Source organism: Bacillus sp. N3378-2at (assembly GCF_033412715.1).
Taxonomy (GTDB): Bacteria; Bacillota; Bacilli; order Bacillales; family Bacillaceae; genus Bacillus; species Bacillus subtilis.
In genome coordinates, this window is record NZ_CP117986.1 from 1,487,246 (window position 1) to 1,599,604 (window position 112,359).

Annotated in this window: 126 protein-coding genes, 1 tRNA gene, 11 pseudogenes, 3 riboswitches and 1 other annotated feature (2 of these 142 only partly in view); of the genes and pseudogenes, 51 read left to right on the forward strand and 87 right to left on the reverse strand. The window is 43.1% G+C overall.

From position 1 onward, the window contains the following. A protein-coding gene (locus PUN35_RS08155; RefSeq protein WP_014476481.1) for a hypothetical protein crosses the window boundary here: on the forward strand, positions 1-59 show its 3' end. It extends 457 nt beyond the left edge of the window; 59 of the gene's 516 nt are visible here — the last part of the coding sequence; its start codon lies off the left edge, out of view; its stop codon occupies positions 57-59. Positions 60-104: 45 nt separating this feature from the next. On the opposite strand, the pseudogene PUN35_RS08160 reads toward PUN35_RS08155, so the two are convergent. Next, positions 105-214 (reverse strand): annotated as a pseudogene (locus tag PUN35_RS08160) (peptidoglycan-binding domain-containing protein); the annotation flags it as partial. Between the two features lie 85 nt (positions 215-299). Between PUN35_RS08160 and PUN35_RS08165 the strand changes: the two are divergent. Further along, positions 300-524, forward strand: coding sequence for a hypothetical protein (locus PUN35_RS08165; RefSeq protein ID WP_131121726.1), 225 nt, complete (start codon positions 300-302; stop codon positions 522-524). Between the two features lie 209 nt (positions 525-733). Here PUN35_RS08165 and PUN35_RS08170 read toward each other — a convergent pair whose 3' ends face one another. From PUN35_RS08170 to PUN35_RS08180, 3 genes are all read right to left on the reverse strand, one after another. Beyond that, complete coding sequence (locus PUN35_RS08170) at positions 734-1,327, reverse strand: hypothetical protein (RefSeq protein WP_014479501.1); 594 nt, start codon at positions 1,325-1,327, stop codon at positions 734-736. Between the two features lie 855 nt (positions 1,328-2,182). Next, complete coding sequence (locus PUN35_RS08175) at positions 2,183-2,575, reverse strand: hypothetical protein (RefSeq protein ID WP_041516382.1); 393 nt, start codon at positions 2,573-2,575, stop codon at positions 2,183-2,185. A 14-nt stretch (positions 2,576-2,589) separates the two neighbouring features. Further along, complete coding sequence (locus PUN35_RS08180; protein ID WP_041516380.1) at positions 2,590-2,901, reverse strand: hypothetical protein; 312 nt, start codon at positions 2,899-2,901, stop codon at positions 2,590-2,592. Between the two features lie 137 nt (positions 2,902-3,038). Here PUN35_RS08180 and PUN35_RS08185 point away from each other — a divergent pair, with 137 nt between their 5' ends. The 4 genes and pseudogenes from PUN35_RS08185 to PUN35_RS08200 all read left to right on the forward strand — a co-directional run bounded on the left by PUN35_RS08185 (position 3,039) and on the right by PUN35_RS08200 (position 4,403). Beyond that, positions 3,039-3,278 carry a helix-turn-helix domain-containing protein gene (locus PUN35_RS08185; protein ID WP_033881587.1) on the forward strand — a complete coding sequence of 80 codons (240 nt, stop codon included), beginning with the start codon at positions 3,039-3,041 and terminating at the stop codon, positions 3,276-3,278. 121 nt (positions 3,279-3,399) lie between these two features. After that, positions 3,400-3,610, forward strand: a pseudogene (locus PUN35_RS08190) (hypothetical protein); the annotation flags it as partial. A gap of 42 nt (positions 3,611-3,652) precedes the next feature. Then, entirely contained in the window at positions 3,653-3,940 is a 288-nt protein-coding gene (locus PUN35_RS08195; RefSeq protein WP_033881589.1) for a DUF5316 family protein, read from the forward strand. 157 nt (positions 3,941-4,097) lie between these two features. Continuing rightward, the gene (locus tag PUN35_RS08200) at positions 4,098-4,403 is read left to right on the forward strand and encodes a hypothetical protein (RefSeq protein WP_033881586.1); all 306 of its coding nucleotides are present in this window, start codon (positions 4,098-4,100) and stop codon (positions 4,401-4,403) included. Positions 4,404-4,446: 43 nt separating this feature from the next. On the opposite strand, the gene PUN35_RS08205 is transcribed toward PUN35_RS08200, so the two are convergent. The 3 genes from PUN35_RS08205 to PUN35_RS08215 all read right to left on the reverse strand — a co-directional run bounded on the left by PUN35_RS08205 (position 4,447) and on the right by PUN35_RS08215 (position 8,063). Then, positions 4,447-5,694, reverse strand: a complete 1,248-nt coding sequence (locus tag PUN35_RS08205; protein ID WP_031600262.1) for an IS256-like element ISBsu2 family transposase — start codon at positions 5,692-5,694, stop codon at positions 4,447-4,449. Positions 5,695-5,826: 132 nt separating this feature from the next. Then, complete coding sequence (locus PUN35_RS08210; protein WP_014479498.1) at positions 5,827-6,285, reverse strand: SMI1/KNR4 family protein; 459 nt, start codon at positions 6,283-6,285, stop codon at positions 5,827-5,829. Between the two features lie 2 nt (positions 6,286-6,287). After that, a complete protein-coding gene (locus tag PUN35_RS08215) occupies positions 6,288-8,063 on the reverse strand; it encodes a T7SS effector LXG polymorphic toxin (protein ID WP_031600385.1) in 1,776 nt (591 codons plus the stop codon). Between the two features lie 347 nt (positions 8,064-8,410). Between PUN35_RS08215 and PUN35_RS08220 the strand changes: the two genes are divergently transcribed. The 3 genes from PUN35_RS08220 (at position 8,411) to PUN35_RS08230 (ending at position 10,111) form a co-directional block, all read left to right on the forward strand. Further along, the gene (locus PUN35_RS08220) at positions 8,411-9,526 is read left to right on the forward strand and encodes a Rap family tetratricopeptide repeat protein (RefSeq protein WP_014479496.1); all 1,116 of its coding nucleotides are present in this window, start codon (positions 8,411-8,413) and stop codon (positions 9,524-9,526) included. After that, positions 9,523-9,675, forward strand: coding sequence for a PhrK family phosphatase-inhibitory pheromone (locus PUN35_RS08225; protein ID WP_014479495.1), 153 nt, complete (start codon positions 9,523-9,525; stop codon positions 9,673-9,675). The genes PUN35_RS08220 and PUN35_RS08225 overlap by 4 nt, the downstream gene beginning before the upstream one ends. A 208-nt stretch (positions 9,676-9,883) precedes the next feature. Then, positions 9,884-10,111, forward strand: a complete 228-nt coding sequence (locus PUN35_RS08230; RefSeq protein WP_014479494.1) for a hypothetical protein — start codon at positions 9,884-9,886, stop codon at positions 10,109-10,111. An 88-nt stretch (positions 10,112-10,199) separates the two neighbouring features. Here the strand turns inward: PUN35_RS08230 and PUN35_RS08235 are convergent, their stop codons facing one another. From PUN35_RS08235 to PUN35_RS08255, 5 genes and pseudogenes are all read right to left on the reverse strand, one after another. Beyond that, complete coding sequence (locus PUN35_RS08235) at positions 10,200-10,466, reverse strand: YgiT-type zinc finger protein (RefSeq protein WP_049832638.1); 267 nt, start codon at positions 10,464-10,466, stop codon at positions 10,200-10,202. A 40-nt stretch (positions 10,467-10,506) separates the two neighbouring features. Beyond that, positions 10,507-11,094: a hypothetical protein gene (locus PUN35_RS08240; RefSeq protein ID WP_014479492.1), complete on the reverse strand. Its 588-nt coding sequence runs from the start codon at positions 11,092-11,094 to the stop codon at positions 10,507-10,509. 184 nt (positions 11,095-11,278) lie between these two features. Next, positions 11,279-12,235, reverse strand: a pseudogene (locus tag PUN35_RS08245) (phage tail tape measure protein); the annotation flags it as partial. 400 nt (positions 12,236-12,635) lie between these two features. Next, positions 12,636-12,908: a hypothetical protein gene (locus tag PUN35_RS08250; RefSeq protein ID WP_014479489.1), complete on the reverse strand. Its 273-nt coding sequence runs from the start codon at positions 12,906-12,908 to the stop codon at positions 12,636-12,638. Between the two features lie 155 nt (positions 12,909-13,063). Beyond that, entirely contained in the window at positions 13,064-13,327 is a 264-nt protein-coding gene (locus tag PUN35_RS08255) for a hypothetical protein (protein WP_014479488.1), read from the reverse strand. Positions 13,328-13,460: 133 nt separating this feature from the next. On the opposite strand from PUN35_RS08255, the gene PUN35_RS08260 reads away from it, so the two are divergent. After that, positions 13,461-13,676, forward strand: a complete 216-nt coding sequence (locus PUN35_RS08260) for a helix-turn-helix domain-containing protein (protein WP_014479487.1) — start codon at positions 13,461-13,463, stop codon at positions 13,674-13,676. Between the two features lie 65 nt (positions 13,677-13,741). Beyond that, complete coding sequence (locus PUN35_RS08265; RefSeq protein ID WP_031600382.1) at positions 13,742-15,259, forward strand: glycosyltransferase; 1,518 nt, start codon at positions 13,742-13,744, stop codon at positions 15,257-15,259. Positions 15,260-15,405: 146 nt separating this feature from the next. Here PUN35_RS08265 and PUN35_RS08270 read toward each other — a convergent pair. The 6 genes and pseudogenes from PUN35_RS08270 to PUN35_RS08300 all read right to left on the reverse strand — a co-directional run. Then, positions 15,406-16,553: pseudogene (locus PUN35_RS08270) on the reverse strand (IS3 family transposase); the annotation flags it as partial. Positions 16,554-16,955: 402 nt separating this feature from the next. Further along, positions 16,956-18,125, reverse strand: coding sequence for a hypothetical protein (locus tag PUN35_RS08275; protein WP_014479483.1), 1,170 nt, complete (start codon positions 18,123-18,125; stop codon positions 16,956-16,958). Between the two features lie 124 nt (positions 18,126-18,249). Then, positions 18,250-18,435 (reverse strand): hypothetical protein, encoded by a 186-nt coding sequence (locus tag PUN35_RS08285; protein ID WP_224588919.1) that lies wholly within the window; start codon positions 18,433-18,435, stop codon positions 18,250-18,252. Continuing rightward, a pseudogene (locus PUN35_RS08290) lies at positions 18,432-18,743 on the reverse strand (Bro-N domain-containing protein); the annotation flags it as partial. The gene PUN35_RS08285 and the pseudogene PUN35_RS08290, both read right to left, overlap by 4 nt. Before the next feature lie 167 nt (positions 18,744-18,910). Continuing rightward, positions 18,911-19,102 (reverse strand): annotated as a pseudogene (locus tag PUN35_RS08295) (helix-turn-helix domain-containing protein). Beyond that, positions 19,065-19,418, reverse strand: a complete 354-nt coding sequence (locus PUN35_RS08300; protein ID WP_206697861.1) for a helix-turn-helix transcriptional regulator — start codon at positions 19,416-19,418, stop codon at positions 19,065-19,067. Before PUN35_RS08300 ends, PUN35_RS08295 begins: the two are co-directional and overlap by 38 nt. 87 nt (positions 19,419-19,505) lie before the next feature. Between PUN35_RS08300 and PUN35_RS08305 the strand changes: the two genes are divergently transcribed. From PUN35_RS08305 to PUN35_RS08325, 5 genes and pseudogenes are all read left to right on the forward strand, one after another. Further along, entirely contained in the window at positions 19,506-19,877 is a 372-nt protein-coding gene (locus tag PUN35_RS08305) for a helix-turn-helix domain-containing protein (protein ID WP_014479481.1), read from the forward strand. A 362-nt stretch (positions 19,878-20,239) separates the two neighbouring features. After that, positions 20,240-20,761 (forward strand): hypothetical protein, encoded by a 522-nt coding sequence (locus tag PUN35_RS08310; RefSeq protein WP_014479480.1) that lies wholly within the window; start codon positions 20,240-20,242, stop codon positions 20,759-20,761. Positions 20,762-20,773: 12 nt separating this feature from the next. Then, complete coding sequence (locus PUN35_RS08315; protein WP_010329852.1) at positions 20,774-21,121, forward strand: DUF4064 domain-containing protein; 348 nt, start codon at positions 20,774-20,776, stop codon at positions 21,119-21,121. Positions 21,122-21,192: 71 nt separating this feature from the next. Beyond that, a pseudogene (locus PUN35_RS08320) lies at positions 21,193-21,691 on the forward strand (ImmA/IrrE family metallo-endopeptidase). Between the two features lie 21 nt (positions 21,692-21,712). Then, positions 21,713-22,782: pseudogene (locus tag PUN35_RS08325) on the forward strand (tyrosine-type recombinase/integrase). A 131-nt stretch (positions 22,783-22,913) separates the two neighbouring features. Here PUN35_RS08325 and PUN35_RS08330 read toward each other — a convergent pair. Continuing rightward, positions 22,914-22,986, reverse strand: a tRNA-Val gene (locus PUN35_RS08330). 172 nt (positions 22,987-23,158) lie between these two features. Here PUN35_RS08330 and PUN35_RS08335 point away from each other — a divergent pair. Both PUN35_RS08335 and PUN35_RS08340 read left to right on the forward strand, forming a co-directional pair. Further along, positions 23,159-24,349, forward strand: coding sequence for a DUF819 family protein (locus PUN35_RS08335; RefSeq protein WP_014479476.1), 1,191 nt, complete (start codon positions 23,159-23,161; stop codon positions 24,347-24,349). Between the two features lie 69 nt (positions 24,350-24,418). Beyond that, entirely contained in the window at positions 24,419-24,964 is a 546-nt protein-coding gene (locus tag PUN35_RS08340; RefSeq protein ID WP_014479475.1) for a GNAT family N-acetyltransferase, read from the forward strand. A 32-nt stretch (positions 24,965-24,996) separates the two neighbouring features. Here the strand turns inward: PUN35_RS08340 and metC are convergent, their stop codons facing one another. Continuing rightward, positions 24,997-26,169 (reverse strand): cystathionine beta-lyase, encoded by a 1,173-nt coding sequence (gene metC / locus PUN35_RS08345; protein WP_014479474.1) that lies wholly within the window; start codon positions 26,167-26,169, stop codon positions 24,997-24,999. Next, positions 26,162-27,283, reverse strand: coding sequence for a cystathionine gamma-synthase/O-acetylhomoserine thiolyase (gene metI / locus PUN35_RS08350; protein WP_003232857.1), 1,122 nt, complete (start codon positions 27,281-27,283; stop codon positions 26,162-26,164). The genes metC and metI overlap by 8 nt, the downstream gene beginning before the upstream one ends. Before the next feature lie 67 nt (positions 27,284-27,350). Then, positions 27,351-27,471, reverse strand: a riboswitch (SAM riboswitch). Between the two features lie 167 nt (positions 27,472-27,638). Between metI and PUN35_RS08355 the strand changes: the two genes are divergently transcribed. From PUN35_RS08355 to PUN35_RS08365, 3 genes are read left to right on the forward strand one after another with little or no spacing between them, the layout of a single operon-like run. After that, positions 27,639-28,361, forward strand: a complete 723-nt coding sequence (locus PUN35_RS08355) for an esterase family protein (protein WP_003245358.1) — start codon at positions 27,639-27,641, stop codon at positions 28,359-28,361. Positions 28,362-28,397: 36 nt separating this feature from the next. After that, entirely contained in the window at positions 28,398-28,913 is a 516-nt protein-coding gene (locus tag PUN35_RS08360; protein ID WP_003232861.1) for a YjcG family protein, read from the forward strand. A gap of 3 nt (positions 28,914-28,916) precedes the next feature. Beyond that, complete coding sequence (locus tag PUN35_RS08365) at positions 28,917-29,339, forward strand: GNAT family N-acetyltransferase (protein WP_014479473.1); 423 nt, start codon at positions 28,917-28,919, stop codon at positions 29,337-29,339. Positions 29,340-29,411: 72 nt separating this feature from the next. Here the strand turns inward: PUN35_RS08365 and PUN35_RS08370 are convergent, their stop codons facing one another. Further along, positions 29,412-29,666, reverse strand: a complete 255-nt coding sequence (locus PUN35_RS08370) for a hypothetical protein (RefSeq protein ID WP_003232866.1) — start codon at positions 29,664-29,666, stop codon at positions 29,412-29,414. A gap of 116 nt (positions 29,667-29,782) precedes the next feature. On the opposite strand from PUN35_RS08370, the gene PUN35_RS08375 reads away from it, so the two are divergent. After that, positions 29,783-32,062: an ATP-dependent helicase gene (locus PUN35_RS08375; RefSeq protein WP_014479472.1), complete on the forward strand. Its 2,280-nt coding sequence runs from the start codon at positions 29,783-29,785 to the stop codon at positions 32,060-32,062. A gap of 73 nt (positions 32,063-32,135) precedes the next feature. On the opposite strand, the gene spoVIF is transcribed toward PUN35_RS08375, so the two are convergent. The 4 genes from spoVIF to yjcA form a co-directional block, all read right to left on the reverse strand. Next, a complete protein-coding gene (gene spoVIF, locus PUN35_RS08380; protein WP_014479471.1) occupies positions 32,136-32,390 on the reverse strand; it encodes a sporulation-specific transcription regulator SpoVIF in 255 nt (84 codons plus the stop codon). Between the two features lie 132 nt (positions 32,391-32,522). Then, positions 32,523-32,672: a sporulation protein YjcZ gene (gene yjcZ, locus PUN35_RS08385; RefSeq protein WP_003232872.1), complete on the reverse strand. Its 150-nt coding sequence runs from the start codon at positions 32,670-32,672 to the stop codon at positions 32,523-32,525. An 81-nt stretch (positions 32,673-32,753) separates the two neighbouring features. After that, the gene (locus PUN35_RS08390; protein ID WP_014479470.1) at positions 32,754-32,960 is read right to left on the reverse strand and encodes a hypothetical protein; all 207 of its coding nucleotides are present in this window, start codon (positions 32,958-32,960) and stop codon (positions 32,754-32,756) included. Positions 32,961-33,241: 281 nt separating this feature from the next. Continuing rightward, positions 33,242-33,598: a sporulation protein YjcA gene (gene yjcA, locus PUN35_RS08395; RefSeq protein WP_014476457.1), complete on the reverse strand. Its 357-nt coding sequence runs from the start codon at positions 33,596-33,598 to the stop codon at positions 33,242-33,244. A gap of 159 nt (positions 33,599-33,757) precedes the next feature. Between yjcA and PUN35_RS08400 the strand changes: the two genes are divergently transcribed. From PUN35_RS08400 to cotZ, 5 genes are all read left to right on the forward strand, one after another. Then, the gene (locus PUN35_RS08400; protein WP_014479468.1) at positions 33,758-34,144 is read left to right on the forward strand and encodes a spore coat protein; all 387 of its coding nucleotides are present in this window, start codon (positions 33,758-33,760) and stop codon (positions 34,142-34,144) included. 39 nt (positions 34,145-34,183) lie between these two features. Next, complete coding sequence (locus tag PUN35_RS08405; RefSeq protein ID WP_014479467.1) at positions 34,184-34,504, forward strand: SPFH domain-containing protein; 321 nt, start codon at positions 34,184-34,186, stop codon at positions 34,502-34,504. Positions 34,505-34,588: 84 nt separating this feature from the next. Next, the gene (locus tag PUN35_RS08410) at positions 34,589-35,071 is read left to right on the forward strand and encodes a spore coat protein (protein ID WP_014479466.1); all 483 of its coding nucleotides are present in this window, start codon (positions 34,589-34,591) and stop codon (positions 35,069-35,071) included. 151 nt (positions 35,072-35,222) lie between these two features. Next, positions 35,223-35,711, forward strand: coding sequence for a spore coat protein CotY (gene cotY, locus PUN35_RS08415; protein ID WP_014479465.1), 489 nt, complete (start codon positions 35,223-35,225; stop codon positions 35,709-35,711). A gap of 127 nt (positions 35,712-35,838) precedes the next feature. Next, positions 35,839-36,288: a spore coat protein CotZ gene (gene cotZ, locus PUN35_RS08420; RefSeq protein WP_014479464.1), complete on the forward strand. Its 450-nt coding sequence runs from the start codon at positions 35,839-35,841 to the stop codon at positions 36,286-36,288. Between the two features lie 92 nt (positions 36,289-36,380). On the opposite strand, the gene cotO is transcribed toward cotZ, so the two are convergent. From cotO to PUN35_RS08470, 10 genes are all read right to left on the reverse strand, one after another. Then, complete coding sequence (gene cotO / locus PUN35_RS08425) at positions 36,381-37,064, reverse strand: spore coat protein CotO (protein ID WP_031600370.1); 684 nt, start codon at positions 37,062-37,064, stop codon at positions 36,381-36,383. A gap of 100 nt (positions 37,065-37,164) precedes the next feature. Beyond that, positions 37,165-37,941: an enoyl-ACP reductase FabI gene (gene fabI / locus PUN35_RS08430; RefSeq protein ID WP_003232896.1), complete on the reverse strand. Its 777-nt coding sequence runs from the start codon at positions 37,939-37,941 to the stop codon at positions 37,165-37,167. 135 nt (positions 37,942-38,076) lie between these two features. Next, entirely contained in the window at positions 38,077-38,892 is an 816-nt protein-coding gene (thiD, locus tag PUN35_RS08435; protein WP_014479462.1) for a bifunctional hydroxymethylpyrimidine kinase/phosphomethylpyrimidine kinase, read from the reverse strand. Between the two features lie 18 nt (positions 38,893-38,910). Then, the gene (gene thiF / locus PUN35_RS08440) at positions 38,911-39,921 is read right to left on the reverse strand and encodes a thiazole biosynthesis adenylyltransferase ThiF (RefSeq protein ID WP_014479461.1); all 1,011 of its coding nucleotides are present in this window, start codon (positions 39,919-39,921) and stop codon (positions 38,911-38,913) included. Beyond that, positions 39,918-40,688: a thiazole synthase gene (gene thiG, locus PUN35_RS08445; RefSeq protein WP_072592522.1), complete on the reverse strand. Its 771-nt coding sequence runs from the start codon at positions 40,686-40,688 to the stop codon at positions 39,918-39,920. Before thiG ends, thiF begins: the two co-directional genes overlap by 4 nt. Continuing rightward, positions 40,685-40,885 (reverse strand): sulfur carrier protein ThiS, encoded by a 201-nt coding sequence (gene thiS, locus PUN35_RS08450; protein ID WP_072592596.1) that lies wholly within the window; start codon positions 40,883-40,885, stop codon positions 40,685-40,687. Before thiS ends, thiG begins: the two co-directional genes overlap by 4 nt. After that, positions 40,885-41,994, reverse strand: coding sequence for a glycine oxidase ThiO (thiO, locus tag PUN35_RS08455; protein ID WP_014479458.1), 1,110 nt, complete (start codon positions 41,992-41,994; stop codon positions 40,885-40,887). The genes thiS and thiO overlap by 1 nt, the downstream gene beginning before the upstream one ends. Continuing rightward, positions 41,978-42,595 (reverse strand): thiazole tautomerase TenI, encoded by a 618-nt coding sequence (gene tenI, locus PUN35_RS08460; protein WP_014479457.1) that lies wholly within the window; start codon positions 42,593-42,595, stop codon positions 41,978-41,980. The genes thiO and tenI overlap by 17 nt, the downstream gene beginning before the upstream one ends. Beyond that, complete coding sequence (gene tenA / locus PUN35_RS08465) at positions 42,570-43,280, reverse strand: thiaminase II (RefSeq protein WP_014479456.1); 711 nt, start codon at positions 43,278-43,280, stop codon at positions 42,570-42,572. The genes tenI and tenA overlap by 26 nt, the downstream gene beginning before the upstream one ends. Before the next feature lie 78 nt (positions 43,281-43,358). After that, a riboswitch (TPP riboswitch) is annotated at positions 43,359-43,467 on the reverse strand. 61 nt (positions 43,468-43,528) lie between these two features. Next, on the reverse strand, positions 43,529-45,373 hold the full coding sequence (locus tag PUN35_RS08470; protein WP_014479455.1) for a monovalent cation:proton antiporter family protein: 1,845 nt from the start codon (positions 45,371-45,373) through the stop codon (positions 43,529-43,531). Between the two features lie 234 nt (positions 45,374-45,607). On the opposite strand from PUN35_RS08470, the gene prpE reads away from it, so the two are divergent. Continuing rightward, the gene (gene prpE / locus PUN35_RS08475) at positions 45,608-46,342 is read left to right on the forward strand and encodes a bis(5'-nucleosyl)-tetraphosphatase PrpE (RefSeq protein ID WP_003232912.1); all 735 of its coding nucleotides are present in this window, start codon (positions 45,608-45,610) and stop codon (positions 46,340-46,342) included. Between the two features lie 12 nt (positions 46,343-46,354). Here the strand turns inward: prpE and PUN35_RS08480 are convergent, their stop codons facing one another. From PUN35_RS08480 to PUN35_RS08495, 4 genes are read right to left on the reverse strand one after another with little or no spacing between them, the layout of a single operon-like run. Then, the gene (locus PUN35_RS08480; RefSeq protein ID WP_014479454.1) at positions 46,355-47,254 is read right to left on the reverse strand and encodes an RluA family pseudouridine synthase; all 900 of its coding nucleotides are present in this window, start codon (positions 47,252-47,254) and stop codon (positions 46,355-46,357) included. A 14-nt stretch (positions 47,255-47,268) separates the two neighbouring features. Then, positions 47,269-48,069, reverse strand: coding sequence for an NAD kinase (locus tag PUN35_RS08485; RefSeq protein WP_003232918.1), 801 nt, complete (start codon positions 48,067-48,069; stop codon positions 47,269-47,271). Positions 48,070-48,087: 18 nt separating this feature from the next. Beyond that, positions 48,088-48,723 (reverse strand): GTP diphosphokinase, encoded by a 636-nt coding sequence (gene yjbM / locus PUN35_RS08490; RefSeq protein WP_003245294.1) that lies wholly within the window; start codon positions 48,721-48,723, stop codon positions 48,088-48,090. 28 nt (positions 48,724-48,751) lie between these two features. Next, positions 48,752-49,120: a UPF0738 family protein gene (locus PUN35_RS08495; protein WP_014479453.1), complete on the reverse strand. Its 369-nt coding sequence runs from the start codon at positions 49,118-49,120 to the stop codon at positions 48,752-48,754. Between the two features lie 124 nt (positions 49,121-49,244). Here PUN35_RS08495 and PUN35_RS08500 point away from each other — a divergent pair, with 124 nt between their 5' ends. The 5 genes from PUN35_RS08500 to PUN35_RS08520 all read left to right on the forward strand — a co-directional run bounded on the left by PUN35_RS08500 (position 49,245) and on the right by PUN35_RS08520 (position 52,597). Continuing rightward, entirely contained in the window at positions 49,245-49,817 is a 573-nt protein-coding gene (locus tag PUN35_RS08500) for a CYTH domain-containing protein (protein WP_014479452.1), read from the forward strand. A gap of 14 nt (positions 49,818-49,831) precedes the next feature. After that, positions 49,832-50,566 (forward strand): bifunctional muramidase/murein lytic transglycosylase, encoded by a 735-nt coding sequence (gene cwlQ / locus PUN35_RS08505; RefSeq protein WP_014479451.1) that lies wholly within the window; start codon positions 49,832-49,834, stop codon positions 50,564-50,566. Between the two features lie 254 nt (positions 50,567-50,820). Beyond that, complete coding sequence (locus PUN35_RS08510) at positions 50,821-51,219, forward strand: globin domain-containing protein (protein WP_003232928.1); 399 nt, start codon at positions 50,821-50,823, stop codon at positions 51,217-51,219. After that, on the forward strand, positions 51,216-52,115 hold the full coding sequence (spxH, locus tag PUN35_RS08515; RefSeq protein WP_003245184.1) for a protease adaptor protein SpxH: 900 nt from the start codon (positions 51,216-51,218) through the stop codon (positions 52,113-52,115). The genes PUN35_RS08510 and spxH overlap by 4 nt, the downstream gene beginning before the upstream one ends. A gap of 314 nt (positions 52,116-52,429) precedes the next feature. After that, positions 52,430-52,597, forward strand: a complete 168-nt coding sequence (locus PUN35_RS08520) for a hypothetical protein (protein WP_003244944.1) — start codon at positions 52,430-52,432, stop codon at positions 52,595-52,597. 37 nt (positions 52,598-52,634) lie between these two features. Here PUN35_RS08520 and pepF read toward each other — a convergent pair whose 3' ends face one another. Together pepF and coiA are read right to left on the reverse strand one after the other, a co-directional pair. Further along, on the reverse strand, positions 52,635-54,464 hold the full coding sequence (gene pepF / locus PUN35_RS08525; protein WP_173401378.1) for an oligoendopeptidase F: 1,830 nt from the start codon (positions 54,462-54,464) through the stop codon (positions 52,635-52,637). 229 nt (positions 54,465-54,693) lie between these two features. Then, positions 54,694-55,815 (reverse strand): competence protein CoiA, encoded by a 1,122-nt coding sequence (gene coiA, locus PUN35_RS08530; protein ID WP_235091746.1) that lies wholly within the window; start codon positions 55,813-55,815, stop codon positions 54,694-54,696. Between the two features lie 73 nt (positions 55,816-55,888). Between coiA and PUN35_RS08535 the strand changes: the two genes are divergently transcribed. Then, complete coding sequence (locus tag PUN35_RS08535) at positions 55,889-56,011, forward strand: hypothetical protein (RefSeq protein WP_003245684.1); 123 nt, start codon at positions 55,889-55,891, stop codon at positions 56,009-56,011. On the opposite strand, the gene mecA is transcribed toward PUN35_RS08535, so the two are convergent. Both mecA and PUN35_RS08545 read right to left on the reverse strand, forming a co-directional pair. After that, positions 56,006-56,662 carry an adaptor protein MecA gene (mecA, locus tag PUN35_RS08540; protein WP_014479448.1) on the reverse strand — a complete coding sequence of 219 codons (657 nt, stop codon included), beginning with the start codon at positions 56,660-56,662 and terminating at the stop codon, positions 56,006-56,008. The two genes, PUN35_RS08535 and mecA, sit on opposite strands and share 6 nt — an antisense overlap. Further along, the gene (locus PUN35_RS08545; protein ID WP_119122854.1) at positions 56,629-56,769 is read right to left on the reverse strand and encodes a hypothetical protein; all 141 of its coding nucleotides are present in this window, start codon (positions 56,767-56,769) and stop codon (positions 56,629-56,631) included. The genes mecA and PUN35_RS08545 overlap by 34 nt, the downstream gene beginning before the upstream one ends. 169 nt (positions 56,770-56,938) lie before the next feature. Here PUN35_RS08545 and PUN35_RS08550 point away from each other — a divergent pair, with 169 nt between their 5' ends. Beyond that, entirely contained in the window at positions 56,939-57,595 is a 657-nt protein-coding gene (locus tag PUN35_RS08550) for a TerC family protein (protein ID WP_014479447.1), read from the forward strand. Between the two features lie 42 nt (positions 57,596-57,637). Here the strand turns inward: PUN35_RS08550 and spx are convergent, their stop codons facing one another. The 8 genes from spx to oppA all read right to left on the reverse strand — a co-directional run bounded on the left by spx (position 57,638) and on the right by oppA (position 65,882). Then, positions 57,638-58,033, reverse strand: a complete 396-nt coding sequence (gene spx / locus PUN35_RS08555; RefSeq protein ID WP_014476435.1) for a transcriptional regulator Spx — start codon at positions 58,031-58,033, stop codon at positions 57,638-57,640. Between the two features lie 180 nt (positions 58,034-58,213). Then, complete coding sequence (locus tag PUN35_RS08560; protein WP_003224597.1) at positions 58,214-58,792, reverse strand: GNAT family N-acetyltransferase; 579 nt, start codon at positions 58,790-58,792, stop codon at positions 58,214-58,216. Between the two features lie 163 nt (positions 58,793-58,955). Then, complete coding sequence (locus tag PUN35_RS08565; protein WP_072592593.1) at positions 58,956-60,173, reverse strand: MFS transporter; 1,218 nt, start codon at positions 60,171-60,173, stop codon at positions 58,956-58,958. A gap of 107 nt (positions 60,174-60,280) precedes the next feature. After that, positions 60,281-61,198, reverse strand: a complete 918-nt coding sequence (gene oppF, locus PUN35_RS08570; protein ID WP_003245567.1) for an oligopeptide ABC transporter ATP-binding protein OppF — start codon at positions 61,196-61,198, stop codon at positions 60,281-60,283. 1 nt (position 61,199) lies between these two features. Beyond that, positions 61,200-62,276, reverse strand: a complete 1,077-nt coding sequence (gene oppD / locus PUN35_RS08575; protein ID WP_072173823.1) for an oligopeptide ABC transporter ATP-binding protein OppD — start codon at positions 62,274-62,276, stop codon at positions 61,200-61,202. Positions 62,277-62,280: 4 nt separating this feature from the next. Then, positions 62,281-63,198, reverse strand: coding sequence for an oligopeptide ABC transporter permease OppC (oppC, locus tag PUN35_RS08580; protein ID WP_003232954.1), 918 nt, complete (start codon positions 63,196-63,198; stop codon positions 62,281-62,283). 3 nt (positions 63,199-63,201) lie between these two features. Next, positions 63,202-64,137, reverse strand: coding sequence for an oligopeptide ABC transporter permease OppB (gene oppB / locus PUN35_RS08585; protein WP_014479444.1), 936 nt, complete (start codon positions 64,135-64,137; stop codon positions 63,202-63,204). A 107-nt stretch (positions 64,138-64,244) separates the two neighbouring features. Further along, entirely contained in the window at positions 64,245-65,882 is a 1,638-nt protein-coding gene (oppA, locus tag PUN35_RS08590) for an oligopeptide ABC transporter substrate-binding protein OppA (protein WP_014479443.1), read from the reverse strand. 470 nt (positions 65,883-66,352) lie between these two features. Beyond that, positions 66,353-66,567, forward strand: a binding site (T-box leader). Positions 66,568-66,625: 58 nt separating this feature from the next. Between oppA and trpS the strand changes: the two genes are divergently transcribed. Further along, positions 66,626-67,618, forward strand: a complete 993-nt coding sequence (trpS, locus tag PUN35_RS08595; protein WP_003245134.1) for a tryptophan--tRNA ligase — start codon at positions 66,626-66,628, stop codon at positions 67,616-67,618. A 34-nt stretch (positions 67,619-67,652) separates the two neighbouring features. Here the strand turns inward: trpS and PUN35_RS08600 are convergent, their stop codons facing one another. The 9 genes from PUN35_RS08600 to fabH all read right to left on the reverse strand — a co-directional run bounded on the left by PUN35_RS08600 (position 67,653) and on the right by fabH (position 77,511). Then, a complete protein-coding gene (locus tag PUN35_RS08600; RefSeq protein ID WP_003239298.1) occupies positions 67,653-68,405 on the reverse strand; it encodes a YjbA family protein in 753 nt (250 codons plus the stop codon). Between the two features lie 205 nt (positions 68,406-68,610). Next, complete coding sequence (gene appC, locus PUN35_RS08605; protein ID WP_014479441.1) at positions 68,611-69,522, reverse strand: oligopeptide ABC transporter permease AppC; 912 nt, start codon at positions 69,520-69,522, stop codon at positions 68,611-68,613. Positions 69,523-69,538: 16 nt separating this feature from the next. Continuing rightward, positions 69,539-70,489 (reverse strand): oligopeptide ABC transporter permease AppB, encoded by a 951-nt coding sequence (appB, locus tag PUN35_RS08610; protein WP_003245828.1) that lies wholly within the window; start codon positions 70,487-70,489, stop codon positions 69,539-69,541. A 75-nt stretch (positions 70,490-70,564) separates the two neighbouring features. Beyond that, the gene (locus PUN35_RS08615) at positions 70,565-72,196 is read right to left on the reverse strand and encodes a peptide-binding protein (RefSeq protein WP_014479440.1); all 1,632 of its coding nucleotides are present in this window, start codon (positions 72,194-72,196) and stop codon (positions 70,565-70,567) included. Between the two features lie 87 nt (positions 72,197-72,283). Continuing rightward, positions 72,284-73,273, reverse strand: a complete 990-nt coding sequence (gene appF, locus PUN35_RS08620; RefSeq protein ID WP_003232964.1) for an oligopeptide ABC transporter ATP-binding protein AppF — start codon at positions 73,271-73,273, stop codon at positions 72,284-72,286. After that, entirely contained in the window at positions 73,270-74,256 is a 987-nt protein-coding gene (gene appD / locus PUN35_RS08625) for an oligopeptide ABC transporter ATP-binding protein AppD (RefSeq protein WP_003232965.1), read from the reverse strand. Before appD ends, appF begins: the two co-directional genes overlap by 4 nt. Positions 74,257-74,447: 191 nt before the next feature. Further along, positions 74,448-75,233, reverse strand: coding sequence for a DUF2268 domain-containing putative Zn-dependent protease (locus PUN35_RS08630; protein ID WP_014479439.1), 786 nt, complete (start codon positions 75,231-75,233; stop codon positions 74,448-74,450). 75 nt (positions 75,234-75,308) lie between these two features. Beyond that, complete coding sequence (gene fabF, locus PUN35_RS08635) at positions 75,309-76,550, reverse strand: beta-ketoacyl-ACP synthase II (RefSeq protein WP_014479438.1); 1,242 nt, start codon at positions 76,548-76,550, stop codon at positions 75,309-75,311. Between the two features lie 22 nt (positions 76,551-76,572). After that, positions 76,573-77,511 (reverse strand): beta-ketoacyl-ACP synthase III, encoded by a 939-nt coding sequence (gene fabH, locus PUN35_RS08640; RefSeq protein ID WP_003232971.1) that lies wholly within the window; start codon positions 77,509-77,511, stop codon positions 76,573-76,575. A gap of 164 nt (positions 77,512-77,675) precedes the next feature. Between fabH and yjzB the strand changes: the two genes are divergently transcribed. Continuing rightward, positions 77,676-77,903: a spore coat protein YjzB gene (gene yjzB / locus PUN35_RS08645; protein ID WP_031600361.1), complete on the forward strand. Its 228-nt coding sequence runs from the start codon at positions 77,676-77,678 to the stop codon at positions 77,901-77,903. A gap of 29 nt (positions 77,904-77,932) precedes the next feature. On the opposite strand, the gene comZ is transcribed toward yjzB, so the two are convergent. The 4 genes from comZ to PUN35_RS08665 form a co-directional block, all read right to left on the reverse strand. Next, on the reverse strand, positions 77,933-78,124 hold the full coding sequence (gene comZ, locus PUN35_RS08650) for a ComG operon transcriptional repressor ComZ (protein WP_003224559.1): 192 nt from the start codon (positions 78,122-78,124) through the stop codon (positions 77,933-77,935). Positions 78,125-78,138: 14 nt separating this feature from the next. Beyond that, positions 78,139-79,092, reverse strand: a complete 954-nt coding sequence (gene med, locus PUN35_RS08655; RefSeq protein WP_014479436.1) for a transcriptional regulator Med — start codon at positions 79,090-79,092, stop codon at positions 78,139-78,141. A gap of 90 nt (positions 79,093-79,182) precedes the next feature. Beyond that, a complete protein-coding gene (locus tag PUN35_RS08660; RefSeq protein ID WP_014479435.1) occupies positions 79,183-79,740 on the reverse strand; it encodes a hypothetical protein in 558 nt (185 codons plus the stop codon). A gap of 81 nt (positions 79,741-79,821) precedes the next feature. Continuing rightward, positions 79,822-80,556 (reverse strand): hypothetical protein, encoded by a 735-nt coding sequence (locus tag PUN35_RS08665; RefSeq protein WP_014479433.1) that lies wholly within the window; start codon positions 80,554-80,556, stop codon positions 79,822-79,824. Between the two features lie 248 nt (positions 80,557-80,804). Between PUN35_RS08665 and PUN35_RS08670 the strand changes: the two genes are divergently transcribed. Continuing rightward, positions 80,805-80,990, forward strand: coding sequence for a YjzD family protein (locus PUN35_RS08670; RefSeq protein ID WP_003245236.1), 186 nt, complete (start codon positions 80,805-80,807; stop codon positions 80,988-80,990). 45 nt (positions 80,991-81,035) lie between these two features. On the opposite strand, the gene PUN35_RS08675 is transcribed toward PUN35_RS08670, so the two are convergent. Next, positions 81,036-81,215: a YjzC family protein gene (locus PUN35_RS08675; RefSeq protein ID WP_003245356.1), complete on the reverse strand. Its 180-nt coding sequence runs from the start codon at positions 81,213-81,215 to the stop codon at positions 81,036-81,038. Between the two features lie 177 nt (positions 81,216-81,392). Here PUN35_RS08675 and PUN35_RS08680 point away from each other — a divergent pair. Next, a protein-coding gene (locus PUN35_RS08680; RefSeq protein ID WP_087614160.1) for an IS3 family transposase occupies positions 81,393-82,543 on the forward strand; the annotation gives its coding sequence in 2 pieces (ribosomal slippage) (positions 81,393-81,666 and positions 81,666-82,543; 1,152 coding nt in all). Positions 82,544-82,590: 47 nt separating this feature from the next. Here PUN35_RS08680 and argF read toward each other — a convergent pair. The 12 genes and pseudogenes from argF to PUN35_RS08740 form a co-directional block, all read right to left on the reverse strand. Beyond that, positions 82,591-83,550, reverse strand: a complete 960-nt coding sequence (gene argF / locus PUN35_RS08685; RefSeq protein ID WP_014479432.1) for an ornithine carbamoyltransferase — start codon at positions 83,548-83,550, stop codon at positions 82,591-82,593. Beyond that, positions 83,538-86,630 (reverse strand): carbamoyl-phosphate synthase (glutamine-hydrolyzing) large subunit, encoded by a 3,093-nt coding sequence (locus PUN35_RS08690; protein WP_014479431.1) that lies wholly within the window; start codon positions 86,628-86,630, stop codon positions 83,538-83,540. Before PUN35_RS08690 ends, argF begins: the two co-directional genes overlap by 13 nt. Continuing rightward, the gene (locus tag PUN35_RS08695) at positions 86,623-87,684 is read right to left on the reverse strand and encodes a carbamoyl phosphate synthase small subunit (RefSeq protein ID WP_014479430.1); all 1,062 of its coding nucleotides are present in this window, start codon (positions 87,682-87,684) and stop codon (positions 86,623-86,625) included. The genes PUN35_RS08690 and PUN35_RS08695 overlap by 8 nt, the downstream gene beginning before the upstream one ends. A 70-nt stretch (positions 87,685-87,754) precedes the next feature. Next, a complete protein-coding gene (locus tag PUN35_RS08700; protein ID WP_014479429.1) occupies positions 87,755-88,912 on the reverse strand; it encodes an acetylornithine transaminase in 1,158 nt (385 codons plus the stop codon). After that, positions 88,909-89,685: an acetylglutamate kinase gene (gene argB / locus PUN35_RS08705; RefSeq protein WP_014479428.1), complete on the reverse strand. Its 777-nt coding sequence runs from the start codon at positions 89,683-89,685 to the stop codon at positions 88,909-88,911. Before argB ends, PUN35_RS08700 begins: the two co-directional genes overlap by 4 nt. A gap of 14 nt (positions 89,686-89,699) precedes the next feature. Further along, positions 89,700-90,920 carry a bifunctional ornithine acetyltransferase/N-acetylglutamate synthase gene (gene argJ, locus PUN35_RS08710; protein ID WP_014479427.1) on the reverse strand — a complete coding sequence of 407 codons (1,221 nt, stop codon included), beginning with the start codon at positions 90,918-90,920 and terminating at the stop codon, positions 89,700-89,702. Positions 90,921-90,939: 19 nt separating this feature from the next. Continuing rightward, entirely contained in the window at positions 90,940-91,977 is a 1,038-nt protein-coding gene (gene argC, locus PUN35_RS08715; protein ID WP_014479426.1) for an N-acetyl-gamma-glutamyl-phosphate reductase, read from the reverse strand. A gap of 205 nt (positions 91,978-92,182) precedes the next feature. Next, positions 92,183-92,678, reverse strand: a pseudogene (locus tag PUN35_RS08720) (MFS transporter). Positions 92,679-92,722: 44 nt separating this feature from the next. Beyond that, on the reverse strand, positions 92,723-94,141 hold the full coding sequence (locus PUN35_RS08725) for an FAD-binding oxidoreductase (RefSeq protein WP_014479423.1): 1,419 nt from the start codon (positions 94,139-94,141) through the stop codon (positions 92,723-92,725). A 73-nt stretch (positions 94,142-94,214) separates the two neighbouring features. Next, positions 94,215-94,385 carry a YqaE/Pmp3 family membrane protein gene (locus tag PUN35_RS08730; protein WP_003232996.1) on the reverse strand — a complete coding sequence of 57 codons (171 nt, stop codon included), beginning with the start codon at positions 94,383-94,385 and terminating at the stop codon, positions 94,215-94,217. A 64-nt stretch (positions 94,386-94,449) separates the two neighbouring features. After that, complete coding sequence (locus PUN35_RS08735) at positions 94,450-94,758, reverse strand: metal-sulfur cluster assembly factor (RefSeq protein WP_014479422.1); 309 nt, start codon at positions 94,756-94,758, stop codon at positions 94,450-94,452. Between the two features lie 63 nt (positions 94,759-94,821). Beyond that, positions 94,822-95,589, reverse strand: a complete 768-nt coding sequence (locus PUN35_RS08740) for a prolyl oligopeptidase family serine peptidase (protein WP_014479421.1) — start codon at positions 95,587-95,589, stop codon at positions 94,822-94,824. A gap of 120 nt (positions 95,590-95,709) precedes the next feature. On the opposite strand from PUN35_RS08740, the gene yitU reads away from it, so the two are divergent. The 3 genes from yitU to PUN35_RS08755 all read left to right on the forward strand — a co-directional run bounded on the left by yitU (position 95,710) and on the right by PUN35_RS08755 (position 96,976). Next, entirely contained in the window at positions 95,710-96,522 is an 813-nt protein-coding gene (yitU, locus tag PUN35_RS08745; RefSeq protein ID WP_014479420.1) for a 5-amino-6-(5-phospho-D-ribitylamino)uracil phosphatase YitU, read from the forward strand. A gap of 103 nt (positions 96,523-96,625) precedes the next feature. Beyond that, on the forward strand, positions 96,626-96,778 hold the full coding sequence (locus PUN35_RS08750) for a hypothetical protein (RefSeq protein WP_017695668.1): 153 nt from the start codon (positions 96,626-96,628) through the stop codon (positions 96,776-96,778). Then, complete coding sequence (locus tag PUN35_RS08755; protein WP_003245613.1) at positions 96,779-96,976, forward strand: DUF3813 domain-containing protein; 198 nt, start codon at positions 96,779-96,781, stop codon at positions 96,974-96,976. Positions 96,977-97,006: 30 nt separating this feature from the next. Here the strand turns inward: PUN35_RS08755 and PUN35_RS08760 are convergent, their stop codons facing one another. Then, positions 97,007-97,462 (reverse strand): BsuPI-related putative proteinase inhibitor, encoded by a 456-nt coding sequence (locus PUN35_RS08760; protein ID WP_014479419.1) that lies wholly within the window; start codon positions 97,460-97,462, stop codon positions 97,007-97,009. A gap of 18 nt (positions 97,463-97,480) precedes the next feature. After that, entirely contained in the window at positions 97,481-98,323 is an 843-nt protein-coding gene (locus tag PUN35_RS08765; protein ID WP_003245017.1) for a YitT family protein, read from the reverse strand. A gap of 136 nt (positions 98,324-98,459) precedes the next feature. Here PUN35_RS08765 and PUN35_RS08770 point away from each other — a divergent pair, with 136 nt between their 5' ends. Beyond that, complete coding sequence (locus PUN35_RS08770) at positions 98,460-99,311, forward strand: DegV family protein (protein ID WP_014479418.1); 852 nt, start codon at positions 98,460-98,462, stop codon at positions 99,309-99,311. A gap of 43 nt (positions 99,312-99,354) precedes the next feature. Here the strand turns inward: PUN35_RS08770 and PUN35_RS08775 are convergent, their stop codons facing one another. Together PUN35_RS08775 and PUN35_RS08780 are read right to left on the reverse strand one after the other, a co-directional pair. Continuing rightward, positions 99,355-99,645, reverse strand: a complete 291-nt coding sequence (locus tag PUN35_RS08775) for a DUF3784 domain-containing protein (protein WP_014479417.1) — start codon at positions 99,643-99,645, stop codon at positions 99,355-99,357. 97 nt (positions 99,646-99,742) lie between these two features. Next, a pseudogene (locus tag PUN35_RS08780) lies at positions 99,743-100,640 on the reverse strand (S1 RNA-binding domain-containing protein). A gap of 98 nt (positions 100,641-100,738) precedes the next feature. Between PUN35_RS08780 and PUN35_RS08785 the strand changes: the two are divergent. From PUN35_RS08785 to PUN35_RS08800, 4 genes and pseudogenes are all read left to right on the forward strand, one after another. Continuing rightward, a complete protein-coding gene (locus PUN35_RS08785) occupies positions 100,739-101,230 on the forward strand; it encodes a YajQ family cyclic di-GMP-binding protein (protein WP_014479415.1) in 492 nt (163 codons plus the stop codon). A 106-nt stretch (positions 101,231-101,336) separates the two neighbouring features. Then, positions 101,337-101,454: riboswitch (SAM riboswitch) on the forward strand. Between the two features lie 89 nt (positions 101,455-101,543). Continuing rightward, positions 101,544-103,382, forward strand: a complete 1,839-nt coding sequence (locus tag PUN35_RS08790) for a bifunctional homocysteine S-methyltransferase/methylenetetrahydrofolate reductase (RefSeq protein ID WP_014479414.1) — start codon at positions 101,544-101,546, stop codon at positions 103,380-103,382. Between the two features lie 90 nt (positions 103,383-103,472). Beyond that, on the forward strand, positions 103,473-103,922 hold the full coding sequence (locus tag PUN35_RS08795) for a GNAT family N-acetyltransferase (protein ID WP_014479413.1): 450 nt from the start codon (positions 103,473-103,475) through the stop codon (positions 103,920-103,922). Between the two features lie 4 nt (positions 103,923-103,926). Further along, positions 103,927-104,364, forward strand: a pseudogene (locus PUN35_RS08800) (GNAT family N-acetyltransferase); the annotation flags it as partial. Positions 104,365-104,367: 3 nt separating this feature from the next. Here the strand turns inward: PUN35_RS08800 and PUN35_RS08805 are convergent. Next, the gene (locus PUN35_RS08805) at positions 104,368-105,174 is read right to left on the reverse strand and encodes an alpha/beta fold hydrolase (RefSeq protein WP_014479411.1); all 807 of its coding nucleotides are present in this window, start codon (positions 105,172-105,174) and stop codon (positions 104,368-104,370) included. 205 nt (positions 105,175-105,379) lie between these two features. Here PUN35_RS08805 and PUN35_RS08810 point away from each other — a divergent pair, with 205 nt between their 5' ends. Continuing rightward, positions 105,380-106,018 (forward strand): pentapeptide repeat-containing protein, encoded by a 639-nt coding sequence (locus PUN35_RS08810; protein WP_014479410.1) that lies wholly within the window; start codon positions 105,380-105,382, stop codon positions 106,016-106,018. Between the two features lie 7 nt (positions 106,019-106,025). On the opposite strand, the gene PUN35_RS08815 is transcribed toward PUN35_RS08810, so the two are convergent. Next, positions 106,026-107,480 (reverse strand): aminotransferase-like domain-containing protein, encoded by a 1,455-nt coding sequence (locus tag PUN35_RS08815; RefSeq protein WP_031600355.1) that lies wholly within the window; start codon positions 107,478-107,480, stop codon positions 106,026-106,028. A 66-nt stretch (positions 107,481-107,546) separates the two neighbouring features. Here PUN35_RS08815 and PUN35_RS08820 point away from each other — a divergent pair, with 66 nt between their 5' ends. After that, a complete protein-coding gene (locus tag PUN35_RS08820; protein WP_015252394.1) occupies positions 107,547-108,209 on the forward strand; it encodes a LysE family transporter in 663 nt (220 codons plus the stop codon). 49 nt (positions 108,210-108,258) lie between these two features. Further along, positions 108,259-108,768, forward strand: coding sequence for a DinB family protein (locus PUN35_RS08825; RefSeq protein WP_026113686.1), 510 nt, complete (start codon positions 108,259-108,261; stop codon positions 108,766-108,768). A gap of 49 nt (positions 108,769-108,817) precedes the next feature. Here PUN35_RS08825 and iolX read toward each other — a convergent pair whose 3' ends face one another. The 3 genes from iolX to PUN35_RS08840 form a co-directional block, all read right to left on the reverse strand. Then, positions 108,818-109,846, reverse strand: coding sequence for a scyllo-inositol 2-dehydrogenase (gene iolX, locus PUN35_RS08830; protein ID WP_014479406.1), 1,029 nt, complete (start codon positions 109,844-109,846; stop codon positions 108,818-108,820). 208 nt (positions 109,847-110,054) lie between these two features. Continuing rightward, positions 110,055-111,068, reverse strand: coding sequence for a transcriptional regulator DegA (gene degA, locus PUN35_RS08835; protein WP_014479404.1), 1,014 nt, complete (start codon positions 111,066-111,068; stop codon positions 110,055-110,057). A 17-nt stretch (positions 111,069-111,085) separates the two neighbouring features. Next, positions 111,086-111,949, reverse strand: a complete 864-nt coding sequence (locus tag PUN35_RS08840) for an AraC family transcriptional regulator (RefSeq protein WP_014479403.1) — start codon at positions 111,947-111,949, stop codon at positions 111,086-111,088. A 123-nt stretch (positions 111,950-112,072) separates the two neighbouring features. Here PUN35_RS08840 and PUN35_RS08845 point away from each other — a divergent pair, with 123 nt between their 5' ends. Then, positions 112,073-112,359, forward strand: partial view of an MATE family efflux transporter gene (locus PUN35_RS08845; RefSeq protein ID WP_014479402.1) — the 5' end (the start) only. 1,081 nt of this gene lie beyond the right edge of the window; only the first 287 of its 1,368 coding nucleotides appear in the window; its start codon is at positions 112,073-112,075; its stop codon lies off the right edge, out of view.

The window sequence follows — 112,359 nt, forward strand, 5'->3', positions numbered from 1 at the left end:
TTGCATTCTTCCTACTCTGTGGTGCTCCAGTGGCAAAGATTGCTCCACAAGAAAATTGATAAATGAATTTTAAACCCCTTCTACAACAGAAGGGGTTTAATTTTTTATAATTTCGCTTCAAGTTTCGCTTTAGTCTTAGGTCCATAAATACCGTTAGCTTTTAACCATTCATCAGTTGGAACCGTTTAACCGCGTTTGCGATTTTTGATCCGTAGAATATGAGATTCAATTAAACACCACCATTGCATATATAAAAAAAGATAAAACGGTCGTAGAACATCTTTATACAGAAAGTGTAAATGACAAAAGTTCCATGGAAACAGAAAATTTTAAAAACCTTATGTTTGTTTGGAGAGAAAAGTTCGCCAACAACTCGCGAATTTGATAAACCTGCTTTATTAAAGCAAAGTAAAAAACCCTTGCTGCACAAGGGTTTAAGCTATAATTCCGACTGGGCTCGAACCAGCGATCGCTACCCTGTCAAGGACGAGACACGTATTCTGATTAATATTTATCAATCCTAAATAATTGCCTAAACCCTTGTCACATAAGGGTTCATAGTATTTAGTTTCCTGATTAATATTTGTTGTTACTAAGTGGTTTTTAAAGTTTTTGTGACTCCAATGTGACTCTAAGGTGTTCAAAATACACAGTGAGGCTATAGGTTGTAGATAGATTCACTGGATAATAACACCTTTTCTTTTTTTGTACGGTTTAATAATAAAAAGGGCACTTAAGCTAAATGCCAATCAGTTTTCGGTTCCATTTTTTGATAGATTTCGGTTTTTATTGAACCTTTTATTACAGACAAAACACTTATCCCAGAAATACAAGAGGTAAAAGAGGCCTGAAATGCTGTATATGCTTTTGCTACTACTGCTGCAACAGCTGCTCCTCCAGTTGAAATTGCTCCTGGCATCTCCGTTGCTAGTACTTTAAGAGCAACACCTGTAGCGATGTTCACACAATTTTGCAGTAATTTTCTTGCTTCTTGATCAATTGTGTCTGGATAGCGAACTCGTAAATACACTTTATAAGTACTTGTTCTTTTATAGATACATGGATAGCTAACATTTTTATTGCACATTCTAAATGGATTTGTTGTAGTTGGGCAAGGTACTCTCACACTTTTTGTGCATGTGCTCGCCTTTAACTCAGGAATATTCCCAGCGGAGAAAATTTCCTTTAAAATTTCTCCCCTATAGTCCCTATCATCTAGAAGCAAAAAATTTGTAAAAATAAAACCGTCTTCTTGTGGAGCTAAAATTAAGCTTTGATCACTATTGTAATAAACTGCATCTTGATAATGAATTCCTTGGAATGGCATAATAATTTTTACCCCCCTTGTTTAAGTAGAACATTCCTAAAAAGATTATTCAATTATTTTTCCAATAATTACCTAAAAACTCAAGAAAGAATCTTTAGTAATGCTTTCATTGGTTAATTTGACCTAGATACTGTTATACTTTTATTATTTGTCTTGACTTTTCTTTTGATTTTTTGCTTGATTGGTTGAGACTGTGGACAACGGCTGGGCAAGTTGTCTGCCTGAATTTGCTTGTAAAAAAATAAACAAACTCAGGCAGGCGACTGAAACTTGATTGTATATCCACTTGTGGTATCCGTGTGTTCACCCTATTTGCCGTTGGTTATTCCCCAAACAAGCCTACTGTGTCAAGTGTCCCTAACAGGTTCAACCAACCCAAAATTGGGTTCGTATACTTATGGCTTGTCCTGCATCGTCAGAAACGATACACCCATCCTTCGTCAGCACTTAATGGCAGCTTTCGCCTTTCAGATGCATGTGTAAATAGGGAAACACAGAAGGCATCCTATCCTCATTTATTGCGTCGGCTGAGTCACTACCCTGTCAAGTTTTACGTGTGTTAGCGCATTCCACGGCAGTCTGATCCTTAAAAAAGGCATCACTAAAGACAACACCTTAATTCAGGAGCATAGACTGACTTTATTTAATTGTAAGGAGTCGCATTGCACGCCCCCCTTGATTAAATTGTTGAGTTTAAATACAATGGAAAGGTATCAACCCTTTTACGATTAGGAGAGTGTGCCCGCACTCCCTAATCACCCAAACCAAGCTACAAACTGGATACATATAGCCGGTACAGCTACAAATAATACTCCAAAAGCCACTTTACAGAACCAATCGTTATGTATCTCAGTTTTATTCATCAGCGTCAGCTTCCTCTACGTCATACTCACCAATCCTACATAAATTATCGCTAACTCTAGGGATAACTATTTGTCCTCCGCCCATTTCAAACAACACATGTATATGATTAATTGCCATTTGCAACATTGACTCTAAATTGTCTCTTGCATCCTCTTTACTTTCACCATCTATATTGAAGGAAACAGGAATAGTGATTTCAGTATGTATGTTGAAGCGCTTTGTAGGCGCTCCATTATTACTTGTTTCAATGAAATTAACTTCTTCTGATTTGTTATTCAGGATGAAATGGTGAAAGTGATTAGCTATATCCTCAAAGCGTTCCTCGTTAGTGATTGTCCCTAAGCTCGTTACGTTAGTTCCTACAGTGTGTCGGTTAATTTGCATTGTCAGTATCCCCTTTAGTATGTTTTGTTTTTGTCTAACAACTGAAAGCCTTCTAATGTAATTAGCTCTCGATTATCAATAAGTGCATCCCATAAGGTTGTGTGAAGCAGTTTATCAACTACTGCATTAGTCAGAGTGACAAGACTTTTGTATTGAATATCTTCGGCCAAGAAATCTGAATGAAGCCTATCGTACAGCCCATCCCCTCTTTTTAAGACTTGATATAGATGAACTTGACCATCTTCACCAGCTATTGCGAACTGCTTATAAAAGAGTATTGCGGGTAAATTACCTAAGTCTTTTCTGTGGATGATTATGTGTTTCAATATTATCACCTCTTGTTAATCTCTATTTGTTTAACTCCTTGTGTTGATAATATATCATCATTTGTTTAACGACAAGCGTTAAATCGTCATTATTTTTTGCGTTGGTTTGTGGTATTATTATTTGGAGGTGAATACTTTTGATCAAATTTAAATTAGATAAACTATTAGAAAAACACGATAAATCAATGTATTGGCTTTCTAGAAAAACAGAAATAAGACCAAATACTATTAGTAAATGGGTTAATAATGAGCAACTGAGCGAAGAAGAAAAAGTAAAATCTATAAATGTTGAAGCGTTAGACAGAATTTGCAAAGTGTTAAATTGCAAACTGGAAGATGTTATTGAATTTGTCGAGGATGATCCTAAAGACTCTTAAGCAAAAGTATTGCTTTTATTTTTTAATTCGTTAAACAAAACCATTGAAATATTCGATTGTCGGAATTTCCGACAATCAAAAGTATTGCAATAGCTTTACACTGTACGGAGAGGTGAACGGGATGGAGAACAATATGCTTCAAGCAATATTGGATGAAATAAAGAAAATTGATAACAAAATTGATGGTGTGTCATCTGAATTAAAGTCATTTAAAAAAGAGATGAATTGAATTTAGAGAAGAAACAAAGAAGGAATTCAATCAGATTAACGTTAAATTAGACAGACTTGAGGAAAACCAACCTCAAGATATTACAGCTCATCTTAAACAGCTGTAGAATGTAGATAAGAAGACTGGTGTGAAAAGGACGATTACAATGAAATTTCTAGGTTTAGGACTAATTCTAGCAATAATTGAAGGAGTTATTGGATACTTTTTCAGAGGAAGTGTATCTTATGAAACAGTATTTGGTACAGTATCAATCATTTTAATAGGTATATCCGTTCTAATTTCAGGTTTAGCAGTAAGTGGAGACCGTCAGCGAGCAAATCATCATTCTGAAACAAAAGAACACAGACAGTTTAGAATCAAAAATACTTTAAACCTCATGATCACAGCAATACCCTCTATTGTTGTTCTTATTTTCTTACTCAGCACAAAATAAAAAATCTTAATAAACGAGTGTTTGAACTTGATGAAAGATTGAACAACTGAGTAAAATTGTGAGAAGTATGTTCGAATAATCTACTCTGACCGAGCTCCCACATTTTTCATTTGGTATGTGCTATGCTTTTTACATACCAAATAAAGGGGGCTTTCAATTGACAACTTCTCATGAAATTTCTGTTTCTGTAGGGAATGAATTTAGGCGTTCCAAACACTTTAAATCACGTAGGGAAGCGTGTAAATTCCTTGAAAGTATTAGATTAAAGTTTGAAGATAAAGAGGTATTTCCATGGGATGAGGAATTCCCACGATTCAATGTGTATCTAAAGTATTGTCATAGTCACCTGGGGAAAGTAAGAAAAGGGATAATGGCACCACTTGGTACGCCTCATAGCCATTTCCCTGCAGAATTAGAAAGTGAAATATTGACGTTTATGGAAGAAGAATACCTAAAACGATAAATGAAAAACCCCTTCACAGGGCTTGTCAAGAAAAGTGTGTAAGTTATTCTAGATATTTCTTCACACGTTCCTTTAGGTGGTCATGAACTAATAGTTGATTCATGACCATAGCCCATTGCTGGATGCGTCCACCATCCCATTTCTTTTCTAATTCTTTTGTTCGTAAAAACAATATTTTTAATAGGGCATTCTCATGGGGGAATGCTCCTTTTTTCGTGACTTTTCGAAAGCTAGAGTGGATACTTTCAACGGCATTTGTAGTGTACATGATTTTACGAATATTACCACCATAATCGAAAAGTTGTTCCACATGAGAAAAGTTTCGTTTCCATACGTCTACAGCTCCAGGGTACGTAGACCACTGCTTTTCAAAAGATTCAAATGCACTGTGACAAGCCTTAAGGCTTGGAGCTCCATACACTTTCTTTAAGGCAGCAGTAAAAGGCTTGTAGTCTTTACTTGGTATATACTTAATCGAATTTCGAATTAAATGAACAATACATCTCTGTACGGTCACATCAGGAAAAATCGCACGTGCTCCTTCTTCCAGACCACTAACGCCATCCATTGAGAGAAAGAAGATATCTTCTACACCACGAGATTTGATTTCATCAAAAATTTGCATCCATTTATGTTTACTTTCCGTTTCATTCAACCACAAACCTAGAATGTCCTTTTTACCTTCTATGGTATATCCTAGTATTGTGTAAACGGCATACTTCTTCGTTTCATAGTCATTACGAATGGTTGTGTAAAGACAATCGACAAACACAAAAGGGTAACAGTTACTTAAGGGACGATTTTGCCACTCTTCTAAATTAGGAAGTACAGTATCCGTAATGTCGGATACCATTTCATGAGATACAGAAAAGCCATAGATGTCTTCTATCGTGGAAGAAATGTCTCGTTGTGACATTCCTCTGGCATACATCGAAATGACCTTATCCTCTATAGAGGATACATCTCTTTTACGCTTTGGAATCAACTGCGGTTCAAATGAACCATCACGATCACGGGGGACTGCAATTTCAACTTCTCCTGCCGTTGTTTTCACGATCTTTTTGCCATATCCATTTCTTCTATTTCTTGTTTCTTTTTCTCCCTTGTCATTGGATTCATAGCCCAAATGGTGATTCATTTCACCTTTTAGCATTGACTCAAACATGGGACCAAATATGTCTTTTAATGCTTCTTGCATATCTTCTACTGATTTAGGCTGATACTGTTCGATAATCTTGTTAGCTAATTCTACGGAGTTCGGATCTCTTTTCAATTTCCCCACTGAAACCACTCCTTTAGCTTTATACTTATTATTCTATCAAATAAAAAACTGTGTGAGTAAGGAACCGTACGCATTCCTTACTTACACAGTTAATATTACACTCCCCCTTCACATTTTTGTGAGGGGGTTATTTCGTTCTTATTAATCTTCCCAGTCTTCATCTTCTTCCCAGTTCTCTTTTGCTTCTTCAAGCTCTTCCATAAAAAACTGCAAAAAATTATCTGCAACTGTGTCTCCATAACCAGCTTCGTTTGCCCAAACAATTACTGGACATTCGCCGTTTTCCATCTTATTTGTATCAAGACAATAAGAAAATTCATCTACATACTCTATTACGATAATACCGTCACTTAAATCATAATGAGTTCTATATTCCTCAGTAACTGTAACAACTCTTGCAGAAACTTTGCCATGACCAAGTATATTTACCCCGTAAATTCCACCTGAACCATACTTATTTAAAAACCACTTATAACTCTCGGGAAGTTTTACATTTAAACTGTTTTGTATCTCTTTTATTTTATCTTCACTTATTCCGCCTGTGAAATCATCATCTTCAGCGTTTTCTTTAATAAATTCTTCAATTTCATGATAAGTCATTGTTACATCTCTCCTTTCTCAAATTGGCTCGCTCTCCATTTCCAATATCTTCGTTGGAAGCTTTTATACTGATTTCGCAGCTCTTTGTCATTTCTAAAACTCTCTCCACCTTTTTTCAATCCATGAAGAACTTTTTTATTATTTTGATGCACTGAAGCCGGAATTTCCACCATCGTTCCTGGCTCTTCTTGAATTAAGTGATGCAAGTTGATCTTTGTGCCGTCATTAGCAAAAGGAGCGTCACCTTTTTTCATGAGTTGTAAATTTGTTTTTCCACTTTCAGTATCAACTTTGTTTATATCAATATCTTTCAATGTGTATACTCTACGACTCACATCTTTGGTTTTACCTGAAGCTTTTACCTTCCCTTTAACCTCAAAGGCACCATACTTTTCTTTATTTAACCAAGGGAGATTTATTTCCTTACCTGTAAATGGCTTTCTTGTTTCATCTAATTTCTTAGCAAGCTGAAGCAACCTGTCTTTTGCGCTCACATCATTGATGACATTATAAGGCATGCCGCCTGCTACAACAACATCATCTCGCATGACAAACGGTTTAATTGCTGTTAGTGGATCAGGAGTTTCATCCAGTTTTTTTGACACTTTTTTGACTGTCGCTTTTCCGGCAGTTTTTACTCCTATTTTAGCAACTGAACCAGCACCTTTTAAAGCAAAGATGTTTACTGCTGCACATGTAATCCAATGAGCTGTTGATTCTGCGTCCCCGTTCTTTACGTCTCTAATATAGGAGGTTATTATTGCATCTTTAATTGAATTAAATGTGGAATCATAGTGATAAACTGCGACTGCAGAATTAATAAGCATGTCGACAGGATGATTGTGTGCCATATAGTCTAATGTTTCAGCTGTCATATCATAAAGAGCTGTAACAGTACCTTTGGCTCCAGCCATTAGCTCACGTGTGTTTTCAATCTGTGTGAAATATCTTTGTTGATCTGCTGTTAGATTGTCATAACCAATGGTTTTGGCCATTGAATAGAATTCATCTGCATCAGCAAAGTCGTAATTTTTCAGTCTTTCCTTCAGCTTCTCGATTTCCCGTTCTTTTTCTTCCTTCTTCTTAATCGTCAAATAAGCTTCAGTACGTTTTTCAATATCGTCTTTTTTCTTATGTATGTCACTTTCTCTATACGCTTTGGCATTGTAGTGAATTGGTGTAGCGTTCTTTCCTTTGCCTGTTGACTCCTGCAGCTTTTTAAAATCTTGCTGAATGAATTGTTCGTTAGGCTCTGTTAGTGCATATTCAGTTGTTAAATCATCATCGACTTCTCCAATTTTATTAATTGTTTTTTCGCGTTTCTTATCTGCACTTGCAAGTTCATCTTTAAAGTTTTCTGTTGAAAACAAATCAAGTGGTAGGATATCGTCAATATCGTTCAGAATGTCCTTCATTGCCTTCTTCTGTTCGGACATAATAGCCTTTGATTTTTTATAAGCATTAGCTAGTTCATGCTCTAAGAAAGACTCCTCGACGTATGCATCTGACAAGCTGGCTTCCTCTATAACTCCAGAGATACTTGTAAGGAAAGCAATTTTCATGTCAATCAGATCGATCCATTGGTCTGTAACGCCGACATGATCATGATAAAATGCTTTAATGTTGTCTGCGCCCTTACCTGAAAACTCGCTGTCCTCCAGGTTTGCTACGTCTTTAAATGCTTTTCTGAGCCTAACCATTTGTGATCTGAATTCCTTGTACTCTTTTGCACGTTTATCCGCTTCAGAAAGTAATGACTTTGCTTCAAATACCTTCATACCATTCTCCTTTTTCTGACACTCAATACTCAAAATTTTACCATAGTTTAGGAGAGTTAACGGGTTTAAGATCGGACAAATACCAGAAATCCTCCAATCGAAATAGTTATTTATACTCAATACATTGTTTAGAAAAGGACATTTCCTTATAATCGATATACAAGACCTAGGCAATCTGTTCTTTCGTATCTTGAAAATTAGGCATATTATCCCTTGAGTTTAATTGCGTCATCACGAAAGCAGAATTGCGCTATGTCGAAAATTTTTTCTATATATTACATTTAATGTTAAAGTTGTGTTAACATTTGTTTGATAATTTAGAATTTTGACAGAAAGAGGGGTTTATTATGAGTAAACTTGCTTCTGAATATGTTGCTAATTTCTTAAATGAATGGTATATGGCCATAAAACAGCAGAATGTTGAGGCTGCTGAAAAATATTTTAAAGAAGTCAAATCTTTATTTGATGACATGGAAGAAGACCAGGAAGTATTGATGTATTACTCTCTACTTGAAGAGAGGCATAAAATGATGATGTATCAAGTAAAAGGGACAGACTTTCCAAAGCATTCATACTTCAACAAAAGACATGCAAGAGAAATTCAAAAAACAGATAACATGATTGAGTACTACTTCTTTTTGTTTGAAGCGTTATACGAATCCTACAATCGAAATTTTGAGAATGCCATAAGCTTATTTAAAATCGCAGAGAAAAAGCTATCGATCATTCCCGATGAAATTGAAGCTGCTGAATTTTATTCTAAAGTTGCGTCAATGTACATGATGCTCCGGCAAAGTATTGTTTCATTAAATTATATAAACAACGCACTCAACATTTATAAAGGGAATGAAAATTATAAAAGGAAGTATGCAACTGCCCTTATGGTTGTCGGAACTAACTATACAGATCTAGGCCAATTTGATAAAGCTGAAGAAGCTTATTTCCAAGCCATTAGAATTTCAAAAGAGCTTGATGATAAATTTTTCGAAGCGCAAATTCACCACAATTTAAGTATTACATACTCAGCAGCAAACAGATCCCAAGACTGTCTCAACGCACTGAGAAAAGCCATAAGAAATAAAGAGTGGCGACAATCAGTTTATTACATTAACTCTCTTTACATGGCTACCAAAGAGTTATTCCTCATGGATCAAAAAGATAAAGCTGTATATTATTACAAAAAAGGACAGGAAAATTTAACCCAGAAAGAGAATAAAGTGTATGAGGCTAAAATAAACATCATTTATGCACTTCTTCAAGATAATCAAAACGAAACCATTGAGCAATGTTGGAGTTACATTCATTTCCTTCAAGAAAAGAATGACTTAGACAGTGTTCTTGATCTTTCCTTGATTATCTCTCAGTACTGCGAGGAGAAAGAATGTTATAAGGATGCTCTTGAATTTTCTAAGCGAGCTATTTTAGCCGAAAAGAAAATGAGGCAGTTGGAGGGAATAGGATGAAAAGATTAATACTTCGTGTGTCTGTTACAGCTATTATCTTAAGTGGGTTAGCTGCTGGTGCTAGTTTGTTTACTCAGTCAGACATTCAATTTAGTGAAAAACCAGTCGGAACTGATATCCAGATTGCAGAAAGACCAGTTGGAACTTAATAAAAAGTGAGGGGCATAAGATGACAAAAGGCGTTAAAATAACCTTGTGGAGCATCCTAGCCGTATTTATCGTGTTAGCAATAATAGGAGTTGTAGCTTATTATCAGACCCCATCAGCGTAAAAAAGCAGACCTCTAAAGAACAGCCCTATAATGGGCTTTTTTGTATTAGATAAGAACTTAGACTACTAAGTGGGGAGGTGAAAAAGATGAGCAAAGAAATAAATACAAAAGAGCTTGATGAGGAACTAAAAAGAGTTCTTAAAATGTTTGATGATGTATTAGAGATTTATGAACAGTATGAAGGCGAACCTAATATTAAACCTGGCGTACCTTGCCCTTCATGTCAAAGAAAATCGACTAATTATGTCTGTAATTGGCTTGGCAATAAACATGTACATTTTATTTGCGAGTGTGGCTATCGAATTCATCAATAAAAGCTCTTAATCCAAAAAAATGCTACTCCTTCATAGGGAGTAGCAATTATATATAATCCATAGTTAGATAACTTTTATGTAGGAAAACTTATTCAAATTCAATCTCGGTTAAACCTTTTTTTACGGCTTCTTTAGTTTTTTCAAAAAATTTTAATGAATCTGCGCCTCTAACGATTTCTTCATCGCATTCTGAGCACTTGTAGACCGGCACATTCTTCACCGTCACAAAAGAATTACCAAAACGGCCAATTTTGTTAAAGTAGCTAAGAGATGCTTTTTCACCACATTCACATAACATTTTAGCAGGTCTAATACTACCACCAACTTTACTTGCAGATACAGTTAGTGTCGCCATATTTTCCCCTCCCTAATCGGGTCTTTACATAATAGTACCATCATAAAATGGTTACTACAAGAACAGAGTCCTCTGAATCCTTTATAACCACAACAGATAATTTACCTTTATCCTTATTTCGTTTATACCCTAGAATTGTAAAAGTAAACGTTGGCTTGGTTTTCTTAGTTTTGGGATTAAATTTTAATTTAGCTTTCTCTACATCAAATGCTTCTTTAACAGCACTTACTATTTCTTTCCTAATTTCATCATTGTCCTCATGATACCAACCTCTATCTTTTAATAAACTTGGGTTGTTCATGTGATCAAATTGTACATGACCAGAAAGATTTATTAATCCGTCAGCAAAAGGGTTTTCAGAATTTCCTACTATATTCAAAATCTCGTCTAAAATAGCCTCTACCTGTTCATGAGTTAATGTTTTAATATCTACACCATTTTTTTCAACAGAGGAAGATGTTCTTTTTAACACTTCACTCTTCACTTGGTTGAATTGTTCTTCGGTAAGACTAATTATGTCTTCTGTTTCAATAACATAGCTAACCCCATCTTTAGTTTGAACAATTTGGGGTACAAAGACTTCATCAATCGTTACAAAATCAAACTCATCAGTTCTTTCAGTTGGCAAGTAACTCCCCCCCAGAGGACATTAATTGCCTATAATTCTACATTATTCCTTATTAATTTACAATAAAAACAAGTTTTGTAGTCAAATTGAATTTGCATCATTAGGTGGCAAACGTATTACATGTACAGATTTTGAACAAAAAATGATCGGAGAAAACGATTCGCAACGTTCTCTCCAAAATGTATTAATTCATATTAAAATTAAGTCCAGAATTTCTAAGCCCATTTGCTAATTGTTTATAAACTAAGCTTGCTGTTTCTTTTGCATTGTTGGCTTCAGTGATTGTAAATTGGAGTTTTACATCATTATTAACCGTTGAGTTTTCAGTGTTATTGTTCACTATGGAATTTGGAACATTCGTCTTTACATTTGCATTTAGGTTTGGCAATCCAAGTTTCCCAGCTGCAAACGATACAGAACTTAGAATATCTTTGTACTTGCTTAGGTCAGGTTTAACTTGCTTTTCAGCGTCTAAATCAATTTTAGACAACTTACGTACTTCTTTTACAGCTTGAAGCATGTTCTCAGTATCTGTCTTATTTAAGATCAGTTCTTTGTCATGCAGGAATGCAAGCTTGCCAGCACCTAAGCCTGTTCCTGTGTATCCGCCTGTATCAAATGACGATACTTTTTTAACGGTTGTGTTCCCTTACTACTGCGGAGAGTGCATTTGAAGCCTCTTTTAGCTTATCAACAAGGTTGTTTGAAATACTCTTACCGATAGACTCCATATTACTGTTAATAAACTTTGAAAACTCGTTCAAATTGCTTGGTGATATCAGTTATCTTTCCATTCATAAGTTTGTCTTCAATCTTCTTAAATGCTCTTTCGTCATTTCGTTAAAATGTCGTACTTATCATTTATGGCGTCCTGATCTTTTTCAAGCTGATCTTGTAGAGCTTCTTTCCATTTTGTATTGCTGCGGTCTTTAATGAATTCATCTAATGCTTCCTGCTGTTCTTGAAGCTGTTTCTCCAGGTCTTTGACTTGAGCTTTCGCTTCATCAGAATCATCCATTGAAAGCTTATTAATTTTATCTTTGGTTTCCTGGATGGCTTGATTCTTCTCTTTTAATTCCTTCTGATACTTAGCTTCGGCATCTTCTTTGTCGATTTCATCAATCTTATCTTGTGTCGCTTTCCAGTAATCAAACTACATTCGATAGATATGGCCATGCAACAATAAAATTAGCTGATAAGACAGCTGAATTTCCCAACAATTTTGATGCTATACAGGTTAATGAATTCGAAGCCAAAAATCAAGTTTGCCAACAACTCCGAATTTGATAAACCGCCTTTATTAAAGCAAAGTAAAAAACCCTTGCTACGCAAGGGTTTAAGCTATGATTCCGACTGGGCTCGAACCAGCGACCTCTACCCTGTCAAGGTAGCCGCAAGTGATCCGATAAGTCAATCGGTAAGTCAAACGTTGGTATATCAGCGTTAAGTCATCGTTAAGTCAAACAGTTTTTATTTCGATATTACGAACTATAGCGTATAGCACCGCCACCGCGCAAGTCCACGTACCGTAACCCGCAATATTATTCAAACGCCTTTCTGAAACGTTCCATAAGCGATCCGCCACGGTTTAAGCGCACCTTAACTGTCCAAGCCGCCTTCCTAAACCCAGCGTATAGGTAGTCGTCGAAACGTCTAATTTCGTGCGATTTCGCTTTCATAATCGTTGCGTGCCACGCTTCTACGAATGGCGCCGCATGATCTTCGAGTCTGATCGTTCTGTCTACACTTGCTTTAGCGCGCAAAAGAATTCCGTAATATTTATAAATTTTATCTGCGTCAAAGTAGCGAGCCATTGCGTTATAGATTTCGTTAGGCAGCGCGCCTTTTAACGCTTCAGCCAGTACAGTCGCCGTATCTAATACGTTATTTTTGTTTTTAGAACGCTTAATTAAATCCGATGGTTCGTTTTCGGCGCTTCAACTGTTGGCTCCGTAGGCTTCTCGGCTTGTCAGCGATTGGACATTGTCGATTGGTCATCCTCGGCTTCACTAGCGTTATTAACCGGCAGGATCACGATGATGTTCGCGCCTTTTCCTCCGTTAATCTTCCGCGTAGTAGCAACCTTCTTTACGATGCCGAGCCCCGCTAATTTATTCAGCGCCCGGCGATCCGTATCGTTAAGCTCGTATGTATTGCGTTTGATATGTTCGTAAACAGATTCGTTAAGTTGATCCGTCGAGTCGAACGTTTGGTGTTCCGCTAAGTAATGCATAACAATTCCGCCTTTACGTATATTTGTTAATACGTCTTTTACTCATACGCGAATTAATCGTCAATAACAAATTACGCTTTTGCGAAAATGAAGTTTTGTACTATAATTAAATAAAACGAATGGAGGCGTAGTAGTGAGACGAGTAGTTCTTCGAATTGACATGCTAATGGATCGATATGGACTAAACCAAGGGGAATTCGCCGAAAAAGTCGGTATCAGACCTGCAGCGATTTCACAACTTTCTCGAAATCACGTGGTCCGTATTTCAATCGATCATTTAGAGCGAATTGTAAATACATTTGAGATCGATGATATTCGGGAAATTATCGAAATAGAGAATATTAGGTAATGCGACTAACACCTACCTATGAATTTAATATATAATGGAATTAATAAATTATTAAGGAGAGTTTTATGAACCACAATTTTATACTTATTGATTTCTTAGACGAAGTTAGATCCGGAATGGCTCTTGCAACTGAAAGACGCGCCAATATGGTCGCTACTGAAAGAGGGGCTGTATCATTTCTTACTCTTAATTTTCAAAATAATCATGCGCATATAATCTCGAAGATGAAAAAAAGACAGAGGCTTGCGGAGAATATTGAGGTATACAATTTTCACGAGCACTTCTACAACCTCCCTGGGCACCTTTCCGATAACGTTAGTTCTCCAGAGGTTGAGTTGTTCGAGGATGGCTTCTCCCACTATATAGACGACGATCGTCCTAATACAAACGGCTACAGATACTATGATAAAGAAGGCAACTACGTAAAGTACAAGCTGTTCGACGAAAAAATGAGACTTAAGTTCATTGATTACCGTGACCTTAATCTTCAACGTACTCATAGAGTTGAATATGATCTTAATGGCAGAAAAAGACGTGAGATTATATATAATCTTCAGAACAACAAGCCCGCGTTTGAAAAATACTATGACATTAATGGAAATTGTTATTTATCTGTTTGGGTAAACTCTTCAGGGAAACGAACAAAGTGTGTTCTTCATGCTGGAATTAACAAGGCATTCAATCATATAACTGATGCACACGTCTATTGGGTTGAGTCTATCCTAAAGGATTACACGAATCCGTTTTTAATGCTGGATGAATTAGGTTTATTAGATGTTTTCCGCAAGGTAGGAAACGATTGTCACAAAATTGTAACACTACATAATACACATCTTGATAAACCGCACGTTAAAGGGTCTCCATACAGACGCGTGTACAAAGAGATATTTGACCACAAAGACGAATTCGATGCGATTGTTTTCTTAACTGAAGAGCAAAAAAGAGATGTTGAGGAAGATTACGGAACGGATGAGCGATTTGTTGTAATTCCTCATGCTGTTACTCTAGATAAAGGCGCGATATTAGATAAGTCTATTGAACGAAACCCTAAATCGGCCATAACACTAGCTCGCTTGGAGGACAGTAAAAATATTGCGGACGGAATTCGTGCTTTCCGTATTGTGGTCGACGAAATTAAAGACGCCGAGTATCATATCTTTGGTTATGGAAAAGAGAAGGAAAATTTACAAGCGTTGATAAAGGATCTGCATTTAGAAAATAACGTTCATATACATGGGTTTACTCATAACGTTAATAGAGAAATTCAAAAACACGGGCTGTCTATTATGACATCTCGATTCGAAGGATTCTGCTTAGTAATTATGGAAAGTCTAGCCAATCAAACGCCCGTAGTGAGTTACAGAACGAAGTACGGTCCGGAAACACTCATTAGAGATGGGAAAGATGGGTACTTAGTAGAATATAATAACTATGAAGAAGCTGCAGAAAAAGTGATCGAATTAATGAAAGACAGTAAGCTGCAGAAAAAGTTTGCCAAAAATTCGTTAGATGTATACAAACGATTTAGTTATGCTCGCTATAAGAAGAACTGGCTCGACTTATTTAAACAGCTTTCGAAATAAGAACGCATAAGGGAGTTTTCATCATAAAGATGAAATGGTGTATGTAGCCGCTGAGAAGATCGGCGAGAATGAAGTATATTAAAAGAAAAAAGCTCTACCCAATAGGGACTGACCCCCGTTTTTGAGACAGGGATCAAAACACCTTTTAAAGCCAATTGCCGATAGCTTATCGGTGATTGGTTGTTTAGTTTGGTTTGAATACGAATATTGTTATAATAATGAATGTACTCTATGACAGTGCGTTCTACGATGGCGGTCGTAGTTCGATCAATGCTGTTAAGATAGAACGTTTCAGACTTTACTGAGGAATGAAACGATTCGATGGAGGCATTATCAGCGAGCTTCTCTTTGCGGGACATGCTTATGGTAATGCCTTTTGTTTTAACAGCTTTTTGATACTCGTAAGATGTATACACAGAACCTTGGTCACTATGTAACACGCAGTTCTCAGGCAGTGTTGGCAGTTGATCAAGTGTGTGTAAGACAAAGTCTGTGTCCTGCTTATCTCCAATCGTAAAAGCAATCACTTCTCCATTATATACATCCAATATACTGGAAAGGTACAATTGTTTCTGTCCATAAGGCAAATACGTGATGTCTGTTACTAGTTTTTCAAGAGGATGATCAGATTGAAAGTTCCTATCTAATATATTGTCGACCACGGCATATGGCTGCCCATTCTTCTTGCGCTTTTTCACCTTAACCCGGCACTGCCACTGATTTTTCTGCATAATACGCTGAACCGTTTTATGGTTAATACACATTCTCTTTTTTAATATAGCTGTGATTTTTCGATATCCATATCGATACTGGTGCTCTCGGCACAACGTGCCGATTTGTTTTTCTAAATGGCGCTTGGGATGATCTTTCTTCAGATTCTTCTTCCAACGATAATAAGACGAGCGAGAGATACCTAAATGAATACAGATATCCTGCACGGTCATTGTGCTGTGCAATTCTTCTACAAGTTCGACTGACGTTTGGCTATCAACTTCCTTTCCAATTCGTTGTACTTTTTTAACACTTCATTCTGTTGTCTCAGATATCGATTCTCTGCCTGCAGTTTCTCTAATTCGGAAGAATACTCCGGACCTTTTCCATAAGTGTATTGCTTACCAACAGGCTGTTCAAATCGATGTGTATCACCAGCCTTATACCATCTGACCCATGTCTTAATCTGCGTATTATTTTTGATATTCAACTCCTGCATGATCTCTTTCATAGGTACGCCTGCCAATCTCATTTCTACAGCCTTCTGTTTCACTTCAACCGGATAACTCACTCTTGTCCCCATAGAAAAAACACCTCCAAGTCTAATTTCGGATAACAATCATCCGTATTCAATTCTTGAAGGTGTTTTTATTTGTCTCATCTTATGGGGTCAGTCCCAATAAGGCTAGGGCTTTTATTTTTTCCGCATCCAATCTATCGCTATATTCTGCTTACACTTACGGCAAGTTACGTTATGTTCTCCATACATGACAAAGTTGTTCTTAAATTCACATTGCGGACATTCTAAGCGCTTACCACCAACGAAGTCTCCTAAAAGAAGAAATACGCTAATGGCGCCGAGGCCAGGCAAGATGCCGATAATTGTGACGATCAAAATAACACTCAACAATAAAAGTGCAACCGAGCATCCCCATAATTGAACGTGGAACCCACCGTCCCGAACCACTTAATAAAATGCTATATTTTATATGGACCAATGGAACATGAATGGGTACCATGTACCTGACCCTGTATTAGGATTCCTGGTATTAATAATTTTGACTCTGCCATTTGGCTGAACTTGCCAGTTACACTGGTATCCTGAACTGGTAACCTGCACCATCTGTATGTTACGATCAGGAGCTAATTCCTTAGGAAACTCAAGGTATTCTGTATTAAGGTTGGATACATTTTTTAGTGCTCCATTTAGCTCTACCAGATTGCCGATTCTTCTTATTCTTGGCACAGTGTCAGCGCCATATGTCTTACACCCGTTTAACAGAGTTACGTTTAAGTAGCCAGTATCTACTTTATAGATTGGGATTTCTGTTTCTAACGCAACGCCTCTAGGGGAATTATGAACAAAAATAAAGCATTCTCCGTCAATGATCTGAGCTAAGGATAGTCTCCCTTTGTACTTGCATCCGCCCTCGTTTTCGTAGTCATAGTTAACTGCATCTGGTAGCCGTCCGGGGAATTTACTATTGACAGCTTTTGCAAGACTACTTTTAGTATAGATGAAGGAATTTACTAATTGTCCTGCTGTGTTGTATACAGTGATGGCAGGTTTTCCTTTTTGAGCACCTTGCGTTATGAAGATATAACCATTGTTCACAACAATACCCTGAGATTTTTCAGTTAATCTGCCATAGTTCTCTGTCCTAATACTATTAACCAGTACAGGGTTTCCTGCTTTTACACTCTCCCAAGTGTAAATGTATATATTTTTAATAGTGTCAGTCCATACATCAGATGTGACAAAGTAATCCCCATCAACGTCAGATTTTGCTTTTCCTTTAATAGGAAAGGTGCTCCCTAAGACACCAGTTTCATAGTTGAATATAGCCGCAGATTCTTCATTTTTGGGTCGTACGATAAAACTTAGTTGATCGTTCTTATTATAGAAGTAAGGTAGAGATTCTGTAAAAGACCCACTATCAATCGGGATATTTTTACTACTCTTAAGTTTACCATTAAGGTCCCGTACATCAATACGAAGTACTGTTCCTGTGTTTTCTTGATTGGCTACATAAATCTCTTGTCTTTCTTCATTAATTGAAACACCTTGAATCCACGTCTTCATGTCTTTCTTATATCTGACTGGGAAAGAGCAAAGGATTTTTGCACTGTTTATATAAGCTAAGGGGTCCCTCATTATTTCCCTCCTTTTGTTTGTGTCTAGTATTTCAGTAGAAAGTGCGTCTGTCTGTGCTTGCGATTAGCTTTATCAGACCATTAATATCGTTCATGCGTATTATTTGCTCAGTTGTCGCCATACCTTAACCCCCTATCCCCGGAAAAACTGCGATTACAAAGAATAAAACCATCGCCCCATTGAGCCAACCGTTTGTCTTGTCTCTTTTTGCAATAATTGCGTCATTGCCTATCATTTTCAGATCATCAGCCTGAGCAACGATCATAGGCACTTGCTCGACATTAACCTTTTGTTTGCTTTGCTCTTTCATAGTGTGAAGAGTTGTTTTGAAAAGCAGCTTTGTATTTTCATCAGCTTGCGGCAAGTATGTTTGGATGAATAACTCGTCATTTGCAACATAGCCGCCCGTTTTTCTGATTGCGGGATGACTTCATGAGTGATCCACCTTTTGAATTGTTTAGCCTCTGGTTTGTTACTAGTCAAAATAAGTGAATACAAACCAGCTTCATTGACAACTGTTGTTTTTTGATTACGGCCTAATGAATCGGTGAGGTAAACTTTACTTACCTCGTCTTCGTCGAGCCGGGACACTGCTACTTTGTGATTTGAATGACTTAGTACATTGCAGACATCCTTTGCGACAAACCAAGGTTGTCCATCCTTTCCAACTGTCCGAACCTACTGATCTTGATAATTGAATACTTTTTGTAATTCGTTCATTAGTGAACCTCCTTAGAAAAAGTTGTCATTCACTAAACGAAAATTTTCGTTCAGTAGGTTCCTTGCTATTGCGCTTGTTTCATATTTGCTTGTTCCTGCGCTTCAATCCACGCATCTATGTTGTGCTTAGTGGGGAAAATACGTGTGCGCACTCAGAAGTGAGGAATTTCTTTTTCACGAACCATTGTGTAAATCGTGTCATGATGAACACCGAGGTATTCAGCAGCTTCCTGCACGGTCATTGTGTTGCGAGACATTTCTACATCTCCTACGCTGCGGTTTTACTCTTTTCGTGTAACTTTTCATCAAAAAAAGTTCATTTACATCACCATCTAGGAGCTCAGAAATTTGTTGGGCTTTCTCAAGGCTGGGTTTTGTGCGACCCATTTCTATGTTGGCATAGCCGCTAGCATATCTATAACCAGGTTGTTTCGCCATGTAAGACTGAGTTTTTCCTTGAGCGAGTCTTGTATCTCGAAGTTTTCTAAGCATAATATCTTTCCACCACCTTACTCTATATGTGTAACATTTGTTGATCTCATCATAATATACACACAGTGGGTAAGTCAACATATTTTTACTCTTTTTGTGTAACTATTTATTTATCTTGTGTAAAACGTGTTAAAATTTACACACCAAATGAAAAAAAGGTGTATAAATATGGATAATATAACAGGGAAAGTCTTAACCGAATTACGAGAAAAAAAGGGTTGGAGCAAATCTCTAGTTGCAAAGAAATTAGGTCTTAAAACCATGTCAACTTATGCAAACTGGGAATATGGTTTGCGAAAGCCTGATGGTGAAATGCTTGTGAAAATTGCCAATTTATATGGCGTAACTACTGATTATATTCTTACAGGCAAAAGACCTAACAGCTTTAATAGTGACTTATTCGAAGATCCTGATTTACAAATCGCCTTTAAAGATGCATCTGATTTTTCAGAAGAAGCACGAAGACAAGCTATCGATTTTATTAAGTATTTGAAAGAAAAAGAAAAAAGTCGCAAATCTCCGAATGGGCAGAATGATTGACATTCCTTTAAGCAAAAGTATTGCTATTTTTTTTATTATCAACTGAAGCAAAAAATAATTACATAACAAACACATTATTCTTTATTTATTATTATTGCTTTATTTTGTTTAGTTTAATTAGTTCTGAACACTTCGCCTCAAAATTTGAGGTAAACTATTCAGTTGAAATCATTTCAACCTCAAAGATGAGGTTATATTCTCTTTCAACCGCAAATTTTGAGGTAATCCATTAAGTAAATTCACCATCTTATCCCCGTTGATTTTAAGAATCTATTAACATTTTTGGCGAAATCCTCTTGAATTTTTGGCAGTTTTAGCCGATTATTAATAGGTATTCTAATTTATGAACTGGGGGAATTAGGTTGAAAAAGTGGTTCGTTTTATTCATGTCTTTAGGACTAGCACTTGCGTTAGCAGCATGTAGCTCTACAGATGATGTCTCTACAGGGAGTAGTGATTCAAAAGACAAAAAAACTGAAGAGACTAAAGATGACGGCTCTAAAAAAGTCGATGCAAGCAAACAATCTGCTGAAGCTCTGGGAATGAAAGTTAACCTGGGCGATGTAAAGATCATGAAAGACAAGATAAACGTTGGTATAAACATTGAAAATACTACTGACAAGGTCCTGACTTTCTATCCAGACCAAGGAAATGCAGTAATTGGCAGCATGCAATTATCAGCAAACATGTTCTTGACTGATGGAGAAGTTGGCGGTGAAGTTCAAGGCGGCGTTAAACAAGAAGGAGTTCTTGAGTTTTCAGCTCCTGATGGAAAAGAAATTGATGTTAATAGCGTTAAAGAAATCAAATTGAACTTCGGTGATGTTACAACTGATGACTTCATGAATACTAAAGCAGTAAGAATCAAAGTACCAGTTAAGTAAGGGGATTTTGAAATGAAAAGAACAACTGAATTTGTTTTAGGTCTAATTGGTGGAATTTTTGGATTTATAGGAGCCTTTTTGGCATTAATTGTTGGTGGTCTTGATGCCTCTTTTAACTCATCTGGCACAAGCGATATTATCGGTTTAGGTTGGGGTGCTATCTTCCTCTCCATTCTTGGTATTGTTGCTTCTGTAATTATTAGAAAGAAAGCAAAATTGGGTGGAATTTTACTTCTTATATCTGGTATCGGTGGCCTGATTTGTATTTCTTTATTCTACTTACTGCCTGCTGTTCTTCTCATTATCTCAGGCATAATGGGACTCGCAAGAAGAGACAAAACAACGACGACAGCAGCGTAACGAAGAGCCCTTCAAAGGGCTTTTCTTTCACACTAAAAACAGAACATACATTCCCATCAGGTGGTGCTATTATGACAATTCAGTTATCTCATCTAGAAGAAGTAAAGAAGATTTATACAAAATTGAATATGTTTACTCCTGAAGAAGTTGACATGGAACGATTGCGGCTGCTTTTCAGATTTGGATACACTACGAAAAAAAGGCAGCAGCATGTTTTGTATAAATGGTCTTTATAGCATGGTTTTGAATTCAAGGACTTCTCATCAACAACAATGGGAGGACTTTGTCCGTGAGCTCGGGCATGTGATTAAACACTGCGGGAACCAATTCAATATGAATCGTATGTTCCGCCAGCTTCAAAAGTATCAAGCCAATAGTTTCATGTATCACTTTTGTGTACCGACATTCATGCTCGAAAAGATTTCGTTTCCGCGCATGCAATCGGAGGCTATAAAGTTAATTGGAGATACCTTTAACGTCACATACCCTTTTACAGCTAAACGGCTTGAAATGTACAAAAGAAAACTGTTTTCTATTCTCTGGCATCAAAAGCTTTATCAAGCAAATTAATTTGAACAAGGAGGTAGCCACATGGTTAGTATTGAAAGGCGCAGTGAAAAATCTTTTAGATTAATAGTCGAAAATGGATATGATGAAAACGGTAAAAGAGATAGAAAAAAGAAATCGACTCGTATCGAAGATCCAAAAATATTAAAGTCTAAACGGAAATTACAGGAGTATCTCGAAGATCAACTGGACCGTTTCAGAATTGAAGTAGAGGCCGGCGAGTATATTGCTCCTGAAAAATCTACTGTCGAATCATTTGCAGTGCAGAGAAATGGGTCGAAAAGAAACTCTTTAATAAAGATGGAAAGCCTGGCGGATTAGGAGATCAAAGATATATTTAAAATTCTGCAAGCATTGTTTAAATCCGCAACAAAGGAATGGAAATTGATAAAAGATGATCCTATGGAGGGATTGAGTTCACCTGAAGCTGAGAATAAGGAAATGAACTTTCTTGAATCAGAAAAAGCAGCTGAATGTATTAAAGTGTTGTATGAAATAGATATTAAATGTCGTTTATATTATCTTGCAGCTCTGATCGGCGGGCTTCGTAGAAGAGAAGCTCTTGCTTGCGAATGGCATTTGGATATAGATTGGGACAAAGGTAGAATATACGTAAATAGATCAATTTCTAAAACAATTAATGGAGAACCCCATGTCAAAGTTCCAAAGTCAAAAAGTTCTCAACGATTCGTTAAAATGCCTGATTTTTATATGGATGAGTTGGCTAAATATTATCGCATATGAAAAAGAAAAATTGTTGCTTAGCGATGCCTGGGAAGGCGGAGAACATCAATATGTATTTCACAGTGGTAAAGGAAAACCTTACTATTATACAACCCCTACCGCAAAATGGACTAAAATAAAAAAGAAGTACGGCCTAAAAGATGTTCGTCTTCATGACTTGCGGCATACTATGGTGGCTCTCCTCATGGAAGCTGGCGAAAGTCTCAGTTGCTATCCAAAGAAGAGCTGGACATGCCAGTGCTCGAACAACTAGTGATATTTATGGCCACGTTACCGAGAAACTCGAAAATAGCACAGTAAAACAATTTAACCAGTTCGATCCTAGAAACCTAGCACAAAAACAGAGTTGATTTTGAAATTCTTCTTCAAAATCAGCTCAAAAAAATAATTTCGCCTCCAATTCGGTCCCAACTCGATGAATGATGACAAAATCAATAAATAAGTAAAGTAAAAAACCCTTGCTACGCAAGGGTTTAAGCTATGATTCCGACTGGGCTCGAACCAGCGACCTCTACCCTGTCAAGGTAGCGCTCTCCCAGCTGAGCTACGGAATCATGATATGTATGTGTTGCTGGGTATGTTGTTGTCTTTCTGACAATTTCTATTATATAACCTTCCCTTATATTCGTCAACTGCTTTTTTAGAAAAACTTTTTTTGGACTTGCTGTTCCGTTCCCCGGCTATTATAATATGTCTTAATTTTCTAACAATAGAGGTGATGGGGTTTTGCATTCTTTGATTTCTTCTGATGACGCATGGGTATTGTGGGGGTTTATTGCGGTGTGGGCGGCAGTGAGCATCGGGCTGGAGCAGCGCTTTAAGTGGGCGTCCGCTGTGTCGGGTGCTATTATCGCGCTGGCAGGTGCTATGGTGTTTACAAATGTAGGAGTGCTTCCTGTTGAGTCGCCTGTGTATGATACTGTGTGGTCTTATGTGGTGCCGCTGGCGATACCACTTTTATTGTTTCAGATCAATGTTCGGCAAATTTTTAAGGAAAGCAGGCGTTTGCTGTTTATTTTTCTGATTAGCTCCGCTGGCACTGTCCTTGGGAGCATTCTAGCTTTTTTTCTTCTCAAACAGCATATTCCTTATCTCGATAAAATCGGCGGGATGATCAGCGCCTCTTATATCGGCGGCGGGGTCAACTTTGCGGCGATGGCGGCAAAATTTGAGACGCCTGGTGAATATGTGTCGGCTACCGTTGTGGCTGATAATTTTATGATGGCGCTTTTGTTTTTTATTTTAATCAGCATTCCTGCACTCAAATGGTTTCAGCGGCATTATGCCATGCCGTTTGAAGAGAAGGTAAAAGCCGATGAAAACAGCGGAAACAGTGCTGAAAGCTATTGGAAACGGAAGGATATTTCCTTAAAGGATATCGCTTTTAATGCCGGTGCCGCTTTCGCACTTGTTGCGGTTAGTATGAAGGTTTCCGGTTATTTTAAAAGCATTTTTTCTCATCCCCTGCTGACCGGTACGCTTGGCGATCAGTACCTGGTGCTTACGTCTTTAACTGTTCTTATCATTTTTCTTTTCCCGCGTTTTTTTGAAAGGCTCAATGGATCTCAGGAGCTTGGAACCTTTTTGATTTATTTGTTTTTTGTGGTGATCGGCATTCCTGCAGATCTCCGCTTAATCGTCACGAATGCGCCTCTTATTCTATTATTCGTGTTTATCATTGCGATTAGCAATTTAGCGGTTTCCTTAGCTGCCGGAAAATTGTTCCGTGTGCGGCTTGAAGAAATTCTGCTCGCCGTCAATGCTACTGTCGGGGGACCGACGACTGCGGCTGCGATGGCAATTGCCAAGGGATGGCGGGATCTTGTCGCCCCGATCATGCTTGTCGGTACGCTCGGCTACTTAATCGGCAACTATGTTGGCACTTTTATGGGAAATTGGTTTTCTTCCTTCTTATAAAAAGGATATTTGCATTTCCCTGAGAATAATGTAAGAGGAATGCTGACATGAGAACGGAGAGACCACTGTATGTTAAAAGGAAAAACCATTTATGTTAGACCTTTAGAAGTAACGGATGCCGAAGAAAATTTGCGGCTGCAAAGCGAAAATCGGGATTTTTTCGAACAATTTTCTATGATACGCACAGACGATTACTATACGGTTGAGGGGCAAAGAAAACGAATAACCGAGTATCAGGAAAGACTTGAGAAAGATGAAGAATATCATTTTGGCATCTTTACAGCGTCAGACGATAGATTAATCGGGACGGTTTCGCTCTTTCAAATCATCCGTGGAGCGCTGCAAACTGCGTTCATTGGGTATTTTTTAGACAAAGCCCATAATGGAAAGGATATTATGACAGAGGCAGTCAGATTGGTTGTTGATTATGCGTTCCACGAATTGAAACTGCATCGGATTGAAGCCGGTGTGATGCCCCGTAATCTCGGGTCCATGCGTGTTTTAGAAAAAGCGGGATTTCATAAAGAAGGCATCGCCCGAAAAAATGTAAAAATTAATGGCGTTTGGGAGGATCATCAAGTCCTTGCGATTCTGAATCCTGATGACGAACAATAATAAAAGAAGCCGGGCCATCCCCGGCTTCTTTTTTAACGAACCGCAACTGGAGCAATTTCTTTCAGCGCTTGTTCGAAATCGTGTTCTAAATCGTCTGCATGTTCGACGCCGACACTCAGACGGAGCAGGCCATCAGTGATACCGCGTTTTTCACGCTCTTCCTTAGGCATTGCCGCATGAGACATCGTTGCCGGATAGGACAAAATCGATTCCACGGCGCCAAGGCTGACAGCGAAGACTGGGAGTGACACATTCTCGACTAACTTCTTAACGGCCTCTTTGCTTTCAAGCTCAAAAGATAGCACGGCGCCCGCTCCCGTTGACTGGCTTTTATGGGTTTCAGCGCCGGGATGATCAGCCAGTCCCGGATAATACACGCGCTTCACCGCCGGATGCTTCTGGAAAAATTCCGCAAGCCGCTGGGCTGTTTGACTCGCCTTCTCTAAACGGACCTGCAATGTTTTTAATCCGCGCAGGACAAGCCAGCAATCCTGTACGCCAAGGACGGCGCCGAACGCGTTTTGCAGCTTATACAGCTGCTTCCCAAGCTCTTCATCTTTGACAGCAGCCAAACCTGAGAGCACATCGCTGTGTCCGCTTAAGAATTTTGTCGCGCTGTGAAGTACAATATCCACGCCGAGGTCAAGCGGACGCTGCAGTGCCGGTGTCATGAATGTATTGTCCAGAAAGGTCAGACAGCCGTTTTCTTTTGCAAGCTGAACAATCGCTTTAATATCCGTAATCCCAAGTGTCGGATTTGATGGCGTCTCCATATAAATGACCTTTGTATTCGGCTTGATGCTCCGCGCCACTTCATTACGATCCGTCATGTCGACAAACGTATGCTCAATGCCAAACCGGGTCAGCACCTCTGTCACCATACGGAAGGTTCCGCCGTATACATCTTCTGTCACAAGAACGTGATCACCCTGTGACAGCAGTAAAAATGCTGTTGAGATGGCAGCCATGCCTGAACTGAAAGCAAATCCTCTTGTTCCGCCTTCCAGTGCGGCAATTGTTTCTTCGAGAGCTGTTCTTGTCGGCGTGCCAGAGCGGCTGTAATCATATGCCCCGAACTCTTCAAATGAAGATTGGTGAAAAGTCGAGGCGTGCTGAATCGGTACACTGACCGCCCCGGTTCCGCCGTCTGTTTTAAATGGATTGTGCACGAGCTGGGTTTCCAGCGTCCAATTGTGTTTACTCAAAAGAAACAGCTCCCTCTTTGACCTGACATAATGCCTGTTTTAGATCCTCTTTTAAATCTTCCGCATGTTCAATACCGACAGAAAAGCGCAGCAACCGATTGCACACCCCGTTTGCGATGCGGATCTCTTCAGGAATATCCATGTGCGTCTGGGTCGCAGGGTATGTAATAAAGCTTTCCACCCCGCCGAGGCTTTCTGCAAAACAAATGGTCTTCAGTGCTTTTAAAAACGGATTGACCCATTCTTCTTTTTGCAGACGGAAGGACAGCATGCCGCCTTTTCCGGGATACAGCACATCCGAAATTTCTTCCTGCTCTTCTAAAAACGCCGCAAGCTCCTGCGCGTTTGCCTGATGCTGACGCATTCTGAGGCTCAGCGTCTTCATTCCTCTCATCAGAAGCCACGAATCAAATGGCGGCAGGACGGCGCCGATTGCATTTTGATGCTGAAACATTTCCTCTCCGAGCCGCTCATCCTTCACCACGACAAGTCCAGCAAGCAGATCGTTATGCCCGCCTAAATACTTGGTTGCGCTGTGAATGACAATGTCAGCTCCCAGCTCAAGCGGCCGCTGCAAGACCGGTGTATAAAATGTATTATCTACAATCAGCAGAAGACCGTGCTCCTTTGTAATCCGGGCAATATGTTCAATGTCCGCCTCCTGCATAAGGGGGTTTGTCGGCGTTTCCACAAACACCGCTTTTGTATTCGGCGTAATCTTAGAGCGTAAACAGTCCTCATCGCTGAAATCATCATAATGAAAAGTCAATCCGTATTTTTTCCATTCATTTTCAAATAAACGGTACGTGCCGCCATATAGGTCCGATGAAACGATCAGTTCATCTCCGCTTTTAAACAGCGCCATAATCGTTTGGATAGCAGCCATTCCCGAACTAAAGGCAAGCCCTCTCGCGCCGTTTTCTAAGTTAGCGATCGCGTCCTCAACAAGCTGGCGTGTCGGATTTTTTGTGCGGACATAATCAAATCCGGTAGATTCTCCGATCCCTCTGTGGCGGTATGCTGTTGATAAATAGATAGGAGCACTCACTGTTCCCGTGACTTCATCGCTACGGTTCCCAATTTGAGCTAATTTCGTTTCAACGTGCTGTGACATATAGCTGACACCTTCCCTTTTCAAAATAAAAACCCCTTCTTCATAAGAAGAAGGGGTTTAACGCTTCTTCTTATCTTCCAAGCATAAAAAACGCTTGCTGGATTTAGCACCTTGGCGCTTTGCACATGCAAAACAAGCCGGTTGCTGAGGTTTCTAAGGGCCAGTCCCTCCACCTCTCACGATAAGAAATATTGATTTCAATTTTCTGATTATTTTATATTAGCGCAATTCACAGTTTATTTCAACACTTTTTTCTTCGTGTGCCGAACCGTTTAAAGAGAGAAATTTCTAATAATTCATGGTACAATAATTGAAAATGCAAGAAAGTATAGTGATGTCCTGGAGGAATGTTTTTATGGCACCGAAAAACGGCACAGTGCAAGAAAAGAAATTCTTTTCAAAAGAGCTTAACGAGGAAATGACCTTGCTTGTTTATCTGCCGTCCAACTACTCCCCGCTTTATAAATACCATGTCATTATCGCGCAGGACGGCCACGATTATTTCAGGCTGGGGAGAATCGGCAGACAGGTTGAGGAATTGCTGTCGAAACGCGAAATAGACCGGAGCATTATTATCGGTGTTCCTTATAAGGATGTAAAAGAGCGCAGAAACACCTATCATCCGGAGGGTTCAAAATTTTCGGCTTATAAACGGTTCATCGCCCATGAGCTCGTTCCTTTTGCAGATGATGAGTATCCAACCTATCAGATCGGTTACGGCCGAACGCTGATCGGTGATTCGCTCGGAGCAACCGTGTCACTTATGACAGCGCTTGATTATCCGAATATGTTTGGCAACATCATCATGCAGTCTCCCTATGTTGACAAACACGTACTAGAAGCCGTAAAACAGTCAGACGATATCAAACACCTCTCTATTTATCACCAAATCGGAACAAAAGAAACTGACGTCCACACGACAGACGGGAACATTCTGGACTTTACAGAACCGAACCGGGAGCTGAAACAGCTGCTGGAGAAAAAGCTTTCCGATTATGATTTCGAGCCATTTGACGGAGACCACAAATGGACATACTGGCAGCCGCTCATCACCCCGGCGCTGAAAAAAATGCTTTAACACTCTATCATACTTTATTTCCAGGAGGGACATAATATGAAATACGGAATCGTTTTATTTCCATCAAAAAAGCTTCAAGACCTTGCAAACTCTTACAGAAAGCGCTATGACCCAAGCTACTCTCTAATCCCGCCTCATTTGACGCTGAGAGCATCCTTTGAATGCGCGGAGGAGAAAGCGGATCAGCTCGTATCACATTTAAGAAACATCGCAAAAGAGTCCCACCCACTCGTTCTCAAAATGACAAAATACAGCTCATTTGCGCCTGTCAATAATGTCATTTACATCAAAGCAGAACCGACGGAAGAGTTAAAAACACTCAATGAAAAGCTATACACCGGTGTGTTGGCAGGAGAACAGGAATATAATTTTGTTCCGCATGTGACGGTCGGCCAAAATCTTTCCGACGATGAGCATTCAGATGTGCTGGGACAATTAAAAATGCAGGAAGTGTCGCATGAAGAAATCGTTGACCGTTTCCACTTGCTTTACCAGCTGGAAAACGGATCGTGGACAGTATATGAAACCTTCTTGCTAGGCAGAGGAGAATAATGTTTGAAAGCAGTTATCGCAAAAAATGAAGAACAACTGAAAGATGCATTCTATGTAAGAGAAGAAGTCTTTGTCAAAGAACAAAACGTGCCTGCTGAAGAAGAAATTGACGAACTTGAAAATGAGTCAGAGCATATCGTCGTGTATGACGGTGAAAAGCCTGTCGGTGCCGGAAGATGGCGCATGAAGGACGGCTACGGCAAGTTAGAGCGGATTTGCGTACTGAAAAGCCACCGCTCAGCCGGTGTCGGCGGCATCATTATGAAAGCGCTCGAAAAAGCCGCGGCAGACGGAGGCGCTTCCGGTTTCATTTTAAACGCGCAAACACAGGCTGTGCCGTTTTACAAGAAACACGGGTATCGCGTGCTTTCTGAAAAAGAATACCTCGATGCCGGCATTCCGCACTTACAAATGATGAAGGACTGAACGCATCCGGATCTTTTGAGATCCGGATTTTTACTGCATATAAAAAAACCGTTCTCTCGTATGAACGGTTTTTTATACATATCGATTAATATATGTGCCCATTCCTTTTTCTCGCAATCTCTTATAAAGAGAGCGCTTACGTTTCATCTCGTTTACTTTTCTTTCAGCTGCCGTTTGATTCTCCTGCTGCTTTTCCAGTTCTTTGTATACCCGCTGAAACGGGACATAGCTGATTTTTTCGGTTCCGGCATAATCCTGCTTATGTCCAATCGTTCTATTAGCATATTGAGCGTATTGCTGGTTCTGAATTTGACCTGCATATATCATACAATACCCACCCCTCTGCTGTCTCTTTTCCCTTAAACTTACTTTTTGAAACACATTTCTTTTGATATGATAGTCATTGTCTGTAATGAACACCTTTTGATTGGGAGGACCCCTTTTTGAAATGCGCCCGACTGAATGATAGAATCATACATTTACATACATATTCGAGAGAACATTATCAATTCCTCTTTGAAGAGGGAATAAAAGGACATTTATTTTGTTCTCATTGCGGAAAGCCCGTTTTGTTACGGCTTAACATCGCCGATCCGCCAGAGTTTATCCATCGCCAGCCAGGCGATTTTCCGGCATGTGAGGAGGCGTGCGAACCGAAGCCCTCTAAAGAGGAAAAAAAAGAAGACGATCAGGAATCTGGTGTCATTCGTTTACCCAAGGGAAAAGCGATCGCCGCTGACCCGTCCCCAGCTGTTACGGAATGGCACCGTCCTAGAAGCATTAAACCAGGAACACCATTTGTGCCAAAAACAATAGAACCCGATACGAGCCTTTTTCCGTCTGTCGGTTTAAACACGGATCAGCTGAAAGCTGTCACGGAAACAGAGGGCCCGCTGCTCGTGCTTGCAGGTGCGGGGAGCGGAAAAACACGGGTGCTGACAGCCCGTGCCGCCCACATGATCGAACACTTAGGCATACCGCCTGAAAATATGCTGCTTGTCACCTTTACAACAAAAGCTGTCGCTGAAATGAAAGAGCGTATGGCCAACCAGTACGGATTACAGCCGGCAAAAGTCAGAAGACTTGTGACAGGAACATTCCACAGTCTGTTTTATAAGATCTTGTATCACTCTAATTCTGCTAAATGGAACGGTGAGCATCTGCTGAAAATGGAGTGGCAGCGGGAACAATATATCAAAAAAGCACTCTATGAAGAAGGCATCGATGAGAAAGAATTCCCAGTTGACCAAGCTCTGCAGCAGATCGGTTTTTGGAAAAACACTTATGTCCCAAATGAACGCATCCCTCTAAAAGATGAGTGGGAAAAACAAGTTTATCGTTTATATGAACATTATGAACGCCAGAAAAAAGAACACAGCCAATTTGATTTTGATGACATGGCTTCAGCCTGCTATGAATTGTTTATCGAGCGGCCTGACCTTCTGGAACAATATCAATCTCGGTTTACGTATATCTTAATTGATGAGTTTCAGGACATTAATCCGGTTCAATACAAAATCATGCAAATGCTCGCCAGCCCGGAGCAAAACCTGTGCTGTGTCGGAGACGATGACCAGTCCATCTACGCGTTTCGCGGAAGCAATCCGTCTTTCATTCTTGATTTTCAAAAGGATTATCCGGGAGCGAAGACGATCTATTTAACTGCGAACTACAGGTCTACGCACCCGATCGTCTCTAGTGCTGATATCGTTGTGAAAAAGAACAAAAACAGATATGCCAAAACGCTTGAAGCGGCCCGCGATGACATTCAGGTCCCTGTGCTGTTTTATCCTTATGATGAAGAGGAAGAAGCCACAATGGTCGTTTCCGATATCAAAGAAAAAATTCAAAATGGAGCCAGTCCAGAAGACTTTGCGGTTCTTTACCGCACAAACAGCGGAGGCCGTGCTATATATGAAAGGCTTCATCAATCGTCAATTCCGTATACAGCTGACCGCGGCGTCCAATCGTTTTACAGCAGACGGATCGTCCGCCAGATTCTCGCCTACTTGTACGCCAGCCAAAATGAGGATGATACCGAAGCGATTAAACACTTGCTTCCCGCCTTGTTTTTAAAACAGTCCGCTTTGAATACGCTGAAGGCGCTCTCGATCACAGAGGACTGTACCATGATCAAAGCGCTGGCCAAATTGCCTGATCTGAAGCCATTCCAGCTGGACAAAATCAAGAAAATCGTACCGTTTTTTGCAAGCCTCCGCACGATGAAGCCCGTAGAAGCCATCACCTTTGCAGAAGGAAAAATGGGCTTCTCCGAGTATTTAAAAAAGCGGGGCAATGAGGGCAACAAGCTGGAAAAAGGTTCCGATGACCTGCGCGATATCAAGGTTGTCGCCAAGAAGTTCAAAACGATTCCTGACTTTCTTGCCCACGTAGACCATATGAGGGCCGCTGAGAAAAACAGAACGGATGAACATGGCGTTCAGCTGATGACCATTCACCGGTCAAAAGGCCTTGAATTCAAAACAGTCTACGTGTTAGGCACTGTAGACGGTTCGATTCCGCACGATTTCTCATTAGAAACGGCAAGAAAAGGAGACGAGGCCGCTCTTGAGGAGGAAAGACGCCTTTTATATGTAGCCATGACCCGGGCGAAACAGCATTTATATTTGTCTTGCCCCGCTAACAGGCGCGGCAAAACAGCCAACCGCTCAAGATTTTTGTATCCCCTGCTACAGAAAGCAAGACAGCCCTTGCATCATTAACAGCCCGGCAGATTACTGCCGGGTTTTTACTGTAAAAAAAGGCCCGCTGCAGTGAGTCAGCCAGGCCATCCACTTATTTATTATCCATCATTTTAGAAATCGTGCCAAAATCAAGCTTTTCTTTTCCGCTTGTAATAGATTCCACAATTTTATCTTCTAATTCTTTTGGCACGCGTCTGTTTGCCAGCTGCGCTACGCGGTTAATCACACTGCGGACTGTATTTTCATCTTTAAAATTAGCGTTTTGGAGTGATCCGGCAAGATTCATTACATCCTGCATCTTCACACCTGTTTTCTTTTCGATGTTCTTAAAAAATTGATTATCCATAATGCGCCTCCTTTTGGCGGAGTAATACGGTATTGTATGAATGCACATAATACAATGTGCTTTTCCAACATTTTTAAAAATAAACACAAGGCAAGGAAGCACGGGTTATAACCCGTACTTCCTCAATACATCTTAAAAGAAAGATGCACCTACGATGATGAGGAGAATGAATAATACGACCAACAAAACAAATGTTGAACCATAGCCGCCGCCGTAACCGCCAGCATAACCGCCATAACAGCCGCCGCCGTAGCCGCCGCCGAATCCGTATCCAAAGCCCATAGATAAGCACCTCCTTTACTCTCTATACACTATGTGAGCTGCTGGGATCGGCTTGGATATTCGCATAGGGCGTTTGCGGATTTACGATTGATCATATTGAGCTTGATGTTTTTTAAGTAAGGCCTCTGTTTTTTCAGCCAGCTCTTCAATCTCATCTTCAAATTCCAGACCGGCTTTATCAAATGCATCCAAGTCTTTTCTGATACTGCCCATCGTGTCTTCATGCTTTTTTTGCTTTTGTTCGTGTGGTTCATATCTTCCTTCTATCCATTTTTCAAACTCATTCACTTTTATCCCCCCGCTTATGATATATGCTGAGCAAGGCCGCCCCGTTAAAAAAACAAAAAACCGGAGTTCTCCGGTTTCTTTGCCAGGCTATTGAGGCTTTTTCTTTTTATTTCCGCACCCGCAGCCTTTCTTTTTTATCTTTTTTGATTGATACGATGAATCTGTATATGGAGATTTTTGGGAAGGTTTATGATGCTGATTCATTTTTGTCCCCTTCCTTTCCTTATGTCATATATGCTACTTTATGCGTATTCTGACAGAAAGTTGCTGGTAGTAACGCCTTATTCTTGCAGCCATTTTGATACGAGCGTTTCTATGATGCCGGCAAGGCCGGCGATCGCCAAAAGTAAAATCAGCCACTGCGCCGCTTGCGGGATCAACGCCTGGCATAAAATCAAAAAGCCGGCGCACCACACGCCTGTGCACCAATAGCAGCTCAGCAATTCACCAATAAACGCCCTGACACCGGTTCCCTTAATCACGATATAGGTTTCAATGTTCCCGTCCGCATCCTTTTCTTCCTTCTCTTCATGAAACAGACTGCGAAGCGGCGCCATAATCGTGTCAAACACCAGCAGGCGGGCGAGCCGAAAGACCGCAAGCGATAGAAGAACAATTGTCAGCCCATTTATAACCACTCGTTCACTCCTTTGCCAATCATGATCCCTTCACATATATGCCAAAACCCTATTCTTCATGAATTGTATCTTGTCCGGCAGAAAATTGGTTATTTTTATTATTCCGCTCTGCACCCCATTTGCATTATATAGAGTATGGATAAGAAAGGAGTGAAGGTTATGTCTGTCCAAGAAAATGTTGACACACTCTACTCAAAAATGTTTAAAGAACTGGCTGAAGAACATGATAATTATATAGAAATTATTGATTCTGAAAAGATTACGATTCATAAATCAGACACCACATTTGCACTTTCATTGCAATCAGCAGTTTCAGCTTTAATCACTGTTACAACCCAGCTTCTTATCAGCGATAGCGATATAGCAGACATTGTTGCGAGTGATCTGATAGCACGCTCTACAGCACATAGCCGAAAGAAAGTAAAAATCAAAATTATAAACTGCTATAATATCACAATCACTTTATCAGCTACAGACATCATGGCATCCGTTCAGCTCTTAACCCAAACATTAATCGCTCTTATAACAGAAGCTGACATTCTGTAGCCCTTTCTTTCTAATTTTATAGAAGTCGAGGTGAATAACATGTCCGAAGAAAAAGATGCACTGCAAAAAAACAAAGAAGAACTAGAAGCAAATATCGACCCCCTAACGAAACTTCTTGTTTCAGATGTACTGAACAAAAACAATGTAACAGAAGATAAAAAACGCAACTTATCAGAAGCTCAAAAACAAGCGATTATTACAATGGTAAATGACCTTCAAAAACAGGCTAACGAATTTGTTGAAAGAGTCAATAAGAAAAAGGCAGATGCTGAAAAAGCAGAACAAGAAGCAGCGCCGCAAAAAAGACGTCGAACAACACTGAGAGATCGCGTACGTCAAAGAAAAAACGATAATATTTAAAATAGGTATCTAAAACCATGATATTTGCTTATACAAAATATGAACTGTCATCATCTACTAAAGTAAACGAAAGGAGGAAAACAAATGGAATCAAGACCTTACTCATGGGTTGCCCTAGATAATTCATGTACACACCCGGGTAGCGGCTATAAAAGAGAAGCGGTTTGTCATGACGTTTGTTCTGGAGGAGAAGATGCTAACGCATTTCAAGATTTTGATCAGCTAAGCCTTAACAAACAAACATCTGAAGAAATGATTATCGTTAGAGATTCTTGCGACATTGATGTTACGTCTACTGACACTCAAGTTGCTGCATCCATTCAAGCCGCCCTCCAAACTGCTGTCATTACAATTGTAAACTTATCAATAGCAGACGGTGATTTAGCAGATCAAGTCATCCAAGACTTAGTGCAACAATCTGTTAACAAGCAGTCAAACCGTCAAAAACTAGTGATTGAAAACTCTAGAAATGTTAATGTCACAACAACCGATACAGATATTGCACTATCGATCCAAACACTGACACAGACACTTGCCGCTACAATTATCGCAGTTGGAATCCTCTAATCTCTAAAAGCAGAGCTAAAAACGCTCTGCTTTTTCTTATTTTCCAAGCATATGATGAATATATAGACGTTCACCCACACCAAGTGGGGCACGGGTACATATGTTGTTAAGGACTAAAGTCAAATACCCTATAAAGAAGGAGCTGAAATCAATGAGCTGCGGAAAAACCCATGGCCGGCATGAGAACTGTGTATGCGATGCAGTGGAAAAGATTTTAGCAGAGCAGGAGGCAGTTGAGGAACAGTGTCCGACTGGCTGCTATACAAACCTTTTGAATCCGACAATTGCAGGTAAAGACACAATTCCGTTTCTCTTGTTTGATAAAAAAGGCGGATTGTTCTCCACATTCGGAAACGTGGGGGGATTTGTGGATGATATGCAATGCTTTGAATCCATTTTCTTCCGCGTTGAAAAATTATGCGACTGCTGCGCAACACTGTCTATTTTACGCCCTGTCGATGTCAAAGGCGATACCTTAAGTGTTTGCCACCCTTGCGACCCGGATTTCTTCGGGCTAGAAAAAACAGATTTCTGCATTGAAGTGGATCTCGGATGCTTCTGCGCGATTCAGTGCCTGTCACCAGAGCTAGTTGACAGAACATCGCCTCACAAAGATAAAAAGCATCATCACAATGGATAAACACTTGTAAAGAGGAATCCCCTTCCAAACTCTATTACAGGTGCAAATCATTCAGCTGCTTCCAGCGTGAGGCAGCTGACTCTCCATCATTTCGCCAGTCTCAAATTTATAAGGCAGGAGGGATAATATGAGCCAGAAAACATCAAGCTGCGTGCGTGAAGCTGTAGAAAATATTGAAGATCTGCAAAACGCTGTTGAAGAAGACTGCCCGACCGGCTGCCACTCTAAGCTTTTATCTGTAAGCCATTCGTTAGGCGACACAGTGCCTTTTGCAATATTTACATCAAAATCAACGCCATTAGTCGCCTTCGGAAATGTCGGCGAACTCGATAACGGCCCTTGCTTTAATACAGTATTTTTCAGGGTCGAAAGAGTGCATGGAAGCTGCGCAACACTGTCATTATTAATCGCATTTGACGAACACAAACACATTTTGGACTTCACCGATAAAGATACGGTGTGTGAAGTGTTCCGACTCGAAAAAACGAACTACTGTATTGAAGTTGACTTAGACTGCTTCTGCGCAATCAACTGCTTAAATCCTCGATTAATCAATCGTACACATCATCAGCATTAATCATAAGCTGGAAAAGCTTGCAAGCCTGCAGGCTTTTCTCTATGTAAAAAAGCTGTCCGGCAACATCAGCCGGGCAGCTTTTTTCTTTTTCGTTAAAAACCGAGCGGGTGCAAAGAGGTAATATCATCGATTGCCAGTTCGGTTGGGGCTCCGTTTCCGGTTGTTCGAAGCAGGACGGAATCATTTCTTCTTCCGACAATCACGCCCCTGTACGTTCTTCCATTGGCTTCAATCAAACAAAGCGCTCTCGGCATGTTATGAGGCAGCTTTGTTAAAAAATCAATTTTTTCGTGGATCGTCATCTTGCTCATCGGTTTTTTCACTTTTCGTGCCGGCGGTGCTTTTTCCTCCGCTTTATCAGCACTATGGACAGCTTCCGGTTCTTTCTCAGGCTTCCGGGCCTCAAGTGCAGGCTCTTCCTTTTTTTCTGCTTTTGGGGGCTCGTGTTCAACGGTTTCTTCTACGGCCTGCGGCTCTTGTTTCTGTTCCTCCTGGCTTTTTATGTTCTCTGGCTCTCTCACCTCTTGTATTTGCTGACTCACTGGTTCGGCTGCAGGCTTTTGGTCTTCTTGCAGGACATCCTGTGCCACAGCTTCCTCCTGCTCCTTCTCATGGTAAGCCGGCTTTTCCTCAGCTTTTGGCGGAGCGGGTTTGTCGGCCTTTCTTTTGATGACAATCTCCTGCATGGATGACCTTGTAGTTTCTGCATAATCCGGCTGAACAATATACATGAGCGGTTTTTTATCCGCGTTTCTTTTCTTATTAGACATCTTCATCCCTCCGATTGTGTCATATTCTATCTATATGACAGAAAGCTGAAAATCAGAAGAAATAAAAAAGCAATCCCTATTCGGGATTGCTTGATTTAGATCCTGCTTAGCGGGCAGTGATATGAAAACCTGAATCAACGTGAAGATTTTCACCTGTAATCCCGCGGGACATATCGCTGAATAAGAACGCAGCTGTATCGCCCACTTCTTCAGGTGTTGTCGTGCGGCGAAGCGGTGCACGCTCTTCGATGTCTTTTAAGATAGAGTTGAAATCGCTGATGCCTTTAGCAGACAATGTTCTGATCGGGCCGGCAGAAATGCTGTTAACGCGGATATTTTCTTTTCCTAAGTCAGCAGCTAAATATTTCACACTTGCATCAAGAGAAGCTTTTGCTACACCCATGACGTTGTAGTTTGGCATCACAAGCTCTCCGCCAAGGTACGTCAAAGTGACAATGCTTCCGCCTTCAGTCATCATCGGACGTGCCGCTTTGACAACAGCAGTCAGAGAATATGAGCTGATGTTATGAGCCAAAAGGAAGCCGTCACGATTTGTGTTTAAGTATTCGCCCACAAGCTCTTCTTTGTTGGCAAACGCGATACAATGCGCGATACCGTGGATAACACCGACCTGCTCCTTAATGCTTGCGAAGCAAGTTTCGATTTCTGCGTCGTTTGTAACATCGCAAGGGAGGATGATGGAATCGTTGCGGTCTAATGTTCCGGCAAGCTCGTGAACGGATTTCTCCAGGCGTTCACCAGCGTATGTGAAAATCAAACGTGCACCCGCTTCATGTAAAGAACGCGCAATGCCCCAGGCGATGCTGCGTTTGTTGGCTACCCCCATCACAACAATGTTGCGGCCTTCAAGTGAAAAATTCATATGTATAAAGCCTCCTATATTTAATAAAGACATAGTATTAGTACCTGATCTTAATTCCTATCATATCATAACCTTGTCCAGATGAAAAGCGCATACCGTAGCAAACGCGAAAGAGATCACCATCAGCTGGTGATCTCATCGGCTTGTATTTAAGCTGTTTCGTTTAAAAGCGAAATGGTTTGTCGGCCCGTGTCCCGATCCGATGCCGAGCGTATTTTCCACCGCTTCACGGACAAAGTTGGCCGCAACCTCAAATGCCTGATGGATGCTGTCTCCTTTAGCCGTTTGGGCCGTTAAAGCCGCAGCAAAGGTGCAGCCTGTGCCATGCGTATGCTTCGTATTGATATAAGGATGGGTGATTTGCATAAACATGCTGCCATCAAAAAGAAGGTCAGTAATGTGATTGTCCTCAGGCTGGTGCCCGCCTTTGATAATGACATGCTGCGCACCCATCTTGACGAGCTGCTCTGCTGCTTTTTTCCGGTCATCCAGCGAGCTGATTGTCATTCCTGTCAGCGTTTCTGCTTCCGGGACATTCGGCGTAATCGCGTAGCTTCTTGGAATGAGCAACTCCTTTAAGGTGGCAACTGACTCATCACGCAGCAAGGATGCCCCGCCCTTTGCGATCATAACCGGATCAACAATTACACGATTGAATCCGTACTCGTCAATTTTTCTTGCCACTTCTTCAATCATGTCGGCATTCCAGAGCATTCCCGTTTTGACTGCATCCGGTCTCAAATCCTCAGCAACAGCGTCAATTTGCTGTCTCAGCGCCTCTACAGTCAGCGGATGCACCCCATGAACGCCAAGCGTATTTTGAGCGGTTACCGCTGTAATCGCAGACATTCCGAATACATCAAGCTCTTGAAAGGTTTTAATATCAGCCTGTATCCCTGCGCCGCCGCCTGAATCTGATCCGGCGATTGTCAATGCTTTATATATACTCATTACACTACACTCCTTTTATTACCCAATCCATTTATGATAAATGGATTTTGCCCGGGCAATATCATTTGTTCCATGGATCAAAGCTCTGCCGTCCCGGAACAGCACCATTTTCATATCATCCGAGCGGCAGGAAATTAAATACGGGTTCGCAGCTACTTCAAGCCCGGCCTGCCTCAGCTGAGCGGCAAGCGCTTCAAGATCCGCTTCTTTCGTAATAGATGATCTGATCTGCACCGTGTTCCTGCCGCACAATACAGCCGCTTTTGTTTGATTTTCATATGACAAAAACGGAAAATCCTTTGTGCCACAGCTTGGGCATGCGTCATGTTTGAGACTGGCCGCTCTCACTTCCGACCGCTCATTTTTCCACAAATCAAAGGAGCGCAGCATCGGCTCGCACTCCTCTCCCGTCAGCAGCTTCAGTGCATCTGTTACCTGAAAGACTGCTACCTGCAAAACAGCCGGACTGATGATGCCGGCTGTGTCACATGTTGCTCCGCCAATCGGAAGTGTATCGAGCAAGCAATGCAGGCAAGGAGTAGAACCCGGCACCACGGTAAAGGTGAGGCCGTAGCTCCCTACACAGGCACCGTAAAGAAAAGGAATCCCTTCCTTTACCGCAGCATCATTTACGATCAGGCGGGTTTCAAAATTATCAGCCGCATCCACAATAATCGATGCATCCCTAATCAGCTCGAAGATATTTTCTGCTGTCACATCCATGACAAGGCCGGTCACATCAACATCGCTGTTAATCGAACGGAGATGGCGCTCCGCAGCGGCTGCTTTCGGCATTTCTTTTTTGACATCATCTTCTGTATAAAGCTGCTGGCGCTGGAGGTTGCTCCATTCAACATAATCTCTGTCGGCAATTTTCACATGGCCGACTCCCGCTCTCACCAGCATTTCTGCACTGGCTGTTCCGAGCGCGCCGGCGCCGATAATCACGGCGCGCGCTTCTTTCAATTTTTTCTGGCCGGATGGGCCGATCGGAGCAAACAGCTCCTGCCTTGAATACCTGCCCGTCATACAGGAAGACCTTCTACCGGACTGCTTGCCGTTCCGTATTGCTTAAGCGGGATTCGGCCCGCCTCATAAGAAAGGCGTCCTGCTTCCACCGCGAGCTTCATGGCACGAGCCATTTTCACAGGATCGTCAGCGCCCGATACAGCCGTATTGAGCAGTACGCCATCCGCTCCAAGCTCCATGGCGTATGCCGCATCTTTAGGCGAGCCGATTCCAGCATCCACGATGACCGGCACTTTCGCCTGTTCAATAATAAACGACAGATTCAAAGGATTTAAGATTCCTTGTCCTGATCCAATCGGAGATGCACCCGGCATGATGGCATGAACGCCGAGCTCTTCCAGCTTTCTCGCCAGCACAACGTCATCCGACGTGTACGGGAGCACAATAAAGCCTTCTTCAAGAAGCTGTTCAGACGCTTTTAATGTCTCAACAGGGTCAGGCAGCAAGGAACGGCTGCATCCGATGACTTCAACTTTAATCATGTCACAAAGGCCTGACGCTTTTGCCAGCCTTGCAATCCGAACCGCTTCTTCAGCAGTGCTGGCGCCCGCTGTATTCGGCAAAAGCGTATATTTGGATAAATCAAGCTGTTCCAGAAAATTCGGCTGAGATGCATCAAAGATGTTCATTCTCCGCACAGCAAAGGTTAAAATATCAGACTCGGAAACAGCTACTGCTTCCTTTTGAATGTCAAACGATGGGTATTTCCCCGTGCCCAGCAGCAATCTTGATTGAAATGGTTTTCCGCCAATTGTTAACATGCTCATCCGCCTCCTACAAAATGGACAATTTCAATGACATCACGATCACAAAGCTCAACCTCGTGATAGCGTTCTTTCCCGATTATTTCTTTATTTCTTTCCACGATAACGATTTTATTATCAAGCTGATAAGACGCCAGCAGGTCTTGAATTGTACCTGCGTCTTTTTCCCACTTCACGTCTTTACCGTTCAGCTGTAGCATCATATCTGAACCGCCTCCTTGCGATCAATTCGGAATGCGTGCAGCCAGTCTTGGTTGACCTCTTTATTCATGATGAGATCACTGATCAAAGCGCCTGTTGCGGGAGCAAGCAGGATCCCATTTCTGAAATGGCCCGCCGCAAATAAAATACGGCTGTCCTCAGGATGTCTGCCGATGTACGGTTTTCCATCCTTTGTTCCCGGCCGGAGTCCCGCCCAAAAACGATCCACCTTCATATTCTGTATAGCCGGCAGCATCGTTTTTGCTTTTTTCATAACCGATTCCAATCCGCCAAGATCCGGTGTTTCACTCCAGTCTCCCAGCTTCATTGTCGCGCCGACAACCAGTTTGCCGCTTTTTCTCGGTACGATATAGCAGTGATCATGGTAAAGCGTTTTTGTCAGCGGGATATCATCATTCCAAACGGACAGGCACTCCCCTTTTACAGGGAGAAAAGCATTGTTCAGTCCAAGCTGTTTAAAAAACATTCCGCTCCACACCCCGCTGGCAACGACAACATGATTAGCCCATACGTCTCCGCTAGGGGTCTTGATGGACAGGGCTTCACCGTCACGTTCGACATGCAGGACAGGCGTATGCTCAAAAATCTCCGCCCCAAGCATTTTTGCTGCTTTCACATATGCCTTGCAAACAAAATAAGGCTCCACATGCACATCATCCTGAATAAAAGATGCACCAAAGATGTCACCAGACGCATACGGCTCTTTTTCTAACACCTCTTCTTTTGAATACCAGCTGACAGAGTCCAAATCGTCCATCTGTCTCAGCTGCAGCACATCTTCTTCAGAAAATGCAAGCTTAAACATACCGCCGTTATGCTGCCTGATATCCACACCGGATAATGCATAAAGCTCTTCTCCAAGACCTTTGTACAGACGCTGACTGTGCATGGCGAAATCAAAAAACGCGTCACGTTCTTCGCATTCGGCATGGGCGCCCAGCATTCCGGCAGCGGCACTTGTCGTTCTGCCGCCCATTGTTCCGCTTTCAAACAATGCGGTGCTTTTGTTTTCCTTTGCCAAATAATAAGCAATCGCGGAACCGATCATTCCGCCTCCAATCACCACTGCTTCATAATGCCTTTTCATAGCGCATCTCCTTTAGCTTGCGGGAATATCGTCTGGCTGCTTCCAAGGGCTCAGCGGAAGAGAAAATTCCTGACATAACAGCGATGCCGTCTGCCCCTGCTTGTTTTACGTCTCTTAACCTGTCCGGCGTCATCCCCCCGATGGCTATAACCGGGATGGAAATCCGCTGTTTGATAGTTGACAGCAAAGATACTCCTCTGCCTTCAAGACCCTTTTTGCAATCCGTTTCAAACACATGGCCGAACAGCACGTAGTCCGCGTCTTCCTTTTCTGCTTGAACCGCTTCCTCCAGTGAATGCACCGACCTCCCGATATGAAGGTGTGGAAATCTGGCTCTGACCTGCTTCGGTGAAAAGCTGCCGCTTGGCAGCTGCACGCGGTGAATAGTAGAGAAAAGTGCAATATCCACGCGCCCGTTCATCACCAGTTTTCGTTTATCTATACCGCCTTCAAAAATAAGCTCGAGCAGTTTCAGAATATCCGCCGCCGATTTTGAGCGTTCCCGAATGTGAATAAAATCAACTTCATTCTGAATCGAAATGATGGTTCTCGCTAGCTCTTCTACCGGCTTGCTGTCATCCGTTATGGCGTGAAGCTCCACATTCCTCCACCTCTTTTATGGCGCTGTCAGACCAGCCTTCTTTTCGATAGGCCATTCCCCAAAATTGATATTCATAGTAGCTGGAGATGACAAAATTCTCTTTCATCTTGGCACGCACTTCCTCCGTGCTGTTTTCCGCCAGCTCATCAAAGCGGTTGATTTGCTCCTCAACCTGTTGTCTAAACCAGTCACCGCCGTACGTCCCAATCCACTTTTGATAAATCGGATGCCCAGGATCGCAATGCAGCAATTTCTCACCAACCTCGTAATAAAGCCAGTAGCATGGCAGCAGGGCCGCTAAGATTTCTGCGAAATTCCTGCTCAAAACCGAACGGTACATATGGGATGTATAAGAGTACGCTGTAGGAGACGGCTTAAACGCCTTACGCTCTTCCTCGCTGATTTCCAACAGCTCGGCAAACTCGCGATGAAGCGCCATTTCCGCCTCATATGTACCTTGGGCATGGCTTGCCATCCGCCCCGTTGTATAAAGATCCTTCGCATAAGAGGCGCCAAATGACTGCACCTTTGCAAAATGCGTTAAATAATAGGAATCCTGAAGTACGTAGTATTTAAAACGGTCAATCGGAAGCGTTCCATCACCGATTCCTTGAACGAACGGATGGACAAAGCTCCCCTCCCACCATTCTGCGGCTGCGCTGCGGCATTCTTCTGAAAACTTCACAAATCATTCCCCCTCTGAAAATAAAAAAACCACTTTCCCGCAAGGAAAAGTGGTTTGGAATTGGCATAGTAAAATAACACAAATACCGCTCCACTTCCCTACGCAGGTCTGAACCTGTTCAAGTTATGAGGGTCTAAAAGTCACACTTTTATCTCAGCCCTTATGAAGGACACCCCTAGTGGTTAAACGAATACATATTGAATTGTTCTGCACCTCTATATTAACACGAATCCTTATTTGGTCAAGATTTATCCTTCCAATGTTTTCTTAAGATCCGTTACGTACCCCCGAGATCCGGTGACAATTAAGCGATCTCCCAGTTTCAGCCTAGTATCCCCATGAGGAACGATGCTGTCCACACCTCTGAAAATCCTGACAAAGATGACGTCACCTGTTAAAGGGAATTCCCGTAAAATGACACCATCATATTTACTGTTCTCCATATTAATTTGATACAGCGAAGACTCTTGGTTCGTGAGCAGCTTCATGACGCCAGGCGCTTCTATCAGTGCGCGAAGCAGCGTTTTTGTCGACAGCAGAATAGAAAAGATGCTGATTCCCTGCTCCTTCAGAGCTGCTTCATGCTCCGGTGATCCTACGCTTGCAATGACTCTTTCTGTGCCTTTTTCTTTTGCAAGTAATGCAATGTGTGCATTCATATCTTCATTTCCTGTCGCCACAACGAGGATATCCGTTTCAAAAATGCCGAGTGATTCAAGCGTCTCGTATTCATAGTCAGAAATTGTTTCAACAGCAAACACTGATTCTGACAGCTTTTCCTCCGCATTCTCTTGGTAGACGTGTACAACACGCACGTCATACTCTTCCTCTGGCAATTCAAGTGTAACAGGCAAAGTCATTTGATTGGCGCCAATGAACGTAATCGTCTTTTTCTCCTCCGGCTGCTCTTCCCGTTTGTATAATTTTTTAAAACAGATCGGCGTAAAAATACTTGCAATGACGGCTACTAAAATTAGCGCTCCTGACATATTTGCACTGATCACGTGAAGCTGCTGGCCGATTGTTGCAGCGGCAATCACGAGCGAAAGCGTTGATGTCAGCAGGAAACCAGACGCGAAAATGGTTCGGTTATCATACCACTTCTTTAAGTACATGACAGGAATGATTTTGCTGACTAACAGCGCCAGCAGCAGGAGCGGAATCATGATTAAAATTGTTTTATCCTGGAAAAGAGTCCAAATATCAAGCTTCACACCGACCATCACGAAGAAAATCGGTATTAAGAACCCATAACCGAATGAGTCCAGCTGCTGAACAAGTTCTTTGTTTGGCGAAAGCAGGGAAACAAGAACCCCCGCTAAGAAAGCGCCGAGAATATTTTCCGCCCCAAGTGATTCAGACAGGGCAACGAGTACAATAATTAACGTAAAAATGGCACGCGTCCCGATCTGGATCGTCCCTTTTGACATGGATTGAACAAAAGAGCGATGTTTGAAGACCCGGCCGAAAAAGTAAAGCACCACTCCGGCCGCAAACAGAATCATCAGGAGCCACATGTTTCCGCTGTCCTCTCCGTATAAAGAAGAAAAAACAGCAAGAAGAATCATCGTGGCCAAATCAGCAATAACAGCAACAAGCAAAATAATCTGCCCGATATTCGAATTCATGATCCGTTCTTCTTTTAATGTTGGAACGACAACGCCTAATGAAATCGTTGAAATAATCAGGGTCATCAAAAATGCATTTTGGATAAATCCGGCCAAGACGAACCCATAGGACAAGAGCAATGATAAAATAAAAATACCGACGAAAATAACAGATGCCGCAGCAAACGTATTCGGCGCTTCCTTGCCATTCGGCAGGAACTGCTTTTTCTTTCCTTTCTCAAACGACGAAAAATCAATTTCAAGCCCGCTTAAAAACATTAAAAAGATAAATCCGAGCATAGAGAGTGTCTGGAGCCAGGTGTCACCCTCCACAACTAAATTAAGGCCGCTTTTCCCAATTATCAGCCCCATAATGATTTCAGCAACAACAACCGGGATGCTGAGTTTAAACCGATGCAAAAGGATGGGTGTCAAAAATGCAACGATAAGTACAACAACTAAAGATTCGACAGATGTATGCGCCATAATCAGAACCTCCTTTTTAAGTCAGGGTTATGCTAGTTCTCACTCAGAGAACAAAACCTCATTTTTAAAAAACATAACGCGATTTTAACAAGGGTGATGATGAAAAATAAAGTGATAAGGTCTTAATCCTGTTTAGAAAATGATTCTTCTTCTATAATTTGCACATAAAAGCTTGTGATGACTCACAACACTTTGCTTCATAATAAATAAAACAATCGGTAAGGAGGATACCGCATGGCTTACGATATCATCAGCGATATTCATGGCTGCTATGATGAAATGACTGCATTAATCCAAAAGCTTGGCTATACAATCAAAAATGGAGTACCTGTCCATGAAGAAGGCAGGGTGCTTGTTTTTGCCGGAGATTTAACTGACAGAGGGCCCAAATCGATAGAGGTCATCCGATTTGTAGCCGGCGCTTACGAAAAAGGCGCTGTGCGTTATGTCCCGGGAAACCATTGCAATAAATTATATCGTTACTTAAAAGGAAATCCGGTAAAAGTGATGCATGGTCTCGAAACAACAGCGGCAGAGCTTGAGGAACTTTCCAAAGATGAGAAAAAATCAGTCAGCGAACAGTTTATGAAGCTGTACGAAACAGCGCCGCTTTACGACATCTTACATAATGGAGAATTAGTTGTCGCCCATGCTGGCATAAGAGCTGACGATATCGGCAAATATACCCGCAGAGTGAAGGACTTTGTGCTTTACGGTGACGTGACGGGTGAAACATATCCGGACGGCAGACCCGTCAGACGTGATTGGGCGGCAGCCTATAACGGAAAGGCTTGGGTGGTATACGGTCATACACCTGTGAAAGAACCTCGAAAGGTCAATCGCACCATCAACATTGATACAGGCTGCGTGTTCGGAAATCAACTGACAGGCTTTCGCTTTCCAGAAATAGAAACCGTCTCTGTTCCAAGCTCCTTGCCTTACGACGAATCAAGATTTCGCCCCATATAAAAAAGGAGAGAATCAATGATTCTCTCCTTTTATCAGTTTTCTCATGTCCTGAGGCAGTGGAGCATGAAACGTCATGTTCTTCTGTGTCAGCGGATGGATAAATGAAAGATGCTCGCTGTGCAGAGCCTGCCGGCCAATTTCCTGTCTCGTTCCGCCGTACAGTGTATCGCCGCACAACGGGTGCCCGAGATAGCTCATATGAACACGAATTTGATGGGTTCGTCCAGTCTCAAGCTGCAATGCCACCGAGGTCATGTCATCATTTGCACATGTGACGTAAAAATGAGTAACAGCCTTCTGGCCGTCCGGTGTTACCGTCCGTTCAATAATACTGTCAGGATGTCTGCCAATCGGAGCATCGACTGTTCCCTCCATCTGTGCCATCCGCCCGTGAACCACTGCCGCATACCGGCGTTTCACAAGGCCGTTTTTTTGCGCAGACGATAAAATGGAGTGGGCAAATCGATGCTTGGCAACAAGCATGACACCTGATGTATCCCGGTCTAGCCGGGTGACAAGATGTACTGTCGCCCTCACTCCGTTTTTTTGATAATGATCAATAATTCCATTGGCAATGCTGCCGGAGGGGTGCTCTCTCGAAGGGATTGATGACACATACGGCTGCTTGTTTATCACAAGCACATGTTCATCCTCATAAAGGATATCGAGCGGAATAGGCTCTGCCAGCAGCGTCTCGCTCACCTGTTCCTCAGGAAACTTCACGATAAGAAGATCTCCCTCTTTCAAAACGTATTTGACCGTCACATGCTCACCGTTAATCTGCAGGTCTCCCCCGCCAAACTTAATATCGGTCAGCAGACGTTTCGAAATTCCCAGTTCACCGGCATATTCTTTTACAGTCATCCCGTCCTCAGCGGAAGTAATGTTCTTTCTGATAAAAAAATGCTCCACGATATGCCCTCTTTCTATTCACCTTTTCCAATAAACGAATCCTGGACTCTTTTCCAAAATGGAAACGGACGGAATCTCGCAAACCGCACTTTTTCGGATGCAACTTGGCAGCGGATCGACTTTACATCCTTATGGAGAAGGGTTAAATGGTCAATCGTCACTTGAAAGTCAACTTCGTTTCTCGGCTTAATCATGCAATCATGATGGGATGGGAGAAGCAGAGGTGACCCGACCGTACGGAACACGCGGTTATTAATTGAAGCCATTTCCGCAAGCTGGATCGCCCTGATAGACGGATGGATAATCGCTCCGCCCAGCGCCTTATTGTAGGCTGTGCTGCCTGATGGAGTTGACAGGCAGAGGCCGTCGCCCCGGAAGGTTTCAAAGAGCTGCCCTTTGATTTCCACATCAGCAACAAGGCTTCCTTCGATGCTTTTAATCGTACATTCATTCAAAGCTAAGTATCTTTCTTCCCGCTCGTTTTCGTGATAGGTCACAATGACTTCGAGAAGCGGATATTCGACTGTATGATACGGCGTTTTCGCGATGGCAAGAACAAGTTTTTCAATTTCATGAGGAACCCAGTCGGCATAAAAACCCAGATGACCTGTGTGAACGCCGACAAATGCTGTTTTGTCCAAGCGGTCGCTGTATCTGTGAAAAGCATACAAAAGCGTTCCGTCGCCTCCGACTGAAATAACGATTTCCGGTTCATTTTCATCCAGTTCCATATCAAAATCCAATAAATACGCCTGTATTTTGCTTTTCAGCGTATCAGAAACTTGATCTCCTTTTGATGATACGGCAAATTTCATGCTCTTCTTCCCCTTTACCTATTGTTGCTCGCTTCCTTTTTTCTTTCTTGAAAAGGCAGCTTGAGCTTCCTGTACTTCACCCCTGATCTCCGACATCTCTTCATCAAGCCGGGAAGCCGCTTCAGAAGCGCGCTGAAGCCTTAGTTTTACTTTTTCAGGAATGTTTCCGCTGTATTTATAATTCAATGAATGTTCAATGGTCGCCCAAAAATTCATCGCCAGTGTACGGATCTGTATTTCTACGAGAACATGCTTTTCTCCGGATACCGTCTGCAAAGGGTACAGCACAACAAGATGGTATGACCGGTATCCGCTCTCTTTATGTTCCGCAATATAATCCCTCTGATCCACAACGGTGAAATCTTTTCTGGCAAAAAGCATCTCTTTTACGATTTGGATGTCATCGACAAATTGGCACATGATTCTAAGGCCAGCAATGTCCTGCATGGTTTCAATTTCATGCAGCGGTATGCTTTTCCGTCTCGCTTTTTCAAGAATGCTCGCCACAGGCTTGACGCGTCCGGTCACAAATTCGATCGGTGAATGGTCGTCCTCGTATTCATATAGTGTGCGGATCCCCTTGAGCTTCACTTTCAACTCTTCGACAGCCTGGCGGTACGGCACTAAAAAACGCTCCCATTGTTTGTCATCCATCATACATCCCCCAATTCCGAACCAGTTTCTATAAAAACACGTGTTTCACTTTTTCTTCCATTTCTTCTCCATAGTTTGCATTATCTTTTATATTTTCTAAAAGATATTCCAGCTCCTCATGCAGGCCTGCCAGTTCAATTGTTTGGTCTCCTGCCTCTAAAACAACCGGTATTTTTTGTGCATGGGCCTGCTTCAGTTCCGGCCATACATGTTCCTTTATAATGACATATTCAAAAGAATCAGCTAATTCAAGTATGTATACAAAAGCAAAGTGGTCAGAATCAACAAGCATTTGACCTGACGGCTTGCGTTCCGCTTCGTTTCCTTCTGTCTGACAAGTAAGGCGAAGCTGATCATCCGATAATGTTGCATTCAAAATTTCGATTCTGTTTTGCATAATGCTCTCCTTTTTTAAACAAAGTACAGATTCATTTTATCATATCGAGCTCGATATTGATAAACCTAACATCTAAAGAGATAATAGTAAAAATAAGATTTACAGGGCGGAAAGGAAGAGCATCATGAGCCAAGAAATTGAAATCGAATTTAAAAACATGCTGACCAAACAAGAATTCAAAAACATAGCAGCGGCACTCCAGCTGACAGAAAAAGATTTTACAGATCAAAAGAATCATTATTTTGATACAGACAGCTTCGCGCTGAAACAAAAACAAGCTGCGCTTCGTATCCGCAGAAAAAACGGAAAGTATGTCCTTACATTAAAGGAGCCGGCTGATGTGGGGCTTCTGGAAACGCACCAGCAGCTTTCAGAGGTATCAGATCTCGCTGGATTTTCAGTTCCCGAGGGCCCTGTGAAGGACCAGCTGCACAAGCTTCAGATCGATACGGATGCCATTCAATACTTTGGATCTTTAGCAACAAACCGTGCGGAAAAAGAAACAGAAAAAGGCTTAATAGTTTTAGACCACAGCCGATATTTAAATAAAGAGGACTATGAAATTGAATTTGAGGCGGCGGATTGGCATGAGGGCAGAAAAGCTTTCGAGAAGCTGCTTCAGCAATTCAGCATTCCTCAGCGCGAAACCAAAAATAAAATTCTGCGTTTTTATGAAGAAAAACGAAAGTCTATATAAGGTGGAATGACATCGTGAATGTAACGAATTGGGCAGCTTTACTTCAGCTTCAGGCACTACAGTCCATATCTAATGCACGCAGCAGCTCGGACACTCAGAATACGGAAAGCCCGCTTTCAAGTTTTAGCTCTTTGCTCAGCCAATATACAAACGGTCTGACATCTCAGCAATCAGCACTTTCTTCATCGCCAAGCCCGCTCAGCATGCTGAACAGCGCGAATACAACAGCGCCGTCACTGCTTTCAGCGTATGGGCTTAACTCATATACGAGCAGCAATTCAAGTTCAGTCACAAAAGCGGCAGAAAGCACTGAAACAGCTGCTGCAGATTCAGCTTCAAACAAACATGAAGCAAATCAGATCAGTTCGGGAGACTTCTCTATTGACAGTGCGATTAAAAAAGCCGCTGATAAATATGGCGTTGATGAAAAACTGATCCGTGCCGTCATCAAACAGGAATCAGGCTTTAATGCAAAAGCGGTCAGCGGAGCAGGTGCGATGGGCCTCATGCAGCTGATGCCGTCAACAGCAAGCTCACTTGGCGTTTCCAATCCGCTTGATCCGCAGCAAAATGTGGAGGGCGGAACGAAATATTTAAAACAAATGCTGGATAAATACGGCGGCAATGTGTCTATGGCATTAGCGGCTTACAACGCCGGACCGGGGAATGTTGACCGATACGGAGGCATTCCTCCTTTCCAAGAAACGAAAAACTATGTAAAAAAAATAACTTCAGCTTATTACGCGTAACCAGAGGTGCTCTTTCCCTCTGGTTTTTTTGCGGAGTGAAATCTTACGCATTCCTGATTTTTATGTGATATGATATGAAATACAAACCCCGGCTGTCAGCCGAAATGAGTCATCAAACGCATAAAAGGCAGTTTGTTTGTAGAAATGATGCCTTGTTGCTAAAATAAATCTAGATGAAACAATGAAATACAGAAAATTACTTTTTGCAATAGGATTTATGATTCCTATTAGCCATATTTAAAGGAGTAGTCAACATGGGACAATCGTTTAACGCACCTTATGAAGCGATTGGAGAGGAACTTCTATCGCAACTTGTTGATACTTTTTATGAGCGTGTCGCGTCTCATCCTTTGCTGAAGCCGATTTTTCCTAGCGATTTGACAGAAACCGCCAGGAAACAGAAGCAATTCTTAACTCAGTATTTAGGCGGGCCTCCGCTTTATACCGAGGAGCACGGCCATCCTATGCTCAGAGCAAGGCATCTTCCCTTTCCAATTACAAACGAGAGAGCTGATGCGTGGCTCAGCTGTATGAAGGACGCAATGGACCATGTAGGGCTGGAGGGCGAAATTCGTGAGTTTTTGTTTGGCCGGCTGGAGTTGACAGCAAGGCATATGGTGAATCAAACGGAAGCGGAGGATCGATCATCTTGACAAACTATCAGCATGAGCTATACTTCGCCCATTGCCACGGTCATCCAAAAAAACCGCTTGAAATTTATATGTTTGTAGACCCTTTATGTCCTGAATGCTGGTCCTTAGAGCCCGTCATCAAAAAGCTGAAAATCAGATACGGACGTTTTTTCACCTTACGCATTATCGCTTCCGCAAGCCTTACCGCTTTAAATAAAAAGCGAAAAAAGCATCTTCTCGCAGAAGCATGGGAAAAGATCGCGAGCCGCTCTGGCATGTCATGTGACGGCAATGTCTGGTTCGAACAGGATCAGCCGCTTTCATCGCCTTATATGGCTGCTCTCGCTTTTAAAGCAGCCGAATTGCAAGGACGAAAAGCCGGCATGCAATTTCTCAGAAATATGCAGGAGAGCCTATTTGTTTCAAAGAAAAATATTACGGATGAAAACGTGCTTTTGGAGATTGCTGAAAATACAAGTCTCGATCTTGAAGAATTCAAAAAAGATCTGCATTCTCAAAGCGCGGTCAAGGCGCTTCAATGTGACATGAAAATTGCTGCTGAGATGGATGTTTCTGTTAATCCGACACTGACGTTTTTTAATACGCAGCATGAGGATGAAGGGCTTAAAGTTCCTGGCAGCTACTCATATGATGTATATGAAGAAATTTTATTTGAGATGCTTGGCGACGAGCCGAAGCCGTCGGAAACACCGCCTTTAGAATGTTTTATTGAATATTTCCGCTTCGTTGCCTCTAAAGAAATTGCGCTTGTATATGATCTGAGCCTTGAAGAGGTAGAAAAAGAAATGAAAAAACTGGCGTTTGCTAAAAAGGTTGCCAAAGTGGAAGCCAAACACGGAATGTTTTGGAAGTCTCTCAGCACTTATTCTGATGAATATCAATCATGTGAAAAATAGCCGCAGGCGTGCATATGCTTGAGGCTGTTTTTTTACGCCCTGAACCAAACGTACGTTCTATTTTTAACACTAAAGAAACCGCGCCGGGATAAGCGCGGTTTCATATGTCTTAACGACAACAAAGGGGATGGGAGAAATTTTTCACGGTCAAACAAAGGGGTAATGTTTGTTTGTGATCAATTTCACATCCTTATGATAACAAAAGATGTCGACTTTTGACAACCTCTATGCTTAATGTTCATATTTTTGTCACAAAACATAACGAAGTGCATTCACTCATATCCTTATAAGGAAAAAGGACAAGGAGGACCGCCATGATGTCTACTTTGATCTCAATTGTGTGCATTGCCGTTTTTTTCTGCTTGAATATCTTAGGCATGATGCATATGCTGCCGCTTTATATTACCTCTCCTCTGCTGTTTCTGTCTATTTTGTTTACCCTCTACCGCTTGAATCACCGGAAAACCTTTAAAGGGTTTTAAAAAAGCCTGTGCGTCATTTCCGCACAGGCTTACTTTTTTAAGACTGCTTGACTTTCATCAGCAGCTCTTCCATTTCATCAAGTTTTTCTTCAAACATTTTGCACGCGGCTTCGATTGGCTCTGGAGACGTCATATCAACACCCGCTTTTTTCAGGACATCAATCGGGTATTGTGAGCTTCCCGCTTTCAGGAAGTCAATATAACGGTCAACCGCCGGCTTTCCTTCCTTCAAAATCTGGCTGCTTAATGCTTGGGCAGCGCTGTACCCTGTCGCATACTGATACACATAGTAATTGTAATAGAAGTGCGGAATACGCGACCATTCAAGGCCGATTTCCTTATCAATCACCATGCCGTCTCCAAAATACTTTTTATTCAGGTCGTAATAGACCTTTGTCAGAAGCTCAGGTGTAAGCGGCTCGCCTTCTTGCGCCTTTGTATGGATCAGATGTTCAAATTCAGCGAACATCGTTTGTCTGAAAACCGTTCCCCTGAAGCCCTCAAGCATATGGTTGAGAATATATAAGCGCTGTTTTTCATCCTCTAAATTGTTCAGCAGATATTCGCCAAGGAGCGCTTCATTTGTCGTAGAGGCAACTTCCGCGACAAAGATGCTGTAATTGCCATATGGATAAGGCTGGTGCTTTCTCGTATAGTAGCTGTGTACGGAATGTCCAAACTCGTGCACGAGCGTAAAGAGATTATTGACGTTATTATGCCAGTTCATCAAAATATACGGATTCGTGCCGTAAGCTCCTGATGAATAAGCCCCATTGCGTTTGCCTTTATTTTCGTAAACGTCCACCCAGCGGTTTTCCAGTCCTTCTTTTAGGATAGAGGCATATTCTTCCCCTAAAGGTGCAAGGCCTTTCAGCATGTAATCTTTGGCTTCCTCGTATGTCACCTTCATCCCAGCATCTTTCACAAGCGGTGTATACAGGTCATAGATATGCACTTCATCAAGCTCAAGCACTTTCTTTCTTAGCGCAATATAGCGGTGCAGGAGCGGCAAATGCTTATTAATCGTCTTAACAAGGTTATCGTATACTTCCTCAGGAATACTGTTGTTAGAAAGCGCAGCCTCACGCGCGGACTTGTACTTTTTCACTCTCGCGTAGAAGTTGTCCTTTTTCACAGTGCCGCTAAGCGTCGTGGCCATTGTATTTTTATATTGTCCGTACGTTTTATACACTGCGTCAAACGCATTTTTGCGGACTTCACGGTTTTCACTTTCCAAGAAATTAATAAAGTTGCCGTGAGTGATCTGTTTTTCATTCCCATCTTCGTCTTTAATGGATGGAAACGTTATATCTGCGTTATTTAACACGCTGAATGTATTTGAAGATGACCCCAGTACCTCGGAGGCTTCAGCAAGCAGTGCCTCTTCCTTCTCGCTCAGCACATGCGGACGTTCCTTTGTAATCTCCTCAATCGCATGAGAGTACAGCTTTAATTCTTCTTTTTCAAGAATGAACTGCTGCAGTTTGTCTTCTTCTATGGATAAAATCTCCGGAACCAAATAAGCTGTCGCGCTTGCAGCCTGTGTATACAGGTTTCCCGCCTTGTCATTCAGCCCCTGGTAAAAGGAGTTCCCAGTATCCTGGTCAGAGCGCATATGCGCATATGTGTACAGCCTACCCAGCCGCTCCATCACTTTATCTTGATACGTAAGAGCCTCGTATAAATGATCAGCTGAATCTGCCAGCTTTCCTTTATACTTAGATAAATTCGGAATTAATTCTTTTACAGCTTGAAATTCTTTATTCCAGGCCTCATCACTAGGAAAAATATCCTCAAGTCTCCATGTGTCTTCTGCCTTTACCTCACTTCTGTCAGGCAGTTGGTTTGCTTTTTTTTCCTCAGCCATGGTGATCCCCCTCGTCTTCTTTGATTCAAGCCAATTGAAAAAACAGCTGTTTCTCAATAAACTTGTGTTGTGAATATCTTCCGGTTTTTCACTGCCTTTTGTCAAATCATATGCAGTAATGAAGAGAACGAATGCCAAAAAAGCAGTAAAAACACGAAAAACCTTTCCTTTTGTGCCTTTCACAGCCTGCCCACCACCTTTGTCTTAGGGTGAGCCAAATAAGACAAACTCATTCTATAAAACAGCTGCGGTCTCTTTCTATGAGATCCTGCATGGAGTGTATGCCGCCTGCAGGCTGATTCAGCACATATACTTCTTTCTGAGTCTCCCTTAAAAATCCCTTCTTGCACAAAAAATCAATATACTGTTTAACCGCTTCTGAAAGACACTCTTCGCTGCATTCAAACCTGAGTGCAATGTTCTTATTATGAATGTGCAGTTTGCACTGCTGCAAAACGGCTGAAAAACGAATTGGCGCACGTTTACCTCCAAGATCCGTCATAAACAAATACAGAAACCCCTGCCACACAAAAACCGGACTCTTAAAAACTGCCCCTTTTCTAACAGGAACAAACACTTCAGTCGGCAGAAAAGAAAAAGATGTCTGCCGCTTCTCATAAAACAGCAGCCTAAGGCGATTTATTTCCTTTGAGTTAAACCGATGGGGTTTATGGCGAAAACGGTGAATCGCTTTCGTCCAGCCTGAATATTGAATTGAGGGTTTCGGTTCAGTGAAAAAAAGATCGTCTGCACCTGCCCGATGGATAGGGATCGTTTGGACTGAGGAATAAGAATGGTTTGTGTAGAATGGAATGATGTGGCTGAGCCGGAGAAAAGAACGCCTTTCAGGACAATAACATATCAGCTCTCTGTATGGACTTGCATTGATAAACTGCCAATGAAAAGCTGAAAGCTGATAAAAGGACGAAGCAGTCCGTTTTAAGCGGCTGTATCCCATAATCCACTGCGGAATGATTCCTTCTTGTTTGAAGCCCTCTGTCCGCTTTTGAAAGACATCTGGAGCGATAGTGGCGCATTGATATTCAACAGCAAGCATATGCTCCTTGATTCTTGCCATGACGTCCGGTCTTTGGTTGATTGTCCTTATATACGGCTCCAATATTGGTGAAGCCCGTTGTGTTTTCAGCCATACATACAGCTGTCTTTTTCCTTCTAAGTGGTAGGCGCTTTCCGGTTCGATGTCTATGGAGCAGGACTTGTTCTGTTTATGGGCAAAATGCGGCGCTTTTTGAAGTCCGAGCTTCACAGCTAGCTCTCCCCCGCATACCGGACAGAAGAACCGTCTCCGCTTTAATTTCTGGTTTTGCTGAGCGCCTAGAAGGTGAAACATTTGGCCGTCTTCAGTCACAGCACTAAACAATTGTCATCTCTCCTTTCCAGATGAAGTATACTTTCTGGAAAAGATGATCAACTCCTGTTCGCTGTATTTTCTGCTTGTCTATATGTTTTTGATTTTTCACATCTCTAAAATGGCATTTTCGTGCATAAAAAAAACCGATTTCCGGAAGGAAATCGGTTTGCTATGATGCAAAGTGTTTTTTTATCGCTTCTAGAGCATGCTCTGAAATAATCAGCTTGCCGTACTCTTCAAGACGGTGTATGCTGATTGAGGATTCAGTTGCGTACTCCAGCAGGATGCTTAGCTGATTTTCAACCTCTTCATCAGTCATATTGCAAAAATCTACATATAAATAATATCGGTTCTCAAACGAATATAAAGTCGTTTTGCTTCCGTTAACGTTCAATTTAGATAGAGAAATAACATCCTCAAAATCGCCAAATCGCAAGACAAATTGAAGCTTTTGCTCCTTCTCTTCCTGATTGACGGCTTGCTCTTCTTTCTGGAAATCATCCAGCAAGGCGTCAAGATCCTCAGATGCTGGTTCTTGCTTTTTATCCTCAGGAATCGGCAGTTCGAGCTTTTGTCCGTCTTTGGAAAGCTGGGCTTTTGTGACGATGATTTCTAATCCTTTGTCCAGTGCCTGAACTTGAATCCAAAGTGGGCCTTCCACAGCGAATTCCTCTTCTTCATGAACTTCATCCATGACTTCCCAGAATAGTTCTTCACTGCGCTCACGGTTATACCAAATTTCTTCTCTGTCAAAACCGCGATCTTCAATATCTCCGTAAGACATATAAAATTTTACTGTATGCTCGTTAATTCTTTCAATTTCCATTTGCCAACCTTCCCTTCTATATAAGATGTTGAAGGGACATCTAAGCTCCCGATTAATTGTACTTTACTACACTTTACCCATTCCGTCCACATCTTAACCTTAACCAAGGCCAGTGTGAATTCCTTTGTATTTCTATTTTATGATAAAACAGTCACAAAAGAAATAAAAATGCACCTTTGCCTAAAAAACGGCAGTTCAGGCGGCTGATATCATAAAATACGACCTGTCTCATATAGTAGTAGTACAAGCGAAGGACTGAAAGCGAGGTGCCGCTTCATGGAGCATGACTATCTGATTTCTCTGCTTGTCATTGTTGGGATTGACCTGATCCTCGGCGGAGATAATGCGGTTGTCATTGCCATGGCCAGCAGACATTTGCCGGACAAGCAAAGAAAGCAAGCCATTATTCTCGGAACATTTATTGCCGTTGCCATGAGAATCGGATTAACAAGTGCAGCTGTATATCTTTTGAACATTCCGTTCTTGCAGTGCGCCGGCGGAATTTTCCTGCTGTATTTAGGATATCAGCTGCTGATTGAAAAAAAAGACACGAAACACATTAAAAGCAGCACCTCCCTGTGGAGAGCGATACGAACGATTGTGCTTGCAGATCTCTTTATGTCGCTGGACAACGTCATCGCAGTTGCGGGAGCTTCACACGGTGAGTTTTCTCTCGTTGTTATAGGTTTGTGTGTATCGGTTCCGGTTATTATTTGGGGCAGCAAACTCATCCATATTGCACTAGAGAAAATACCGCTTCTGATTTACGCGGGAAGCGGGCTGCTTGCTTATACTGGTGGAGAAATGATTGTCAGAGACAAAAAGCTGTCTCTTTTTATGGCGCAGCACGGCACAGTTGAAACGCTCCTCCCCATTTTGACTGTTGCGTTTGTTATCCTTGCGAGCATTTATTACCAGCAGGTTGAAAAATAAAAGAAGGCTGATGACTCAGCCTTCTTTTGATGATACGATCTATTAGTTTGCCAAACGCTGTGCTTCTCTTAATTGGAAAGAGCGAACTTTTCTTGGCAGGAAACGTCTGATTTCGTCTTCGTTATATCCTACCTGCAAACGTTTTTCGTCAATGATGATCGGACGGCGAAGCAACCCTGGATGCTCGTTGATCAAGCGGTACAAATCTTGCAGCGGCATAGATTCAACGTTCACATTCAGTTTTTGGAATACTTTTGAACGGGTTGAGATGATTTCATCTGTTCCATCCTCAGTCATTCGAAGAATTTGTTTTATTTCATCAATTGATAAAGGTTCAGAGAAAATGTTTCTTTCTACAAATGGAATATCGTGCTCCTCGAGCCACGCTCTCGCCTTTCTGCATGAAGTACAGCTTGGTGATGTGTATAGTGTAACCATTCATCTTCACTCCTCTAATTAGTAGGATGAACATCTATTTTATTCTTAAATTGAAATTACTCTAAAAAAGGAATCTTTACAGGTATTATACTATAAAAAAGTAAGTGTGAACAGTATCCTAAGAAAAAAATGTGTCAATCCAGCAAATTTTTAATGTTCATGATATGTTCTAATTCTCAATTAGCTTAACTGATCGAAAATATTTTTTTGTTTTTCTTCATCAATGAGTTTCAGGACTTCATCCGTTTTTTCGTACGATTCCCCGTACCATTTCTCGTCTTTATAAGTATGAATGTTTTCATATGTCTGTTTCATGGCTTCAAGAATTTCTTCTTCTGATTCTGTTTTTGGTGACCAGTACAGAATCTCCATCTTGTTTACTTCATTCGTAGCCAATGACCGGCGCCGGTACCCAATTGACTGAGCATGCTTGAAATGCTCTCTTTGATAAAACCTCAGGCGTTTTTCTGTATCAGTATCATCTTCATCCACAGGTTCCACCTCGAGCAATATGGGCTTATTTTTCTTTTTCAGCTTCGCGATCAATTTGCCGCCAAGCCCCTGCCCTCTTGCATCCTTAGACACATACAGATAATCAACGAAGATAAAAGAATCGAATTCCGCAAACATTAAAATATGATGTTTGCCTTCATCTTTATGATAAATATCGCTTCGCTCTTTCAGAAGAGCTTCCATATGCGCTTTTGATTTCATTTCTTCAATTGGAAAATACTCGCTAAGCTTTTCATACCAGTTCATTGATTTCTCCTTACGAGTTCGTTGTCTTCATACTTTTAGATATACCCCATTTCTTCTTGTTTAAAACAGCCTTACATCTATAAAGACGTGCGAACTTCCGCCATGGTTTCATTTTTTTTCAGCAAAAACGGAGCCAGCTGCTCCGTTCATTTTGAAGTGTTTCTCATTGAACTCGATTTTCTCGCCTGTAATGAACCAGACGGGGCTGCGCCAGTGCAATCAGAAATGTCATGATATATAATGCAGCAGCCGCGATAAAAGCTATTTTCGCACCAGCAGCATCAGCCACTAGCCCCATAATGGAGTAGGTGACGCCTGACCAAGGAGTCAAAATCGCATTTTTTGCAGCCATGATTCCGATTCGTTTCTGCTCGGGAATAACCTCCTGCAGCATGGTTTCCTGGCAAATATCACGCACCTGATAAAAAGGCCCCATTGCAGCACAAGCCAGAGCGCATAAAAATGGGACTGGAGAAAATGAAAACAAAAGGGTCAGCGCCGACATTACAAGCGAGCTGAACATAATGGCATAGCCCATATTCCGCTCAAAAAAAGAAGAAAAACGAATGGCAATCACACTGCCGACAATTGCGCCTATAAAATAGGAAGCGTTAAACATCCCCCACCACACCTCTGTTTCATGCAAAACAGCCGCAGTAAATGCGAGGAGAATAGCAGATGACCATACGGAACCCGCCAAAGCTTCTATCATGTCCATTACAGTAATGTCTCTTACAATAGGGATGATCATTAAATCCTTCCATATACTTCTGGCAGATGCTGTTTCAGCAGTTCCTACAGCCTCTTCTTCATTTACATGCAGCACACTGATGGAAGCTCCCGATAGAACAAACAGGCAAATAGCAGCGCCGACAATGAGTTCAAAAGGGACGGCGTACGTCAGAAGGCCTCCAAGGCCCCAGCCTGCTGTTAAGAATAATTGATTCGAGAGAGAGATCACACCATTCGCTTTTACATATTGCTTCTTTGGAACAATAATCGGCAGCAGCGCAAATCTTGCCGGCTGAAAAAAAGCGCCCGCGAAGGAAAAACAAAACACAAACAGCAGCGTAATCCAAAAGAATGCCTGTCCGTGATGAGTGACGCTGTATGCCATCAGGATTGTAAAGACCGCTCTCAGCAGATTCGCTCCCACAAGCACCTTTTTAAAACCGAGAATGCGAAGCACCGGAGAGACGCAAAAGCTTGCTGCTATACTCGCAAACGACATGAACGATAAAATAAGGCCCGCCAAAAAAACAGAGTCAGTCATTTGATAGACCCGGACCATTAAAACGATTGTGACGAGGACTCCTGCTAAAGATTGAAAAGATTGAGACAGCAATAGTGCAAAAACATTTTTGTTATGCAGAAATTGAATCGTATTTCGCCTCCGTTTTTTTCCTCTAATTGTAAATGTTATCATTCTCACTTTCTATGAGGACGCAAAAAAACCCTTCAAGAGAAATCTCTTGAAGGATTGATGAATCATGAAAAAGCTTTAAATTCGGCTTCCGTGCACATCACAAAATGTCCCGGTTTGACTTCACGGAATTCCATCGTTTCCCCATCCTTTAATTGATGGACGGACGGATCATATTTCTGGCGAACGCGATTTCTCTCATAGTCTGGATCTGGAAGCGGAATCGCAGAAAGCAATGATTTTGTATATGGGTGAAGCGGATTTTCATAAAGCTCATCTGCCGGCGCAAGCTCAACCAGTTTCCCGAAATACATGACGCCAATGCGGTCACTGATGTATTTGACCATCGATAAATCGTGGGCAATAAACAGGTATGTGAGCCCTTTTTCTTTTTGCAGTTCTTTCATTAAATTCACGACCTGCGCTTGAATGGATACATCCAAAGCGGAAATCGGCTCATCCGCGATAATGAATTCCGGATCAACAGCAAGAGCTCTGGCAATCCCGATTCTTTGGCGCTGGCCGCCGGAAAATTCATGCGGATAGCGGTTCGCGTGTTCCTTGTTTAAACCAACTGTTTCCAATAGTTCATGAACCCTCTGCATCCGCTCTTTTTTCGTTTTTGCCAGCTTATGAATATCAAGACCTTCAGCAATAATATCAGCAACTGTCATTCTCGGATTCAGGGATGCATAGGGGTCTTGGAAAATCATCTGCATTTTGCGGTTGAATTCCAGCAGCTTTTTCCGCGATTTTCTCCCGTGCACATTTTCACCGTTAAACAGCACCTCACCATCGGTTGCTTCGTACAGCCGGATAATGCTTCGGCCTGTTGTCGATTTACCGCAGCCAGATTCACCAACCAGCCCTAATGTTTCACCTTTATAGATATCAAATGATAAATCATCTACAGCCTTAACCGTTCCCCTCGGCGTGACAAAGTGCTGTTTTAAATGTTTGATTTCTAATAGTTTTTCAGTCAATTCATTCACCTTCTCTCACTAAGACAGGTTTTTCAAACGTGTTTGCCAGTTTACGCATTTTCGCTTTTACCGCTTCTGGCGGCTCTACCTTTGGCGCGTCGGGATGAAGCAGCCACGATTTGACATAATGAGTATCAGATACCTTAAACATTGGCGGCTCCTGTTCAAAATCGATTTTCATCGCATAAGGGCTCCGCAGGGCAAAAGCATCTCCTTTTGGCGGGTTTGTCAAATCAGGCGGTGTGCCCGGAATGGCAGTCAGCTCTTCCTCTCCTGAACTTTCCAGTGTCGGCATGGATGCAAGAAGCCCCCAAGTGTACGGATGTCTCGGATCGTAGAAGATTTCGTCTACCGTACCAGTTTCTACAATCTGTCCCGCGTACATGACAGCGACCCGGTCAGCAACATTTGCCACAACACCAAGATCGTGTGTAATAAAGATGATGGACGTGTCAATTTTCTTTTGCAAATCCTTCATCAATTCCAGAATTTGCGCTTGAATCGTTACATCAAGTGCAGTTGTCGGCTCATCGGCGATCAGAAGCTTCGGATTCGCTGCAAGCGCCATGGCAATGACAACCCGCTGCCTCATCCCGCCTGAAAATTCGTGCGGAAATTGGTTCACCCGCTTTTCCGGCATTGGGATACCGACTAATTCCAGCAGTTCAACCGCGCGTTTTTTAGCCGCTTCCTTTGAGATTTTCTCGTGTTTAAAAAGCACTTCCGTAATTTGTTTACCGACTTTCATCGTTGGATTTAATGAGGTCATCGGATCTTGGAATATCATGCCGATCTCTTTTCCCCGGACATTTTGCATTTCTTTTTCGGACAGCGGCACTAGATCCTTTCCTTCAAACAGGATCTCACCGCGTTTGAAATAACCCGGAGGCATTGGAATCAGCTTCATAATCGCTTGAGAGGTTACACTTTTTCCGGAACCTGATTCTCCAACAATCGCCAGTGTCTCTCCTTTATCCAGATGGAAATTCACTCCGCGGATCGCCTGAACCTCTCCGCCATATGTTTTAAATGAAATTGCTAAATCTTTTACTTCTAATAGGCGTGTCACCCGTATCACTCCCTTATTTACGTAACTTAGGATCCAATGCGTCTCTTAATCCGTCGCCGACAACGTTAAAGCCAAACATTGTAATGCAGATAAATCCGGCAGGGAAGAATAAACGCCACGGATAATAGGTCAATGCAGGCAATCCGTCAGAAGCCATCGTTCCCCAGCTTGCCAGCGGAGCCGGAACACCGAGTCCCAAATAGCTTAAAAAGGCTTCTGTAAAAATCGCAGTAGGAACTGTCAGTGTCATCGTGACCAAAATAGAACCCATTGCGTTTGGCACGATATGTTTAAACAGAAGACGGGATGTTTTTGCACCCAGTGTCTGTGAAGCAAGCACATACTCCTGATTCTTCAGCTGCAGCACTTGTCCGCGCACGATTCTGGCCATATTAATCCAGCCCGTAATCGTCATGGCAATAATAATCGTAAATAGACCTTTCGGAAGAACAACCATCAGTAAGATAACCATTAATAATGAAGGAACTGCCCAAAGGATATCAGCGATACGCATCATGATTTCGTCCGTTCTGCCTCCGCGGAAGCCTGAAATGCTCCCCCAAATGACGCCGATCAGCAAATCAAGAACAGCAGCTGCAACACCGATAAAGATTGAGATTCGCGCCCCTACCCATGTACGGACGAAAATGTCCCGCCCAAGATCATCTGTTCCGAACCAGTGATCTTTTGAAGGGGGCTTATCCGCATTTAAGAGATTAGTAGTTGAATAATCATACCTTGAGAACATCGGCGCAAAAATTGCCATAAGGATAATGAGCACGATAATAATAAGCCCGACCATTGCAAGCTTATTGCTGCGGAAGCGAAGCATCGCATCTTTCCAGAGGGAAAGGCTCTTTTTACTTATTTTTTCTGCATCGCCGGCATTCGCTGCGGCTGGTTCAAACATGTTTTTCGGAATGTTCTGCATGGCCTAGGCTCCTTTCTTTGCTTTGGAAAGCTTGATTCTTGGATCAATAATGCCGTAAAGCACGTCTACGATTAATACACACAATAGCAGGATGACACTGAAGAACACCGTTACACCCATAATGACTGTATAATCACGGTTTGTAATACTGTTTACGAAGTGGGAACCAAGACCCGGGATCCCAAAAATCGTTTCAATGATAAAACTTCCCGTTAAGACCTGGGCGGCCATCGGGCCCATGTATGTAACAACCGGCAAAAGCGCGTTTCGAATGGCGTGCCGCACAGTAACTGCTGGACGAGACAGCCCTTTCGCTTTCGCAGTGCGGATATAATCACTGTTTAACACTTCGATCATGCTTGAACGGGAAAGTCTGGCAATGAACGCCATCGGCATGGAAGCAAGTGCGATTGAAGGCAAAAAGGTGTATGCCCAGGACTCCCACCCCGCGACCGGAAACAGCCCAAGCTTCATGGAGAACACATATTGCAGAACAGCCGCCATGATAAAGCTTGGAACTGAAATACCAAATATCGTTAAAATCGCGACGGTATAATCCTGCCACTTATTATGGTAAAGAGCTGCAATGACTCCAAACAATACACCTAACGCTAAAGCGAGGAGAATAGCTTCTGCTCCAAGAGTGAATGAAACGGGGAAACCTGAATTGATCAGGTCGTTAACACTCTGACCTTTATATTTAAATGATGGTCCGAAATCCCACATTGCAACTGATTTCAAATAACTGACATATTGTACAAACAGCGGCTTGTCCAAGCCATAGTGCGTATTTAAGTTTGCTTCAATTTCAGGCGGAAGCTTTTTCTCACCTGAAAATGGCCCGCCCGGTGCTGCTTGCATTAAGAAGAATGTCACAGTTACAATCACAAATAGTGTGATAATCATATAGACTAAGCGTCTTCCGATATATTTTAGCAAGGGGGAACACCTCCATGGTTTTTACATTTTTATACTCCATCAGTAAGAAAGGTATATGGGGCTTTTCTCCCCATATACCTTGAGGTCTTTTATTTTCAGACGTAGCCTTATTTAAAATATGCGTTTCTGAAATAAACCTCACCAGTACCTGGCATGATAACACCTTTTAGGTTTTCATCCTGTACCCAAGTATCAGTATGGAAATAGATTGGGGCAACCGGCATTTCATCAATGAAAATACCTTCTGCTTTTTTCAGCAGCTCTGCATGTTTTGTTTTATCTGTTTCAGTTTGTGACTGATTCAGAAGCTTTTTGAATTCTGGATTTTCCCAGCCTGTATCGTTATTTCCTCCGTTTTTGTCACGGAACAATTCAAGGAAGTTGATAGGATCATTGAAGTCGCCGAGCCAGCCCATACGGCCGATTTGATAATCTTGGCTGTGAAGCTTATCAATATAGACATTCCACTCTGAGTTATCAAGCTCAACATCAACGCCTAAATTTTTCTTCCACATTTCTTGTACTGCTTGAGCGATTTTCGCGTGTGCGTCATCAGTGTTGTAAGACAATTTGATTTTTGGCAAATCAGATGCCTTGCTTAAGCCCATTTCTTTTAGGCCTTTATCAAGGTATTCTTTTGCTGTTTTGACATCATTGTCTTTGAAGTATCCTTCCTTGTTATCCTCAAATCCCTTCATTGTAGGCGGCACTGCAGCCATTGCCGGGATTTGCTCTCCTTGCGTAACGTTTTTAACAATCGACTGACGGTCAAGCGAATATGTTAAAGCTTTACGGATATTGACGTTGTCTAATGGCTTAGCTTCAGTGTTGAATTTGTACCAATACACTCCTGCAATCGGCTCAACATGTAAAGAACCGTCTTTTTTCAGGGTCGGCAGGGATTCTGTCGGAAGCTGTCCGAGCGGCATACCGGCCCAATCAAGTTCGCCAGCTTGGAATTTTTTTAGTTCCGTATTGTTATTGTTGATCATAACCATATCGATTTTCTTCAGTTTGACTTTGTCTTTATCCCAATACTGGTCATTTTTTTCGAGAGTAATAGAGCCGCTGTGTTTCCATGCCGTCATTTTGAACGGCCCGTTTGATACATAATCATCTCCGGCATTTGTATTCCACTTTTTATTTTTCTCTGCAATTTTCTTATTGATCGGCATATACGTATAGAACGCAGTTAATTCAGTGAAATATGGAGTCGGGTTATTTAATTCAACCTTCAGCGTTTTGTCATTCACAGCTTTTACTGCCACATCGTCTAGGCTGCCTTTGCCGGTATTCGCCGCTTCAGCACCTTTTATGTAGTAGAGCTGGTAAGCGTATTGCGATTCGTTATTAGGATCAAGCGCCCATTTCCAAGCATATTCAAAATCTTGTGCTGTTACAGGGTCCCCATTAGACCATTTCACACCATCACGAATGGTAAATGTATATGTCTTTCCGTCCTTGCTCGTTTCAATTTTAGAAGCCATGCCTTCTTCAGGCTCACCATCTGCATTGATACGTGTCAATCCTTCAAAAGTCTGACGGATGACACCGCCTGATACTGAATCATTTGCCAATCCCGGATGTAAGGAAAACGGCTCAGTTTTAATATTAATGTTAAGTGTCGTCTTTCCTTTACTGTCCTTTTTCCCCTCACCGTTTGATCCGCTGCCGCCAAAGCCGCACGCGCTCAGCACGAGAGTGAAAATGAGCATCAACGTGACAATCGACCAACGTTTTTTCATATTCGCAAACCCCCTAATAATAATTTTCAGCTCCTTACGGCTAAATCCTCAGAAATATCAGACAAATGAACCTGAGTTTCCACAACTTTTATTCTGTTCCGTCTTTTCTGATTATTTTTGTAAAAAAGCTGTAACAATAGAGTGAACAAATTCATTATAATGAAACAAATAATTTATTGCAATATTATTTTATCAATTTAAAATATTTAAATTTCGTTAGTTTTTCTTCCATGAACATAATATCCTTCTACCATTTAAAGCATAAATTGATTAAAAACTTTTTCATGTGTTTTCTGCCCATATTGCTTTTTACATATAATATCTGCCTGTTTTTACGCTGATAGCAGTTATCATTTAAGGATTTTACAGCACTCGTGTTATTTATATTATTACAATTTTACTGGAAAAAAGAATGTTTTTTCATGATGACAATTGGTTATAATTGATTTATAATGAAGCAATCAAAAGAAAAGCTTGCTATGAAAAAGAGTAGTACACATTTCACCTGTTTGAAGAGAGTCTGCGGTGCTGGGAGCAGATAACGGGCAATGTGGAATGGACTTTGGAGCAGCTGACCGAACTGGAAAAAAGTAGGCTCAGCCGGAGCAGTCTCCGTTACAAACGTCAGAGTGATTCCATTTTAATGGAATAATCAGGGTGGTACCACGGTTCATTCGTCCCTTTTTTACAGGGGATGAATGAGCCTTTTTTATTATGTTTTAAGAAATGAGGTTGATGTTTTCATGAAACAAACGATTTTTTCAGGCATTCAGCCAAGCGGCTCAGTGACGCTTGGCAACTATATCGGTGCAATGAAGCAGTTTGTCGAACTGCAGCATGATTATAACAGCTATTTTTGCATCGTGGACCAGCATGCGATAACTGTTCCTCAAGACCGGCTTGAGCTTAGAAAGAATATCCGCAATCTCGCGGCGCTTTACTTAGCTGTCGGACTTGATCCAGAAAAAGCAACATTGTTTATTCAGTCAGAGGTCCCCGCGCATGCGCAGGCCGGATGGATGATGCAGTGTGTCGCTTATATCGGCGAGCTTGAGCGGATGACTCAATTTAAGGACAAATCCAAAGGCAATGAAGCTGTCGTCTCCGGCCTGTTAACATATCCGCCGCTGATGGCCGCTGATATTCTGCTGTACGGAACGGATCTTGTGCCTGTCGGCGAGGATCAAAAGCAGCACCTTGAGCTGACGCGGAATCTTGCAGAACGCTTCAACAAAAAATACAACGACATCTTTACGATTCCGGAAGTGAAAATTCCAAAAGTCGGTGCACGCATCATGTCTCTGAATGATCCGCTGAAGAAAATGAGCAAATCTGATCCGAATCAGAAAGCTTATATTACATTGCTGGATGAGCCGAAGCAGCTTGAAAAGAAAATCAAAAGCGCTGTAACTGATTCTGAAGGCATTGTCAAATTTGATAAGGAAAACAAACCGGGCGTTTCAAACCTTCTTACAATTTATTCAATTCTCGGCAATACGACAATTGAAGAGCTTGAAGCAAAGTACGAAGGAAAAGGCTACGGCGAGTTTAAAGGTGATTTGGCAGAAGTCGTGGTGAACGCATTAAAACCGATCCAGGACCGCTATTACGAGCTGATAGAATCTGAGGAATTAGACCGGATTCTTGATGAAGGCGCGGAACGGGCGAACCGGACAGCAAACAAAATGCTGAAAAAAATGGAGAATGCCATGGGTCTTGGAAGAAAAAGACGCTAATCAAAAAACCGCTCTTTGCAAAGAGCGGTTTTTTTCAGTTGACCTTTGATTCGTTTTCCATTTCCCAAAGCTTTTCGAAAAAAGGCTGTCCTTTTATTAGGTTTTCGCAAAAAGCTAGGTGCTTGTCCGACCAGCCTTCAATTGTTTCGTTATACAGCATGTCCCAAATCTCTTCAAAGCTCATCCTTTTGATTTGTTCATACATATGCGGATTCCACTCTGTGTACCAGTAGCCGATTTCAGCCCGATTTTTCAGCCCTTTTAATTGGTCAAGCGCCATAAACATCAGCTGCTTAATTTGCCGTTCTTTTCTAGTCAGTCCTCTGACATGTTCTGGTGCTAATGATAAGATGTGATATTCCTTGGAGGATTCCAGCTTCTTTGGCTCAAATTCATATGTTTCAGGCTCTACATCTTTTACCATTTCATAAACGAGCTGCTCCTGTCTTGGGATTAAACGGCTTTTTCTGACAGGGATCGTGTAGCCGATCGTGTCGACAGCCAAAATGCCGATTCCGTCTGTTACGACAAAACAATACTCAAGCTTTGTCCGCTCATGATTTTTCCGAATGTACGATTTCTGATGTACGTCTTCAAGCAAACCTTTCGGAAGCTCTGACAAATCATTTTCTATGTAATGAAACAGTACTGACGGCACCCTTAGCAGCGGAACCTGATCCAAAAGCTCAACCGTATCTTCCTTGCGCCATTCGTGAAAGTGGCATACATTGTAGCCATTTTCTTCCCCTTCAAACCAATTGACCCACACATCATGAAGAAATAACATCTCTAACCCCTCACTTTTATAAAAACTGTTGTCCACAGTATAGGCAAGGGATAGAGAAATTATTCCAAAGAGATTGAGGAAATCTGGAATCACTGGGTTTATGTAAGAATCATAAAAAGCAGATCTCTTTGTATATTTTCTGACAAAAGGAGACCTGCTTTTTTTCTGATTTGGTGATATTTTATCACAGATATGATATTCATTTTTATTTAATATTTTTCGGATCAAGCGCATCCCGCAGGCCATCACCGACAAAGTTGAAGCATAAAACGGTCATTAAAATAAATAGCCCGGGAAATAACGGGTACCACCATGCTTGAATCATTACTGTGAAATTCTGTGCGTCTTGAAGCATGTTCCCCCAGCTAGCGATTGGCGGCTGGATTCCAAAGCCCAAGTAGCTTAGCGCCGATTCAGCTAGAATAACAGACCCTACTTTCAGCGTAGCTGACACGATAATCGGCCCTAACGCATTGGGCAGGATATGAGAAAAAATAATTTTGTGCGTTTTTGTTCCAATTGTTTTAGCAGCAAGAACATATTCCCTTGAACGGAGCGACAAGAATTCTCCCCTTACTAATCGTGCTGTTGTGGTCCATCCTGTGAGACAGAAAATTAAAATCAGTTTGTCCACACCCGGCTTGAAGATGGTGACCAGCGTGATCAACAAGAAAATATCAGGAATGGATAACACAATGTCAACTACACGCATAATGACAGCATCCACTATTCCTCTGAAATATCCGGCTAATGCTCCTAAAACCGTTCCGATCAAAATCGAGCCGACTACGGACGCAAATCCAACCAATAAAGAGACACGCGCTCCATATAGGATCCGGCTGAAAATATCACGTCCAAATTTATCCGTTCCCATCAGATGTTCAAGGCCCGGCGCCTTATATTTATCAAGCAGGCTTTGCTGCTCTTGGGGATAAGGTGCAATTAAAGGAGCGAAAACAGCCGACATAATAATGATAAAAAGAATAACGGCACCTAAAATGGCCAGTTTGTTTTTCGAGAATTTTCCCCAGAAAATCTTTGTCATTGTTTCTGGCTTTTTCGAAATATTTTCTTTCAGCCTGATCTCCGGCGAGGGAGTTGTTTGCAGCTCTGACATCTCTGTTTCCCTCCTTTTAATATTCGATCCGCGGATCAACAATCGCGTAAAGGATGTCTGCAATGAGGTTTCCGACAACGACAAGAACCGCCGAGATCACAGTCATTGCCATGATAACCGGATAATCGCGCTGGAATGCTGAATCGACAAACAGCTTTCCTAATCCCGGCCAAGTGAAAATTTGTTCGACAACGACAGATCCGCCGATAAATGAAGGAATCATCAAACCGAAAATTGTAATGACGGGTAATAATGCATTCCTCAATCCATGTTTAAATAGCACTCTGTTCTCTTTAAATCCTTTTGCTCTCGCTGTGCGAATATAATCTTGATTTAATACATCAAGCATATTGGATCTCGTGTATCTCGTCAGTCCGGCCATGTCAGCTGTAGCTAGAACGAATGCAGGCAGAATTAAATGATGAATCCGGTCAAATATATTGAATTCGGTATTCAGCGTCTCGACACCCCCGGTTGGAAACCAGCCGAGATTTACCGATAACACCATAATCAAAATTAATCCAAACCAAAAGTTTGGAATAGCCAGACCTATAAACGAGGTAAATGTAATGCCATAGTCGATTTTTGAATACGGCCGCTTTGCCGACAGGACACCGAACGGAATAGAAATCATAAGAGCCAAAATCGTTGAAACCAGCATCAGCAGGAGCGTATTGGGTAGTCTTGCCATAATCAATTCTGAAACAGGCGTTCCTTTTCTGACAATAGACGTTCCGAAATCACCCTGCACCATGTTGCCTAGCCACTTTAAATATTGAACGTACTGAGGATCATTCAGACCGTATTTTTCAATAAACTGCTCTCTGTCAGCCTGGCTGATTTTCGGGTCCATCATTAATGTCATCGGATCTCCGGGCGCGGCTTTCATGATAACAAATGATAAAATCGTAATTCCCAATAAAATCGGGATAGACATTAAGGTTCTTCTGATAATATATGCAGCCATATACTTGTCCCCCTTTACTTTCCTTATTAAAAACAGAAGAGGGAGAAAACGCTCTCCCTCCCCTTTAAGGGAAATTTATTTTTCAAGCCACCATTTTTCAATATTATACAAATCACGTTTCGGATGATATTTGTATCCTTCAAGATTTTCCGGCATTGCCATATGGTTGTTAGGATAATACAAGAACGTATAGGGCTGATCTTCCGCAATTTTTTGATAGATTTGCTCATATTCTTTTGAATACTGCTTTCTATCACTGATTGATTTTGCATCTTTCATGAGTTTATCCGCTTCGGCATTTTTATACCAAACGTAGTTCAAACCCTTTTTAATCTGGCTTGAATGGAAGATATCATATTGATCTGGGAATGTGGATAAACTCCATCTCATGACCATTGCATCAAAATCCCAATTCGGAGGATTCATTTGTTCAACGAGAGCGCTCCATTCAACGATCTGGGTTTTCACTTCAATGCCGATTTTTTTCAGCTGTTCCTGAACGACGACAGCGATGTCTTCACGGACTTTGTTTCCTTGGTTCGTTTTAAGGGTAAACGAGAATTTCTTTCCGTCTTTATCCAGAATGCCGTCACCGTTCGTATCTTTCCAGCCGGCTTCTGCAAGCATCTGTTTCGCTTTTTTCTCGTTGTACTCAAATTTCGGAACATCTATATCTTTAGGATAGTTCCAAGATAAAGGGCTTTCCGGAATGTAAGCTACCTCGCCGTCTCCATCTAATACTTGGCTGACGATTGACTCGCGGTCAAGAGCGGTTGTCAGCGCTTGACGAACCTTTTTATCCTTGAATAATTCATTTTTTTCATTCCACCCGATGTACACATAACTTAATGCCAAATCAGTAACGATTTTTAGGTTGTTGAATTTTTCAGCCGTTTTGTAGTCAGTGGCGGGCACATTAAAGAAATTAATATCGCCTGCCTGCAGCTGAGCAACGGCAGCATTTGCGTCAGGAATGACTTTATACGTCACAGTATCTAAATACGGTCTTCCTTCAAAGTAATCATCATTCGCTTCGAGCTTAATATATTGGCCCTGCTTCCATTCCTTAAACTTAAATGGTCCTGAACCGATTGGTTTCTTTCTGTTAAACTCATTTTCTTCTAAATCAGCAATCGGAACATTACCGAGAATATGTTTCGGCAGAATAGCTGTGCTGTCTAACGCATTGTTGTAGAAATTACCGTCTTTATATTTCAGCTTAAACAAGACTTCGTAATCGCCTTTTTTTTCTACGGATTTCAGCATTTCATATGTTGAACCGCGTTCTCCCTTGTAATCTTTGCTTAAAGGGACACTGTACGTAAATACGACGTCGTCTGCAGTCAGTTCTTTTCCGTCATGAAACTTAACGCCTTTTTTAATTTTCACATCATATGCAAGGCCGCCGTCTAATTCTTTAATGCTTTCAGCGAGTGACAATTTCACATTTAGTTTTTCATCCGTTTTCGTTAAAAAGCTGTACAGCATATTTTCAATATCCGTACTTGCGTCATCGGTAGAATACAGAGAGTTAAAAAGTGTGGGTTCTCCGATTGAACCAACAACCAAATCCCCGCCTTGCTGCGGTTTGCCTGCTGATTTTTTCGCGCTGCTGTTGCTTGATTTTGATCCCGAGCAGGCTGATAAAAAGATGGCCAGAACCATCAATACACTTAGCATCATCAGTGCGGTTTTCCGTCTTTTCATTAGATATTCCCCCTCTTGAAATGTTCGTTCTTCTCAGCTGTTGTTTATGTAGTGTGCATACCCCCTCTCAAAGCTGTGCGGGCAACATTAGCTATAAAGGTGACAAGCCACAAAGTGGCTGGGAGCAGCTTCTTTAAATTCTGGTATTTGTTCCTTGCATATCGGTTTTGCAACAGGACATCTTGTGTGGAATACGCAGCCTTTTGGCGGGTTGGCCGGACTAGGCAGTTCTCCCTTCAGGACAATGCGTTCACGTTTGACAGATCCTCTTTTTCTTGTAACAGGAACGGAGGATAAAAGCGCTTGGGTATATGGGTGAAGCGGGTTGTCATAAAGCTCATGCTTGCCGGTCAGTTCCATCATTTTGCCAAGATACATTACTCCGACTCTGTCGCTGATATGGCGGACGACACTCAGATCATGAGAGATAAATAGATACGTAAGATTAAATTCTTCCTGTAATTCCTCCATCAAGTTAATCACTTGGGCCTGAATGGATACATCAAGTGCGGAAACCGGCTCATCTGCAATGATCAGCTCTGGATTCAAAGTGAGTGCTCTGGCAATGCCGATCCGCTGACGCTGGCCGCCTGAAAACTCATGGGGATAACGGCCGGCAAACGACGGGTGAAGCCCTACTCTTGCAAGCAGCTCTTCAACTTTTTCGTTTCGTTCACGCATGGTATACATGTTGTGCGTATTAAACGGCTCCTTTATGATGGAACGCAGGGTCTTTCTCGGGTTTAACGAAGCAAATGGATCTTGGAAAACCATTTGAATATTTTTGCGGACACTCTTCCGCAGCTTCTCCTCTGACAGATTGGAAATATCCTGCCCTTTAAAAAGAATTTGGCCCTCTGTCGGTTTGTACAGTCTGATCATCGTTCTGCCGGCAGTCGATTTTCCGCAGCCCGACTCTCCAACGATTCCGAGTGTTTCTCCTTTTTTTAACGAAAATGAAACACCATCCACCGCTTTTACATCACCGACTTTTCTTTGAAAAAGGCCTGACCGGATCGGAAAGTATTTTTTTACGTCACGAAGCTCTAAGATTGTTTCTTGATTAGCTGCTGTCATGATTGTTCGGCACCCTCTTCCTCATATAAAAAGCATCTCACCGTTCTTCCGCTTTTGTGTGTCAAAAGCGAAGGCTGATTTGTCCAGCACTTATCCATAGCTTTCGGGCACCTTGGGGCAAAACGGCACCCCGGCGGCAGATTATCCGGTGTAGGCACACTGCCTTTAATTGCATTTAATTTATCAATCTCTCCATCTATAACAGGAATTGACGTAAGCAGGCCTTCTGTATACGGATGAAGCGGTTCTAAAAATAAGTCATCAACTGTAGCGTTTTCTACGACTTGTCCGCAGTACATGACAATCACTCTATCGGCAGCCTCAGACACGACACCTAAGTCGTGTGTGATGAGAAGAATCGATGTATTGAACTTCTGACAGAGATCTTTCATGAGCTCCAGCACCTGGGCTTGTATTGTCACGTCCAGCGCTGTCGTTGGTTCATCGGCAATGAGCAGTTTAGGATTACAGCTCAGTGCGATGGCAATCATCACCCTCTGTCTCATACCGCCGGACAGCCGATGCGGGTACTCCTTCATAATTTGCTCCGCCCGGGAGAAACCGACCATCTGCAAGAGTTCAACAGCTCGTTGACGGGCTTCTTTTTTCTTCATGTTTTTATGGTAAATCAGCACTTCGGTAATTTGTTCTCCGATTGTTAACACCGGATTAAGGGAGGTCATTGGTTCCTGAAAGATCATGGATACTTCGTTACCGCGGATTTTGCAATAATCGTTTTCAGTGAATGAGGTGAGGTCTTTGTCTTCGAGTTTAATAGAGCCGTCCATGATTTTTCCGCCTGAGCTTTGGACGAGGCCCATAATTGATAAAGAAGTAATGCTTTTTCCGGAGCCCGATTCACCTACAAGCGCGACGGTTTCGCCTTTGCTGATGTGAAAATCGACTCCGTCAACCGCAGGGATCGGCTCCTTTTTCCTGAAAAAATATGTCTTTAAATTATTCACTTCTAAAAGTGTGCTCATGCTAGCTCCCCTTTCCCCCCTCTTGTTGTCAAACGTTTTCAAGAGAAAGCAATCCCCTTATTCAGAAATAATAAATAATATTGAATTATCGAAAAATTTTATAGTTGTATATTATTACAATCATTTTGCAAAATCAAGAATTTTTTAGGATAAATGTAATATTATTAATGAAATTCCATTATTTTATCCTTTTAAAGCATTGCATCCAAAAAGGTTTCAGCAGGAATGGACAGCCCGTCTGCGGCGCTTGCCTTGCTGGCGGTTAAATATTTTTTTACAATATTGAATCCAACTGCGTATCCAAGCATTTTTGGCTGATATCCTTTGCCGAATAACAGTTGGGGAAATAATCGATTATCCCGTTTGATATCCCGATGGGGCGCAATCTTTTTTTCATATAAAGCCTGAAGCTGCTCCGGTGTATACCAAGTCGTCCACTCAGCCGTTTGGCTTCGGCCGAACCTCTCATAAACAGCATATTCCGCCAGCCCTTCCATGATGATTGTATCAAGTAATGTGACATCCTTTTCCTCTTTTGTCAGATGACCTAACCGGCAAACGTGATGATACTCATGCGTCATAAGGGCAGATACCGACCCAAAATCTAAATCTGACGAAAGAAAAAGGAACATTTTGTCTTGAAAGGCGAGTCCTGATTTTGATCCGAACTCTAAACGGATTCTCCTGTTTCGTTCATCAACCGGCAGCGTAACAATTGGTACATCAGGACCTTGCCATTTGTTTTTGAGGTACTGTTCTTCCTTTTGGATATGTCCGTAAAAACCTTTTTCCTTCAGCTTGGAAACCGTCTGAATACCCTCTTTTATGTTTTTAAACATCCCATGATGCTGAAGGTGTCCCAGAATGCCCTTCCAGTTCTTTTTCTCCGCACCTGAAAAAAGCGGGATAATGTAGTGCGCCAAATCATCTATTGAACCGGCCTTCCTGAGCCAGCTATATGTTTGTTCTACACTCATGTGATCGCCTCCTCTTTTAATCCTATGCACACAAAAAAAACCGGCTACCCTTTAAGGGCAGCCGGTTTGGCTTGATTATGATTGATATTTCTTAAAGATTAATGTTGCGTTGTGTCCGCCGAATCCTAATGAGTTGCTGAGAACATAATTAAGTTCCTGTCTGCGGGCTTCATCAGGCACATAATCCAAATCACATTCTTCGTCAGGTGTTTGAATATTGATTGTCGGCGGAATCACACCTTCTTTAATGGCCAGGATAGAGAAAATGGCTTCAATACCGCCGGCTGCTCCTAAGAGGTGGCCTGTCATCGATTTTGTAGAGCTTACCGCAAGTTTATGCGCATGCTCGCCAAAAACGGTCTTAATCGCCATTGTTTCGTATTTGTCGTTGTAATACGTGCTTGTCCCGTGAGCATTGATGTAATCAATTTCCTCAGGTGCAATGCCTGCATCTTTAATGGCTTCTTGCATCGCTCTCGCTCCGCCTTCACCGTCTTGGGCCGGCGCTGTGATATGATAAGCGTCTCCGGTTGAGCCGTAGCCGACAATTTCTCCGTAAATTTTAGCGCCGCGGGCCAGGGCATGCTCAAGTTCTTCAAGAACGATAATCCCTGCACCTTCCCCCATGACAAAGCCATCACGGTTTTTATCGAACGGGCGGCTCGCTGTTTTCGGATCTGGATTAGTAGACAGCGCTTTGTTGGCACTAAAGCCGGCGAATGACATTCTTGTCAGCGGCGCTTCTGTTCCGCCTGTGACCATCACGTCTGCATCACCGCGCTGAATAACCTTAAACGCGTCACCGATGGAGTTCGTTCCTGTAGCACATGCTGTAACCGTACAAGAGTTCACCCCTTTTGCTCCTAATGCAATAGAAATCTGGCCTGTCGCCATGTCAGGAATCATCATTGGCACGAAAAACGGGCTTACCCGTCTTGAGCCTTTTGTTAAGAAGATTTCAAATTGAGACTCTAGTGTTTCAAGTCCTCCGATACCGGAGCCTACCCAAACACCGACTCTCGGCGCGATCTCATCGGTAATGTTAAGATCTGCATCTTCAACCGCCATTTTCGCAGCCACAACCGCATATTGTGTAAAGCGGTCCATTTTTCTGGCTTCTTTTTTATCCATATAATCTTCAACATTAAAATCTTTTAATTCAGCGGCAACTTTTGCCGGATATTCTTCAGCGTCAACACGAGTGATCGGACCGATTCCGGACACACCGTTGATTGCGTTATTCCAACTTGTATCGACGTCGTTGCCAAGTGGAGATAATGCTCCAAGTCCTGTAACAACTACTCTTTTTTTAGTCATCTTGTGTGCACCTCACCTTTTTTTATCGGCCCCAGCGGATTGCAATGGCGCCCCATGTTAGTCCTCCGCCGAACCCTACCATAACGACCACATCGCCGTCTTTGATTTTACCGGCTTCCAATTCTTCTACAAGAGAGATCGGAATGGATGCGGCAGAAGTATTTCCATATTTATGAACAGTTTTAGACATCTTTTCGACAGGAAGCTCTAAACGCTCGCGAGCAGCTTCCATGATACGGATGTTCGCCTGATGCGGAATCAAAAAGTCGACATCCTCTTTTGAAAGTCCGGCTTTTTCAATGACATTTACGCATGATTCTCCCATTTGGCGGACTGCAAATTTGAAAACTTCTCGTCCATTCATGATTGTATGTCGTTTTTCATTCAGATACAAGTGCTGACCGCCTGTGCCGTCGGCTCCTAGTTCAAATGAAAGGATTCCTCTGTCATCACTGACTGGCCCGACTACCGCAGCGCCTGCTCCGTCTCCAAACAGAACGGCTGTATTGCGGTCTTCCCAGTCGGTAATGCTTGAGAGCTTCTCTACACCGACAACTAGAACATGCTTGTAGGTTCCGGATTCAATAAATTGTTTACCGGTTACAACCCCGTACATGAAGCCCGCACAAGCCGCGCTGATATCCATAGCACACGCTTTCTTCGCGCCGAGCTGTTCTTGAATCATACAAGAGACCGTAGGAAATGACTGATCAGGTGTAACAGTTGCAACCAAGATCATATCCAGATCCTCAGCAGCCACTTCAGCTTGTTCCAGCGCATTTTTCGCTGCTGCAACAGCCATATGTGATGAAAACACATCATCTGCTGCGATTCTTCTTTCTTCTATTCCTGTTCTTGTACGAATCCACTCGTCAGAAGTTTCAACCATTTTTTCAAGATCATGATTTGTTAAAACCTTCTCAGGAATGTAACGTCCAACACCAAGTATTCCAGCTTTCATAAGGGAAGACTCCTTTATATCTTAAATTTAGAAGATCAATCAGGTTGTGATCAATTATTAGTATCAGGTACTAATTCTATCCTATTTTTTTTCACATGGCAATATATTCGTCTAAACTATCAGTTCATCTTACTCATAGAGTATGGTATATGGAAAGGAGGCGTATGCAGTTGGATGTGTTTTCAAGAATGATGTTCGGCGATGCAGCAAAACCAACAGAAGAGAAGGAGGAACAGCAAGAGGAGGTTTCTCAGACAAACGACGAAAAGACGATTAATTACATGCATATTATGGACCAAATCGGTTCAATTATGAACTCTCTTGATCAAATCAAGCCCGCTTTAAAGGAGCTTGCACCCATGCTCTCCGCTATTAAAAAGAAAATCATGTGAAAAGCCACTTTCAAAAAAGTGGCTTCTTCTTATTCTGTTTCAGATTTAGCGTCAGACTTGCCAAGCTCATAAGCTTCCGCCATTACCGTTGTAAATAGATTCATAAACGGCTGGATGGCCTCCATTGAGAGCTCAATGCCTGATTTCTCAAGCTGTTCTTTCGCTTCAGGGAGATATTTCATGGCAATTTGCAAGAATTCAAGTGATTTTTCGTGCTGCATGTGACGTCACTCCATTACTCGTTTTTTGGCAGCTCGCCTGTTTTGTTGTATGTTTTGATCAGCTTGGCGATTCTTTGCTGAAAGTCTTTGTCGACGAGCGGGCTGAATGTTCCCATCTCAACGACTCCCGTATTCAGGTCGTAGTAATGATCGCCGCCCTCAAGGGTGCCTTTATTAAATTGTTCAGCAATGATTTCATAGGCCTTGTCCACATTTTGCACCGTGCTGGTTAATACGGTATTCTCGCCCAGATCCGATTGATCTGTGACGTAGCCAATGGCATAAAGACCGTCTTTTTTGATTTGCTGAATAACAGGGACATTATACCCGTCTCCGGCGGGATACACAACATCCGCGCCTTCGTTCTTCATTTTCTGATAAAGCTTTACTGCTGTTGTATCATCATCCCAATGATCCGTATATTTCGTATTTACCTCTATATCCGGATTTTCATACTTGGCCCCTTTGATAAAACCGTCCACCTCAGGCTGCCACGTAAAGGAAGCAATTACACCGACCTGATTCGTTTTCGACATATGGGCAGCAGTCATTCCTCCAAAAAAGCCCATTGCTTCCCCGCTAAAATGGACACTCGTTACATTATCAGCTTTCGCTTTCGCATTGGAAATGACGAATTCCATATCTGGATAATCTTCGCCGACCAAGTTAAACACCTCAGCATATTCACTCCCATGGCCGTAGAGCAGATTGACGCCCCTCTTATGAAAATCCTCAATCGCATTTATGATATCTTCTTCTGTTTTAACGCCTTCTTTATAATAGACGTCCACATTGTATTTGGATTGTATATTCAGTAATCCTTTATACCCTTTTGTGCCCCATACGAGGTCATTAATCGTATCAGGAAAGAGCATGCCGACCTTCTCAATTTTTCCTTTGAACGGAGTTTTTCCACATCCACTCAATAAAAGGAGGACAGAAAAGATCATGACAAGCCTTGTGATCAAGTCATGTTCAACTCCTTTTGACAAGCTATAACATGTATTATTTTTATACGTTTATTGTATCTAGAAAACTCGAAACATGGAAGGTTTTTCTTAATATTTGTCGAAAATTGATGAAAATTGTCTTTTCCACTCGATAATTTTTGTTTTTGCTTCTTCTTTTGAGGTTTTCTCTGTGACTTGCAATTCAAAAAGCTGATCTTTGCTATGACGGCTTGGTTCTAACAGGAATCTCAGCAACTCGTCAGCCACGTCGTTTGTGTAATAGCCGTCTTCCTCTGTTTCTTCTTTCCATGGCCCATACATTTTCGGCAGGATCACGGTTTTTTCCGAGCCTGTTTTTTCACGTTTTTCCCATTCTTTTCGGTCTTCTTCATATACTAAAATATAAGGAGAATCACATTGGTCTAAAGGCAAAAAACTTCCGAACTGGATACAAATTGTATCATAATTTTGGTCTCCAATGTGTTCAAGCTGGCGAAAGAGTTCATTTCTCCCAAGCCACATGAGTCTTTCTTCTAAGTACATTTGTCTCATTTTATCTTCTGTTTCCGCCAGAACAACGTCAACATGTATGCCTTCATCCATCATTCGTTCACATAATGAAAGGCCGAAAAATTCGTCCGCACCTACAATCAGCGTTGATTCCATTGCATCTGCCGCCCTTCCGGTTTTTCATTTCCCAAAACAAAACAGCCTCCGCAAAAGAGAAGGCTGTTGTCATTATATTCTCTATAATTCTTTTTCATGACTGTGAAAGAATTTGCAAATTGATGCATAAATTCTGCTTGGATGCTCAAATAAATGAAATGTCATGTCGACCGGTGAGCCTTGCTTTTGCTGTTTTTCCTTGAAAACTTCCGCATGTACGCTGTAGGGATATGGAGCTCCGGTCATACGCTGCCATATATGAACCGGTACGCCGCTCGGGTAGCTTTGAATTGTTTTATAACGAAGCGCTTCCGCTTCTTTTTCAGAAATTCCGTAGCTTTTCGAAACTTCTTTCAAAAATTGCTTATAGAAAAATTTATTTTCTTTTTCCGATTCATAATGTGCCTGAAGATCGAGACAAGGATTCAACATTGCGGCTGAGCGGATATGATCCGGGGAAAAACGAAGCAGTTCATCGGCCACGAGAGCACCCATGCCTTCTGCTAAAATATGAATCTTCGGATTGAGGATTTCCTGCTTCAGCACAGAATGTATCAGCTGTTTGGCATAGGTGACTGCTTTTTCCGCCCCCCAATGCCTTCCGAACAGATTGCTGTTAAAAAGAGTGTATCCTTCATTCCTCAACATGCTCAGAAGCTGATTTCTGCCATAATGCTGCTGCCAAAAGCTTGAATCATGTCCGACAAAGTGGGTTCTGTCCCCCAAGATAAAGATGCCGAAGCCGTTCGGGCGATAGGGCAGATGAATGACATTATGCTCCGTTCCCAGTTGAAAGTATCTTTCCGTTATTCCCATCGCTTGCCCGCCTCCTTTCACACTTCATCTCACGCTATCTTATGTAAATAGAAAAGAAACGAATAAGGTAAAGTCCTAGCCTTTTACATTTTTGGCTATTATACTGATTGACGTTTTATATTTTACCATTAAAGTGTGACGAATCAGACTCTTTTGTCACCTCACTTTCTGCTAAAATTGGATTCCCCCTTCGCTTTTTGTATGGTATGATAACTTTTAGAATAGAATGAGAAGGACGAGGTGGAAACGTGCGATATATTATTGCCTTTATTTGGACGTTCCTTTTATCACATATGGCATGCTACTTGGTTGCAAGCATGAACAGCGTTACGTATAATTTCAAAACATCATCTGTCATTGCTGTTGTACTGTATGTCTTAATCATGGTTTTAGCAGAAATCATGCCTATGAACAAAAATGCAAGCCAGCATTAAAAAGCCAAAAACCCAAAACATTTATTGTTTTGGGTTTTTTAGTGGTCACGGCTTTCTTTTGTAGGTCCACAGCCGGTTGTGGTTTGATGTTTCGGGGAACATTTCCCCTGCTGACAGATGGACCTTTTGAGGGTTTTTAACCATGCTCCCTGTCTCGCCGATTTCTACGTAGACACCGTTATTAGGCGCTTTCTGTCCGGGCCGGAATTGGTGCTGCTGTCCCACTGTTTTTCCTCCTTTTCCTTTTTGCTGTAGTATGCGCCTAAGCGGCTGTGAATATGTTGCCATCAAAAAAACTGCTGAGTTTGGGGACTGACCCCATAAGATGAGACAAATAAAAACACCTTCAAGTTTGAATACGGATGATTGTTATCCGAAATTAGACTTGGAGGTGTTTTTTCTATGGGGACAAGAGTGAGTTATCCGGTTGAAGTGAAACAGAAGGCTGTAGAAATGAGATTGGCAGGCGTACCTATGAAAGAGATCATGCAGGAGTTGAATATCAAAAATAATACGCAGATTAAGACATGGGTCAGATGGTATAAGGCTGGTGATACACATCGATTTGAACAGCCTGTTGGTAAGCAATACACTTATGGAAAAGGTCCGGAGTATTCTTCCGAATTAGAGAAACTGCAGGCAGAGAATCGATATCTGAGACAACAGAATGAAGTGTTAAAAAAGTACAACGAATTGGAAAGGAAGTTGATAGCCAAACGTCAGTCGAACTTGTAGAAGAATTGCACAGCACAATGACCGTGCAGGATATCTGTATTCATTTAGGTATCTCTCGCTCGTCTTATTATCGTTGGAAGAAGAATCTGAAGAAAGATCATCCCAAGCGCCATTTAGAAAAACAAATCGGCACGTTGTGCCGAGAGCACCAGTATCGATATGGATATCGAAAAATCACAGCTATATTAAAAAAGAGAATGTGTATTAACCATAAAACGGTTCAGCGTATTATGCAGAAAAATCAGTGGCAGTGCCGGGTTAAGGTGAAAAAGCGCAAGAAGAATGGGCAGCCATATGCCGTGGTCGACAATATATTAGATAGGAACTTTCAGTCTGATCATCCTCTTGAAAAACTAGTAACAGACATCACGTATTTGCCTTATGGACAGAAACAATTGTACCTTTCCAGTATATTGGATGTATATAATGGAGAAGTGATTGCTTTTACGATTGGAGATAAGCAGGACACAGACTTTGTCTTACACACACTTGATCAACTGCCAACACTGCCTGAGAACTGCGTGTTACATAGTGACCAAGGATCTGTGTATACATCTTACGAGTATCAGAAAGCTGTTAAAACAAAAGGCATTACCATGAGCATGTCCCGCAAAGGGACACCCGCTGATAATGCCTCCATCGAATCGTTTCATTCCTCACTAAAGTCTGAAACGTTCTATCTTAACAGCATTGATCGAACCACGACCGCCATCGTAGAACGCACTGTCATAGAATACATTCATTATTATAACAATATTCGTATTCAAACGAAACTAAACAACCAATCACCGATAAATTATCGGCAATTGGCTGTTTAAAAGGTGTTTTGATCCCTGTCTCAAAAACGGGGGTCAGTCCCTTTGGCTCAGCAGTTTTTTGATGATTCCCCTTTGTATAAAATGGCCTTCAGCAGTGCTTTTTGCACATGAAGACGGTTTTCCGCCTGCTGGAACACTGCAGAGTTCGGCCCGTCAATAATCTCCGCAGTCACTTCTTCCTCACGATGCGCAGGGAGACAATGTAAAAATGTATAGTCAGGCTTGGCATGGCTGACAAGCGCCGCATTCACCTGATAAGGCGCAAAGACAGCAAGACGTTCTTGCTCTTCCGCTTCCTGCCCCATGCTTGTAAACACATCAGAATAAATTACGTCCGCGTCTTTTACAGCTTCAATCGGATCATCTGTCAGCGTGATAGAAGAGCCGGATTGAAGTGCATATGTTTTTGCCGCTTCAGCTGCTTCATCTAACACTTCATATCCCTTTGGCGAAGCGATCGAGATATCACAGCCCATTTTCGCGCAGCCGATCATCAAGGAGTGCGCCACGTTATTTCCGTCACCGATGTATGAGACTTTTACGCCTTTAAGCTTCCCTTTTATCTCCTTAATCGTCAAGAGATCCGCCAGCGCCTGGCATGGGTGGTATTTATCAGTAAGTCCATTGATCACCGGAATGTCAGCTTCTTTGGCAAGTTCCTCCACCTTTTCATGTTCAAAGGTCCGGATCATGATGGCATCCACATAGCCTGACAGCACTTTTGCCGTATCAGCGACAGTCTCACCGCGCCCCAGCTGCAGATCTTTCTGGCTTAGAAAGAGGGCGTTCCCGCCAAGCTGTGCCATGCCCGCTTCAAAAGAAACACGTGTCCGCGTTGATGATTTTTCAAAAATCATCGCCAAGGTTTTGCCATGGAATATAGGCTGAATTTTGTTTTGTTTCAGCTCACCGGCTTCTGCGAGCAAGGCGTTTATATCCTCTTCACTAAGGTCCTTTAACGTTAATAAATCTTTTCCGTATAAACTGGTTTGCGTCACTGTGTGCATGATGCCACTTCCTTTTTATAGAGGTCTTTGAGAGATACAGGCTGCGGATGGCCAGAACCGCTTTGTAAAAACGCCCGCACAGTTTCTTCTTCTGTAAAGACGGGGATGCCGTGCGTCATGGCTTCCAAACGTTCTATGCGTGCTTCTTCAGAACCGCTCAGATTGATGTGGAGCGATTTTTCTTCTTGTTCCATCCATGAGGCAAATGTCCCTTCATGAACGGTAAAACCTGCGTTTTCTGCTAACTCCTGCACATCTTCCGGAACGTTTTGCAAATAAATGCTTCCTTTTTGACTCCAGACTCTTGTATAGATTTTTTTCAAGGCGCTGTTAGAATCATATGCGACACACATGCCTTCTCCCGTTGATTTCATTTCCGGCCCAAGCTTGATATCCACATCCTGGATCGCATGAGAAGAAAAAACAGGGAACTTCACGGCAACTCCATGATGATTTTGAACTGCCGGATCTAGATCTTTTAAGGACGCTCCCGCCAGCAGACGTGTGGCGAGCGGAATCATCGGAACGCCCATTACTTTGCTGACGACAGGAACCGTGCGGCTCGCTCTCGGATTCACTTCAAGAACGAGTATGTTTCCATTGTCGATCACAAATTGAATGTTCATGATGCCTTTAAATGAAAGTTTTCGGGCAATTTTTTGTGCCGCATCTTTCATGCCCTGCTGCAGCCCGCTCGTGATGGACGGCCCGGGAAGAATGGCAAAGCTGTCCCCTGAATGGACACCTGCCCGTTCAATATGCTCGGTATATGTCGGGATAAAGACATCCTCGCCGTCGGAAATCAAATCAATTTCGACTTCCTTTCCAGACACATATTGATCAATCAAAATCGGATATGGCATGCTGTCCTCATCATTCAGCAGCTGAGAAAGCTGGGCTTGCGAGTCAACAATGATCATGCCCATTCCGCCGATAACGTAAGATGGGCGGATTAACACCGGATAGCCGATCTCACTCGCTTTTGAAGCGGCTTCTTCTTTTGTATAAGCAATTTCTCCTTTTGCGTGCTTCAATCCCAGCTCGTCAAGAAGCTGATAGAATTGATCCCGATCCTCTAACACGTCGAGCGTTTGAAATGATGTGCCAAGAAGAGTAATGCCGGCTTTTTCGAGCGCTTCAGCAGCATTGATTGCAGTTTGGCCGCCGAATTGCACAATTGCAAAATCAATATTTTCCTGCTCCGCCACGTTTACAATATGCTCCGTTGTCATTGGTTCAAAATACAGGCGGTCCGCAATTTCATAATCGGTGCTGACCGTTTCCGGGTTATTGTTAATCATGATGGTTTCGAATCCAAGCTCTTGCAGTGTCAGCACACCGTGAACAGCACTATTATCAAATTCAACGCCTTGGCCGATCCGAATCGGGCCTGATCCGATAATGAGCGCGCGTTTTTTCTCTTTGCGGCTGATGTCTCCATCGGTTTCTCCGAAATATGTGGAGTAAAAATAGTTTGTTTTCGCATCAAACTCTGCCGCGCATGTATCTACGATTTTAAAGGAAGGCGTAATGCCCATCTCCTTGCGAAGCGCGCGCACCTCTTCCTCTGTTTTGCCGATCAGTGAGGCAATCGTTGCGTCTGAGAATCCCTTTTCCTTTGCTTTCTTCAATAATTCAAAAGAGAGATCGCTCCCTGCTTCCATCAGGCGGTTTTCCAATTTGATGATGTTGTCAAAGGTATGAAGGAAAAACGGATCAATTTTTGTTTTTTCATGGATGTCATCAATCGAGACGCTGCGGCTCAACAGCTCCATGACAACGAAAAATCTGCGGTCATCCGGAGTGATTGCCAAATCCCATAGCGTATCAATTGACAACCCGCTGAGCTCTGGAAGGTGTGTCCCGATATTTTTTAATTCAAGCGACGCGGCTGCCTTTTGTATCGCTGCTTCTAAATTCCGTTCAATCGCCATCACTTCACCGGTGGCTTTCATTTTTGTGCCAAGCTTGCGGTCTGCGTTTTTGAATTTATCAAACGGCCAGCGCGGAAATTTGACGATCACATAGTCCAGTGCCGGTTCAAAGCTTGCGTAAGTTGAGCCTGTGAGCGGATTTTTCAGCTCGTCAAGTGTGTATCCGACTGCCAGTTTAGCAGCCATCTTTGCAATCGGATAACCGGTCGCTTTAGATGCGAGAGCCGATGACCGGCTGACACGCGGATTCACTTCGATCACGTAATATTGCTTGCTGAAAGGATCAAGCGCGAATTGAATATTGCAGCCGCCTACGACATCAAGTGCTGAAATGATGGTCAGACTAGCCGTCCGCAGCATTTGATAGTCTTCATCTGTCAATGTTTGTGAAGGCGCCACAACGATAGAGTCACCTGTATGCACGCCGACCGGATCGATATTTTCCATGTTGCAGACGGTAATGCATGTGTTATTGCTGTCACGCATGACTTCATATTCAATCTCTTTAAAGCCTGCAATGCTTTTTTCGACAAGGCATTGATTGATCGGGCTTGCTAATAGCGCCTGTTTAATCATAGCTGTAAAGGCTTCTTTATCAGGGGCGATTCCTCCGCCCTTTCCGCCTAATGTGTAAGCAGGTCTGATAATAACGGGAAAACCGATGGATTCCGCAAACCGGATGGCGTCGGTTTCATTATCAACAATTTCACTCTCTGGCACGGGCTGATTCAATTCGTTCATTAACGAACGGAATTTTTCCCGGTCTTCTCCTTTTTGTATCGTTTCAACGGATGTGCCGAGAAGCTTGACGCCGTGCTCCTTTAAAACACCCGTTTCTTCAAGCTCCACTGCTAAATTCAACGCGGTCTGACCGCCTAAATTGGCAAGAAGCCCATCAGGCTGTTCTTTCTTAATGATGGCTGTCAGGCTTTCTGCTGTCAGAGGCTCAAAATAAATCTCATCAGCAAAGGCTTCATCGGTCATAATTGTCGCCGGATTGCTGTTGACGAGAATCACCCGGTAGCCCTCCTCCTTCAGCGCGATGCACCCTTGAGTTCCTGAATAATCAAATTCTGCCGCCTGCCCGATGATGATCGGGCCTGATCCGATTACTAATATGCTTGAAATACTGGTGTCTTTAGGCATGCGCGATTTCTCTCCTTGCTGGTATCACATTCTTTAGATAATCATCAAAAACCCATTCGCTTTCCGCCGGTCCGGGATGGGCCTCCGGGTGGAATTGCACACTCATGACTGGCAGTTTTTTATGGGCAAGCCCTTCAACTGACGTATCATTGACATGATGAAATCTGATCGTGAGCTCTTCTTCATTAATCGACTGTTCATCAACCACATAGCTGTGGTTTTGGCTTGTCATAAAGACCCGTTTCGTCTCACGGTCGATGACCGGATGATTAGCTCCCCTGTGTCCGAATGGCAGCTTAAAAGTATTCCCTCCGAACGCGAGCGCGATCAGCTGATGTCCGAGACAAATGCCGAGAGTCGGAAAGCGGCTGATGATGCTTTTGATCTTTCCTAAATATGGCTGGATTGCTTTCGGATCTCCAGGTCCGTTCGATAGCACAATGCCATCGGGTTTGATGTTGTATACGGCCTCCATTTGCTGGTATGGCACCACAGTAACCTTGCAGCCTCTTTTGACAAGTGATGATGCGATTGACTTTTTATAGCCAAAATCAATGAGAGCGATATGTTTATTCCCGTCGCCGAATGTGCTGATTTCCTGGGCTGAAGCCTGCTCTGCCACATTCTCTGGTTGAAGGGCCATCTCAGCTCCTTCTTTAGAGGCTGTGACTGTTGCACCCATCGTCCCGTTTGCCCGGATTTTCTTCACGACAGCCCTCGTATCAACATGGGTTAACAGCGGAATGTTCCATTTCTGTAAATACTCCTTGAGGCTGTATACCGCTTCATAATGAGAAAAGTGATCACACGCCTCATAGACAACCGCTGCTTTTACTTGCGGTTTCTTGCTTTCAAAGTCCTTTTCATTTATGCCGTAGTTGCCAATCAGCGGGTAGGTAAATACAATAATCTGTCCCTTATACGATGGATCTGTCAGCACTTCCTGGTAGCCTGTCATTCCTGTGAAAAAAACAGCTTCTCCCGTACAGTTTTCATGGCCGTCCAGCTCGCCGCTGAACGATGTCCCATCTTCTAACACTAAATAACCTTCCATCTAACAGCCCACCTCTTGATGAATAATTAATTATAAAAATGAATTTTTATGCCTTTATATCGAAAAAAAATCACTGGTTTACAGCGGAATGATGAGCGATTGCCTGTTTCAGCTTGCTGACGGCTTCTGCTATTTCATCCTTAGTCACGGTGAGCGGCGGCAGCAGCCGAATCACGTTCGGGCCGGCCGGCAATACAAGCAAGCCTAATGTCTGCAATTCAGCAATAATGTCAGCAACCGGGCCATCACACTCAATTCCAAGCATTAATCCTTTACCTCGGATTTGTTTAACAAAAGGGCTCTTTAGCTCCGCCTCAAGCTGTTCTTTTAAAAACGCCCCTTTATCAGCAGCCTCTTGCAAAAAGTCAGGCTGGAATACAATTTGCAATGTGGCATTCACAGCAGCCATCGCCAGCATATTTCCTCCGAAAGTCGTTCCGTGAGAACCAGGGGTAAACGCTTCTCCAAGCTGTTTTTTTCCAATGACAGCGCCGACCGGAAAGCCGTTTCCCAATCCTTTGGCGACTGTGATGATATCCGGTGAGAGTCCGAAGTGCTCATATGCGAAGCCTTTTCCCGTCCGTCCGATGCCGGTCTGGATTTCATCAATGATGAGAAGGGCTTGCTTTTCCTTGCAAAACGACTGTACGGCTGATAAAAATTCAGCACTCGCCGGATTGACTCCTCCTTCTCCCTGCACTGTTTCAAGCATCACCGCGGCAATATCGCCTTCCTCCCCAAGAGCTTTAAAAGCAGAAGGATCATTGTATGGCAGGTAGTGAAAGCCTTCAAGCATCGGGCCGAAGCCTGTTTTGATTTTATCCTGTCCGGTCGCAGCCATCCCTGCATACGTGCGGCCATGGAACGACTGAAGAAAAGTGATGATTTTTGTTTTTCCAGTTGCTTTTCGGGCAAGCTTTATCGCACCTTCATTCGCCTCTGCGCCGCTGTTGCAGAAAAAGACAAGATCTCCTGCACTATGCGCTGCCAGCTTCTGCGCCGCTTGCTCTTGGAGACTGTTTTGAAACAGGTTAGATACGTGCCATACGCTGTCAAGCTGTTTTTTGACTGCCTCTGTCACCGCTTCATGGCAGTGTCCTAGATTTGATACCGCAATCCCCTGAATGAAATCAAGGTATGATTTGCCGTTTTGATCCTCAACGTACGTTCCCTTTGCTTTTTTGAGGTCAATATCCCAACGGCCGTAGGTTTGAAACAAGCTGCTCATGAAACAGCCTCCTTTGCTTTGACGATTTTTGTCCCCTGAAAGGTTTGTTCTGCGAAGAATGATCCTTTTCCGTTTACGATCATGACTTCAGACACCTGATCTGATAAAGCTGACAAGGCTGAATTGACCTTCGGGATCATCCCTCCTGTGATCACTTCCTGCTTGATCAGCATCTGAATCTCCTTAGGGGTCAGGACGTCCAGACGCTGCTTTTCCTTCATGATTCCATCGACATCCGTGACGAACATCAGCTTATCAGCTTCAAGCGCTCCGGCGACTGCTGAAGCAGCCAGATCAGCATTTACATTCAGCGTTTTGCAGTCGCTTGTCATAGACAGCGGCGCAATAACTGGGATGATGCCATTTTCCATCAGCGCGTTCACCATGGACGCATCGACTTTTTTGATTTCTCCCACTTCTCCGTGTGTTTCCGGATCTAGATAATCAGCCTCCAAAAGACCTCCATCCTTACCAGAAATGCCTGCGGCTCGCAGTCCGTGTTTGGCAAGCTCAGCAACGAAAAATTTATTGACAGAACCGGATAAAACCATTTCCGCCACTTCCAGCACCGGCTTCGTTGTTTTCCTCTGTCCGCCCGAAAACTCTGTCTTGATATTTAACCGTTTCAGCATATTCGTGATTTCCGGTCCCCCGCCATGTACGATCGCCAGCTTCCAGCCTGACGCCATCAGCTCTTTCAGATTTTGAAAAAATTCCTCCGACAGCTCACGGATGACGCTTCCCCCGCATTTAAAAACGATTGTTTTCTTCATTTCGCTCCCCTTTATTACGTGCGATAGCTCGCGTTAATTTTGATATAGTCATAGGTCAGGTCACAGCCCCACGCTCTCCCGTTTCCGTCCCCTTCATCCATCTTGATGACAATGGTGATTTCATCTCCTTCAAGGTATTCCTTGGCGAGAGATTCAGAGAATGGCTGAGGCTCGTTATTCTTAAACAGGCATTGGCCGCCAAGATAAACCTCTACTTCTTCTGCCGTCACTTGAGCTGCGGAGTGTCCAATGGCTCCGATGATCCGCCCCCAGTTGGCATCTGTTCCGTATACTGCCGTTTTCACGAGATTTGAGCCGACAATCTTTTTGGCAATGACGTTTGCATCAAGATTGTTTTTCGCTCCCTGTACTTGTGCTTCAATTAGTTTTGTCGCGCCTTCTCCGTCTCTGGCAATCTCTTTAGCCAGATCCTCACAAGTGAGCAAGAGTGTTTTTTTAAAGACCGGCCAGTCTGGATGGTCTTCTGTCAGGCACTCGTTTTCGGCGCAGCCATTCGCCATAACTAATACCATATCGTTCGTGGATGTTTCTCCGTCAACTGTGATTTGGTTAAATGAAACGTCAGTGATTTCTCGAAGCGCCTTTTGCAGCGCTTTTTCTTCGATTGCCGCGTCAGTTGTCACAAATCCCAGCATCGTGGCCATGTTCGGGTGTATCATCCCTGAGCCTTTGGCCGCTCCGCCGATCGTGACTGTTTTGCCGCCGATTGCCAGTTCATAGCACGTCTGCTTGATCACCGTATCAGTTGTTAAAATTGCTTCCTCAAAATCGCCTGATCCCGCAGGTGTTCCTTTCAGCAGCTCGATCCCCGCGTGGATTTTTTCCATGTCTAAATGCTCGCCGATGACACCCGTTGATGAAACAGCGACAAGCTCCGGCTCAATGCCAAGCTGTGAAGCAAAGCTCTCCCGCATTGTGTATGCGTCCTTTAGGCCTTGTTCTCCCGTGCAGGCATTGGCAATGGCACTGTTGACGATAACGGCTTTCAGTGTCGGTCCGTGCTTTAAGCTGTCTTGTGTCACTTTGATCGGAGCAGCCTGAAAGTGGCTTTGGGTATAAACTGCTGCGCTCACAGCCAGTGTCTCGCTGATAATGACGCCGAGGTCTTTTTTCGAGTAGCGCAGCCCGCAATGCACACCCTTTGCCTGAAACCCTTTTGGCGAGGATACATCACCTGTTACTTTTACAATTTGATCTTCACTTAACTGAATCATGGTTCGATTCTCTCCCGTTCTATGGATAAATTGGCGTGATGGTGAGTCCAGTTTCTTCATTCCAGCCATTCATCAAATTAAAGTTTTGCACTGCCTGACCGGCGGCACCCTTCATTAAATTATCGATTACCGAGACGATCGTGACTCTGTTCGTTCTCTCATCGAGGGTCACGGCGATATCACAGAAATTGCTGCCGTACACTTCTTTCGTTTGCGGGTACTGACCTTTTGGCCTCACTCTCACAAAATATGAATCTTGGTAAAATTCCGAATATAAATCATGCAGGTCATCTGCGGATAGATCACAGGTTAATCTGGTATACATCGTCGCCATGATGCCCCTTGTCATCGGAACCAAGTGAGCCGAAAATGTAATGGGCCCGAGGCCTGGCTGCCATTCATTCAGCGCCTGCTCAATTTCCGGCGTGTGCTGATGTTCATTGACTTTATAAATTTTAAAATTGCCGTTCAGCTCAGAAAAATGGGTTCCCATGGATGCTTTTCTTCCCGCTCCGGAAACACCCGTCTTCGCGTCAACGATAACGAAAGATTCATCGAGCAGTTTCTTTTGAGCCAATGGCGCGAGGCCAAGCAAAACAGCTGTTGGAAAACAGCCTGGATTGGCAATGAGTTTCGCCTGTTGAATTTGCAGTTGATTCAGTTCTGCCAGACCGTATACCGCCTCTTGAATCACCGCCTTCGGTGCCGCTGTCCGTTTATACCATTTTTCATATTCAGCCGGTTCTTGTATCCTCAGATCACCTGACAGATCAATAACCGGAATTCCCGCGTCTGCCAGCTTTGGAGTCAATTCACTTGATACTCCGGGCGGCGCAGCGAGAAACATGATATCTATTTCGTGTTTGATCGTATTCATATCAATCGGCTTCAGCTGCTGATCCGCTAAGCCGGTAAGATGAGGATAACCCTCGCTATAGACATTCCCTTCTCCGCTGGATGAATAAAGTATGCATTCCTCTGCATGAGGATGATGCGAAAGAATCCTGACAAGTTCGGTGCCTCCATATCCTGTAGCACCTACAATTCCTATTTTCAAAACAAGTTCACCCTCTTGGTCTTTGTGAAATTATTTAACATTATAACATGAATAAAAATTAATTCAATCGTATATTTAATATTTTTATTCATTTATAAATTTTCTGTTCAATGGGAATTCCGCTCAAAAAAATCGGCACGACGCCATCATAAAAACGTTGATGCGGCGCCGCATTTCAGCCGCATAAAAAAACAGGCTGACCGCGTCAGCCTGTTTTCATCATCATCAATCCACTCAAAAAATATAGAATAGAGCTTGCATAAAAAATCATTTGCACTGTGAAAAAGTCAGCGAGAAAGCCCCCGAGCATAATGGCTGCTGCTGAAAAGACAGCTGTCCAAAAATGGTAATTTCCAATCTTCTTTCCACGCTCTCCGCTGTCTGTAAAATTAGCGATCAGCACTTTTTTCTCCATGCTTTTGCATCGCTCCAAAGAGCCCTAACAGCACTTGGACGATATACACTTGAACGACGCTTCCAATATGCGGGACATATAAAAGCAGAACAGCCATCCCCCACGAGTTCAGAAGCAGAAAATAACGGCTGTCAAACCTTTCAGACAGCCGTCCGAGGAGCGGGTAAATGAGCGCTCCGCTCAACCCGAACAATCCGTAGGAAAAACCGAACTGTGTGTAGCTTGAGCCGATATTTTTCACAAACAGAATATAAAACGGAAAGATTAAGCTGCTTGCGAAAAACACGCTGCTTTGTGATAATGTCAGCCATTTTAATTTGTTTTTCCCCATTATTTATACCTCTGATAAAAGTAATTCATAAAGCGCTCATCCGGGTCATAGGTTCGTTTTTTCTGAAAAAACGCTTCACTTTTCGGATATGCCTGTCTCATTTGCGCTTTTGTCTGGTAGGTCATATAAGGCAGATAATAGCTGCCGCCGTGCTTGATGGCAACGTCTGTCATGTGCCTGATGATTCGGGCAGTATCTGCCTGGTCTTCTTTTGAAAAGCCCTCGTTTATTAATAGCACGAGCGAAAACATATCGTCCTTCGCATAGGAAAGGTCGGCCTTTTCATTTTTCTGCACGTAGCGGATCGTAATGTTCAGCAGGTTCAGATCTTCGTCCGACAGCGTTTGTCTCAGGTCATCAATATAGGACCCATACTCCTTCACGGGCACAAAGTATTCTTGCAAAACATCTGTGTTGTCATTGTTTTCATACTCAAGAAACTTTGATTCGGACCGCATGACGTTATTGCGTGAAATCTCTGTGCCGTTTTGGCTCAGGAAATAGGATTGCTGTGTGTCCCACAGCCAATTCCTGCCCCATTCATACCGTCTTGACAAACCGAGTGCAAACTTTGTGGCTCCCGTATACTCATCTTCTTTGAGATCGCTGTATGATGGCAGTTGATCCTGATGATCAGCCAATACGTAATTCGTGACATACATGTCTTTCAGAAATCCTTTTTTCGCTGTTGAAATTCGCGCCAGATGCATTCGGACATCTGGATTTCCTTTTACATGCTTTGAAAAATAGTCTGAGTATGTGCTGTAATTCATTTTTTCTGTCTTCATGACATACAGCTCATCATCTGTCAGCTCAAGCGTTACATCAAGAATCACGCCAAAAAGGCCGTACCCTCCGATGACCGCCGTAAACAAATCATCTTTTGGAGTGACAGTGATAATCGTCCCGTCAGCTTTTAAAAGCCGAAATGATTTGACTGTATCAATCAGCGAGCCGTAGCGAATATCACGTCCGTGTGCATTTGCGCTGAGAGATCCGCCGATTGTAAAAATGTTTTGTGACTGCATGACTTTTACCGCGAGTCCGTATGGATTCACGTATTTCTGGATATCATTCCACGTTGCACCGCTTTGCACCCTGATGGTTTTCTTCTCTTGATCGAGTGACAGGATTTTGTTGTAGCCCGTCATGTCGAGAACGATGCCGTCCTCATAATATGTATGGCCGCCCATGGAGTGCTGGGCCCCGGCGATTGAAATTTTTATGTTTTTTCGATTTGCCTCTTTGACTGTGTCAATGAGCGTTTCCTCTTCCTGCCCTTTCACTGTCTGCTTTATTTTTACAGGCATCAGGCCGCTGACATCCGTCATCTCGCTTGTGTCTGTTTTTTGCTCTGAGTTCACAGAGTACGCAAACAGGGCCGCATACGCGCCAGTACAAAGCGCGAATGCAAGCAATTTCTATTTCATAGTGCTCTCCCTGCTGTTTTTTATGGCCATTATACCATGACTGCGTCCTCATTTTTCCAAATTATCTTCTTGCCCGTTTTTCGGCACGGCGGTCGGCGACGATAAAGCAGGCGTGAATCGCGCCCGGCAGCCAAAAGATACAGGTCAATATGAGATTCAGCAAGGCCTGAAACGGTTTTCCCGAAAACAAAACAGCAAGCGGCGGGCATAAAACTGCCAGCAGGTACATCATTTCCTTTCACTCCTTTCAGCTGTAAAAAAGGACAGCCTCACATGTCAGGCTGTCCTTTTTTGTTTTATTGAATGCCAAGCGCAATTTTTGCGTATCTGGACATTTTATCCCTAGTCCAAGGCGGATTCCATACAATGTGAACCTCTGTGTCTTTCACTTCAGGAAGGTCCGCTAATGCTTTTTTCACCTCATCCACGATAATCGGCGCTAAAGGGCATCCCATTGATGTCAGTGTCATCGTCACGTGCGTTAAGCCGTCTTCATCCATGTCAACATCGTATACCAAACCAAGGTTCACGATATCAACGCCAAGCTCAGGATCGACAACCTGTTCCAGGGCGCCCATGATGTTTTCTTTTAATGCTTCTTCCACGTTCCCTCACTCCTTTTTTCTACAGTATAACGTAAATTCAGCTCTTGTTAATAACTTAGTGCTTTATAAGTACGTTTCAAACCATTCAATCGTTTTTAACACAGCTGCCCGCGGGACTTTATGGTCAGCGTTTTCATCTCCGATAAATTGCAGGCGTTCCGGCTGCTCGCTGTAATGGGATTTGATCGTGTCATAAAATTTCCGGGTCGGCGCGTAAGGCACGACCTTATCTTTTGCGCCGTGCCAAAATAAAAGCGGGCGCTGTTGCAGTTTCTCCGGCTGAAGGCTGAGATCCCGCAATTCGAGACGTTTCATCAGCTGCTGTACCTTCTCTTCCGGCACATCAATTTCAATGCCCTGAGATTGAATATGGTCAATCTGCTGCTGAAACAGTTCCACGTAATTCGGGCTTCCCATCAGGCTGACGCCGGCTTTTATCCAATCATATGCAGTCAAAGCGCCAAGCGTTGTGATGCCGCCCATTGACGTGCCTGCGAGACCGATGCGGCCGCCGTCTATCAGGCCCTCTTTTTCAAAAAGGTTTTTAAGTACGCCGATCTCTTCAATCTCGTTAAGGACGATATCCCAAAAATGCCCCGCCAGCTCTTCGACAGCCATTTCTTCTCCCCGTTCCCCATGGTGCAAAGCCTCCGGCAGAACGGCTCTAAAACCCTTCTCCGCAAGCAGATAAGCAATATGAAGATTGTGTTCCTTCGCGCTTGTAAAACCATGGATAAAGATCACGAGAGGAACAGCGCGGTGCCTGTTCTCTTCCTTTACAATATGTAAAAACGGAATACCGGAAACGGTTTGATTCTCAATTTGTATCACAATGTGCCCCTCCTTAGGATAACCATAATCATAAGTGTAACATGTAGACAATAAAGATGGTAAAAAGCTACACTGTAAGTAAGGCAAAACAAGCAAAATCTAAGGTTAAAGGAGCTTTTCATGGAGACAAAACCCTATTTAATCGCATTAGATTTAGATGGAACATTATTAAAGGATGATAAAACCATATCTGAAAACACCCTTCAGACGATACAGCGCCTAAAAGATGACGGGCATTATGTCTGCATCTCAACGGGGCGTCCGTACCGTTCAAGTTCCATGTACTACCAGCAGATGGAACTGACAACGCCGATTGTCAATTTTAACGGAGCATTTGTCCATCATCCGCAGGACGACAGCTGGGGACGGTATCATACGTCACTCCCGCTTGATGTTGTCAAACAGCTCGTGGATATCAGCGAGAGCTACAACGTACATAATGTGCTTGCTGAAGTGATTGATGACGTATACTTTCATTACCATGATGAGCACCTGATTGATGCCTTTAACATGAACACAACAAATGTAACGGTCGGAGACTTGCGGGAAAATCTTGGTGAAGATGTGACGTCTGTACTCATACATGCAAAAGAAGAGGATGTGCCGGCAATACGCTCATATTTATCGGATGTGCATGCCGAGGTAATCGACCATAGAAGATGGGCCGCACCGTGGCATGTCATTGAAATTATCAAAAGCGGCATGAATAAAGCGGTCGGCCTGCAGAAAATCAGCGATTATTACGGCCTGCCGAGGGAGCGGATCATTGCTTTCGGGGATGAGGATAACGATTTGGAAATGCTTGAATTTGCAGGCTGCGGCGTTGCAATGGGAAATGGAATTGACGCGGTCAAGCAGATTGCCAACCGAACAACGGCTACAAATGAAGAGGACGGCGTTGCAAGGTTTTTGAAAGAATATTTCTCACTTTAAAGAAGGCCCGTATTAATTTTTCCCACTCATAAACCTTACTTTGCCCCACCATACTATTGAAGACGACTCATCTCGTCAAAGTATGGAAGGGGGCAGTCTCAAAATGGGTAAACGAAGCAAATCCAGAAGGTTTATTCAGCAGGGTAAAGACTCCATCGGGCTACACGCCGCAAGATTTCCATATCGGTCTACTTTAGAAGAAGCTCACCAGCATGCCGCGGCACGAGACTCGGCCGAAAGCCAGGTTGAATATTAAATGAGAAATGAACTGTTTCAGCAGGCAAAATCATTTGTTCAACAGGCGGTCATGGTGACAAACGGCTTTGAGGAAGGCGATCAGGAGCAAGCGATTCTGAGAGCCAAAAATGCTGTATCTTCTGCGTATGCCAATTCGACAGATGCGGAACGTCAACAGCTGCATCAATTTCAAAATCAGCTGGACAAACTCCAATAAAAAAAGGCTATGGCGACTCGCCATAGCCTCTTATTTGACTTCAAACTGCTGAACAGCCTGAACCTGCTTGAGATTTTCCGCCCTGCCCTTAAATGTCACCTTTACCTCATAGGTTCCGGGCTCAGGGACTTCCTTCCACACATCAGAGAAATCATATGTTTCTCCAGATTCAAGCGTCAGGTTTTGAAAAGCCTGCGTAAACATTTTGTCTTTCGAATAACGGTATCTTTCTTTGTGCTCAGAATCATACACGACAAGTTCAAATTTTTGCCCTGTGCTGAATTGAAACTCAATAGCACGTTCACTTTGGTTCTTCAGCGACATGTTAAACTTGATTTGTTCAGGCTCCTGAATTGCGTCAATAGATAAAACAACCTCTTGATTCTCCATTCCGCCTGATACCTCCTTATCGGGTTCTGTCTGCTCATCTTTCCCGCAGCCTATCAAAAGCAGCACGGGGAGGAGCATCACAAGCAGCCGTTTCACGACTTCCACCTGCTTTCGTCAGTCTTTTCTAAAGAAACCAAAAATCCCTGTCGTTTGAACGATGTTCGTAAATGCTTTCGGATCAACTTCTTTGACGATCTTTTCTAAATCGTACAGTTCATACCTCGTGATGACGATAATCATCATTTCTTTCTGTTCGTTCGTAAAAGCTCCTTTTGCCGGAACAGTTGTGATGCCGCGCACCATTTTTCCGTAAATGGCTTCCTTGATTTCGTCCGCTTTTTTCGTCACAATCATTGCCGTAAGCTTCATGTGGCGAGTGTGAATTGCGTCGATCACCCTCGTTGTCACATATAGTGTAACCAGGGTATATAATGCTTTCTCCCAACCTTGCAATAATCCTGCCGTCAAGATGATAATCCCGTTCAGAATGAAGAAATACGTGCCGACGGGTTTATCCTTCCACTTTGCAAGCACCATGGCGACGATATCAAGCCCGCCTGTCGAAGCTCCGTATTTTAATGTTAAGCCGATACCGACTGCGGAAATGACGCCGCCGAACACCGCGTTCAGCAAAATGTCATGTGACAGGCTTGTTTCCGGCAGGATCCCCATAAACAGAGTAGTGAGTGCGACACTTAAAATGCTGTACACTGTAAACGATTTGCCGACCTTCAGCCATCCTAAAATACCGACCGGAATGTTTAAGAGGAACAAGAGCGTTCCCGTCGATATGTAAAAGGGGGCATATTGATCAACGACGCTTGATAAAAGCTGGGCAACACCTGTAAATCCGCTGGCATATACATCTGCAGGTATCAAAAATAAGTTCAGCCCGGCAGCATTGAGTAAAGCGCCGATGATGACGATGAGTAATTTTTTTGTTTGATCTAGTACCATGGCATGTTCCTCCGCTCTTTCTCTTTATTATGTTTTCCCTTAAAACAAATATTTGAACACGATTTTGGCAAATTAATATGATATAGTTGGCTTAACTCTCATGATAACGAGCGATAACGGAAAGAAGGGAAGCAATATGACAGTTCATCTCATCGCTGACAGCGCCACTGATTTGCCTCGTTCTTATTTTGAAGAAAAAGGCATTGGCTTTATTCCGCTCAGGGTTTCTCTCGGCGATAAAGAATTCGAAGATGCAGTCACAATTCATGCGGATCAAATATTTGAAGCGATGCAAAATGGAGAAACGCCTAAGACGTCGCAAGCCTCACCGCACACGATTAAAAATGTGTTTTTGCAATATGCCGAAACAGGTGATCCCGCTCTTTACATTGCCTTTTCCTCAGGTCTCTCCGGCACGTATCAGACAGCTGTCATGATCGCCAATGAAGTGAAGGAGGAATTCCCCGATTTCGATTTGCGGGTCATTGATTCCAAATGCGCTTCATTAGGATACGGTCTGGCTGTCCAGCATGTTGCCGATCTCTGTATCAACGGGAATACAATACAAGAAATTGAAACGTCTGTAAAGAACTTTTGCAGCCAGCTTGAACACATTTTTACCGTTGATGATTTAACATATCTCGCGAGGGGCGGCCGGATCTCCAAAACGTCCGCTTTTGTCGGCGGCCTGTTGAATATTAAACCGCTGCTTCAGATGGAGGACGGCAAGCTTGTGCCTCTGGAAAAAATCCGCGGACAGAAGAAACTTTTCAAACGGATCATCGAGCTTATGAAAGAGCGCGGGGATGATTTGAGCAATCAAACCGTCGGGATCAGCTACGCCGCGAACAAAGAAAAAGCCACGGATATGAAACACCTGATTGAGGAAGCGTTCAAGCCGAAAGAAATCATTATGCATCCAATCAGTTCAGCAATCGGCTCGCATGCCGGTCCAGGTACATTGGCAATATTCTTTTTAAGAAAATGAGCAAAAAAAAACCTCCAGATATGTGATGTATGCTGGAGGTTTTTTATATTAATTTTTTATTTACATAAATGATAACTCCGGCACCGTATGCCACTATCATTGGAGGTATCAGCTGATCTTGTCCCTGAAATGAAATAAAACCATTTAAAAGAATAAATATTCCCGAATTGAGAAAAAAGTATCCCGCAATTCTAGCCAGACGATCCTTGTCACGTATTTGAGACTCCCGGAAACCGGAAAGTATCCATGTTTGCTTTTTTATTCCAACCATATAAGCAACCCAAAAGAAAAGCAGCGCAATAAAGATTATTAAAAAATCGATACGTATTTCCACGACTCTCCCCCTTCTCTTAGAACTCTGCCCCCTAATGATACGCAACAAAATTTAATTTGTGAAGTTTCATAAAAAAATAGAAGGCCTGTGGGGCCTTCTATTTTTTCTCGTATGTCCATCCATTTTCCTGATACACTTTTCCGTTTTTCATCAAATGGCCCAGCGCGCGTTTAAAGGCGGCTTTGCTCATATTAAAACGTTCTCTGATATCGTCAGGCTGGCTTTTGTCACTGTACGGCATGGCACCGTTTCTCATTCTCATATACGTTAGAATGCACTCAGCATCAACAGACATTGCATCCTGTTTTCTCGGAAGCAGCGACAAGTTGACTGAACCGTCTTCTTTCACTTGAATCACCCGGCCTGTGACTTTTGAACCCAGTCTTGGCTCCTCTTTTCTTTCTGACGGGTGAATAAAACAGCGGATACCGTCATCCGTGATCACGAATGAACCCGATGCGATCAGCCTGTACACCGTACCTGTCAGCTCTTTATTCATCAGATCTTCTGAAGCGTCGGTAAACAGTTCGCTGATGATATCTTCCGGCGCTGGTTTCGCAAACATGCGCCCCCGGTTCGTCACCTTCAGCATACAGTAAAGTTTGTCCCCTTTTTGCGGCCAGACATCTTCATACGGCGGCAAATGCTCAGTTGCGACTAGTGCGTCCTTCGATAAACCGACATCAACGAAAACGCCCATATCTTCCACTTTATCCACCACTTCAACCCAGCCATATTCATCCGCGCTGATGACCGGAATTTTCATCGTGGCCGCAAGCCTTTCCTGCTGGTCGACGTATATAAAGACTTCTACTTCGTCTCTGTCCCCGATATCCTCAGTCATTTCACTGTTATGTAAGAGAATCGTATCTTCCCCATCGGTTAAAAAGTAACCGAAGTCGGTTTGGTGATCTATACTCAAGGTTAATTGCTGCCCTGGTCTCATGCTATCGTCCTTCCTGTTCCGCCTATTCCTCTGCGGATTTTGTTAACATTTTTTCCAATCATCACAAATTGATTCTTTGTTCTGTTGGAAGTTTCTCTTTATTCTACTATAATCAACACATAAGTTAAATGTTATGGAGGTTTTCATATGGCAAAAGAAAGCTCATTTGATATTGTATCCAAGGTGGAATTGCCTGAAGTGCAAAACGCAATCCAAATCGCACTGAAGGAAATCAGTACCCGATATGACTTTAAAGGCAGCAAAAGCGACATTTCTTTAGATAAAGAGGAGCTGGTCCTCGTTTCCGATGACGAATTCAAATTAAGCCAGCTGAAAGATGTGCTGGTCAGCAAATTGATTAAACGAAACGTACCGACAAAAAACATTGAGTACGGCAAGGTTGAAAACGCGTCAGGCGGAACGGTGCGCCAGCGCGCAAAGCTTGTTCAAGGCATTGACAAGGACAACGCAAAAAAAATCAATACGATCATCAAAAACTCCGGACTGAAAGTAAAGTCTCAGGTGCAGGATGATCAAGTGCGTGTCACCGGAAAAAACAAAGATGACCTGCAGCAGATTATCTCAGCTGTGCGGGGAGCAGATCTGCCAATTGACGTTCAATTTATAAATTTCAGATAAATTTTCTGATTCCTATTGATTATTGTCTTTATTTTCGGTAAATTTGGAGAAAGGGAAAAACGCCAGGTATCTTTTGGCACTTCCTGACACGAAAATTTCATATCCGTTCTTATCAAGAGAAGCAGAGGGACTGGCCCGACGAAGCTTCAGCAACCGGTGTAATGGCGATCAGCCATGACCAAGGTGCTAAATCCAGCAAGCTCGAACAGCTTGGAAGATAAGAAGAGACAAAATCACTGACAAAGTCTTCTTCTTAAGAGGACTTTTTTTATTTCTCTTTTTTCCTTGCTGATGTGAATAAAGGAGGCAGACAATGGGACTTTTAGAAGATTTGCAAAGACAGGTGTTAATCGGTGACGGCGCCATGGGGACGCTCCTCTACTCCTATGGCATTGACAGGTGTTTTGAGGAACTCAATATTTCAAAGCCGGAGGAAATTCAGCGCATACATAAAGCGTATGTTGAAGCGGGAGCCAACATTATTCAAACGAATACGTACGGGGCCAACTATATTAAATTATCCAGACACGGTCTTGAGGATGACATCAAAAAAATGAATCAGGAGGCCGTAAAGATTGCGCGGGCTTCAGCAGGCGATGCATACGTGCTTGGAACGATGGGCGGCATACGGACATTTAATAAAAACGCGTACAGTCTTGACGAAATTAAGCGCAGCTTCCGCGAGCAGTTGTATCTGCTGCTGCATGAAGAGCCGGATGGCTTGCTGTTAGAAACATATTATGATTTGGAAGAAGCCCGTGAAGTGCTGAAAATCGCGCGCAAAGAGACTGATCTTCCGATTATGCTCAATGTCTCCATGCACGAGCAAGGCGTATTGCAGGACGGAACACCGCTTTCTGACGCATTGCGATCGATTGCGGATCTCGGGGCTGATATCGTCGGCATTAACTGCCGGCTCGGGCCTTATCACATGATTGAAGCGCTCAGCGAAGTGCCGATTTTTGATGACGTATTCTTATCCGTTTATCCGAACAGCAGTCTTCCTTCGCTTGAAGAGGGACGGCTCGTCTATGAAACAGACGACACGTATTTTCAAAACAGCGCGTCAGAATTCCGAAAGCAAGGCGCGCGGATTATCGGCGGCTGCTGCGGCACAACGCCGAATCACATCAGGGCGATGGCGGAAGCAGTTGGCGGGCTGGTTCCGATTAAGGAAAAAGAAGTCAAAACCCGGGCCAAAGAATTCATTTCTGTTCATCACGAGCGAACCGAGCCCGGCCTGGATGAGATCGCAGCGAAAAAACGCTCTATTATCGTAGAGCTGGATCCGCCGAAAAAACTGAGCTTTGACAAATTTCTGTCCGCTGCTGCTGAATTAAAAGAAGCGGGAATCGATGCCCTGACACTCGCCGACAATTCTCTGGCGACCCCGCGGATCAGCAATGTTGCCTGCGGCGCTCTCATCAAGCAACAGCTCGATATGCGTTCCCTTGTCCATATTACGTGCCGTGACCGTAACATTATCGGCTTACAGTCACATTTAATGGGCCTTGATACGTTAGGGCTGAATGACGTGCTTGCTATTACAGGTGACCCTTCTAAAATCGGGGATTTTCCTGGTGCGACGTCTGTATATGATTTAACATCTTTTGATTTAATCAGGCTGATCAAACAATTCAATGAAGGTCTGTCTCTGTCTGGAAAACCGCTCGGCAAGAAAACGAATTTCTCAGTTGCCGCCGCATTTAATCCTAACGTCCGCCATCTGGATAAAGCGGTAAAACGGCTTGAGAAAAAAATAGATTGCGGCGCAGATTATTTTGTTTCTCAGCCTGTCTATTCCGAGCAGCAGCTTGTCGATATCCATAACGAAATAAAACATCTGAAGACGCCGATCTATATCGGCATCATGCCGCTGACAAGCAGCCGGAATGCCGAATTCATCCATAATGAAATTCCCGGCATTAAGCTGTCTGATACGATTCGCGAAAAAATGGCCCGTGCCGGTGAAGATAAAGAAAAGCAAAAGGCGGAAGGCCTTGCGATTGCACGCTCCCTGCTGGATACGGCATGCGAGCTGTTTAACGGCATCTACTTGATAACGCCTTTCCTCAGATCTGACTTAACCGCTGAGCTTACTTCATATATTCAGCAAAAAGATGAGCAGCGCCAAAATATCTTTTTGCATTAATCCCTTAAAAGACTGTCTGATCCAATCGGGCGGTCTTTTTCAACGGGATTCGTGTTACGATATAGAAAAACAGTCATGAGGAGGAACATTATGCTCGAAGTCAAAACCATTTCCGCGGAAGATACGTATGAAATCCGGCACCGCATTCTGCGTCCCCATCAATCCATTGAACAATGCAAATATGAAGAGGATCATGCAAAAGGCTCCTTTCATCTCGGCGCGTTTTTTGAAGGAAAGCTGATCAGCATCGCCTCTTTTTCCCCGCAAATTCAGCCATTAATAACAGAATCCCCAGCATATCGGCTGAGAGGCATGGCAACGCTTGTAGGATATCGCGATCAAAAAGGCGGGAGCACGCTGATCAAACACTCGGAAGAGAAACTGGCGGAGAACGGCGTTCAGGCGGTCTGGTGCAATGCCAGAAGCCATGTGAAAGGCTACTATTCAAAACTTGGGTGGGAAGAACTCGGCGAACCGTTTGAGATTCCCGGCATAGGCACTCATATTGTCATGTACAAAACACTAGGAACAAGCAGGTGATCTTATGGATGTAGTGGATGAGCTGATTGAGCTTCATGAAGAACATGTTTCCGGCTTATTGCGGCTTTGCAGGCAAGCCGGGTGGCCGGATTACGGCGAACAAGAGCTGGCACTGCTTGTCCAGCAAGGACGCTTTTTCGGCTATCAAAATGTCAGCGGTGATATTATTTCCTGCATCGGCTTGTTTTTGTTTGGCCGTCTTGCTTCTATCGGCCTCGTTATCGTTGACAAGGAATATCAACGGCTCGGTCTCGGCCGGCGTATGGTAAACGCCTGTATCACCCAAACGGATGAAAACACCGCCATCAGGCTTTGCGCCACAAAAGAAGGTTTGCCGCTTTATGAAAAAGCAGGTTTTCATACGGCTGGTTCAGTGCGAAAGTACAGCTGTCACAGTTTTCAACCTTATACAAAAAAGCTTGATTCTCAAATGTCGGGTTTTTTCTTATGAGTTGGAGAACTGCGCAATCAAACTGTTGATCTTCTCTTTTTCCTCATAAAATGCTCCGTGCCCGCTGTTTGCAAACGGAACCAATTCCGACTGTTTGATGCCGCGCTTCAACTCTTTCGCAAAATCAAACGGCGCAATTTTATCCTTTCTCCCGTGCAGGATCAGCGTCGGCACCTTGATTGCAGCAAGTTCCTTCCTGAGATCTTCGTCTCTTAATGCGATGCCCGAGTGGATCGTCCCGTAGGAGGAAGCCTCCAGCATCAGATTGAGAAACCACTGCCTAAGCTCTGGAGACACTTTTTTCTCAAAAAACTGTTTCCCTAAATCAGCCAGTGTTTTGGGCCGATCCGTTTTGAACAATTCAATCATATCGTCAATATCCTGCTTCCTCATCCCGTACGGATAACCCGGGCGTTTTGTAAACGCGGGGGCCGCTGCAGACAGTAAAATCAGCTTATCAATATCGGCTCCTTCATGCCTTGCCATATAACGAATTGCAATGGCGCCGCCCATTGAAAAACCGGCGAGAATCGCATTCTCAAGCTGCAGCGTATAAATGACTGCTTTCACATCATCGGCCATCGTGTCATAATCGTAGCCTTCCCAAGGGCGGTCAGATTGCCCATATCCCCGCAAATCAACGCCGATAAAACGAAATCCCCTTTTCGGAAGCTCATTCATTTGATATTCAAACATCTTATGATTCAACGGCCACCCGTGCAAAAAGATGATCGGCCTTCCATGTCCGATATCCTCTACAAACAGTGTCACATGCTCCTCGGTTTTGATGTAATGCCCCATTCCGCATTCCTCCTGTTCCCTTTGGCTTTCCCGGCCTGTAAACGCCTTGACGTATAGGAATCTTTCCATTTATGCTTACAAAACAAGCGGGCTGCTATACCAAGAAAAGGCTCTTCACGATTTACTATATGTATCAATTTCCTTAACGATCTATTAAATTGAACCCGGAAGCCTCTGTTTTTCGGGCAGCAAAGGATGTCATCACATGAATAAAATCGCAATTCAAAAACCAAACATACCAGAAAACCTGCAAACCGCAGATTTTCATGATGCCGTGACGCAGGATGATGTAATCAGCATGCATTTGTTTGAAGATTGTACCATCTGCGGCGAAGATATCGAAAGACTCTGTGTTGAAAAAACGGTATTCAGAAATGTCGTCTTTATCGATGTGTCTTTTCGGCATATTGAACTGACCGATGTGATCTTTGAAAAGTGCGATTTATCAAACGCCGATTTCAGCGGGGCTGTCATTCACAGAACTTCAGTTAAGCAGTCAAAAATGGTTGGAATGAATGTGGCGGAAGCAACGCTTCGGAATGTTTCATTCGAGGAATGCCACGGACATTTCAGCTCATTTTCGTATTCAAATATGAAACAAGTTCGATTTGATCATTGTGCTCTTATGCAAAGTGAATGCAGCAATACGGTGCTCCAGCAGACACACTTTGACGGATGCGAATTGGAAGGCGCCAGCTTTACCGGCACATCCCTTCAAAACATGGACATCAGCACGTGCCGTTTTGAACAGCTTCATGTCTCCCTCGACAAATTGAAAGGCTGCAAAATCGCACCTGAGCATGCGATTGCCTTCGCCAGGGCACTGGGAGCTGTCATCGTATAACCAAAGCCTAGGACATCATCAGGCGGCGTGCTGTTTCAGCTGCCGCTTTAATGCCAGTTTCCAAATCTCCAAGAGATGCATAGGAATATGACAGCCTGATGCTGTTTCGGTCTTCACCGTCATAAATATAGCCGGGATTCACAAGCACCTGCCGTTTCAGCAATCCATAAAAGAAACGGCTAACAGGCAGGTTTTTGTGAAATGTCACCCAAATATAAAAGCCGCCTGCGGGAATCCGCCACGTGGCAATGTCCCCGGCATACCGCTCGAGAAAATGAACGGCGGCGTCTCTCCTTTCTTTAAGCTTCCTGCGTACCCAAGTCAGATGCTCTTCATAATACCCCTGTGACAGCCACTCGGCAGCCGCCCACTGGGACAGGCCGCTTGATCCGTAGTCTGTCTGCATTTTAATGTCCGCCAACCTTTCAATAACCGGCTCCGGACCGGCAAGCCAGCCGATTCGCAGGCCGGGGCTAACCGTTTTTGAAAACGTGCCCAGATACAGAATATTGCCCTCATGATCCATTGCTTTCAACGGCTGCGGAGGTTTTTCTTCAAACCATAAATCACCGTACGCATCATCCTCAATGATGGGCAGCTGCTCTTTTTTTGACAGGCTGATGATCTCTTTCCTTCGCTGCTCTGACATGACTGTGCCTGTCGGATTATGAAACGACGGAATCGTGTAAAGCAGCTGTCCTCCATATTGTTTTCGATTAGAAGAAACAAGCCCCGCTTTGACCCCTTCATCATCCATCGGCAAGCCGCGAAGCCGCATCCCAGCTGATTGAAATACATGCAAGGATTGAAGGTAGGACGGCTTCTCCGTCAAAATGACAGAATCTCGTTTTAAAAGTCCAATTGAGATGAGCTGAAGTGCCTGAAGTGCACCGGACACAATTAAAATTGCAGACGGTGACACATGGATCTTCTTTCCTTTTAAATGGTCGGCCACTGCCTCCCGCAGCTGACGGTTTCCTTTCGGCTGCTCATATCCTAAAGACAGGGCGCCCGGATTGATTTGCTGAAACATCCGTCCAATTGTGTCAGCAGGCACAAGATCCGGTGATAGTTCTCCAGTTCCTAATCTGATGATATCCGCTCTTGGTTCGTTCTGATTAATAGCTTGAATGATGGAAGAATTGGCGCGATGAATGCCCGAACGGACGTAATCGCTCCAATCAAGCGGTGGCTCAGCCGCCAGCACGCTCCAAGTACTGTTTACAACCTTCGTACCGCCGCCTCTTCTTCCCTCTAACAAGCCTTGAGACGTGAGTTCATCTATAGCTGCTGTGACTGTGCTGCGGTTGACTTGAAACATGTCGGCCAGCGTTCTCTGTGAGGGGATTTTCGTCCCTACAGCCCACTCTCCGTGAAGAATCTTGTCTTTCATATATTGTTCGATCTGCCGATGCAGCGGAATATCCGACTTTCGGCTTGGCTGCCATTGCGACAAGGTCATGCCCCCCTTTTTTACACATTATACATTTGGCTGGTTTCTAACCCAACCAAATGGCTGGAGACTTTAGTGACAATCTCTCTTATGATTGAAAAAAAATGTGAAAGGAGCTTTTTCAGCATGAATGCAATCATTCACGGAATTGTGCTCGCGTTTGGCTTAATTTTGCCGCTGGGAGTGCAGAATGTGTTTATTTTTCAGCAAGGCGCGTGGCAAAAGCATATTTGGCGGGCTCTCCCAGCTGTCATCAGTGCTTCAGTCTGCGATACCCTGTTAATCGTATTAGCCGTTGCGGGCGTATCTGTCATTGTGCAGGAGCTGCCTGTGTTTGAGACAGTCATGATGGCCGGCGGATTTTTATTTTTGCTTTATATGGGCTGGGTGACTTGGAACAGCCGTCCGAACACAAGCCAAAACGAGAAACATACGTTCACACCAAAAAAGCAAGCTGCGTTTGCGGCCGCTGTTTCTCTTTTAAACCCGCATGCCATTCTGGACACGATCGGCGTCATCGGCACGAGCTCTCTTCAATATTCGGGGCTTGAGAAATGGCTCTTTATGGCCGCCTGCATCGCTGTGTCTTGGATTTGGTTCATCAGCCTTGCAATAGCGGGTCGGTTGTTTCAGACGATAGATACGAGCGGCAGGCTTATGCTGATCGTAAACAAATGCTCTGCAGCGGTAATGTGGGCAGCGGCAGGATATTTTGGGGTGTCACTCTTTTGCAATTGAAAGAGAAACAGATGAAAAAAACGAATTTCTTAGAAAAGGGGGCATGCTGATGACTGATGCAAAACAGTTTTATGACTATCATTCTTGGGCAAACAAGAAAATATTTACCCATATCGAAAACCTGCCGGAGGAAACTGCCTATCAAGAAGTAAAGAGCGTATTTCCTTCTGTCAGCGACGTGCTGCTTCATATGTGCAGGGCTGACTACATTTGGCTGAATGTTCTTTCGGGAGTGGCCTACCAAGAGATTATAGACAGCGCAGGCAAATTAGAGTCCGCGCAAGGTAATATGGCAGCGATTAAACAGCACGCTGCCGAGCTGGAGTCACAGTATCATGATTTCTTCAGCCGCCAGACGAACTTAGAACAGACCTTCACAATGCAACATCCGAAACTAGGTACACTGGAATCAACCTATGCAGACACCATCCTGCATGTCGTCAATCACGGCACTTACCACAGAGGGAACGTAACCGCCATGCTGAGACAGCTGGGCCATTCAGGCGTACCTACTGATTATATGTACTATTTATATGAGAAAAGAGAAAGCAAGGGCTAAAATGTCCTTGCTTTTTTTGCGGAAAGCCTCAAATGCAACATTTTAGCTTTTACATACCTGTATAAGCACGCTTCACATCTAGCTGTACCGGCCTGCCGCTTCGAAAGGAATTGGTTGCTGCGATGCCCACTTCTAAATTGATCGTCGCATCAATATCAGTCACAATCGGTGTTTTTCCATTCCGGACACACTCGGCGAAATGCTGAAGCTCCAAGCAGTAGGCTTCATGAAAACGAGTTTGAAAGTCTGGAATGATATCAAAACTGCTCCCTTTAGCCGATAGGATGGTCACATGTTGATGTCTCAATGTCCCTATGAAAATACTGCCCTCTGTCCCGATCACCTCCGCCCGGATGTCATGTCCGTATGGAGAGGTTCTGCTTGCCTCGACGTCCCCCGCTGCGCCGGAGTCAAATTCAATATACGTCAGTGCCTGATCCACATCGCCATACTGCTCCATAAACGGATTGTTCAGAATCCTGCCGTGTCCTGAAACAGAAGTGATTTCCGCCCCTAGCAAATAACGGGCAATATCATAGTCATGGATGGAACAGTCGATGAAAATTCCACCGCTGTGTTTGATAAATTCTGCGGGAGGCGCGCCTTGGTCGCGCGTAAAGCCTTTATAATAGATAGGTTTGCCGATTTCTCCAGCGTCGATCCGCCGTTTGGCATCTGCGTATGCGGGATCGAATCGTCTCATAAAGCCGACTTGGCAGATGACACCTGTCTCTTTCACTTTTTCAGAAACTGCTCTTGATTCCTCAAGGCTTAATGTCAGCGGTTTTTCAACGAAGATCTGTTTGCCGTTCTCGGCTGCTTTGATGATCATATCACCATGTGTGCTTGTCGGCGTTACGATAATGACAGCATCAATGCCGGGATCTTCTAACACTTCATACGGGTCCTCTGACCATTTTTCGATACCGAATTCTCTGGCAACCTGCTCTGCTCTCCCTTTTAACGGATCACTGACACTAACCAGCTTTGCCCCCGGTACACTGGTGACGAGATTTTTCGCATGATAATAACCCAGCCTTCCTAGCCCTAATACTGCGCACCTTACTTGATGTTCCACGTCCCATCCTCTCCTTTATCTCATTTCAGGCTCGCCTTTGGAAAGCGCTTTCTTTTAACAGCTAAAAAAACAGCGGTTCTATCCGCTCTGCCATTTTGCGCAAGCGCTTTCTCAAAAGATGGTTTCATTTTACACTGCCTTTGGTTTACACGCAATATGTTTTTTTGGCTTCAACTGTCATAATGAAAAAACCCGCTCATTAGCGGGCTCATGTGTTGAGCGGTGATGTAGAATGTCTGACTACAAGCTCAGGCGGAAGCACTATTTTTTGTTTCGCCTTTCGTTTTCCCTCTATTGCTTCTGCCAGCAGTTCGATGACGCTCCGCCCCATCTCTTTTATCGGCTGGGCTACGGTTGTCAGGGGCGGAGCCGCCATTTCTGCGAGTATCGTATTATCAAAACCAATGATAGAAAGATCATCCGGCACTTTTATGCCTCTTATTCTCGCAACTTGTATGGCGGCACAAGCCAATACGTCGTTGAAGGCAAAAATAGCAGTCGGAGCGTTCCTGTCGAGCAATTTTCCCGCTTCTTCCTTGCCGCTTTCCAAGTAAAACCGCGTTTGGATGATAAGTGATTCATCAATGGGCACGCCCGCTTCCTCCATCGCCTGACGGAAGCCTTTGATTCTATTTTTTTCGCCTGTCGTTGACCCGTCTCCGATAATGCAGGCGATGTTCGTGTGGCCGAGTGACAGAAGATGCTTGGCAGCCACATATCCGCCACGAACGTCATCTATCACAACAATATCCATCGGAAGAAGCGGCTTATCCTGAGAAATCATGGCAATCGGAATGTGTTCACTGGCGATTTCCTCCAAAGCAGACATACTGTCATGGCTTTCAATCCCTGTTGCAAAAATAATGCCATCCACCTTTTTCTGTTTCAGCACAGAAAAATACTTTGTTTCTTTTTTCGGATCGTAATCGGTGCTGCAAATCAACATTTGAAAACCGAGCTCATCCGCTCTTTCCTCAATGCTTTTGGCCAGTTCGCCGTAAAACGGATTTGAAATATCAGGCGCCACGAGAGCAATCATATTCGTTCGTTTTCCCGTTAAAGCCGCGGCGTGAACATTGGGCGTGTATGCCATTTCATTCATGACATTCATGACCTTCTGCCGTGTTTTATCGCTGATTCTCCCCGTATTGTTTATCACACGGGACACAGTTGTGATCGAGACACCCGCCGCCTTTGCCACATCGTAAATTGTTGTTTTCATGTTCATCCCTCGTCTGGTTATTGAACTTTCCGGCTGACAATTTTCCGGTATTCAATTGGTGAAATGCCTTCTATCTGCTTAAAGAGTTTTGAAAAGTATGTCGGATCTTCCATTCCGACCGTTTCCGCAATAACGCCCATTTTATCATTTGTAGAGGATAAAAGACGCTTCGCTTCCGTCATTCTCACCCGGTTCGTGTATTGTGCCGGAGTTACGCCGAGCACCTGCTGCATACAGCGGCTCACATAATCCTGATGGTAGTGAAGGGCGAGCGACAGATCCTTGATTGTCGTCTTTTCCTTATAGTGCTCCTGTAAGTACCGGGCCGCCTCCCAGGCTACCCGCTCTTTCGCAGACGGTATTTGGAACGCTTCTTTTTGAAGATGCAGCATCAGCTCCGCAAATAAAATTTGCTTTCTGAGCGGCAAATCAGAGTTTTCCGCAGAGTAATCGATCAGCTTTTCAAACTGCTGCGCCATAAACTGCGGGCGCTGCACCTTGCCTTTTCTCGGCAAGGCCAATCCGTAGCGGGCCGGCTCTTCGAAGCTCCCTTTTTCCTGCTGAAGCTCAGACCAGTTGCTGCCTCCCTTTGCCGTAAATTCATATCGATGTTCATCGAAGTGAAGCCAATAGTAGGAGGTTGCTTCATCACTGCCCTTCGTCCCGTAGTGTTCAAGACCGGGAGAAAGCAAGATGTACTCGCCGCCTTCAACAGAAAACGATGTTTCATTTTCCGTTATATATAACGTTCCCTGTTTGACATATATCAGATCAAACACGGAGAATACACGTTTCACATGGGTTTCTCCTTTTTTAAAAACCCCTTCCCCAGCTGCGATAAATACCGGAAAAGGCGGGACTGTAAACAGGATGCGAGGCATTTGAATCATCCTCCTTTTTAAGTCGGATTTTTACAAGAAGTATCGTTTCTATCCCTTTTTATTATAAGGAAATGGAGGTACACTTTAAAACGTTGATTTTATTTACGAAAGGGGTTAGACACTATGAAACAAGCTGTCTTCAAATCAACTGCTTTGAAAAAACCCGCTGACAAAACGTTCTCATTATTTTCGCTTACTTGGCCGATCTTTATTGAGGTCTCATTATATATGTTTATGGGTAATGCCGATACACTGATGCTCAGCCAATACTCGGATAACAGCGTGGCAGCAGTCGGCGTCAGCAACCAGATTTTAAATTTAATTATCGTGATGTTCAGCTTTATCGCAACAGGAACGACCGTTATCATTTCACAATTTCTAGGCTCACGGCAAAAGAAAGAAGCCATGGA

Excerpts from the sequence above, each read along its gene's own strand:
- spx (WP_014476435.1), bottom strand. The coding sequence starts at position 58,033 with ATGGTTACACTATACACATCACCAAGCTGTACTTCATGCAGAAAGGCG.
- PUN35_RS08275 (WP_014479483.1), bottom strand. The coding sequence starts at position 18,125 with ATGAGGGACCCCTTAGCTTATATAAACAGTGCAAAAATCCTTTGCTCT.
- argB (WP_014479428.1), bottom strand. The coding sequence starts at position 89,685 with ATGAAGAAAACAATCGTTTTTAAATGCGGGGGAAGCGTCATCCGTGAG.
- cotO (WP_031600370.1), bottom strand. The coding sequence starts at position 37,064 with ATGAAGATGTCTAATAAGAAAAGAAACGCGGATAAAAAACCGCTCATG.
- PUN35_RS08660 (WP_014479435.1), bottom strand. The coding sequence starts at position 79,740 with ATGGAATCAACGCTGATTGTAGGTGCGGACGAATTTTTCGGCCTTTCA.
- PUN35_RS08510 (WP_003232928.1), top strand. The coding sequence starts at position 50,821 with ATGGGACAATCGTTTAACGCACCTTATGAAGCGATTGGAGAGGAACTT.
- PUN35_RS08495 (WP_014479453.1), bottom strand. The coding sequence starts at position 49,120 with ATGCAAAACAGAATCGAAATTTTGAATGCAACATTATCGGATGATCAG.
- PUN35_RS08315 (WP_010329852.1), top strand. The coding sequence starts at position 20,774 with ATGAAAAGAACAACTGAATTTGTTTTAGGTCTAATTGGTGGAATTTTT.
- coiA (WP_235091746.1), bottom strand. The coding sequence starts at position 55,815 with ATGTTTCACCTTCTAGGCGCTCAGCAAAACCAGAAATTAAAGCGGAGA.
- thiG (WP_072592522.1), bottom strand. The coding sequence starts at position 40,688 with ATGAGCATGTTAACAATTGGCGGAAAACCATTTCAATCAAGATTGCTG.
- PUN35_RS08355 (WP_003245358.1), top strand. The coding sequence starts at position 27,639 with ATGGCACCGAAAAACGGCACAGTGCAAGAAAAGAAATTCTTTTCAAAA.
- yjcZ (WP_003232872.1), bottom strand. The coding sequence starts at position 32,672 with ATGGGCTTTGGATACGGATTCGGCGGCGGCTACGGCGGCGGCTGTTAT.
- appD (WP_003232965.1), bottom strand. The coding sequence starts at position 74,256 with ATGAGCACACTTTTAGAAGTGAATAATTTAAAGACATATTTTTTCAGG.
- PUN35_RS08755 (WP_003245613.1), top strand. The coding sequence starts at position 96,779 with ATGAGAAATGAACTGTTTCAGCAGGCAAAATCATTTGTTCAACAGGCG.
- PUN35_RS08300 (WP_206697861.1), bottom strand. The coding sequence starts at position 19,418 with ATGTTGACTTACCCACTGTGTGTATATTATGATGAGATCAACAAATGT.
- appC (WP_014479441.1), bottom strand. The coding sequence starts at position 69,522 with ATGTCAGAGCTGCAAACAACTCCCTCGCCGGAGATCAGGCTGAAAGAA.
- fabF (WP_014479438.1), bottom strand. The coding sequence starts at position 76,550 with ATGACTAAAAAAAGAGTAGTTGTTACAGGACTTGGAGCATTATCTCCA.
- oppC (WP_003232954.1), bottom strand. The coding sequence starts at position 63,198 with ATGCAGAACATTCCGAAAAACATGTTTGAACCAGCCGCAGCGAATGCC.
- PUN35_RS08795 (WP_014479413.1), top strand. The coding sequence starts at position 103,473 with ATGCTCGAAGTCAAAACCATTTCCGCGGAAGATACGTATGAAATCCGG.
- yjbM (WP_003245294.1), bottom strand. The coding sequence starts at position 48,723 with ATGGATGACAAACAATGGGAGCGTTTTTTAGTGCCGTACCGCCAGGCT.
- PUN35_RS08285 (WP_224588919.1), bottom strand. The coding sequence starts at position 18,435 with ATGAAAGAGCAAAGCAAACAAAAGGTTAATGTCGAGCAAGTGCCTATG.
- PUN35_RS08470 (WP_014479455.1), bottom strand. The coding sequence starts at position 45,373 with ATGGCGCATACATCTGTCGAATCTTTAGTTGTTGTACTTATCGTTGCA.
- PUN35_RS08265 (WP_031600382.1), top strand. The coding sequence starts at position 13,742 with ATGAACCACAATTTTATACTTATTGATTTCTTAGACGAAGTTAGATCC.
- appF (WP_003232964.1), bottom strand. The coding sequence starts at position 73,273 with ATGACAGCAGCTAATCAAGAAACAATCTTAGAGCTTCGTGACGTAAAA.
- PUN35_RS08170 (WP_014479501.1), bottom strand. The coding sequence starts at position 1,327 with ATGCCATTCCAAGGAATTCATTATCAAGATGCAGTTTATTACAATAGT.
- PUN35_RS08700 (WP_014479429.1), bottom strand. The coding sequence starts at position 88,912 with ATGAGCAGCTTGTTTCAAACCTACGGCCGTTGGGATATTGACCTCAAA.
- PUN35_RS08405 (WP_014479467.1), top strand. The coding sequence starts at position 34,184 with ATGTCCGAAGAAAAAGATGCACTGCAAAAAAACAAAGAAGAACTAGAA.
- PUN35_RS08235 (WP_049832638.1), bottom strand. The coding sequence starts at position 10,466 with ATGGCGACACTAACTGTATCTGCAAGTAAAGTTGGTGGTAGTATTAGA.
- PUN35_RS08360 (WP_003232861.1), top strand. The coding sequence starts at position 28,398 with ATGAAATACGGAATCGTTTTATTTCCATCAAAAAAGCTTCAAGACCTT.
- PUN35_RS08500 (WP_014479452.1), top strand. The coding sequence starts at position 49,245 with ATGAGCCAAGAAATTGAAATCGAATTTAAAAACATGCTGACCAAACAA.
- mecA (WP_014479448.1), bottom strand. The coding sequence starts at position 56,662 with ATGGAAATTGAAAGAATTAACGAGCATACAGTAAAATTTTATATGTCT.
- trpS (WP_003245134.1), top strand. The coding sequence starts at position 66,626 with ATGAAACAAACGATTTTTTCAGGCATTCAGCCAAGCGGCTCAGTGACG.
- pepF (WP_173401378.1), bottom strand. The coding sequence starts at position 54,464 with ATGGCTGAGGAAAAAAAAGCAAACCAACTGCCTGACAGAAGTGAGGTA.
- PUN35_RS08215 (WP_031600385.1), bottom strand. The coding sequence starts at position 8,063 with ATGAAGGTATTTGAAGCAAAGTCATTACTTTCTGAAGCGGATAAACGT.
- cotZ (WP_014479464.1), top strand. The coding sequence starts at position 35,839 with ATGAGCCAGAAAACATCAAGCTGCGTGCGTGAAGCTGTAGAAAATATT.
- PUN35_RS08255 (WP_014479488.1), bottom strand. The coding sequence starts at position 13,327 with ATGCATTACTTAGCGGAACACCAAACGTTCGACTCGACGGATCAACTT.
- PUN35_RS08400 (WP_014479468.1), top strand. The coding sequence starts at position 33,758 with ATGTCTGTCCAAGAAAATGTTGACACACTCTACTCAAAAATGTTTAAA.
- PUN35_RS08810 (WP_014479410.1), top strand. The coding sequence starts at position 105,380 with ATGAATAAAATCGCAATTCAAAAACCAAACATACCAGAAAACCTGCAA.
- PUN35_RS08305 (WP_014479481.1), top strand. The coding sequence starts at position 19,506 with ATGGATAATATAACAGGGAAAGTCTTAACCGAATTACGAGAAAAAAAG.
- yjzB (WP_031600361.1), top strand. The coding sequence starts at position 77,676 with ATGCAGTTGGATGTGTTTTCAAGAATGATGTTCGGCGATGCAGCAAAA.
- PUN35_RS08195 (WP_033881589.1), top strand. The coding sequence starts at position 3,653 with ATGAAATTTCTAGGTTTAGGACTAATTCTAGCAATAATTGAAGGAGTT.
- PUN35_RS08230 (WP_014479494.1), top strand. The coding sequence starts at position 9,884 with ATGAGCAAAGAAATAAATACAAAAGAGCTTGATGAGGAACTAAAAAGA.
- PUN35_RS08805 (WP_014479411.1), bottom strand. The coding sequence starts at position 105,174 with ATGGGGCATTACATCAAAACCGAGGAGCATGTGACACTGTTTGTAGAG.
- metI (WP_003232857.1), bottom strand. The coding sequence starts at position 27,283 with ATGTCACAGCACGTTGAAACGAAATTAGCTCAAATTGGGAACCGTAGC.
- PUN35_RS08210 (WP_014479498.1), bottom strand. The coding sequence starts at position 6,285 with ATGACTTATCATGAAATTGAAGAATTTATTAAAGAAAACGCTGAAGAT.
- PUN35_RS08340 (WP_014479475.1), top strand. The coding sequence starts at position 24,419 with ATGTTAAAAGGAAAAACCATTTATGTTAGACCTTTAGAAGTAACGGAT.
- PUN35_RS08410 (WP_014479466.1), top strand. The coding sequence starts at position 34,589 with ATGGAATCAAGACCTTACTCATGGGTTGCCCTAGATAATTCATGTACA.
- PUN35_RS08550 (WP_014479447.1), top strand. The coding sequence starts at position 56,939 with ATGGAGCATGACTATCTGATTTCTCTGCTTGTCATTGTTGGGATTGAC.
- argJ (WP_014479427.1), bottom strand. The coding sequence starts at position 90,920 with ATGATTCAGTTAAGTGAAGATCAAATTGTAAAAGTAACAGGTGATGTA.
- prpE (WP_003232912.1), top strand. The coding sequence starts at position 45,608 with ATGGCTTACGATATCATCAGCGATATTCATGGCTGCTATGATGAAATG.
- PUN35_RS08225 (WP_014479495.1), top strand. The coding sequence starts at position 9,523 with ATGAAAAGATTAATACTTCGTGTGTCTGTTACAGCTATTATCTTAAGT.
- PUN35_RS08250 (WP_014479489.1), bottom strand. The coding sequence starts at position 12,908 with ATGGCTCGCTACTTTGACGCAGATAAAATTTATAAATATTACGGAATT.
- thiS (WP_072592596.1), bottom strand. The coding sequence starts at position 40,885 with ATGCTACAGCTGAACGGTAAAGACGTGAAGTGGGAAAAAGACGCAGGT.
- PUN35_RS08840 (WP_014479403.1), bottom strand. The coding sequence starts at position 111,949 with ATGCCTCGCATCCTGTTTACAGTCCCGCCTTTTCCGGTATTTATCGCA.
- thiO (WP_014479458.1), bottom strand. The coding sequence starts at position 41,994 with ATGAAAAGGCATTATGAAGCAGTGGTGATTGGAGGCGGAATGATCGGT.
- PUN35_RS08730 (WP_003232996.1), bottom strand. The coding sequence starts at position 94,385 with ATGATGTACCTGCTGGCAGTTTTATGCCCGCCGCTTGCTGTTTTGTTT.
- PUN35_RS08175 (WP_041516382.1), bottom strand. The coding sequence starts at position 2,575 with ATGCAAATTAACCGACACACTGTAGGAACTAACGTAACGAGCTTAGGG.
- PUN35_RS08750 (WP_017695668.1), top strand. The coding sequence starts at position 96,626 with ATGGGTAAACGAAGCAAATCCAGAAGGTTTATTCAGCAGGGTAAAGAC.
- PUN35_RS08370 (WP_003232866.1), bottom strand. The coding sequence starts at position 29,666 with ATGATATATGCAGGTCAAATTCAGAACCAGCAATACGCTCAATATGCT.
- spoVIF (WP_014479471.1), bottom strand. The coding sequence starts at position 32,390 with ATGGATAATCAATTTTTTAAGAACATCGAAAAGAAAACAGGTGTGAAG.
- PUN35_RS08535 (WP_003245684.1), top strand. The coding sequence starts at position 55,889 with ATGATCAACTCCTGTTCGCTGTATTTTCTGCTTGTCTATATGTTTTTG.
- comZ (WP_003224559.1), bottom strand. The coding sequence starts at position 78,124 with ATGCAGCACGAAAAATCACTTGAATTCTTGCAAATTGCCATGAAATAT.
- PUN35_RS08485 (WP_003232918.1), bottom strand. The coding sequence starts at position 48,069 with ATGAAATTTGCCGTATCATCAAAAGGAGATCAAGTTTCTGATACGCTG.
- yitU (WP_014479420.1), top strand. The coding sequence starts at position 95,710 with ATGGAGACAAAACCCTATTTAATCGCATTAGATTTAGATGGAACATTA.
- oppA (WP_014479443.1), bottom strand. The coding sequence starts at position 65,882 with ATGAAAAAACGTTGGTCGATTGTCACGTTGATGCTCATTTTCACTCTC.
- degA (WP_014479404.1), bottom strand. The coding sequence starts at position 111,068 with ATGAAAACAACAATTTACGATGTGGCAAAGGCGGCGGGTGTCTCGATC.
- PUN35_RS08520 (WP_003244944.1), top strand. The coding sequence starts at position 52,430 with ATGATGTCTACTTTGATCTCAATTGTGTGCATTGCCGTTTTTTTCTGC.
- PUN35_RS08165 (WP_131121726.1), top strand. The coding sequence starts at position 300 with ATGACAAAAGTTCCATGGAAACAGAAAATTTTAAAAACCTTATGTTTG.
- thiF (WP_014479461.1), bottom strand. The coding sequence starts at position 39,921 with ATGACGGGCAGGTATTCAAGGCAGGAGCTGTTTGCTCCGATCGGCCCA.
- PUN35_RS08615 (WP_014479440.1), bottom strand. The coding sequence starts at position 72,196 with ATGAAAAGACGGAAAACCGCACTGATGATGCTAAGTGTATTGATGGTT.
- PUN35_RS08665 (WP_014479433.1), bottom strand. The coding sequence starts at position 80,556 with ATGGGAATAACGGAAAGATACTTTCAACTGGGAACGGAGCATAATGTC.
- PUN35_RS08765 (WP_003245017.1), bottom strand. The coding sequence starts at position 98,323 with ATGGTACTAGATCAAACAAAAAAATTACTCATCGTCATCATCGGCGCT.
- PUN35_RS08690 (WP_014479431.1), bottom strand. The coding sequence starts at position 86,630 with ATGCCTAAAGACACCAGTATTTCAAGCATATTAGTAATCGGATCAGGC.
- PUN35_RS08815 (WP_031600355.1), bottom strand. The coding sequence starts at position 107,480 with ATGACCTTGTCGCAATGGCAGCCAAGCCGAAAGTCGGATATTCCGCTG.
- PUN35_RS08220 (WP_014479496.1), top strand. The coding sequence starts at position 8,411 with ATGAGTAAACTTGCTTCTGAATATGTTGCTAATTTCTTAAATGAATGG.
- fabH (WP_003232971.1), bottom strand. The coding sequence starts at position 77,511 with ATGAAAGCTGGAATACTTGGTGTTGGACGTTACATTCCTGAGAAGGTT.
- argF (WP_014479432.1), bottom strand. The coding sequence starts at position 83,550 with ATGCACACAGTGACGCAAACCAGTTTATACGGAAAAGATTTATTAACG.
- PUN35_RS08630 (WP_014479439.1), bottom strand. The coding sequence starts at position 75,233 with ATGAGTGTAGAACAAACATATAGCTGGCTCAGGAAGGCCGGTTCAATA.
- thiD (WP_014479462.1), bottom strand. The coding sequence starts at position 38,892 with ATGAGTATATATAAAGCATTGACAATCGCCGGATCAGATTCAGGCGGC.
- cotY (WP_014479465.1), top strand. The coding sequence starts at position 35,223 with ATGAGCTGCGGAAAAACCCATGGCCGGCATGAGAACTGTGTATGCGAT.
- PUN35_RS08600 (WP_003239298.1), bottom strand. The coding sequence starts at position 68,405 with ATGTTATTTCTTCATGATGTGTGGGTCAATTGGTTTGAAGGGGAAGAA.
- PUN35_RS08770 (WP_014479418.1), top strand. The coding sequence starts at position 98,460 with ATGACAGTTCATCTCATCGCTGACAGCGCCACTGATTTGCCTCGTTCT.
- PUN35_RS08695 (WP_014479430.1), bottom strand. The coding sequence starts at position 87,684 with ATGGAAGGTTATTTAGTGTTAGAAGATGGGACATCGTTCAGCGGCGAG.
- fabI (WP_003232896.1), bottom strand. The coding sequence starts at position 37,941 with ATGAATTTTTCACTTGAAGGCCGCAACATTGTTGTGATGGGGGTAGCC.
- PUN35_RS08790 (WP_014479414.1), top strand. The coding sequence starts at position 101,544 with ATGGGACTTTTAGAAGATTTGCAAAGACAGGTGTTAATCGGTGACGGC.
- PUN35_RS08825 (WP_026113686.1), top strand. The coding sequence starts at position 108,259 with ATGACTGATGCAAAACAGTTTTATGACTATCATTCTTGGGCAAACAAG.
- appB (WP_003245828.1), bottom strand. The coding sequence starts at position 70,489 with ATGGCTGCATATATTATCAGAAGAACCTTAATGTCTATCCCGATTTTA.
- PUN35_RS08785 (WP_014479415.1), top strand. The coding sequence starts at position 100,739 with ATGGCAAAAGAAAGCTCATTTGATATTGTATCCAAGGTGGAATTGCCT.
- PUN35_RS08560 (WP_003224597.1), bottom strand. The coding sequence starts at position 58,792 with ATGAACTGGTATGAAAAGCTTAGCGAGTATTTTCCAATTGAAGAAATG.